General features: G+C 64.8%; 99 protein-coding genes, 1 tRNA gene and 6 pseudogenes (2 of these 106 cut by a window edge). 49 read left to right on the forward strand and 57 right to left on the reverse strand.

Annotated elements, in window-relative coordinates; genetic code table 11:
* The 4 genes from lon to tig all read right to left on the reverse strand — a co-directional run.
* Positions 1-338, reverse strand: the 5' portion of a protein-coding gene (gene lon / locus ACRHIG_RS19085; protein ID WP_034751007.1) for an endopeptidase La. 2,074 nt of this gene lie to the left of the window's left edge; the window shows 338 of its 2,412 coding nt (coding positions 1-338); the start codon lies at positions 336-338; its stop codon lies beyond the left edge, outside the window.
* A gap of 276 nt (positions 339-614) precedes the next feature.
* The gene (gene clpX / locus ACRHIG_RS19090; RefSeq protein WP_076568804.1) at positions 615-1,883 is read right to left on the reverse strand and encodes an ATP-dependent Clp protease ATP-binding subunit ClpX; all 1,269 of its coding nucleotides are present in this window, start codon (positions 1,881-1,883) and stop codon (positions 615-617) included.
* A 199-nt stretch (positions 1,884-2,082) separates the two neighbouring features.
* On the reverse strand, positions 2,083-2,700 hold the full coding sequence (gene clpP, locus ACRHIG_RS19095) for an ATP-dependent Clp endopeptidase proteolytic subunit ClpP (RefSeq protein ID WP_374106865.1): 618 nt from the start codon (positions 2,698-2,700) through the stop codon (positions 2,083-2,085).
* Between the two features lie 85 nt (positions 2,701-2,785).
* Positions 2,786-4,126 (reverse strand): trigger factor, encoded by a 1,341-nt coding sequence (gene tig, locus ACRHIG_RS19100; RefSeq protein ID WP_046685568.1) that lies wholly within the window; start codon positions 4,124-4,126, stop codon positions 2,786-2,788.
* A gap of 599 nt (positions 4,127-4,725) precedes the next feature.
* Here tig and ACRHIG_RS19105 point away from each other — a divergent pair.
* The gene (locus tag ACRHIG_RS19105) at positions 4,726-4,908 is read left to right on the forward strand and encodes a hypothetical protein (protein WP_230538138.1); all 183 of its coding nucleotides are present in this window, start codon (positions 4,726-4,728) and stop codon (positions 4,906-4,908) included.
* A gap of 14 nt (positions 4,909-4,922) precedes the next feature.
* On the forward strand, positions 4,923-6,470 hold the full coding sequence (locus ACRHIG_RS19110; protein WP_489627504.1) for a hypothetical protein: 1,548 nt from the start codon (positions 4,923-4,925) through the stop codon (positions 6,468-6,470).
* A 61-nt stretch (positions 6,471-6,531) separates the two neighbouring features.
* On the opposite strand, the gene ACRHIG_RS19115 is transcribed toward ACRHIG_RS19110, so the two are convergent.
* The 3 genes from ACRHIG_RS19115 to ACRHIG_RS19125 all read right to left on the reverse strand — a co-directional run bounded on the left by ACRHIG_RS19115 (position 6,532) and on the right by ACRHIG_RS19125 (position 11,038).
* Positions 6,532-6,614: transfer RNA gene (locus ACRHIG_RS19115), tRNA-Leu, on the reverse strand.
* Between the two features lie 165 nt (positions 6,615-6,779).
* Positions 6,780-9,878 carry an efflux RND transporter permease subunit gene (locus ACRHIG_RS19120; protein WP_489627505.1) on the reverse strand — a complete coding sequence of 1,033 codons (3,099 nt, stop codon included), beginning with the start codon at positions 9,876-9,878 and terminating at the stop codon, positions 6,780-6,782.
* On the reverse strand, positions 9,875-11,038 hold the full coding sequence (locus tag ACRHIG_RS19125; protein WP_489627506.1) for an efflux RND transporter periplasmic adaptor subunit: 1,164 nt from the start codon (positions 11,036-11,038) through the stop codon (positions 9,875-9,877). Before ACRHIG_RS19125 ends, ACRHIG_RS19120 begins: the two co-directional genes overlap by 4 nt.
* Positions 11,039-11,291: 253 nt before the next feature.
* Between ACRHIG_RS19125 and hpnC the strand changes: the two genes are divergently transcribed.
* The 6 genes from hpnC to ACRHIG_RS19155 all read left to right on the forward strand — a co-directional run bounded on the left by hpnC (position 11,292) and on the right by ACRHIG_RS19155 (position 16,327).
* Positions 11,292-12,173 carry a squalene synthase HpnC gene (hpnC, locus tag ACRHIG_RS19130; protein WP_475414518.1) on the forward strand — a complete coding sequence of 294 codons (882 nt, stop codon included), beginning with the start codon at positions 11,292-11,294 and terminating at the stop codon, positions 12,171-12,173.
* 46 nt (positions 12,174-12,219) lie between these two features.
* Positions 12,220-13,053, forward strand: coding sequence for a presqualene diphosphate synthase HpnD (gene hpnD / locus ACRHIG_RS19135; protein ID WP_489627507.1), 834 nt, complete (start codon positions 12,220-12,222; stop codon positions 13,051-13,053).
* 7 nt (positions 13,054-13,060) lie between these two features.
* The gene (gene hpnE / locus ACRHIG_RS19140) at positions 13,061-14,419 is read left to right on the forward strand and encodes a hydroxysqualene dehydroxylase HpnE (RefSeq protein WP_489627508.1); all 1,359 of its coding nucleotides are present in this window, start codon (positions 13,061-13,063) and stop codon (positions 14,417-14,419) included.
* Between the two features lie 124 nt (positions 14,420-14,543).
* Positions 14,544-14,699: a hypothetical protein gene (locus tag ACRHIG_RS19145; RefSeq protein WP_475414516.1), complete on the forward strand. Its 156-nt coding sequence runs from the start codon at positions 14,544-14,546 to the stop codon at positions 14,697-14,699.
* Positions 14,700-14,730: 31 nt separating this feature from the next.
* Positions 14,731-15,510, forward strand: coding sequence for a DUF1700 domain-containing protein (locus ACRHIG_RS19150; protein ID WP_489627509.1), 780 nt, complete (start codon positions 14,731-14,733; stop codon positions 15,508-15,510).
* Between the two features lie 10 nt (positions 15,511-15,520).
* The gene (locus tag ACRHIG_RS19155) at positions 15,521-16,327 is read left to right on the forward strand and encodes a head GIN domain-containing protein (protein ID WP_489627510.1); all 807 of its coding nucleotides are present in this window, start codon (positions 15,521-15,523) and stop codon (positions 16,325-16,327) included.
* A 13-nt stretch (positions 16,328-16,340) separates the two neighbouring features.
* Here ACRHIG_RS19155 and ACRHIG_RS19160 read toward each other — a convergent pair whose 3' ends face one another.
* On the reverse strand, positions 16,341-17,582 hold the full coding sequence (locus ACRHIG_RS19160) for a TIGR03862 family flavoprotein (protein ID WP_489627511.1): 1,242 nt from the start codon (positions 17,580-17,582) through the stop codon (positions 16,341-16,343).
* A 154-nt stretch (positions 17,583-17,736) separates the two neighbouring features.
* Here ACRHIG_RS19160 and ACRHIG_RS19165 point away from each other — a divergent pair, with 154 nt between their 5' ends.
* A complete protein-coding gene (locus tag ACRHIG_RS19165; protein ID WP_489627512.1) occupies positions 17,737-17,970 on the forward strand; it encodes a hypothetical protein in 234 nt (77 codons plus the stop codon).
* Positions 17,971-18,012: 42 nt separating this feature from the next.
* On the opposite strand, the gene moaD is transcribed toward ACRHIG_RS19165, so the two are convergent.
* From moaD to thrC, 3 genes are read right to left on the reverse strand one after another with little or no spacing between them, the layout of a single operon-like run.
* Complete coding sequence (moaD, locus tag ACRHIG_RS19170; protein ID WP_489627513.1) at positions 18,013-18,267, reverse strand: molybdopterin converting factor subunit 1; 255 nt, start codon at positions 18,265-18,267, stop codon at positions 18,013-18,015.
* A gap of 10 nt (positions 18,268-18,277) precedes the next feature.
* Positions 18,278-19,504: a molybdopterin molybdotransferase MoeA gene (locus tag ACRHIG_RS19175; RefSeq protein ID WP_489627514.1), complete on the reverse strand. Its 1,227-nt coding sequence runs from the start codon at positions 19,502-19,504 to the stop codon at positions 18,278-18,280.
* A complete protein-coding gene (gene thrC / locus ACRHIG_RS19180) occupies positions 19,504-20,985 on the reverse strand; it encodes a threonine synthase (protein WP_489627515.1) in 1,482 nt (493 codons plus the stop codon). Before thrC ends, ACRHIG_RS19175 begins: the two co-directional genes overlap by 1 nt.
* A 288-nt stretch (positions 20,986-21,273) precedes the next feature.
* On the opposite strand from thrC, the gene ACRHIG_RS19185 reads away from it, so the two are divergent.
* Positions 21,274-22,014 (forward strand): AAA family ATPase, encoded by a 741-nt coding sequence (locus ACRHIG_RS19185; RefSeq protein WP_475414508.1) that lies wholly within the window; start codon positions 21,274-21,276, stop codon positions 22,012-22,014.
* Positions 22,015-22,175: 161 nt separating this feature from the next.
* Here the strand turns inward: ACRHIG_RS19185 and ACRHIG_RS19190 are convergent.
* From ACRHIG_RS19190 to kbl, 3 genes and pseudogenes are all read right to left on the reverse strand, one after another.
* Positions 22,176-23,575: pseudogene (locus ACRHIG_RS19190) on the reverse strand (L-serine ammonia-lyase).
* Positions 23,576-23,623: 48 nt separating this feature from the next.
* Positions 23,624-24,589, reverse strand: a complete 966-nt coding sequence (locus tag ACRHIG_RS19195; protein ID WP_489627516.1) for an NAD-dependent epimerase/dehydratase family protein — start codon at positions 24,587-24,589, stop codon at positions 23,624-23,626.
* Positions 24,590-24,609: 20 nt separating this feature from the next.
* On the reverse strand, positions 24,610-25,836 hold the full coding sequence (gene kbl / locus ACRHIG_RS19200) for a glycine C-acetyltransferase (protein WP_475414505.1): 1,227 nt from the start codon (positions 25,834-25,836) through the stop codon (positions 24,610-24,612).
* 213 nt (positions 25,837-26,049) lie between these two features.
* Here kbl and ACRHIG_RS19205 point away from each other — a divergent pair, with 213 nt between their 5' ends.
* From ACRHIG_RS19205 to ACRHIG_RS19235, 7 genes are all read left to right on the forward strand, one after another.
* Positions 26,050-26,625 carry a helix-turn-helix domain-containing protein gene (locus ACRHIG_RS19205; protein ID WP_071323776.1) on the forward strand — a complete coding sequence of 192 codons (576 nt, stop codon included), beginning with the start codon at positions 26,050-26,052 and terminating at the stop codon, positions 26,623-26,625.
* Between the two features lie 169 nt (positions 26,626-26,794).
* Positions 26,795-27,721 carry an STM4015 family protein gene (locus tag ACRHIG_RS19210; RefSeq protein ID WP_489627517.1) on the forward strand — a complete coding sequence of 309 codons (927 nt, stop codon included), beginning with the start codon at positions 26,795-26,797 and terminating at the stop codon, positions 27,719-27,721.
* A gap of 15 nt (positions 27,722-27,736) precedes the next feature.
* Positions 27,737-28,825, forward strand: coding sequence for an STM4014 family protein (locus ACRHIG_RS19215; protein WP_489627518.1), 1,089 nt, complete (start codon positions 27,737-27,739; stop codon positions 28,823-28,825).
* Positions 28,818-29,666 (forward strand): STM4013/SEN3800 family hydrolase, encoded by an 849-nt coding sequence (locus ACRHIG_RS19220; protein ID WP_489627519.1) that lies wholly within the window; start codon positions 28,818-28,820, stop codon positions 29,664-29,666. Before ACRHIG_RS19215 ends, ACRHIG_RS19220 begins: the two co-directional genes overlap by 8 nt.
* Positions 29,663-31,042, forward strand: coding sequence for an STM4012 family radical SAM protein (locus ACRHIG_RS19225; protein ID WP_475414501.1), 1,380 nt, complete (start codon positions 29,663-29,665; stop codon positions 31,040-31,042). The genes ACRHIG_RS19220 and ACRHIG_RS19225 overlap by 4 nt, the downstream gene beginning before the upstream one ends.
* Positions 31,036-31,488 (forward strand): hypothetical protein, encoded by a 453-nt coding sequence (locus ACRHIG_RS19230; protein ID WP_489627520.1) that lies wholly within the window; start codon positions 31,036-31,038, stop codon positions 31,486-31,488. The genes ACRHIG_RS19225 and ACRHIG_RS19230 overlap by 7 nt, the downstream gene beginning before the upstream one ends.
* Positions 31,380-31,922, forward strand: a complete 543-nt coding sequence (locus tag ACRHIG_RS19235; protein WP_489630831.1) for an STM4011 family radical SAM protein — start codon at positions 31,380-31,382, stop codon at positions 31,920-31,922. The genes ACRHIG_RS19230 and ACRHIG_RS19235 overlap by 109 nt, the downstream gene beginning before the upstream one ends.
* 93 nt (positions 31,923-32,015) lie before the next feature.
* On the opposite strand, the pseudogene ACRHIG_RS19240 reads toward ACRHIG_RS19235, so the two are convergent.
* Positions 32,016-34,198 (reverse strand): annotated as a pseudogene (locus ACRHIG_RS19240) (prolyl oligopeptidase family serine peptidase).
* Positions 34,199-34,611: 413 nt separating this feature from the next.
* On the opposite strand from ACRHIG_RS19240, the gene ACRHIG_RS19245 reads away from it, so the two are divergent.
* Positions 34,612-36,399, forward strand: coding sequence for a GGDEF domain-containing protein (locus tag ACRHIG_RS19245; RefSeq protein WP_489630832.1), 1,788 nt, complete (start codon positions 34,612-34,614; stop codon positions 36,397-36,399).
* Positions 36,400-36,417: 18 nt separating this feature from the next.
* Here ACRHIG_RS19245 and ACRHIG_RS19250 read toward each other — a convergent pair whose 3' ends face one another.
* The 6 genes and pseudogenes from ACRHIG_RS19250 to ACRHIG_RS19275 form a co-directional block, all read right to left on the reverse strand.
* Positions 36,418-36,861 carry a DUF6386 family protein gene (locus ACRHIG_RS19250; RefSeq protein ID WP_489627521.1) on the reverse strand — a complete coding sequence of 148 codons (444 nt, stop codon included), beginning with the start codon at positions 36,859-36,861 and terminating at the stop codon, positions 36,418-36,420.
* Positions 36,858-37,334 carry a DUF4262 domain-containing protein gene (locus ACRHIG_RS19255; protein ID WP_489627522.1) on the reverse strand — a complete coding sequence of 159 codons (477 nt, stop codon included), beginning with the start codon at positions 37,332-37,334 and terminating at the stop codon, positions 36,858-36,860. Before ACRHIG_RS19255 ends, ACRHIG_RS19250 begins: the two co-directional genes overlap by 4 nt.
* Before the next feature lie 101 nt (positions 37,335-37,435).
* Positions 37,436-38,821 carry a tetratricopeptide repeat protein gene (locus ACRHIG_RS19260; protein ID WP_489627523.1) on the reverse strand — a complete coding sequence of 462 codons (1,386 nt, stop codon included), beginning with the start codon at positions 38,819-38,821 and terminating at the stop codon, positions 37,436-37,438.
* A gap of 176 nt (positions 38,822-38,997) precedes the next feature.
* Positions 38,998-39,627, reverse strand: coding sequence for a 3'-5' exonuclease (locus ACRHIG_RS19265; RefSeq protein ID WP_489627524.1), 630 nt, complete (start codon positions 39,625-39,627; stop codon positions 38,998-39,000).
* A 38-nt stretch (positions 39,628-39,665) separates the two neighbouring features.
* Positions 39,666-40,915, reverse strand: a pseudogene (locus ACRHIG_RS19270) (Hsp70 family protein).
* A gap of 176 nt (positions 40,916-41,091) precedes the next feature.
* Positions 41,092-41,316, reverse strand: coding sequence for a hypothetical protein (locus ACRHIG_RS19275; RefSeq protein ID WP_489627525.1), 225 nt, complete (start codon positions 41,314-41,316; stop codon positions 41,092-41,094).
* Here ACRHIG_RS19275 and ACRHIG_RS19280 point away from each other — a divergent pair.
* A complete protein-coding gene (locus ACRHIG_RS19280) occupies positions 41,288-43,189 on the forward strand; it encodes an Ig-like domain-containing protein (RefSeq protein ID WP_489627526.1) in 1,902 nt (633 codons plus the stop codon). The two genes, ACRHIG_RS19275 and ACRHIG_RS19280, sit on opposite strands and share 29 nt — an antisense overlap.
* Before the next feature lie 166 nt (positions 43,190-43,355).
* A pseudogene (locus ACRHIG_RS19285) lies at positions 43,356-43,508 on the forward strand (LacI family DNA-binding transcriptional regulator); the annotation flags it as partial.
* 189 nt (positions 43,509-43,697) lie between these two features.
* Here ACRHIG_RS19285 and ACRHIG_RS19290 read toward each other — a convergent pair.
* Positions 43,698-43,880, reverse strand: a complete 183-nt coding sequence (locus ACRHIG_RS19290) for a hypothetical protein (RefSeq protein ID WP_489627527.1) — start codon at positions 43,878-43,880, stop codon at positions 43,698-43,700.
* An 8-nt stretch (positions 43,881-43,888) separates the two neighbouring features.
* Between ACRHIG_RS19290 and ACRHIG_RS19295 the strand changes: the two genes are divergently transcribed.
* Positions 43,889-44,452 carry a substrate-binding domain-containing protein gene (locus ACRHIG_RS19295; RefSeq protein WP_489627528.1) on the forward strand — a complete coding sequence of 188 codons (564 nt, stop codon included), beginning with the start codon at positions 43,889-43,891 and terminating at the stop codon, positions 44,450-44,452.
* Positions 44,453-44,505: 53 nt separating this feature from the next.
* Here the strand turns inward: ACRHIG_RS19295 and ACRHIG_RS19300 are convergent, their stop codons facing one another.
* Entirely contained in the window at positions 44,506-44,925 is a 420-nt protein-coding gene (locus ACRHIG_RS19300) for a YidB family protein (protein WP_475414491.1), read from the reverse strand.
* Positions 44,926-45,187: 262 nt separating this feature from the next.
* Between ACRHIG_RS19300 and ACRHIG_RS19305 the strand changes: the two genes are divergently transcribed.
* The 4 genes from ACRHIG_RS19305 (at position 45,188) to ACRHIG_RS19320 (ending at position 49,262) form a co-directional block, all read left to right on the forward strand.
* Entirely contained in the window at positions 45,188-45,400 is a 213-nt protein-coding gene (locus ACRHIG_RS19305) for a hypothetical protein (RefSeq protein ID WP_034751103.1), read from the forward strand.
* A 109-nt stretch (positions 45,401-45,509) separates the two neighbouring features.
* Positions 45,510-46,217 (forward strand): hypothetical protein, encoded by a 708-nt coding sequence (locus tag ACRHIG_RS19310; protein WP_489627529.1) that lies wholly within the window; start codon positions 45,510-45,512, stop codon positions 46,215-46,217.
* Between the two features lie 79 nt (positions 46,218-46,296).
* A complete protein-coding gene (locus ACRHIG_RS19315) occupies positions 46,297-46,770 on the forward strand; it encodes a DUF6328 family protein (protein ID WP_475414489.1) in 474 nt (157 codons plus the stop codon).
* 386 nt (positions 46,771-47,156) lie between these two features.
* A complete protein-coding gene (locus ACRHIG_RS19320) occupies positions 47,157-49,262 on the forward strand; it encodes a hypothetical protein (RefSeq protein WP_489627530.1) in 2,106 nt (701 codons plus the stop codon).
* 27 nt (positions 49,263-49,289) lie between these two features.
* On the opposite strand, the gene ACRHIG_RS19325 is transcribed toward ACRHIG_RS19320, so the two are convergent.
* Positions 49,290-50,192: a LysR family transcriptional regulator gene (locus ACRHIG_RS19325; RefSeq protein WP_489627531.1), complete on the reverse strand. Its 903-nt coding sequence runs from the start codon at positions 50,190-50,192 to the stop codon at positions 49,290-49,292.
* 103 nt (positions 50,193-50,295) lie between these two features.
* On the opposite strand from ACRHIG_RS19325, the gene ACRHIG_RS19330 reads away from it, so the two are divergent.
* The 3 genes from ACRHIG_RS19330 to ACRHIG_RS19340 all read left to right on the forward strand — a co-directional run bounded on the left by ACRHIG_RS19330 (position 50,296) and on the right by ACRHIG_RS19340 (position 53,259).
* Positions 50,296-51,312, forward strand: a complete 1,017-nt coding sequence (locus ACRHIG_RS19330; RefSeq protein ID WP_489627532.1) for an aldo/keto reductase — start codon at positions 50,296-50,298, stop codon at positions 51,310-51,312.
* Positions 51,313-51,331: 19 nt separating this feature from the next.
* Positions 51,332-51,748, forward strand: a complete 417-nt coding sequence (locus tag ACRHIG_RS19335) for an SRPBCC family protein (RefSeq protein ID WP_489627533.1) — start codon at positions 51,332-51,334, stop codon at positions 51,746-51,748.
* A gap of 410 nt (positions 51,749-52,158) precedes the next feature.
* Positions 52,159-53,259, forward strand: coding sequence for an MFS transporter (locus tag ACRHIG_RS19340; protein ID WP_489627534.1), 1,101 nt, complete (start codon positions 52,159-52,161; stop codon positions 53,257-53,259).
* Between the two features lie 73 nt (positions 53,260-53,332).
* Here the strand turns inward: ACRHIG_RS19340 and ACRHIG_RS19345 are convergent, their stop codons facing one another.
* From ACRHIG_RS19345 to ACRHIG_RS19365, 5 genes are read right to left on the reverse strand one after another with little or no spacing between them, the layout of a single operon-like run.
* A complete protein-coding gene (locus ACRHIG_RS19345) occupies positions 53,333-53,791 on the reverse strand; it encodes a hypothetical protein (RefSeq protein WP_489627535.1) in 459 nt (152 codons plus the stop codon).
* A 60-nt stretch (positions 53,792-53,851) separates the two neighbouring features.
* Complete coding sequence (locus tag ACRHIG_RS19350) at positions 53,852-54,256, reverse strand: hypothetical protein (protein ID WP_489627536.1); 405 nt, start codon at positions 54,254-54,256, stop codon at positions 53,852-53,854.
* A gap of 14 nt (positions 54,257-54,270) precedes the next feature.
* Positions 54,271-54,786: a hypothetical protein gene (locus tag ACRHIG_RS19355; protein WP_489627537.1), complete on the reverse strand. Its 516-nt coding sequence runs from the start codon at positions 54,784-54,786 to the stop codon at positions 54,271-54,273.
* A 24-nt stretch (positions 54,787-54,810) separates the two neighbouring features.
* Entirely contained in the window at positions 54,811-56,346 is a 1,536-nt protein-coding gene (locus ACRHIG_RS19360; protein WP_489627538.1) for a hybrid sensor histidine kinase/response regulator, read from the reverse strand.
* 11 nt (positions 56,347-56,357) lie between these two features.
* The gene (locus ACRHIG_RS19365; RefSeq protein ID WP_489627539.1) at positions 56,358-57,188 is read right to left on the reverse strand and encodes an alpha/beta fold hydrolase; all 831 of its coding nucleotides are present in this window, start codon (positions 57,186-57,188) and stop codon (positions 56,358-56,360) included.
* Positions 57,189-57,426: 238 nt separating this feature from the next.
* Between ACRHIG_RS19365 and ACRHIG_RS19370 the strand changes: the two are divergent.
* Positions 57,427-58,673 (forward strand): annotated as a pseudogene (locus tag ACRHIG_RS19370) (PepSY-associated TM helix domain-containing protein).
* Positions 58,674-59,041: 368 nt separating this feature from the next.
* A complete protein-coding gene (locus ACRHIG_RS19375) occupies positions 59,042-61,345 on the forward strand; it encodes a TonB-dependent receptor (RefSeq protein WP_489627540.1) in 2,304 nt (767 codons plus the stop codon).
* A gap of 112 nt (positions 61,346-61,457) precedes the next feature.
* On the opposite strand, the gene mdcH is transcribed toward ACRHIG_RS19375, so the two are convergent.
* From mdcH to mdcA, 9 genes and pseudogenes are all read right to left on the reverse strand, one after another.
* Positions 61,458-62,405, reverse strand: a complete 948-nt coding sequence (gene mdcH, locus ACRHIG_RS19380) for a malonate decarboxylase subunit epsilon (protein ID WP_489627541.1) — start codon at positions 62,403-62,405, stop codon at positions 61,458-61,460.
* Positions 62,402-63,022 carry a malonate decarboxylase holo-ACP synthase gene (locus ACRHIG_RS19385; RefSeq protein WP_489627542.1) on the reverse strand — a complete coding sequence of 207 codons (621 nt, stop codon included), beginning with the start codon at positions 63,020-63,022 and terminating at the stop codon, positions 62,402-62,404. Before ACRHIG_RS19385 ends, mdcH begins: the two co-directional genes overlap by 4 nt.
* Positions 63,022-63,786, reverse strand: a complete 765-nt coding sequence (gene madM / locus ACRHIG_RS19390; RefSeq protein WP_475416797.1) for a malonate transporter subunit MadM — start codon at positions 63,784-63,786, stop codon at positions 63,022-63,024. The genes ACRHIG_RS19385 and madM overlap by 1 nt, the downstream gene beginning before the upstream one ends.
* Positions 63,779-64,192, reverse strand: coding sequence for a malonate transporter subunit MadL (gene madL, locus ACRHIG_RS19395; protein ID WP_489627543.1), 414 nt, complete (start codon positions 64,190-64,192; stop codon positions 63,779-63,781). The genes madM and madL overlap by 8 nt, the downstream gene beginning before the upstream one ends.
* Positions 64,193-64,246: 54 nt before the next feature.
* A complete protein-coding gene (gene mdcE, locus ACRHIG_RS19400; RefSeq protein WP_489627544.1) occupies positions 64,247-65,059 on the reverse strand; it encodes a biotin-independent malonate decarboxylase subunit gamma in 813 nt (270 codons plus the stop codon).
* The gene (locus ACRHIG_RS19405; protein ID WP_489627545.1) at positions 65,056-65,910 is read right to left on the reverse strand and encodes a biotin-independent malonate decarboxylase subunit beta; all 855 of its coding nucleotides are present in this window, start codon (positions 65,908-65,910) and stop codon (positions 65,056-65,058) included. Before ACRHIG_RS19405 ends, mdcE begins: the two co-directional genes overlap by 4 nt.
* Positions 65,907-66,215 (reverse strand): malonate decarboxylase subunit delta, encoded by a 309-nt coding sequence (locus ACRHIG_RS19410; RefSeq protein ID WP_489627546.1) that lies wholly within the window; start codon positions 66,213-66,215, stop codon positions 65,907-65,909. Before ACRHIG_RS19410 ends, ACRHIG_RS19405 begins: the two co-directional genes overlap by 4 nt.
* Positions 66,202-67,098: a triphosphoribosyl-dephospho-CoA synthase gene (locus ACRHIG_RS19415; protein ID WP_489627547.1), complete on the reverse strand. Its 897-nt coding sequence runs from the start codon at positions 67,096-67,098 to the stop codon at positions 66,202-66,204. Before ACRHIG_RS19415 ends, ACRHIG_RS19410 begins: the two co-directional genes overlap by 14 nt.
* Positions 67,098-68,770: pseudogene (gene mdcA, locus ACRHIG_RS19420) on the reverse strand (malonate decarboxylase subunit alpha). Before mdcA ends, ACRHIG_RS19415 begins: the two are co-directional and overlap by 1 nt.
* A gap of 119 nt (positions 68,771-68,889) precedes the next feature.
* Between mdcA and ACRHIG_RS19425 the strand changes: the two are divergent.
* Positions 68,890-69,822: a LysR family transcriptional regulator gene (locus ACRHIG_RS19425; protein WP_489627548.1), complete on the forward strand. Its 933-nt coding sequence runs from the start codon at positions 68,890-68,892 to the stop codon at positions 69,820-69,822.
* A gap of 175 nt (positions 69,823-69,997) precedes the next feature.
* Here the strand turns inward: ACRHIG_RS19425 and ACRHIG_RS19430 are convergent, their stop codons facing one another.
* From ACRHIG_RS19430 to ACRHIG_RS19440, 3 genes are read right to left on the reverse strand one after another with little or no spacing between them, the layout of a single operon-like run.
* Positions 69,998-71,818 (reverse strand): glycoside hydrolase family 15 protein, encoded by a 1,821-nt coding sequence (locus tag ACRHIG_RS19430; protein ID WP_489627549.1) that lies wholly within the window; start codon positions 71,816-71,818, stop codon positions 69,998-70,000.
* 3 nt (positions 71,819-71,821) lie between these two features.
* Entirely contained in the window at positions 71,822-72,586 is a 765-nt protein-coding gene (gene otsB, locus ACRHIG_RS19435; protein WP_489627550.1) for a trehalose-phosphatase, read from the reverse strand.
* Positions 72,586-74,853, reverse strand: coding sequence for an alpha,alpha-trehalose-phosphate synthase (UDP-forming) (locus ACRHIG_RS19440; RefSeq protein WP_489627551.1), 2,268 nt, complete (start codon positions 74,851-74,853; stop codon positions 72,586-72,588). The genes otsB and ACRHIG_RS19440 overlap by 1 nt, the downstream gene beginning before the upstream one ends.
* 260 nt (positions 74,854-75,113) lie before the next feature.
* On the opposite strand from ACRHIG_RS19440, the gene ACRHIG_RS19445 reads away from it, so the two are divergent.
* From ACRHIG_RS19445 to ACRHIG_RS19455, 3 genes are all read left to right on the forward strand, one after another.
* Entirely contained in the window at positions 75,114-76,229 is a 1,116-nt protein-coding gene (locus tag ACRHIG_RS19445; RefSeq protein WP_070218622.1) for a mechanosensitive ion channel family protein, read from the forward strand.
* Between the two features lie 49 nt (positions 76,230-76,278).
* The gene (locus ACRHIG_RS19450; RefSeq protein ID WP_489627552.1) at positions 76,279-77,574 is read left to right on the forward strand and encodes a cation:proton antiporter; all 1,296 of its coding nucleotides are present in this window, start codon (positions 76,279-76,281) and stop codon (positions 77,572-77,574) included.
* Between the two features lie 122 nt (positions 77,575-77,696).
* Complete coding sequence (locus ACRHIG_RS19455) at positions 77,697-78,887, forward strand: serine hydrolase domain-containing protein (protein WP_489627553.1); 1,191 nt, start codon at positions 77,697-77,699, stop codon at positions 78,885-78,887.
* Here ACRHIG_RS19455 and ACRHIG_RS19460 read toward each other — a convergent pair.
* Positions 78,884-79,267 (reverse strand): YkvA family protein, encoded by a 384-nt coding sequence (locus ACRHIG_RS19460; RefSeq protein WP_046685558.1) that lies wholly within the window; start codon positions 79,265-79,267, stop codon positions 78,884-78,886. The genes ACRHIG_RS19455 and ACRHIG_RS19460 overlap by 4 nt on opposite strands.
* A 92-nt stretch (positions 79,268-79,359) precedes the next feature.
* Between ACRHIG_RS19460 and ACRHIG_RS19465 the strand changes: the two genes are divergently transcribed.
* Complete coding sequence (locus ACRHIG_RS19465) at positions 79,360-80,457, forward strand: DNA topoisomerase IB (protein ID WP_489627554.1); 1,098 nt, start codon at positions 79,360-79,362, stop codon at positions 80,455-80,457.
* Here ACRHIG_RS19465 and ACRHIG_RS19470 read toward each other — a convergent pair.
* On the reverse strand, positions 80,411-80,677 hold the full coding sequence (locus ACRHIG_RS19470; RefSeq protein ID WP_489627555.1) for a hypothetical protein: 267 nt from the start codon (positions 80,675-80,677) through the stop codon (positions 80,411-80,413). The genes ACRHIG_RS19465 and ACRHIG_RS19470 overlap by 47 nt on opposite strands.
* Before the next feature lie 228 nt (positions 80,678-80,905).
* On the opposite strand from ACRHIG_RS19470, the gene ACRHIG_RS19475 reads away from it, so the two are divergent.
* Positions 80,906-84,280 (forward strand): hypothetical protein, encoded by a 3,375-nt coding sequence (locus ACRHIG_RS19475; RefSeq protein WP_489627556.1) that lies wholly within the window; start codon positions 80,906-80,908, stop codon positions 84,278-84,280.
* Positions 84,281-84,293: 13 nt separating this feature from the next.
* Here ACRHIG_RS19475 and ACRHIG_RS19480 read toward each other — a convergent pair whose 3' ends face one another.
* Genes ACRHIG_RS19480 through dsdA form a run of 3 tightly spaced genes read right to left on the reverse strand, consistent with a single transcriptional unit; the run spans position 84,294 to position 87,409 of the window.
* Positions 84,294-85,115 (reverse strand): ferritin-like domain-containing protein, encoded by an 822-nt coding sequence (locus ACRHIG_RS19480; RefSeq protein ID WP_489627557.1) that lies wholly within the window; start codon positions 85,113-85,115, stop codon positions 84,294-84,296.
* Positions 85,116-85,157: 42 nt separating this feature from the next.
* Positions 85,158-86,078: a DNA-binding transcriptional regulator DsdC gene (gene dsdC / locus ACRHIG_RS19485; protein WP_489630833.1), complete on the reverse strand. Its 921-nt coding sequence runs from the start codon at positions 86,076-86,078 to the stop codon at positions 85,158-85,160.
* Positions 86,078-87,409 (reverse strand): D-serine ammonia-lyase, encoded by a 1,332-nt coding sequence (gene dsdA, locus ACRHIG_RS19490; RefSeq protein ID WP_489627558.1) that lies wholly within the window; start codon positions 87,407-87,409, stop codon positions 86,078-86,080. Before dsdA ends, dsdC begins: the two co-directional genes overlap by 1 nt.
* A 289-nt stretch (positions 87,410-87,698) precedes the next feature.
* Between dsdA and ACRHIG_RS19495 the strand changes: the two genes are divergently transcribed.
* The gene (locus tag ACRHIG_RS19495; protein ID WP_326456342.1) at positions 87,699-87,887 is read left to right on the forward strand and encodes a hypothetical protein; all 189 of its coding nucleotides are present in this window, start codon (positions 87,699-87,701) and stop codon (positions 87,885-87,887) included.
* Between the two features lie 43 nt (positions 87,888-87,930).
* On the opposite strand, the gene ACRHIG_RS19500 is transcribed toward ACRHIG_RS19495, so the two are convergent.
* The 4 genes from ACRHIG_RS19500 to ACRHIG_RS19515 all read right to left on the reverse strand — a co-directional run bounded on the left by ACRHIG_RS19500 (position 87,931) and on the right by ACRHIG_RS19515 (position 93,144).
* Entirely contained in the window at positions 87,931-88,152 is a 222-nt protein-coding gene (locus ACRHIG_RS19500; protein ID WP_489627559.1) for a hypothetical protein, read from the reverse strand.
* A gap of 226 nt (positions 88,153-88,378) precedes the next feature.
* On the reverse strand, positions 88,379-90,457 hold the full coding sequence (locus tag ACRHIG_RS19505) for a TonB-dependent receptor (RefSeq protein ID WP_489627560.1): 2,079 nt from the start codon (positions 90,455-90,457) through the stop codon (positions 88,379-88,381).
* 89 nt (positions 90,458-90,546) lie between these two features.
* Entirely contained in the window at positions 90,547-90,945 is a 399-nt protein-coding gene (locus tag ACRHIG_RS19510; protein WP_489627561.1) for a DUF2946 domain-containing protein, read from the reverse strand.
* Positions 90,946-90,999: 54 nt separating this feature from the next.
* The gene (locus ACRHIG_RS19515; protein ID WP_489627562.1) at positions 91,000-93,144 is read right to left on the reverse strand and encodes a TonB-dependent siderophore receptor; all 2,145 of its coding nucleotides are present in this window, start codon (positions 93,142-93,144) and stop codon (positions 91,000-91,002) included.
* 255 nt (positions 93,145-93,399) lie between these two features.
* Here ACRHIG_RS19515 and ACRHIG_RS19520 point away from each other — a divergent pair, with 255 nt between their 5' ends.
* Complete coding sequence (locus tag ACRHIG_RS19520; protein WP_489627563.1) at positions 93,400-96,852, forward strand: DUF748 domain-containing protein; 3,453 nt, start codon at positions 93,400-93,402, stop codon at positions 96,850-96,852.
* 65 nt (positions 96,853-96,917) lie between these two features.
* Here ACRHIG_RS19520 and ACRHIG_RS19525 read toward each other — a convergent pair whose 3' ends face one another.
* Positions 96,918-97,505, reverse strand: a complete 588-nt coding sequence (locus ACRHIG_RS19525) for a hypothetical protein (protein WP_489627564.1) — start codon at positions 97,503-97,505, stop codon at positions 96,918-96,920.
* A gap of 159 nt (positions 97,506-97,664) precedes the next feature.
* Positions 97,665-100,115: a membrane-bound PQQ-dependent dehydrogenase, glucose/quinate/shikimate family gene (locus ACRHIG_RS19530; RefSeq protein WP_489627565.1), complete on the reverse strand. Its 2,451-nt coding sequence runs from the start codon at positions 100,113-100,115 to the stop codon at positions 97,665-97,667.
* Positions 100,116-100,425: 310 nt separating this feature from the next.
* Here ACRHIG_RS19530 and ACRHIG_RS19535 point away from each other — a divergent pair, with 310 nt between their 5' ends.
* From ACRHIG_RS19535 to ACRHIG_RS19570, 8 genes are all read left to right on the forward strand, one after another.
* Positions 100,426-102,105, forward strand: coding sequence for a methyl-accepting chemotaxis protein (locus ACRHIG_RS19535; protein ID WP_489627566.1), 1,680 nt, complete (start codon positions 100,426-100,428; stop codon positions 102,103-102,105).
* A 49-nt stretch (positions 102,106-102,154) separates the two neighbouring features.
* Positions 102,155-102,682 (forward strand): hypothetical protein, encoded by a 528-nt coding sequence (locus ACRHIG_RS19540; protein ID WP_489627567.1) that lies wholly within the window; start codon positions 102,155-102,157, stop codon positions 102,680-102,682.
* 91 nt (positions 102,683-102,773) lie between these two features.
* Positions 102,774-103,655 (forward strand): HDOD domain-containing protein, encoded by an 882-nt coding sequence (locus ACRHIG_RS19545; protein WP_489627568.1) that lies wholly within the window; start codon positions 102,774-102,776, stop codon positions 103,653-103,655.
* A gap of 87 nt (positions 103,656-103,742) precedes the next feature.
* On the forward strand, positions 103,743-104,369 hold the full coding sequence (locus ACRHIG_RS19550; RefSeq protein WP_475414865.1) for a response regulator: 627 nt from the start codon (positions 103,743-103,745) through the stop codon (positions 104,367-104,369).
* A 45-nt stretch (positions 104,370-104,414) separates the two neighbouring features.
* On the forward strand, positions 104,415-104,777 hold the full coding sequence (locus ACRHIG_RS19555; protein WP_475414864.1) for an Hpt domain-containing protein: 363 nt from the start codon (positions 104,415-104,417) through the stop codon (positions 104,775-104,777).
* Entirely contained in the window at positions 104,774-107,005 is a 2,232-nt protein-coding gene (locus ACRHIG_RS19560) for a hybrid sensor histidine kinase/response regulator (RefSeq protein WP_489627569.1), read from the forward strand. The genes ACRHIG_RS19555 and ACRHIG_RS19560 overlap by 4 nt, the downstream gene beginning before the upstream one ends.
* Before the next feature lie 165 nt (positions 107,006-107,170).
* The gene (locus ACRHIG_RS19565) at positions 107,171-108,868 is read left to right on the forward strand and encodes a sensor histidine kinase (protein WP_489627570.1); all 1,698 of its coding nucleotides are present in this window, start codon (positions 107,171-107,173) and stop codon (positions 108,866-108,868) included.
* A gap of 48 nt (positions 108,869-108,916) precedes the next feature.
* Positions 108,917-109,141: a hypothetical protein gene (locus tag ACRHIG_RS19570; RefSeq protein ID WP_489627571.1), complete on the forward strand. Its 225-nt coding sequence runs from the start codon at positions 108,917-108,919 to the stop codon at positions 109,139-109,141.
* A gap of 7 nt (positions 109,142-109,148) precedes the next feature.
* Here ACRHIG_RS19570 and ACRHIG_RS19575 read toward each other — a convergent pair whose 3' ends face one another.
* The gene (locus ACRHIG_RS19575) at positions 109,149-109,283 is read right to left on the reverse strand and encodes a hypothetical protein (RefSeq protein WP_489627572.1); all 135 of its coding nucleotides are present in this window, start codon (positions 109,281-109,283) and stop codon (positions 109,149-109,151) included.
* 72 nt (positions 109,284-109,355) lie between these two features.
* Here ACRHIG_RS19575 and ACRHIG_RS19580 point away from each other — a divergent pair, with 72 nt between their 5' ends.
* Genes ACRHIG_RS19580 through ACRHIG_RS19590 form a run of 3 tightly spaced genes read left to right on the forward strand, consistent with a single transcriptional unit; the run spans position 109,356 to position 112,507 of the window.
* Entirely contained in the window at positions 109,356-109,760 is a 405-nt protein-coding gene (locus ACRHIG_RS19580) for a PDC sensor domain-containing protein (RefSeq protein WP_489627573.1), read from the forward strand.
* On the forward strand, positions 109,703-112,348 hold the full coding sequence (locus ACRHIG_RS19585; protein WP_489627574.1) for a response regulator: 2,646 nt from the start codon (positions 109,703-109,705) through the stop codon (positions 112,346-112,348). The genes ACRHIG_RS19580 and ACRHIG_RS19585 overlap by 58 nt, the downstream gene beginning before the upstream one ends.
* Positions 112,349-112,381: 33 nt before the next feature.
* Positions 112,382-112,507: a hypothetical protein gene (locus ACRHIG_RS19590; RefSeq protein ID WP_257218626.1), complete on the forward strand. Its 126-nt coding sequence runs from the start codon at positions 112,382-112,384 to the stop codon at positions 112,505-112,507.
* 7 nt (positions 112,508-112,514) lie between these two features.
* On the opposite strand, the gene ACRHIG_RS19595 is transcribed toward ACRHIG_RS19590, so the two are convergent.
* The 4 genes from ACRHIG_RS19595 to ACRHIG_RS19610 form a co-directional block, all read right to left on the reverse strand.
* Positions 112,515-113,582: an NnrS family protein gene (locus tag ACRHIG_RS19595; RefSeq protein ID WP_489630834.1), complete on the reverse strand. Its 1,068-nt coding sequence runs from the start codon at positions 113,580-113,582 to the stop codon at positions 112,515-112,517.
* On the reverse strand, positions 113,552-113,725 hold the full coding sequence (locus ACRHIG_RS19600; protein WP_489627575.1) for a hypothetical protein: 174 nt from the start codon (positions 113,723-113,725) through the stop codon (positions 113,552-113,554). Before ACRHIG_RS19600 ends, ACRHIG_RS19595 begins: the two co-directional genes overlap by 31 nt.
* A gap of 124 nt (positions 113,726-113,849) precedes the next feature.
* Entirely contained in the window at positions 113,850-114,512 is a 663-nt protein-coding gene (locus tag ACRHIG_RS19605; RefSeq protein ID WP_086147379.1) for a response regulator, read from the reverse strand.
* Between the two features lie 24 nt (positions 114,513-114,536).
* Positions 114,537-114,696 carry the final stretch of a type IV pili methyl-accepting chemotaxis transducer N-terminal domain-containing protein gene (locus ACRHIG_RS19610; protein WP_489627576.1) on the reverse strand. 1,727 nt of this gene lie beyond the right edge of the window, so the window shows 160 of its 1,887 coding nt (coding positions 1,728-1,887); its start codon lies off the right edge, out of view — the gene reads right to left on this strand; its stop codon occupies positions 114,537-114,539.

Genomic DNA, 114,696 nt, shown 5'->3' on the forward strand with positions numbered 1-114,696 from the left:
GCGATGAAGTGCGTCGGCGCATCGCTGATGTGGTTGATACGGGCACGCTGCGCGCCTTCGACCAGCACCTTGACGGTGCCATCGGGCAGCTTCAGCATTTGCAGAATATTGGCAACGCAGCCAATTTCATAGATATCCGAAGGAGACGGCTCGTCCTTCGCGGCTGCTTTTTGAGCGGCAAGCATGATGCTCTTGCCCTGCTCCATCGCAGCTTCCAGCGCCTTGATCGACTTTGGACGGCCAACGAACAGCGGTATCACCATATGCGGGAAAACGACGACATCCCGCAACGGCAATAACGGCAGTTGAGTTTGCTCAGTTAATTTGGAAGTTGTCATGGCGTACCTTATAGAAAGCGTGTTTACGATGTTGGCGCTCGCTGCCAAAACACAAGACCGGCGAGAATAAATAATTCTGTGAAACAAACATTTTTCTGTCTATTTCGCAAAACACACCCGCATGACGGTAATAAATGCAGTTTTCACAGTAAAAAAGCCACGCGCAGCTAAGCGCCGCGAGTGGCTTTCCGATTGAAGCCTGCACTCATTGATTTAAATTGTACTGCCATGCATTAAGGAATCAAAACCCTTTTTATGCATTTGTCTCAGCAGTAATCAATTTTCTCCGGAGGCCTTGGCAGTCTCTTGATAAATCAACAAAGGTTTGGCGCCGCTGGTGATGGTATTTTCGTCGATGACGACCTTCACCACATTTTGTTCGCTCGGCAGTTCGTACATGACGTCCAGCAAAGCATGTTCCAGGATGGAACGCAGGCCACGGGCGCCGGTCTTGCGCGCCAGCGCTTTCCTGGCGATCGCATGCAGGGCGGCCGGACGGATCTCCAGTTCCGCACCTTCCATCTCGAGCAGCTTCGAATACTGCTTGATCAGCGCATTCTTCGGCTCGACGAGGATCTGGATCAGCGCCTCTTCCGTCAATTCCGCCAGGGTGGCGATGACGGGCAGACGGCCCACCAGTTCCGGGATCAGGCCGAACTTGACCAGATCTTCCGGTTCCGCTTGCAACATCAGTTCGCTGGCCGAGCTTTGCGACTTGCTGCGCACGGTGGCCGAGAAGCCGATGCCGCTCTTTTCGGAACGGTTGGCGATCACTTTCGACAGACCGTCGAAGGCGCCGCCGCAGATGAACATGATGTTGGTCGTGTCGATCTGCACGAAATCCTGGTTCGGATGCTTGCGACCGCCTTGTGGCGGCACGGAAGCCATCGTGCCTTCGATGAGCTTGAGCAAGGCTTGCTGCACGCCCTCGCCCGACACGTCGCGCGTGATGGACGGATTGTCGGACTTGCGCGAAATCTTGTCGATTTCATCGATGTAGACGATGCCGCGCTGGGCTTTCTCGACGTCATAGTTGCAGCTTTGCAGCAGCTTCTGGATGATGTTTTCCACGTCCTCGCCCACGTAACCGGCTTCGGTCAGGGTGGTGGCGTCGGCGATCACGAACGGCACGTTGAGCATGCGCGCCAGGGTCTGTGCCAGCAGGGTCTTGCCCGAGCCGGTAGGACCGACCAGCAAGATGTTGCTCTTGGCCAGTTCGATGTCGTCTTTCTTGCCCAGGTGCTTGAGGCGCTTGTAATGGTTGTACACCGCCACCGACAGGATACGCTTGGCAGTCTGCTGGCCGATCACGTACTGATCGAGCAAGGCGGCAATTTCTTGCGGCGTCGGCAGGTCGGATTTGGTGCCGGTCACCGTCTCGATGCTCGACGTTTCATCACGGATGATGTCGTTGCACAGGTCGATGCACTCGTCGCAAATGAACACGGACGGGCCGGCGATGAGCTTCTTCACCTCGTGCTGGCTTTTGCCGCAGAACGAGCAATACAGTAATTTTTCGCCGCTAGAGGATTTTTTGTCTGACATAAGGCATTTTGGTTGGAACTGCATTAACAATATTGCAAAATCGCAAGCCGGAGTGCGGTAGTTGCCGGAAAGGCAGCTACCCATGGCGCAAGTCAACAACGTGCACAAGCTCCATGCTACCCGAAATAAAAGCGAAACGCCCGAACGTTTGATCGCCCGGGCGTTTACTTACTTGCTTAGCAATACCGGTAGGGGCTCATCAAGCGCGGCTGGTCAACACTTTGTCGATCAAACCATACTCAACGGCCTCGTCGGCGGACATGAAACGGTCGCGGTCGGTGTCCTTGGCGATCTGCTCGATCGACTGGCCCGTGCGCTCGGCCATGATGCCGTTCAAGCGGGTACGCAGGTAAAGGATTTCCTTCGCCTGGATCTCGATGTCCGACGCCATGCCTTGCGAACCACCGGACGGCTGGTGAATCATGATGCGCGAGTTCGGCAGCGAGAAACGCTTGCCCTTGGCGCCGGCGGCCAGCAGGAAGGCCCCCATCGAGGCGGCCATCCCGGTACACAGGGTCGAGACGTCCGGCTTGATGAACTGCATGGTATCGTAGATGGCCATGCCGGCCGAGACCGAACCACCTGGCGAGTTGATGTAGAGCGAGATTTCCTTTTCCGGATTTTCGCTTTCCAGGAACAGCAGCTGGGCGACAACCAGGTTGGCCATCTGGTCATTGACCGGGCCGACCATGAAAATCAAGCGTTCCTTCAGCAGGCGCGAGTAAATATCATACGAGCGCTCGCCGCGACCGCTTTGTTCCACCACCATCGGCACCAGGCCGAGCATCTCTGTGTCCAGCGCCGGATTACGGTTCATACCTGTCATTTCATTTCCTTGTGAAGCAGTTAGAGGGCGCCGCGCCGGCCTGACGGCCGGGAGCGGCATCCGGATACCAACTGGTTTACGCTTGTGCGTTGCTTCCCATCAGTTCGTCGAAAGCAACTGCTTTCGTCGTGACTTTCGACAGGCCCAACACGTAAGTGACGACGTTTTCTTCCAATACAAGGGCTTCGATCTCACCCAGACGACGACGGTCGCTGTAGTAGTACTTCAGCACTTCGCGCGGATCTTCGTAGCTTTGGGCGAAATCTTCGATCTGCGCCTTGACTTGCTCAGGCGTTGCCTGCAGGTTGTTGTCGCCCACCAGTTGCGACAGGATCAGGCCCAGGCGTACGCGACGCTCGGCTTTTTCCGCGAACAGTTCTGCTGGGAAAGGCACGTCCTTGACGTTCATGCCGCGCTGCGCCATGTCCTGGCGGGTCATTTCAGCCAGGCGCTCGGAATCCTGAGCGATCAGGGTTTTTGGCACTTCCAGCTCAGCAACTTTGATCAGCGCGTCCATGACGGCTTCCTTGTTGCGTGCTTTCACGCGGCCAGCGACTTCGCGCTGCAGGTTGACTTTGATGTCTTCGCGCATTTTGGCCAGGTCGCCATCGGCAACGCCCAGCGATTTGGCGAATTCGGCATCGACTTCCGGCAGGTGCGCCCATTCCAGCTTTTGCAGGGTGATGGTGAACGAAGCGGTTTTGCCGGCCACGTCTTTACCGTGGTAGTCCTCAGGGAACGACAATGGGAAAGTCTTGGACTCGCCCACTTTCAGGCCCAGGGTCGCTGCTTCGAATTCCGGCAGCATGCGGCCTTCGCCCAGCACGAAAGCGTAGCCTTCAGCTTTGCCGCCTGGGAATTCAACGCCGTCGATCGAGCCGACGAAGTCGACGGTCACGCGGTCGCCGTTGGCAGCGATAGCCTCACCGCCGTCGCCGTGTTCGCCAGCTTCGCCCTTGGTGTGGAAGTGCACGCGCTGCTTGCGCAGGATGTCGATGGTCTTGTCGATTTCGGCTTCCGACACGTCGGCTTGCACGGTTTCGATTTCAACGGCCGTCAGGTCGCCGATGGCGACTTCCGGATACACTTCGAACGTGGCGTCGAAAGCCAGCTGGCCTTCGGCTGCTTCTTCTTTCGGCACGATGTTCGGGAAACCGGCCACGCGCAGATTGTTTTCGTTGGCGGCGTCGTTGAACGCGCGGCCGACTTTGTCATTCAGCACTTCGGATTCAATTTGGTAGCCGTATTGTGCTGCGACCATTTTCAACGGCACTTTGCCCGGACGGAAGCCCGGTGCCTTAGCCGTACGGGCTTGCACTTTCAGGCGCTTCTCAACTTCCGTGCGGACGTCCGTCAGCGGGAAGGAGATCGTGATACGACGTTCGAGTTTGCCCAAGGTTTCGACTGCAGTTGCCATGTAAAAAATCGTCCAAAAAATAAACACTGTTGGTGCGAGAAAAGAAGACCCGACCCCTTGCGCCATCACTGACGGCAAGACATGGGTCCAGCTTCACTCGCTCGCATATTCATCTGTAAAAGCACTGCAAGCAGGACGATGGACCTGGTCTACCCGGCTGAGGAAAAACCCGCACCAGGCACCAAACAATCCGCCGCTTCCAGTACTGCGACAGGGCTCCGAGCGTCCAGCCTTGCTTCTAAGTAAATGCAGGGCCGGCCATCATTCGGTAAAGCGTGGCATTATAACAAAGGACTTCGGGAAAGTGGCTGGCTTTGCAGCCCGGCCACAGAGGATACCGGCGGCGGCGAACGAATCGCTACAGCCTGGATGGCCCTGTCTTTACTCTTGCCCCGGCATTCTTTATTTCGCCAGAGACAGGCTTTCCAGCCTGCTTCGTTCATTAGTATATGCGAACTGTCGCCCCGTCCGAAACAAAGAAATGCGCTCCTGGCGAAGATTTCGGCCAAAAAACCTTTGATTTACCTCAATTTGGCCATTTTTCAGGCAAACCTAAGCCGCTTCGCCCCTCTCCAAGTGAATTTTAGGGAGAAAACATCATGAGCGATAGCGCACCCGGCGGTTCCAGCAACGCCAAAGCCAAGCTGCAAATGGTCCTCAGCCGCCTGCTTGACGGCGTAACGGATGACGACCTGCAAAAAATCCAGACGGAAGTCGATGAAATGGAGTTGCGCATGAAGGGAGACGGCCACCACGACCACGACCACCCCACCGTCGCCTGACCCGGCGCCCGCCCATGCAGCCCGCGCAGACCTTGCGCGCCGCGCCGCCCGGCGCCGACGTGCTGGGCGCCGTGGAAACGGCGCTGACGACCCACCGTGCCTTTGGCGATAGCGGCTACATCCGCGACCAGCTGGCCGTCGCCTACCGGCGGCGGCTGCACAAGCTGGGCAGCACCCTGCCCGAGGCAGAACGGCTGGCCAGCGGACTCGATGCGGCGGCGCCCGCGCGCCGGCGCCAGCTGCTGGGCGACACGGTGCTGCGCTGCGCCGTCCAGCACGCCATGCGCCAGCTGCACCTCGGCGACGAGTACGGCTTGCCCCTGCCGCAATGCGCAGCCCTGTTCCAGGCGGCCAGCGAGCACTTGCGCGCGGGCCTGCCCGGCGGGCCGCTGGTGGCCCATCTGCCGCCCATGGCGCGCCTGCACGAAGCGCAGGAGCGGCAGGAGCGGCCATCCATCGGCGATGAAACCACCGAAATGGACACCTACATCTGGCATGCCTGGCAGGAAGATACGCCGTATGCGCGCGCCTTTCTTGCCGTGATGGACGATAACTACGGCGCACCGCTGGCCACGCCCACGCCGCAGGAACGAGCCCTGCTGCGCCGCGGGCTGCGCCTGCTGGAAACCCTGCTGCCGCGGCTGACGGCCAGCGCGCTGTCTCACGTGCAATTGATCGCCCTGTTTCCCAAGCTGGGCACCTGGCGCGGCAAGGCGTCCAGCTCGCAATTTCGCGTCAATGGCAGCGTGTTCCTGAACCAGGAACTGATCGGCAACCCGTGGTGGCTGGCCGAGCACTTGCTGCACGAGTCGCTGCACCAGAAACTGTACGACTTCCGCCACGGCCACAGCCTGCTGGCGCCAGACTATGCGCGCGATGACGGCGCCAAGGTCTGCTCGCTGTGGAATGCGCCCGATGATGACGGCAATCACTACTGGGATGCCCACCGCACCCTGGCCGCCTTCCACGTGTACGTGCATCTGGCGCTGCTCTGTTTGCTGGCGGAACGGCAGGAAGCGGCGCTGGCGCCGCAATACGGCCCCATCGGCCAGCACATGAGCGGCAGCCGGCGCGCCATCGACCGCGCCCGCTACCTGGGCGAACAATTGCACAGCACCACCTGGCCGGAGCTGGGACTGGCCGGGCGGCAGATGACGCACTGGCTGCTGGACGTGCTCGACGCGCTCGACACGCAACGGCGGCCCAGCGGCGCCACCTTGCACCTGCTGCTCGACCTGTACGAGCGCCAGAGCCGCAAGCTCGACACCTATCTCGCGCAACAGCCGCCGCCCCGCAGCGATACGCTGGGATTGCAGGCGGAGCAAGAGGTGGCGATGACGCGGCAGGCGCTGCACATGCTGGACAGGGAGTTGCCGCCATCAACACATGAGCAGGAACAACACTGGCCGCAGGCGCGGCAACGCGTCCTGCAGGCGCTCTGGCCGCTGGCACAGGATGAAACGCTGATGGAAAAAACTGGCTACCCGCAGGCGCAGGCACTGATTGCGCAGATGGTGCAACAGTCGAGCCGGCAACTGGCCGCACTGGGCGCATTGGGCTGAGGAATACGAATTCAGGGAAAATCTTGATGGTGCTGCACTTCCGGGCTGGAACAACCCGGATTGGTGCGGATGGGGAGACTCGAACTCCCAAGCCGAAGCACTGGCTTCTAAGACCAGCGTGTCTACCAATTCCACCACATCCGCATTTTGTACTACTCTGTACTACTTGCCCCTCTGATTTTAACAACTCGGGAGCGATCTGGCTACCGCGGACTTATAGAGCAAGCCCTCGGTAAAGCAAAGGCGGCATTCTACTGGATTTCCCAGAGGAATGCCGCCTTTTTTATGCGGGCACCTTGATGCCGATTTCTAGCCCTCTTTTACGGTCGCCGCCTCCGGCTTCCTGACCCGGAACCAGGCCGCATACAGGGCCGGCAGGAACAGCAGGGTCAAGGCCGTCGCCAGGATCAGGCCGCCCATGATGGCGACCGCCATCGGGCCCCAGAAGACCGAACGCGACAGCGGGATCATGGCCAACGCGGCGGCGGCGGCCGTCAGCACGATGGGGCGGCAGCGGCGCACGGCCGAGTCGATGATGGCATCCCATGGGGCGGAGCCATCGCTGATATCTTGCTCGATCTGGTCAACGAGGATCACCGAGTTGCGGATGATCATGCCGAACAGTGCGATGACACCCAGGTTGGCCACGAAGCCCAGCGGGCGGTGCAGCAGCAGCAAGGCAAAGGCAGCGCCCGCCACGCCCAGCGGCCCCGTCAGGAAGACCAGCAGGGAACGCGAGAAACTGTGCAGCTGCAGCATCAGCAAGGTGAAGATGATGAAGATGGCCAGCGGCAAGTTCGCCGCGATCGACGCTTCCGCTTCGCCGCTGTCGGCCGCCACGCCTTTCACCGTGATGCGGTAGCCATCCGGCAACTTGGCGCGCAAGGCGTCCAGTTGCGGCGCCAGCTGCGTCGACACGGTGGCGCCCTGGATGCCATCGACCACGTCCGATTGCACGGTGATGGCCCATTCGCGCTTGTCGCGCCAGACGACGCCCGGTTCCCACACGAAATGCGCGCGGGCCAGCTGCGAAATGGGCACGGACTTGCCCGTTGCCGTCGGGATATTCGTGTCATTCAGCACGGAAATCGTCGCCCGCTCTTCCAGCGGCTGGCGCACCTGGATATCGATCAATTTGTTGTCTTCGCGGAACTGGCCGATGACGGTGCCCGACAGTATCGTATTGGCAGCCTGCATCACCGTTTTCGAGGTGACGCCCAGCGCGCGCATCTTGTCCTGGTCCAGGTCCAGGCGCAGCACTTTCACCGATTCGTTCCAGTTGTCATTGACGCCCAGGGTATTCGGATTGGCGCGCATGATGTCCTTGACCTGGTCGGCGATGGTCCGCACGCCCGCCACTTCCGGCCCCGTGACGCGAAATTGCACGGGATACGGCACGGGCGGCCCGTTCGGCAGCAGTTTGACACGGCCCCGCACTTCCGGAAAATCCTTCTTGAAGACGTCGACGATTTGCTGGCGCAAGCGTTCGCGGTCGGCCAGGCTTTTCGGCAAGACCACCACTTGCGACACATTGGTCTGCGGGAAGATCTGATCGAGCGGCAGGTAGAAACGGGGACTACCGGTTCCCACATAGCTGGTCACGCTTTCCACGCCGTCGAGTTTGCCGACAAAAGCCTCGAATTTCTTCACCTGTTTCTCGTTTGCAGCAAACGTCGTACCTTCGGGCGACCACAGTTCCACCATCAGTTCGGGGCGGCTGGAATCGGGGAAGAATTGCTTTTCGATAAAGTTAAAGCCGTAGATACCGAGCGCAAAGATGGCCAGGGTGGCGGCGATCGTCGTCTTGCGCCATTCCACGCACCAGGTGACGGCGCGGCGGAAGCGGCGGAAGTTCGGCGTATCGAACAATTCATGGTCGTTATGCGCGTGCGGCTTGACCTTCAACAAGACGTAGCCGATGTAGGGCGTGAAGACGACGGCCACCACCCACGAGATGATCAGGGCCAGCGCATTCACGGAGAACAAAGAGAACGTGTATTCGCCGGCGGCCGACTTGGCCAGACCGATGGGCAAAAAGCCCGCCACCGTGATCAGGGTGCCCGTCAGCATGGGCATGGCCGTCGACGTGTAGGCAAACGTGGCCGCGTCGAAGCGGGACATGCCCTCTTCCATCTTGCGCACCATCATCTCGACGGCGATGATGGCGTCGTCGACCAGCAAGCCCAGCGCGATGATCAGGGCGCCCAGCGAAATCTTGTGCAAGTCGATGTCGAGCAGGCGCATGAACAGGAAGGTGACGGCCAGCACAAGCGGGATGGTCAGCGCCACCACCAGGCCCGGACGCACGTCGATGCGCAGCGGCTTCGTGTGCAAGCCCAGCGCGACAAAGCTGACGGCCAGCACGATCAAAATGGCTTCGATCAGGGTATGCACGAATTCGCCCACCGAGGCGGACACGGCTTCCGGCTGGTTCGACACGCGCTGCAATTCTATGCCGACCGGCAATTCGCTCTTCATGCGCGTGACGGTTGCCTGCAGGGCCTTGCCCATGTCGATGATGTTGCCGCCCTTTTCCATCGACACGCCCAGGCCGATCACTTCCTTGCCGTTGAAGCGCATCTTGTCCTTCGGCGGATCCACGAATTCGCGTTTCACGGTGGCAAAGTCGCCGAGGCGGAAGGTGGTGCCGTTGGCGCGCAGCTCCAGGTTTTCCAGATCCTTGACGGTGACCATGGCGCCCGTCACGCGCACTTGCAGGTTATCCGTCGGCGTCACCAGCACGCCCGTGGCGTTGATGCTGTTTTGCTCGGACAATTGCTGCACGATGGCATCGAAAGGAATGCCCAGTTGGGCAAATTTCTTGTGCGAAAAGATGATATTGATCTTTTCATCTTGCACGCCGAACAATTCCACTTTCGATACCTGTCCCACGGAAAGTAATTCCTGGCGCACCTTGTCCGCGTAATCCTTCATTTCCGCGTAGGTAAAACCGTCGCCGGACAGGGCGAAGATGGAGCCATACGTGTCGCCGAACTCGTCGTTGAAGAACGGACCCACGACGCCGGACGGTAAGGTGCCCTTGATGTCGCCGATCTTCTTGCGCACCTGGTACCAGGCGGCGGCCGTTTCCTTGGGCGGCGCCGATTCGCGCAGCTCCAGCAGGATCAAGGTTTCGCCCGGCTTCGAGTAGCTGGTGATTTCATTGATGTAGGGTGTTTCCTGCAGCTTCTTTTCCAGCTTGTCCGTCACCTGTTCGGCCATCTGCAAGGCCGTGGCGCCGGGCCAGTAGGCTTGCAGCACCATGGCGCGGAAGGTGAACGGGGGATCTTCATCCTGGCCCAGGCTGGCGTAGCTGAGCATGCCGCCGATCAGCAGCACGGCCATCAGGTAGCGCGTCAGCGGGATGTGTTCGAGGGCCCAACGCGACAGATTGAAGCCGCCCTTCATTTGGCGGCCCCCACGCTGACGGCGGCAGCGGCGGCATCAGGCTTGCCGGCCAGTTCGGCGCCGAGGATGGTCACTTTCTGGCCAGGCTTGAGCAGGTTGACGCCGGCCGTGACCACCGTCTGCCCCGCTTTCACGCCCGAGGTCAGCAGCAATTCATTGCCCGCCACGCCGCCCACCGTCACCGGCACAAGCTTGACGGCGCCGTTTTCCACCACCCACACGGAGCTTTGCGACTTTTCATTGAACAGGGCCGTCAGCGGCACCTTGATCTGCGGCGTGGCCGTTTGCGAGGCGAACTGCACCACGGCCGTCATGCCCAGGCGCACTTGCGGCGCGTCCGGGATGCTGACCTTGGCGAGATAGGTGCGCGTGGCGGCATCGGCCACGGGCGACACTTCGCGTATCTTGCCCGGCAGCGCCTGCTTCGGGTCGGCCCACAGGCGCACCACCACATCCTTGACGCCGCGCAAGGTTTCCACCTTGTCTTCGGGAATGCCGATCACGACTTCCTTCTCGCCGCTCCTGGCCACCTGCACCACGGGTGCGCCAGGCGCCACCACCTGCCCCACTTCAGCCTCGATGCGCGTGACGACGCCGTCGACGTCGGCCAGCAAGCTGGCATAGCCGGACTGGTTCGCCTGGCCCCGGTACAGGGCTTGCGCCGCTTCCACGTTCGCCTGCGCCGCCTTGTAGGCGGCATCCTTGCCATCGAGCACGGCCTGGCTGACGAAATTTTTCTCGCGCAAGTCCTGGTAGCGCTTCAATTCCGCGCGCGCCAGGTCGCGGCTCGTTTCCGCGCTGACCAGCGACGCCTTGGCCTGCGCCTGCGACAGCTGCAAGTCGGCCGGATCGAGCTGCATCAGCACTTGCCCCTTCTTGACGGTGGCACCCACGTCGACCTTGCGCGCGACGATCTTGCCGCCCACGCGGAAACCCAGCTGCGAGACGACGCGGGGCACGACCTCGCCCGCCAGCTCGGCACTGACGTCGACATTACTGCTAGACAACACCATCGCGCGCACGGGGCGCACGTCTTCCACTTTGGCGACAGGCTTGGAACAAGCCGCCAGGGTCAGCGCCAGGGCGGCGGCGGCGATCAGCCGCAGGGCGGGAAGAGCGGATGCGCCGGTCTCGCGGCGCAGGGTTTTCAGGGCAAACAAGGTATTTTCCTTTACTATGCGGGCTGTAATATTTTTATGCGGAGAAACTTTTTGCTTGCCCTTTGGGCCAAGCCAAACTTTTTCGCACGCGACATCCTTAAATTTGTGACAATATCAGCTTGGCCATGGCGGGGAACGACTTCTCGCTAATGACTTTCTGGTTATTAATTATAATCGTGCGTAAAAGTTTTTAGTGACTTTTGCGTCATTAATCTCGAGATTAAAAAACTGCAAGACTAAAGAAGCGTGTTCAATGCCTGTAGACCATTACGAAAATTTTCCTGTTGCATCATTTTTACTGCCGCGCCGCCTGGTGCCCGCCGTCGAAGCCATCTATGCCTTCGCCCGCAGCGCCGACGACCTGGCCGATGAAGGCGACGCCACGCCGGCCGAACGCCTGGCCTTTCTACACGCCTACGAAGAGGCGCTGGGACGCATCGCCCGCGAAGAAGGCCATGCCGGCGAGAACGCCGCCATGTTCGAACGCCTGGCCGCCGTCATCGCCAAATTCCAGCTGCCACTGAAGCCATTCCACGATTTATTGTCCGCTTTCAAGCAGGACGTGGAAACGACGCGCTACGCCAGCTATGACGATGTGCTCGATTACTGCGCCCGCTCCGCCAACCCTGTGGGGCTGCTGATGCTGCACCTGTACGGTGCAGCCGATGAACAGAATGTACGCGATTCCGATGCGATATGTTCAGCTTTGCAACTAATTAATTTCCTGCAAGACGTCGCCATCGACCAGCAAAAAGAGCGCATCTACCTGCCGATGGAAGACCTGAGCCGCTTTGCCGTCTCCGCCGCCGCCTTCGAGCGGCCCGAGGCGCACGGCAAGTGGAGCGCCCTGATGCGCTTCGAAGTGGCCCGCACGCGCGCCCTGATGCTGTCCGGGGCGCCGCTGGCCCTGCGCTTGCGCGGGCGCATCGGCTGGGAACTGCGGCTGGTGGTGCAAGGGGGCTTGCGCATCCTCGAAGCCATCGAAGCCGTCAATTACGACGTGTTCCGGCGCCGCCCCAAGCTGGAGAAACGCGACTGGCTGATCATTTTCTGGCGCGCCCTGCGCATGTCGCGCAAAAGCCTGCATCAAGAGACACAAGTAAAAACGGCTTTTCCCCCGTCGCCTACTCTGTAAGACGATAGAATAGCGGCTTCGATCTGCAACCCTTGCTCTTTTGACTATGTCTCCCGACGAATACTGCCAACAAAAGGCCGCCCAGAGCGGCTCCAGCTTCTACTACAGCTTCCTGTTCCTGCCGGCCGAGCGCCGCAAGGCCATCACGGCCCTGTACGCCTTCTGCCGCGAAGTCGACGACACGGTCGATGAATGCACGGACGAAGCCGTGGCACGCACCAAGCTGGTGTGGTGGCGCAAGGAAGTCAAGGCCATGTACGAGGGCAACCCCACGCATCCCGTGATGCGCGCGCTGCAGCCGCACCTGGCCGTATATAAGCTGGAAGAAAAGCATATGCAGGCCATCATCGACGGCATGGAAATGGACTTGAACCAGACCCGCTACCTCGATTACCAGGCCATGAGCCGCTATTGCTGGCACGTGGCCAGCGTGGTCGGTATCTTGTCGGCCAGCATCTTTGGCGCGACCCGCCCGGAAACGCTGCTGTATGCGGAAAAGCTGGGCCATGCCTTCCAGCTGACCAACATCATCCGCGACGTGGGCGAGGATGCGCGCAAGGGGCGCATCTACCTGCCGATCAGCGAGTTGCAGCAATTTAACGTGACGGCAGCCGATTTGCTGAACGCGCGCCATAGCGAGAACTTCGAAAACCTCATGCGCTTCCAGGCGGCGCGCGCGCAGCAAGCCTATGACGAGGCCTTCGCCCTGCTGCCGGCGGAGGATCGCCGCGCCCAGCGCCCGGGCCTGATCATGGCCGCCATCTACCGCACCTTGCTCAATGAAGTCGAGCGCGACGGCTATCACGTGCTGAAACAGCGCATCTCGCTCACGCCGATCCGCAAACTGTGGCTGGCCTGGAAGACCTGGGTTCGTGGCTGAGCGTAGCGTGAAGCAACGCTACGCCGTCATCGGCGCCGGTTGGGCCGGCTGCGCGGCGGCCATGGAACTGGCGCGCGCCGGCCATGCCGTCACCGTCTACGAGGCGGCGCGCACCCTGGGCGGGCGCGCGCGCCGGGTCGAACGCGAAGGCGGCGTACTCGACAACGGCCAGCACATCCTGCTGGGCGCCTATACGGAAACCTTGCGTCTGATCAAGCTCGCGGGGCAAGACCACGCCGAGCTGATCCTCACCCTGCCCCTGCAGATGCGCTATCCGCCCGGCGCTAAAGGCATGGATTTTCTCGCGCCGCGCCTGCCCGCGCCGCTGCACCTGGCATGGGCCCTGCTGCGCGCCAAAGGTTTGCAGCGCGCCGACAAGCTGTCGCTGATGCGCTTTTCCACCGCCATGCGCTGGATGGGCTGGCAGCTGTACCACGATTGCACGGTAACCGAATTGCTGCAGCGCTTCGACCAGACGGACACCTTGAACCGCCTGATGTGGCACCCGCTGTGCCTGGCGGCCTTGAATACGCCGCCCGAGCGGGCCTCGGCCCGCGTCTTCATCAACGTGCTGCGCGACAGCCTGGGGGCAAGCCGCCGCCGCGCCTCCGACATGCTGATCCCGAAGGCGGACCTCTCCGCCCTGCTGCCCGACGCGGCCGCCCGCTATGTGGAACAGCATGGCGGCGCGGTGCGCACGGGCGCCAAGGTGACCGCCTTGCACGCCTTGCCCGATGGCCGCTGGCAGCTCGATGAGACCGACACCTACGACGGTGTCATCGTCGCCACCTCGTCCGTGCAGGCCGCCAGCCTGCTGCAAGGCTTGCAGGACGCGCGCCTGGCCGATGCCATTGACCGCATGCAAGCCTTCACGCCGGAAGCCATCAGCACCTGCTACCTGCAGTACGACGCCAGCGTGCGCCTGGACTTGCCGTTCTACGCCCTCGTCGATGCACCAGAGCAACAGCACTGGGGCCAGTTCGTCTTCGACCGGGGCCAGCTCGACAGCAAGCAGGCGGGCTTGCTGGCCGTCGTCATCAGCGCATCGGGCGTTGCCGCGGAGCAAGGCCATGGGCCGCTGGCGCAGGCGATCGCCGCGCAGCTGGCGCAAGTGCTGCAGCGCCCGGAGCTGGCGCAGCCCGCCTGGACACAGCTGATCACGGAAAAGCGCGCCACCTTTGCCTGCACGCCGGATCTGCGGCGCCCCGGCAATGCCAGCGGCATGCCGGGCCTGCTGCTGGCCGGCGACTACACGGCCAATGACGACCGGACGCAAGACTATCCGGCCACCATCGAGGCGGCCGTGCGCAGCGGCGTGGCGGCGGCCAGGATGGCGAACACGGACAAGGCGGCAAAACAGACTTGACGGTGCATCCTTCCCTGGTGTCGCTCGCCCCCGCGAAATTGCATTCTGTCGCACCGCGCTGGTGCGTCCGCCTGCGCTTGGGTACAGTCCGATCATCGACAACGGCCATGCCACGGGGAATACCATGCATACCACCTTGCACTTGAAAAACAGCTTGAAAGCCGTGGCGCTGCTCGCTTGTGTGCTGCTCGCCACCCTGATCGTCGTTCACGGACCGCAGGGGCCGCAAGCACCACTCATGCTGAGCCAGGCAAGCATGCTGTTGCCGGCAGTGGGATGAAGCGGCGCAGCGGACGGACAGGAAGAATATGATGAACAAGCAAGATTATCTCGAGGCGCTGCGGCGCGCGCTGGCAGGCTTGCCGCCGGACCTGGTGGCCAAGACCATGGACTATTACGAACAGACCTTCATCGAAGGGGCGGCGGCGGGACGCAGCGAGCAGGAGATCGCCGACGAACTGGGCGATCCGAAAAAAATCGCCCTCACCTTGCGCAGCAGCACCCACCGCCAGGCATTCGAACAGAAGAAAACCCCCGTCAACCTGCTGCGCCTGCTCGTCTCGCTGGTGGGCCTGGCCATCTTCAACCTGTTCATGGTCGTGCCCGCCGCCGTGTACGCGGCCCTGCTGGCCACCCTGTATGCCGTCGGCCTGAGCTTTTACCTGGCCGGCATCGCCATCACGGCCAGCGGTTTGTCCGGCGCCAACGAACTGGTGCTCGAGGGCCCCCTGCGCCACGTCTTCATCCATGATGATGACGGCGGCGAAGGGGACGAGCGGCGCGAAACGCGCATCACCATCGGCGACACGGGCATCGAAGTCGACCACCTGCCCGGCCCCGTCAAAACCGAACCCGAGACGCCGGGCGCGTCGTCGCGCGTGATGGAGCGGGCCGAAGCGCTCGCCGGCGGCGGCATCCGCATCTCCACCGACATGGACCGCGATGCGCGCACCACGCAAACCGTCTTCGGCATGGGCATGCTGCTTGGCGGCATCGCCATCTTCCTGCTCAGTCTGGTGGTCACACGTTATACCCTGATCGGCATCAAGCGCTACATCGCCATGAATGTTTCCCTCCTCAAAGGTCACTAGAAAGGCTGCCATGAAACGCTTATTCAAAGTCGGCCTGTCCATGTTCCTGCTGGCCCTGGTCCTGATCGCCATGTCGTATGCGGCACTGCGCGCCAAGGGAATCAGCAATCCCAGCAGCGCTGCCGGCCGCGCCGTGCGCAGCGAAATGCGCCCGATTGGCGCCAATATCACCAGCATCGACCTGGCCGGCCCCATCGACCTCGTGCTGCGCCGCGGCGCCACGCCATCGCTGAAGGTGAGCGGCGAGCAGCGGCTGCTGTCGAACGTCGACACGACGTCCGATGGCACGACCCTGCATATCGGCCCGAAAGGCATGCTGTTCCACCACCGCCAGCCGCTGCAGGTGGAACTGGTGCTGCCAGCCCTCGTGCGCGTGGAAGTGCATGGCAATGGCGACAGCAAGATCACGGGATTTTCCGGCGACAGTTTTATCCTGGAGTTGACGGGCTCAGGCGACGTCAGCTTCACGGGACGCTACAAGCAGGTGCAGGCGACCGTCAACGGCAGCGGCGACCTCGACATCAATGCCGGCAACAGCGACAGCGTGGTGCTGGAAATGGTGGGGTCCGGGCGCATCGCCGCCAGCGGCAACACGAAATTCCTGCGCGCCGACCTGAGCGGCTCAGGCGACATCGATGCCGAGCACCTGGCCGCCGACAAGGCCAGCGTCAGCCTGCAAGGCTCGGGCCAGAGCACCGTCTTCGTGCGCGACGCCGCCAACCTGACCCTGCGCGGCAGCGGCGATATCCACGTGCACGGCAACCCGCGCCAGCGCGAGACCCAGAAAAGCGGGTCAGGCGATATCATCTGGCATTGATGATGACGGTTCTCTAACGACTCTTTTCCAGCCACGCCACCGCCTGCTCGCCGGCCGCCTTGCCTTGCGCCAGGCAGGCCGTCAGCAGGTAGCCGCCCGTCGGCGCTTCCCAGTCCAGCATTTCCCCCGCCACGAACACGCCCGGCATGGCGCGCAGCATGCTGCCGTCGATGCCGTCGAAATCCACGCCGCCGGCGCTGCTGATGGCTTCATCGATGGGGCGCGCACGCTTGAGCGTGACGGGCAGCAGCTTGATGGCGGCCGCCAGCCTGGATTCGTCGGCAAAGTCGGCCACGCTCAGGCATTCGCGCAGCAAGCCAGATTTCACGCCCTTGATGCCCAGACGGCTGTTCAGGTGGCTGGACATGGAGCGGGAACCGCGCGGGCGCGTCACTTCCTCGAACACGCGTTCATGCGTGTGGTCGGGCGCCAGGTCGAGCCAGATGGTGGTGTGGCCGTCGCGCGCGATCTGCTCGCGCAGCGCGGCCGATAAGGCATAGATCAGGCTGCCCTCGACCCCGCCCGCCGTGATGACGAACTGCCCCTGGCGCTTGATCATGCAGTCATCCAGGTCGCGTGCCGAGATGGCCACCGTCGCCAGCGGTTCGCCCGCATGGCGGCTGCTGAAATGCTCGCTCCAGTCCACGTCGAAGCCGCAATTGGCCGGCGCCAAAGGCGCCACGGCCACACCCTGCCCTTGCAGCAGGGGCACCCAGGCGCCGTCCGACCCGAGCCGCGCCCAGCTGCCGCCGCCCAGCGCCAGGATCACGGCGTCGAAGGCGCGCAGGCGCTCGCCGTCCGGCGTGGCGAAGGCCAGCTGGCCTTCGCGCCAGCCCGTCCAGCGGTGGCGCATGTGAAACTGCACGCCCGCTTCGCGCAGGCGGTGCAGCCAGGCGCGCAGCAAGGGCGCCGCCTTCATGTCCGTGGGGAAGACGCGGTTCGACGAGCCGACAAAGGTGTCCACGCCCAGGCCGTGCACCCAGTCGCGCACCTTTTGCGGGCCGAACTGGTCCAGCGCCGGTTTCACGCGGTGCGCCGGCCGGCCGTAGCGCGAGACGAAGGACTGGTAGTCTTCCGCGTGCGTGATATTCATGCCGCCGCGCCCTGCCAGCAGGAATTTGCGCCCCACGGAAGGCATGGCGTCGAACAGCTCCACCCTGGCGCCCTGCTCGACGGCCGCCTGGGCGGCCATCAGGCCGGCGGGGCCGCCGCCGATGACGGCGATGTGGAAGGGAGGACGGCAGGAATGGGTCATGGCATGCTGGAAGACGGTGAAAACCCCGGCATTTTAGTCGAGATCAGCCCAGCGGATGGCAAGAATGCCGAAAAATGATGCATACTGCGCGGACATGCCGCAGCGATCGGCACTTCGACTTCACGAGACAACGCGACGACAAGAGGAGAAACACATGGGCGCAGGATTCTGGATTTCCCGCTATTTGCTGGCCAGCTCGATCTTATTCATCATCCTCGCGGTGGTCGAATACAGCAAGGGCAGCACCAGCCAGACCGACATCCTCAGCGCGCTGGCCTGGTCGCTGGTGGCGTCGGCCATCTTCATCGGCTCGAAATACTGGCGTTATCGGAAGGCCGTCGCCTGCGCCGCGTGCAGCGGGGACAAGCCAAAAGCCAAGTCGCGATAAGAAAATGGCCGCTTCAGCGGCCATTTTCTTGCGCGGACATGCTCAGCCGCCTGTCACGGGCGGGAAGAACGCCACCTCGTCGCCTTCAGCGATCACGGTATCGGCATCGCACATCACCTGGTTATGCGCCATGCGCAGCGCGCGGCCCTGCGCCAGCGCGTATTCCCAGTTGCCGCCGCGGCCGATCAGCAGGGTTCTCACCTCGCCCACCGTCAGCGGCCCGGCTACTTCCAGTACTTCCTGGCCCGTGCCCACCAGCTCGCGCACGCTGGCGAAAAATCGCAGATTGATCTTCATCGATACTTCCTTAGTACAGCAATTCGTTAAACGGGATGAAGCGCAGCATGTCGCCGCGCGCGATCGACAGCCCCGGCGGGCAATCGATCAAGCCGTCGCCCCACACGGTGGACGTCAGCACGCCCGAACTCTGGTTGGCGAACAGTTCCAGTTCGCCGTCCTCATTGACCCTGGCGCGCAGGAACTCGTTACGCTTGTCCGCCTTCAGCCGCTCGAACGCGGCCGGCAGCTTGTAGCTGCGCGGCGCCAGGCTGCCCGCCACGCCTTGCAGGCGCAAAATGAACGGGCGCACGAACAGTAAGAATGTGACGAAACTGGAGACGGGATTGCCGGGCAAGCCGACAAAGAAGGCGTCCCGCACTTCGCCAAACGCCAGCGGCTTGCCCGGCTTGACGGCGATCTGCCACATGTTCAGCCGCCCTTCCGCTTCCACGGCCGGCTTGATGTGGTCTTCCTCGCCCACGGACACGCCGCCCGAGGTGATGATCAGGTCATTGCCCTGCGCCGCCTGCCGCAGCACGGCTTTTGTCGCTTCCAGGCTGTCGGGCACGATGCCCAGGTCCGTGATCTCGCAGCCCAGGTTTTCCAGCAGGCCCCGCAAGGTAAAACGGTTCGAGTTGTAGACGGCGCCCGGCACCAAAGGTTCGCCCGGCATGGCCAGCTCGTCGCCCGTGAAGAAGACGGCCACGCGCAGCTTGCGCAGCACCGGCACTTGCGCCAGGCCCACCGAGGCGGCCAGGCCCATTTCCTGGCTGCGCAGGCGCCGGCCCGGGCCGAGGATTTCGCCGCCGGCGCGGATATCCTCGCCCTGGCGGCGCACCCATTCGCCCGCGTGCGGCACGTGGTTGACCGTCACCACGCCGTCAAGCACCGTGCACTGCTCCTGCATCACGACGCAATCGGCGCCGTCCGGGAGCAAGGCGCCCGTAAAGATGCGCGCGGCCGTTCCCGGCTGCAAGGGCTGGCCCACGTGGCCGGCCGCGATGCGCTGCGACACGGGCAGGCTGGCCGCGCCGCTGGCGCAGTCACTGGCGCGCACGGCATAGCCATCCATCTGCGTGTTGTCGCGCTCGGGCACGTTCAGGGCCGACGTCTGCGCGGCCGCCAGCACGCGGCCGTTGGCGCGCATGGTGTCGACCAGCTCCACTTCGGCCACCGGGCGCGCCGCGCCCAGCATGAAGGCCTGCGCCTCGGCCACCGACAGCATGGCTTTGCGTTGTGCGGTCGGATCGTTCATCACAAGCCCGTGTTGGCGGCGATATACGCCTTCATTTTTTCCACGTCGGCATCCATCACGACGAACTTTTGCGGCAAGTCCTCGATGTTTTCGAAGCCGGCCGGCCGTTCCGCGTCCACGCCCAGCGCTTCGAGGATGGTTTCGTTGAACTTGGCCGCCAGCGCCGTTTCCAGCACGATCATCGGCACGTTCGGCTCCAGGTGCTCGCGCGCCACCTTGATGCCGTCGGCCGTGTGCGTGTCGATGGTGATGCCGTAGTCGTCGGCCACGTCGCGGATGGTGTCGAGGCGGTCCTGGTGCGTGGACTTGCCCGACTTGAAGCCGTATTTGGCCACCAGCTTGAACTCGTCGCCGTCGCTGCCAGGCTTGCCGGACAAGTCGAAGCCGCCGTGCGTTTCCACTTTCGTGAACAGGGCGCGCACGCGCTCGCTGTCGCGGCCCACGAGGTCGTAGACGAAGCGCTCGAAGTTCGACGCCTTCGAGATATCCATCGACGGGCTGCTCGTGTGGTACGTTTCGGCCGACTTGCGCACGCGGTAGACGCCCGTGCGGAAGAATTCGTCGAGCACGTCGTTTTCATTCGTGGCCGCCACCAGTTTCGAGATCGGCAAGCCCATCATGCGGGCGATATGGCCGGCGCAGATATTGCCGAAGTTGCCAGACGGCACCGTGAACGACACTTTTTGCTCGTTGCTGGTGGTGGCCGCCAGGTAGCCGCGGAAGTAGTACACGACCTGCGCCACGACGCGCGCCCAGTTGATGGAATTGACGGTGCCGATCTTCTGTTTCGCCTTGAACGGCAGGTCGTTCGACACGGCCTTGACCATATCCTGGCAGTCGTCGAACACGCCTTCGACGGCGATATTGTAGATGTTCGGGTCTTGCAGGCTGAACATCTGCGCCGTCTGGAAGGCGCTCATTTTCTTGTGCGGCGACAGCATGAAGACGCGGATGCCCTTCTTGCCGCGCATCGCGTATTCGGCCGCGCTGCCCGTGTCGCCCGAGGTGGCGCCGAAGATATTGAGTTCGGCGTCGTGCTTGGCCAGGGTGTATTCGAACAGGTTGCCCAGCAGCTGCATGGCCATGTCCTTGAAGGCCAGGGTCGGGCCGTTCGACAGGGCCTGCAGCATCAGGGTGGTCGATCCGCCCTTGACGACGTTTTCTTCGAGCACGCGCAGCGGCGTGATGTCGGCCGCGTTTTCGCCGGCGCGGGCGTTCTTGTAGACTGCCTTGGTATAGGTTTTCGCCGTCAGTGCCTTCAGGTCCGCGGCCGGGATATCGGTGGCGAACTTCTTCAGGATTTCGTAGGCCAGGTCGGCATACGACAATGTGCGCCAGGCATTGAGCTCGGCACCAGTGACTTGCGGGTAGTGTTCAGGGAGATACAGTCCGCCATCGGGGGCCAGGCCGCCCAGGAGGATGTCGGAAAATTGCTGCAGATTCGATGGCGCTTTGTCAGCGCGGGTAGACACGTAATGCATAGATTTGAAGAGTCCAGTTGAGCTGAGTGCGGTTGATCATGAATGGCAGCGGATATTATAGTGCCAGCCGCTCCCCAAGGCGAATCGCATGCGCACGCAGCCGTCCCGCGTCGCGCCCCTGTTGTCAAACAACAGCGCCGGGCAGAGGTGAAATCATTGTATTTTGGAAATTTTTGGTGATGCGGTCAACGTCCCGCATAAAGATCGGGCCGCGTACTGGCGCGTGCGCCTGATTTGCGCCACACTCGTACTTGTCGGCCCGCCTGCGGGTCATTCATGGAAGCGGTCATGTCGCTGAGTAAAAAACCGTATCTGCAAAGCGCCACGCTGCGCCCCGACGCCGTCGTCGACCTCGATCACTATCCATTCACCATCCCCGCCATCCGCGACTTTGTGCACATGGACTTTCACCGCGACGTGACGTTCTTCGTGGGCGAAAATGGCAGCGGCAAGTCGACCATGCTCGAAGCGCTGGCCGTGGGACTGGGTTTCGGCAAGGATGGCGGCACGCGCAACGTGCGCATCGCCCTGCCCTCGGACGAGGAATCGGGCTTGCATGCGCACTTGCGCCTGAGCAAGAGCTATAAAAAACCCGAGGATAGCTATTTTTTGCGCGCCGAAAGCTTTTTCAACGTCGCCACCTACATGGACGAGATGCCCGAATACCTGGGCAGCTACGGCGGCAAGTCGCTGCACGCGCAATCGCACGGCGAAGCGTTCATGGCGACCCTGATCAACAAGCTGCGGGGCAAGGGACTGTATCTGCTGGACGAACCCGAGGCGGCCCTGTCGCCCAGCCGCCAGATGGCGGCTTTATCGGTGATCCACCAGCTGGTGCAGGACGACTCGCAGCTGATCATCGCCACCCATTCGCCGATTCTGCTCGCCTATCCGAACGCGAAAATCCTGATGTTTACGGGCGGCGGCATCCATGAGGTGGCGTATGAAGACACGGAACACTATGCCGTGACGCGCGATTTTTTGAATCACTACCCGCGCAGGCTGGAGCAGTTGTTTGAGGAGGAGTGAGGTGTGGCTGTCGGTTTACTGCTTTGCTTATGTCGGCTTACGCCCTGCGGGCTAAGCCGACCTACGCCGACCTGCGCCGACATGCGCCGACCTGCGTTGCTTGCGTCATGGCGTAGGTCGGATTAGCGCTGCGCGCGTAATCCGACGCCGCCACCGGCGCATCAGCAAGCGGCGTGGTTGACTGTAATCACGTGGATGGCCAGGCCCCCAAGGACGTTTCCTTGTACTTGTCCTGCATGTCCGCGCCCGTCTGGCGCATGGTTTCGATGACTTCGTCGAGGCTGACGAAGTGCGTGCCGTCGCCCTTCAACGCCAGCGAGGCGGCCGTAATCGCTTTCACGGCGCCCATGCCGTTGCGCTCGATGCATGGGATCTGCACCAGGCCGCCGATAGGGTCGCAGGTCATGCCCAGGTGGTGCTCGATGCCGATTTCGGCCGCGTTTTCGATCTGCTCGTTCGTGCCGCCCAGGGCCGCCACCAGGCCGGCCGCCGCCATGGCGCAGGCCACGCCCACTTCGCCCTGGCAGCCCACTTCCGCGCCCGAGATCGAGGCATTGCGTTTGCACAGCATGCCGATGGCCGCGGCCGTCAGCATGAAGCGGCGCACGCCGCCGACCGGATCGCTGGGGCGGCAATCCTGCGCGTAGTAGCGCAGCACGGCCGGGATGATGCCGGCGGCGCCGTTGGTCGGGGCAGTGACCACACGGCCGCCGGCCGCGTTTTCCTCGTTGACGGCCATCGCGTACAGGCTGACCAGGTGCACGGCGTCGTGCGGCAAGTCGTTGGCGCGGTTGTCCGACGCCTTCGCTTCCTGCGCCAATCGCCACAGTTTGGCGGCGCGGCGCTTGACGTTCAAGCCGCCCGGCAGGTTGCCCGTCGTTTCCAGGCCGTGCGCGATGCAGTCGCGCATGACGTGCCAGATGCGGTCCAGTCCCGCGTTCAATTCCTCGTCGCTGCGCTTGACGCACTCGTTCGCGCGCAGCATTTCAGGGATCGACAGGCCGCTTTCTGCGCCATGCGCCAGCAACTGCTCCATGGTGTCGAAGGGGAAGACGACGCGGGCGGCAGCGGCCGATTCCACGGCCGCTTCGGCCTGGGCCTCGCCCGCCTCGCGGATAAAGCCGCCGCCGATCGAGTAATACACCTTGTCGACCCGGCTGCCGTCGGCCAGTTTCAGCGTAAAACGCATGCCGTTCGGGTGTTCGGGCAGCGATTCGCTCTTGTGCCAGATCAAGCCCGTGGCGGCCGTGAACGGCACCACGTGCGTGCCCAGCAGCGCGATTTCTCCGGCCGCCTCGATGGCGGCCAGCTTGCTGTCGACGGCATCGGGCGCCACGTCCTGCGGCGTTTCGCCCATCAAGCCCAGAATGACGGCCTTGTCGGTGGCATGGCCCACGCCCGTCAGCGCCAGCGAGCCATACAGGGCCGCCTCGACGCCCACTACCTGGTCCAGCGGACCGTATTCGACCAGAAAACGCCGCGCCGCCACCATCGGGCCCACCGTGTGGGAACTCGACGGCCCGATGCCGATCTTGAACAGGTCAAATACGCTCATATCCATGTAGTGTCTCTTTATATTAGTATGTTTTTATAAATGCTTGTGTGGGACTCAGGCCGCCTTGGCCGCCTGCCCCGCATCGACATTGGCCAGCATGTCCGTGACCATCTGCTCGACGCCGATCTGCGCCTTCCAGCCCCAGTCCGCGCTGGCCTTGCTGTCGTCCAGGCTTTGCGGCCAGCTGTCGGCGATGGCCTGGCGGCTGTCCGGCTTGTAGCTGATCTTGAAATCGGGGACCATGCGCACGATGGCTTTCGCCAGTTGCTCGGGGTTGAACGACACGCCGGCCACATTGTAGGACGAACGGATCTTGATCGATGCCGCCGGCGCGTCCATCAGTTCGATGGTGGCGCGGATGGCGTCGGGCATGTAGATCATCGGCAGCGTGGTGTTCGCATCGAGGAAGCAGTCATAGCGCTCGCCGCGCAAGGCCGCATGGAAGATGGCGATCGCGTAATCGGTGGTGCCGCCGCCCGGAGGCGACTTGTAGCTGATGATGCCCGGGTAGCGGATGCTGCGCACGTCCACGCCATACTTGTTGAAGTAGTATTCGCACAGGCGCTCGCCGGCCAGCTTGCTGATGCCGTACATCGAGGTCGGATCCATCACCGTCATTTGCGGGGTGTTCACTTGCGGCGTGTTCGGGCCGAAGGCGGCGATCGACGATGGCCAGAAGATGCGCAGCGGTTTGCCCGCTTCGCCCCGCTCGCGCGCCAGTTCCAGGATATTCAGCAAGCCATCCATGTTCAGGCTCCACGCCTTCAACGGGGCCGCTTCGCCCGTGGCCGACAGCATGGCCGCCAGCTGGTACACCTGGGTGATGCCTTCGTCGGCGATGATTTTCGCCAGGCCGTCCTTGTCCAGCACATTCAACTGCGCGTAGCGCTTGGCCTGGTACAGATTATTCGTGCCGATGTCGCTGGCGATGACGTTGTCCGCGCCGTGCTGCTGCGCCAGCGCGCCCACCAGTTCACTACCGATTTGGCCGTTTGCGCCAATGACTAAGATGCGTTCCATGCTATTTTCCTGAATTCTTGTTAGTTGGTCGTGGTAGTGGTGGTCAGCAGACCCAGTTCCTTGCCGGCCTGCTCGAAGGCGGCCAGCACCTGCACCAGCTGTGCGCGGGTGTGGGCGGCGGACAGCTGCACGCGCACCCTGGCCTGGCCCATCGGCACGACCGGGTAGAAGAAGCCCGTCACCAGCACGCCCAGTTCATACAGGCGGGCGGCGAATTTCTGTGCCACGGGCGCGTCGAACAGCATCACGGGAACCACCGGATGGGTGCCCGGCTTGATGGTAAAGCCGATGCGTTCGATCTCGCTGCGGAAGAACGCCGTGTTGTCATGCAGGCGGTCGCGCAGTTCCGTCGACTTGGCCAGGCGCTCCAGCACCGACAGCGAAGCGCCGGCAATCGATGGCGCCAGGGTGTTCGAGAACAGGTAAGGACGCGATTTCTGGCGCAGGGTGTCGATGACTTCCTTGCGCGCCGAGGTAAAACCGCCCATGGCGCCGCCCAGGGCCTTGCCCAGGGTGCCCGTGATGATGTCGATGCGGCCCATCACATTGTGGTGCTCGTGCGTGCCGCGGCCCGTCGCGCCCATGAAGCCGGAAGCGTGACATTCATCGATCATCACCAGCGCGCCATACTTGTCGGCCAGGTCGCAGATCTTGTCCAGTTGCGCGATCGTGCCGTCCATCGAGAACACGCCGTCCGTGACGATGACCTTGTGGCGCTTGCCGGCGGCAATCGCCGCTTGCAGCTGTACTTCGAGGTCGGCCATGTCGTTGTGGGCGTAGCGGTAGCGGCCGGCCTTGCACAGGCGGATGCCGTCGATGATGGAGGCGTGGTTCAGCGCGTCCGAGATGATGGCGTCGTTTTCATCGAACAGGGGCTCGAATACGCCGCCGTTGGCGTCGAAGGCCGCCGCGTACAAAATCGTGTCTTCGGTGCCCAGGAAGGCGGAAATCGCCTGTTCCAATTCTTTATGCACGGTTTGCGTGCCGCAGATAAAGCGCACGGACGACAGGCCGTAGCCGTATTTTTGCGTGGCGGCAATAGATGCTTCCTGCGTCTGCAGGTCGCCGGACAGGCCCAGGTAGTTGTTTGCACACATATTGATCAGGGTACGGCCGTCGTCGCACACCACTTCAGCGCCCTGGCGCGAGGCGATCACGCGCTCCGGCTTGTACAAGCCTTGCTGGCGCAGTTGATCGAGGTTCTGTTGCAGACCGCTGAAAAAGGTGTTCTTCGCTTGCTCGCTCATGATGATCCTTGTGTGTCCCTGTTGTATGCGTGTTGTATTGGCCGCCATAGGGGAAAAGCCGTCGCTTGACCGGTGCGCGCGCAATGCTGTACCGTGAAGCGCTGTTTGAAGTCTACACGTTTCCGTGATTCCCTTCAAAATCCACTATTTCGAACTGAAATTCAATATAGTGGATATTACCCAAGCCTTTTGAACTTTGCAAGCCACCTGCCGATGAAAACCAGCGTTTCGACCAATTCTCCCCCTGAAGTGGGTGCCACCCTGCAACGCCTGCGCCTGGCGCGCGGCCTGACACTCGAGGATTTGTCGCGCATCGCGGGCGTCTCGAAGTCCATGCTGTCGCAGATCGAGCGCGAAAAAGCCAATCCCACCATCGCCATTACGTGGCGCCTGGCCAACGCCCTGGGCGTGCAGATCGGCGAATTGCTGTCGAGCGCGGAAAAAGCCGTGGAAACCATCCGCATCACGGATGCTCATGAAACCCCCACCCTGCCCGGCGACCACGCGGGCTACGTGCTGCGCATCCTGGGGCCGATGGAACTGGCCGGCAAATACGAATGGTATGAAGTGACCCTGGCGCCCGGTGGCGAACTGGCCTCGCAGCCGCACGACCCGGGCACCACCGAGCATTTGACGGTCATCCACGGCAACCTGGAACTGGAAGTGGGCGCGGCGAAGAAAAAGGTCAAGAATGGCGGCACGGCGCGCTATCCGGCGGACCAGCCGCATATCATCCGTAATCTTGGGAAAACCGAGGGCAAGGCCCTGCTGGTGGTGATCCATCGATAAGGCACGCCTGCAGTGCGCAATATGTCCATATGGCTATGCTAAGATTTTAGTATAGACAAGATTTCCAGGCCTGGATGTCTTCGCAGAGCGTCGCGGCACATCCCGGCTCGCCCCTCCGCCACACTGCGCGCGGCATCCAGGCCTCCACCGCCCACACGGAGCCACAGCGATGACCATTTCCGACAGCACCACCACCTTCCACGACAAGAAAGTCGTCCAGTACGACCCCGACCTGCCGTTCGACGCCTCGCCCGGCATCGTCTACCGCCTGTCGCTCGAATACGACGACAAGCGCAAGATGGACGAGCTGATCGCCGGCTTTCTCGGCAAGGCCGACAAGGGCGCGCTCGAGGCGCTGATCATCGGCATGTGGGGCGACCCGTACGAATCGGGCGCCGACGAGGTGATGGCCGCGCTGATCGCCCAGGCGCCGCAGTTGCCGAAGCTGCGCGCCCTGTTCATCGGCGACATGACGTACGAGGAATGCGAAATCTCGTGGATCGTGCAAGGCAGCTACAAGCCCCTGCTGGACGCCTTCCCGCTGCTGGAAGAACTGCGCATCCGCGGCGGCAATGAGCTCGTCATCGAACCGTTCGCGCACCAGCACCTGCGCCGCTTCACCATCGAAGCGGGCGGCCTCGATCAAAAGATCGCCGAGGCGCTGGCGCAATCGAGCATGCCGCAGCTGGAACACCTGGAACTGTGGCTGGGCACGGACGACTATGGTTTTTCGGGCGACGTGGACCTGTACCGCAAGGTGCTGGCGCAGCTGACCGTGCCCACCCTGAAATATCTGGGCTTGCGCGACGCGGAAATCGCCGACGACCTGGCCGTCTGGCTGGCCGAGGAACCGCTGGCGGCGCAACTCGATACGCTGGACCTGTCGCTGGGCACCATCGGCGACCTGGGCGCCGTGGCCGTGCTCAATCACACGCAGCTGGGCAAGTTGAAGCGCCTGGACCTGTCGCACCACTACATCTCGGAAGAAAACCAGGCCAAGCTGAAGGCGCTGCCTTTCGAGGTGGTGCTGGACGACCCGCAGGAAGCGGACGAGGACGACGGCGAAAGCTACCGCTACGTGGCCGTGGGCGAATAAGCGGAGCTTCGCCCTTTGCACACGCAACTCACCCTGCTGGCGACACAGGGCAGCAAGCGCGTGCGCCTGATGCAGGCGGCGCGCGCCCAACTGCGCCTGCCGCCCGCGCAGGTGCTGGAATGGCGCGACTGGCTGGCGCAACCGGCGCTGCTGCAGCACGCATTGCGCCAGCCTGGCCTGTTGAAAATCGAGCCGCCCGGCGACGATGCCGCCGCCCATTTGCTGTTGCTGCAGGCGGGCTGCAGGCTGCTGGAGCGTCCGCCGGTCGCTGCGCCCGAACACGGCGAGCTGCTGGCCATGGATGCATGGTTTGCCGGCTTTACGTCGGCCATGGCGTCCGTGGCGGCGCAACTGGCTGATTTGCCGCAAACGCGCGTGCTCAATGCACCAGCCGAAATCAGCCGCATGACGGACAAGCTGGCCTGCCAGCGCCACCTGGCCGCGCACGGCGTGCCGATACCTGCCTTGCTGGGACCCGTGCACGGCTACGAGCATCTGCAGGCGCTGCTGCACCAGCATGACCTGGACCGCGTCTACCTGAAACCGCGCTACGGCTCGTCTGCATCCGGCGTCATCGCCTATCGCCGGAACAAGGCCGGGCGCCAGCAAGCCACCACCTCGGCCGCCTTGTCGCGGGCGGATGGCCGGACGCGTTTGTTCAACGTCAAACGCATGGCGCGCTACGAGACGACCGCCGACATCGCCGCCCTCGTCGACGCGCTGGCCGCGCAGGAGCTGTATGCGGAAAGGTGGCTGAACAAGCCCCGCTGCGGCGACAGCCATTACGACCTGCGCGTGGTGACCGTGGCGGGCCAGCCCGCGCACCGGGTGGCGCGCATCGGACAGCAGATGATGACGAATCTGCACCTCGACAACCTGCGCGGCGACGCGTCCGGCCTGCTGGACGCAGCCGACCTGGCCGCGCTGGAGCAAACCGCCGCCCTGGCCGCGCGCGCCTTCCCCGCCAGCCACGTGACGGGCTACGACCTCGTCGTGCGCCACGGCCAGGCCCATGTGCTGGAGGCGAACGCCTTCGGCGACCTGCTGCCAGGCTTGCTGTGGCAAGGCATCGATACTTACACGGCGCAACTGGCCCATGCTTAAAGAAACACCGACCATTCCCGACATGCACGCCGTCGTCGGCAGTCACGATATCGTCTTCATCACGCTCGATACCCTGCGCTACGACGTGGCGGAAGCGCTGTACGAGGCGGGCGAATTGCCCGTGCTGGGGCGCTTCTTGCCGCCCGGCGGCTGGGAACGGCGCCACTCGCCCGCCACGTTCACGTATGCGGCGCACCAGGCCTTCTTCGCGGGCTTCTTGCCCACGCCGGCCGCGCCGGGCCGCCATCCGCGCCTGTTCGCTTCCGCCTTCGCCGGCAGCGAAACGACGTCGCCGCACACGTTTGCCTTCGAAGAAGCCGACCTGCCCGCCGCGCTGGCCGCGCGCGGCTACCGCACCATCTGCATCGGCGGCGTGGGATTCTTTAACAAACAGACGGCGCTGGGCTCCGTGCTGCCTTCGCTGTTCCAGGAAAGCCACTGGAGTGCGGGCATGGGCGTGGCCGGCCGCCATTCGACCGAAAAACAGGTGGCGCTGGCCATCGACCGCCTGGCGGACGGTGCACAGCGCACCTTTTTATTCATCAACGTGGCCGCCCTGCATACGCCGAACCGCGCCTACCTGCCCGGCTGCCGCGCCGACAACCTCGACAGCCACGCGGCCGCCCTGCGCTATGTGGACGGCGCGCTGGCGCCCTTGTTTGCCGCCTGCGCCGCGCGCGCGCCCACGTTCGCCATCGTCTGCTCGGACCACGGCAGCGCCTACGGCGAAGACGGCTACCGCGGCCACAGGGTCGCCCACGACAGCGTGTGGAACGTGCCGTATGCGCACTTTTTCATCGCCCCCGATACCGATATACCTCCCAAGGAGTCCCCACCGTGAATCCATCCGAACAACCGGGCACCCTGGCGCAGCGCATGCGCCACACGCCCTACCAGGCGTATTCGTATTCCTACCCGCACAAGGCGGCCTACCGCGCCTTGCCGCAGGCGGCGCCCCTCGCGCCCCTGTGGGCGCGGCAGGACCGCTCCGCCCTCTTCGCCTACATCCACATCCCGTTTTGCGAGATGCGCTGCGGCTTTTGCAACCTGTTCGCCATGGCCCGTCCCGGCGCCGACATGGTCGAGCGCTACGTGCGGCAAGTGCTGGTGCAGATGCGCGCACTCAACGGCGCACTGGGCGAACGGCGCTTCGCCCGCTTCGCGCTGGGCGGCGGCACGCCCACCTACCTGTCGCCCGCGCAGCTGGACACCCTGCTGTGCGGCGCGCGCGACATCCTCGGCATCGACCTGCAGCACACGCCGGCCGGCATCGAAGCCTCGCCCGAAACCATCACGGCGGAACGCCTGGCGGTCTGCCGCGCGCATGGCATCGACCGCGTCAGCCTGGGCATCCAGAGCTTTGCCGCCGGCGAAATGCGCGCGCTGGCCCGCCCGCAGCAAAACGCCACCGTGCAGCACGCCATCGGCCTGATACGCGACGCCGGCTTTCCCACCTTGAACCTGGACCTGATCTACGGCATCGCGGGGCAAACCGTCGCCAGCCTGCTCGCGTCCATCGACAGCGCGCTGGCCTTCCGGCCCGAGGAAATCTACCTGTATCCGCTGTACGTGCGCGAGCAGACGGGTCTTGGAAAAGTGGCGCGGCGCCAGGGCGCGCAGTCGCTCAACCCCATCATGCTGGCGCGCGACGGCGACAGCCGCCTGGCCCTGTATGCGGCCGCGCGCGACCATTTGCGCGCCCAGGGATACGAGCAGGTGTCGATGCGCATGTTCCGCGCGCCCCACGCACCGGAACAAGACGGCCCTTCGTACTGCTGCCAGAACGACGGCATGGTGGGCCTGGGCGCGGGCGCCCGCTCCTACACATCGCGCCTGCATTATTCGAGCCAATACGCGGTGGCGCGGCTTGATACCATCAACATCATCGACAACTACCTGGCGCTCGACGAGGCGCGCTTCGCGCAGGCCGAACACGGTTACCAGCTCGATGACGAAGAACAGCGCCGGCGCTACGTGATCCAGTCGCTGCTGACGGAACCGGGCCTGGACCGCGACGCCTACGCGGCGCGCTTCGGCTCCCGCTGCGAAGCAGACCTGCCGCAGCTGGCCGAGCTGCACGCGCTGGAATTGGTGGAGGAAGACGGTCCGCTGCTGCGCCTGAATGACCGGGGCTACAGCTACGCCGACACCATCGGCCCTTGGCTGGCATCCGATACGGTGCGCGCGCTGATGGCCGAAGGCGGCCAGGCGTGCTGACAGCGCAAGCACCAACGCTGTCCCTGCTGTACCGGGGCACGCTATCGAGCTGCAACTACGCCTGCGGCTACTGCCCGTTCGCCAAGAAGCGCGACAGCCGCGCCACACTGGCCCGCGATGCGCGCGAAGTGGCGCGCTTTAGCAGCTGGGTGGCGGCGCAAGACCGGAACATCAGCGTGCTGTTTACGCCCTGGGGCGAAGCGCTGGTGCGGCGCCACTACCGGAACGCGATGCAAACCCTGGCCAGCCTGCCGCACGTGCGCCAGGTGGCGCTGCAGACGAATCTGTCCGGCCCCTGGACTGGCTGGAGAACATGGACGGGCTGGAAAAGGTCGGCCTGTGGTGCACCTATCACCCGGACCAGACGACCTTGTCCCGCTTTCTCGCCCGCTGCGCGCGGCTCGATGCCATGGGCGTGCGCTATTCCGTCGGCGTCGTCGCCATGAACGAGCACCTGGAGGCCATCCGCGGCCTGCGCGCGGCCCTGCCCGCCCACGTCTATCTGTGGCTGAACGCCTACGACCGGCGTGGCCCCGGCTATTACAGCGAACAAGACCTGGCCGAACTGGACGCCATCGACCCGTGGTTCGCGCACAACCGCCGCCCGCCGCCCTCGCGCGGCAAACCGTGCCTGGCGGGCGAGACGTCGCTATCCGTCGACGGCGACGGCGAGCTGGCGCGCTGCCACTTCGTGCCCGAGCGGCTGGGGAATCTGTACGTGGATGAACTGGAAGACATGCTGCAGGAACGCTCCTGCCCCCGCTTCAAGTGCGATTGCTATATCGGCTATGCGCAGCGCAAGGATTTGCCGTTTCAGACGGTGTTTGGGGAGGGGGTGCTGGCGAGGATTGCGGAAGCAGGCCAGCGTAGGTCGGATTAGCGGCGGCACGCCGCGTAATCCGACACATTGTTGGCGCTGGCGGTGTCGGATTACGCGCTGCGCGCTAATCCGACCTACCGCCTTACTACCTGATTACTGCGCCGCCACCTTGGCCGGCTCAGGCGCCGTCACCGGCGTCATCTTCAGCGAACGGCTGAGGAAGCCCCAGCGGTCCGCCACTTCTTCGATCTGCTTGGTCGTCGGCTTGCCGGCGCCATGGCCAGCCTTGCTTTCGATGCGGATCAGCACGGGCGCCGGACCGCCTTGCGCTGCCTGCGCGGCGGCGGCGAACTTGAAGCTGTGGGCCGGCACGACGCGGTCGTCGTGGTCGGCCGTCGTGATCATCGTGGCCGGATAGCAGCCGCCCGCCTTCAGGTTGTGCAGCGGCGAGTATTTCACCAGCGCCTTGAATTGCTCTGCGTCGTCCGACGAACCATAGTCAGGCACCCAGCCCCAGCCCACGGTGAACTTGTGGAAACGCAACATGTCGAGCACGCCCACCTGCGGAATCGCCGCGGCGAACAGGTCCGGACGCTGCGTCATGGCCGCGCCGACCAGCAAGCCGCCATTGCTGCCGCCGCCGATCGCCAGCTTCGATGGCGAGGTGACCTTGTTGTCCACCAGCCATTGCGCCGCGCCAATGAAATCGTCGAAGACGTTTTGCTTGTTCAGCTTGGTACCAGCCTGGTGCCAGGCTTCGCCGTATTCGCCGCCGCCGCGCAGGTTGGCCATCACGAAGACGCCGCCCATTTCCACCCAGGCGAGATTTGCCACGGAGAAGTTTGGCGTGAGCGAAATATTGAAGCCGCCATAGCCGTACAGATAGGTCGGGTTCGAACCATCCAGCTTCATGCCTTTTTCGAGACGATGAACATCGGCACCTTGGTGCCGTCGCGGCTGGTGAAGAATTGCTGGCGCGTTTCAAAGGCGTTCGGGTCGAAATCGACCGTTGGCTGGCGGTACACCGTGCTTTTGCCCGATTTCATGTCGTAGCGGTAGATGGTCGCCGGCGTCGTGAAACTGGCGAACGAGTAGAACGTTTCCGTGTCGCCACGCTTGCCCGCGAAACCACCGGCCGAACCGATGCCCGGCAAGGCCACTTCACGCACCAGCTTGCCTTTCAGATCGACGATCTTGATCTGCGTTTGCGCATCTTTCAGGTAGTTAAGCACCAGCTGGTTGTTGATCAGGTTGACGGCGACCAGGGTTTCCGCCGCTTGCGGCACGATCTCTTTCCAGTCGGCAGGCGCAGGTTTGCGCGTGTCGATGGCGATCACGCGCGATTTTGGCGCCTTGTTGTCCGTCTTGAAGAAGAACACGGGACCGTCATTGTCGATGAACGAGTAGGAAGCGTCGAACTCCTCCAGCAAGCCCACCACCTTGGCGTTCTTCTGGCGCAAGTCCTTGTAGAAGACGCGGTTCTTGCGTTCCGTTCCCTGCGTGGCCGTGATGATCAAATAATTGCCATCGTCGCTGACGGTGCTGCCGCCGAACGCCCATTCCTTCTGGTCGGGACGGTCGAAGACGAGCACGTCGTCGCTTTGCGGCGTGCCGATCTTGTGGAAGTACAATTTCTGGAAGTAATTGATATCGGCCAGCTTGGTGGCTTCGTTCGGCGCGTCATAGCGGCTGTAGAAGAAACCGGTGTTGTCCTTGGTCCACGAGGCGCCCGAGAACTTGGCCCACTTGATGTGGTCCGTCAAATCCTTGCCCGATTCGATGTCGCGCACTTTCCACTCGTTCCAGTCGGAACCGGAGGCGGACGTGGCGTAGGCCAGGTATCTGCCGTTCGGGCTGATCGAGGTGCCGGCCAGCGCCACCGTGCCGTCCGTCGACAGGGTGTTCGGGTCCAGCAGCAGACGTGGCTCGTCGGACAGCTTTTTCACCGTGTACAGCACGGCCTGGTTTTGCAAGCCGTCGTTGCGGCTGTAGAAGTAGCGGCCACCCTGTTTCGTTGGCGTAGAGAAACGCTCATAATTCCACAGCTTGGTCAGGCGCTGCTTGATCGCGGCGCGCTCGGGGATCGTGCCCAGGTACGATTGCGTCAGCTTGTTTTGCGCCGCCACCCATGCGCCCGTTTCCGCGCTGTTGGCGTCTTCCAGCCAGCGGTACGGATCGGCGATGGTGGTGCCGAAATAGCTGTCTTGCTGATCGACTTTTTTGCTGACCGGATACGTCACGGGGGCGCCATCGCCGGCAGGACAGGATTGTGCCAGGGCATTGCCACCGAAAGCGGCCAGCAAGCTGCATATGAGGGTTGCACTACGTAATTGCATGGGTTGTTTGTCTCATTGTTGGATGTCGAGGAAAGCAGGCCGCGCACACATGCCACGGCTGCCCATGTTGACTTTCGCCAAGAGAAATCATAGCGCGGATTACCACTTTTAAAGCACAGTTATCCGATGGATTTACCGTCTTTTGTTTGGCAAATTTAGATGGATTGCCATGATAAATCTCGCTTTTGGCGGAATCGGCAAACTGACGTTCATACAAGAAACTTTATCAAAAGAAAAGTCGTTTCATCAAGCTGTCATAAATCTTCTTTACTATCAGCAACATGTTCATGGCCCGTCCAGAGGCCGTGCCGCCACATCCGCCTATGTACACTCTCGCCCTCCCTTCCGCCACCGCCGCGCCTGCCCCCGCGACGCCATCGAACGTGGCTTACCTGAAGCCGCCATCGGCCAGCATGACCATCGAAGGGACGGATGCCTTGCACGAGATTCTGGCGGGCCGCAAGCTCAGCGCGCTGTTCCAGCCCATCATCCACATGCACAGCGGCGACATCATCGGCTACGAGGGCTTGATACGGGGGCCGTCCGACAGCCCCCTGCACGCGCCGATGAATCTGTTCAAGGTGGCGCGCGCGCATGACCTGACCCTGGAAGTGGAACACCTGTGCCGGCAAGTGGTGCTCGAACGCTTTGCCGAACTGCAGCTGCCAGGAAAACTGTTTCTCAACGTCAGCCCCGAGTGTTTGTTGCTGCGCAATGCGCGCCATGGCGAAACCCTGGAATACATCGAGCACATCGGCATCAATCCGGACCGGGTCATCATCGAGCTGACGGAAAACCAGCCCACCTATGACTACGAGCTGATGCGCGAAGCGGTACTGCATTACCGCAACATGGGTTTCCAGATCGCCATCGACGACCTGGGCGAAGGCTTTTCCAGCCTGCGCCTGTGGTCGGAACTGCGGCCTGAATACGTGAAGATCGACATGCATTTCATCCAGGGCATCAATAACGACCCCGTGAAACTGCAGTTCGTGCGCTCGATCCAGGAAATCGCGGAGAAATCGGGCACTTTGGTGATCGCCGAAGGCATCGAGGCGCAGACGGAATTGCTGGTCTTGCGCGACCTGGGCGTGGCGTTCGGCCAGGGTTATCACCTGGGCCGGCCCAACATGGTGCCGGCGCGCGCCCTGCCGGCCGAAGTGGTGCAGGCGCTGGGACGCAACGGCGTGGCCGTGTATCCGCAGCGCAGCAGCCTGGAAAAGAACGGCGCCACCATCCGCAAGCTGCTGCACCGCGTGGCGGCCGTGTCGCCGCAACTCAACAACAACGAGGTGTACGACATCTTCCTGAAGGAACCGAAGCTGATGATCATCCCCGTCGTCGACGACGGCGTGCCGCTGGGCCTGATCAGCCGCTTCGAAATGATCGACCACTTCGCCCGCCCTTACCAGCGCGAACTGTACGGCAAGAAATCGTGCAGCCTGTTCATGGATGCCACGCCCCTGATCGCCGACCACGAGACGAGCTTGCAGGAACTCAGCTACACCATGGTGCAGTCCGATGCCCACCACCTGTTCAACGGCTTCATCATTACCGAACACGGCCGCTACCTGGGCATGGGCACGGGCCACGACCTGATGCGCGAAATCACGCAGATGCAGATCAATGCGGCCCGTTACGCGAACCCCCTCACGCAACTGCCCGGCAACGTGCCCATCAACGAGCATATCGACCGCCTGTTGCACAGCGCTGCCCGCTTCTGGGTCTGCTATTGCGACCTCGACCACTTCAAGCCCTTCAACGATGTGTACGGCTACCGCAAGGGCGACGACGTGATCCAGCTGACGGGAGAAATCCTCAGCGGCCATTGCGACCCCAACCGCGACTTCATCGGCCACATCGGCGGCGACGATTTCATGATCCTGTTCCAGAGCGAAGACTGGGAAACGCGCTGCCAGGCCATGCTGGACGACTTCGCGGCCGCCATCCTCGCCTACTACAGCAGCAGCGACTGCGAACGGGGCGGCTACATCAGCGAAGACCGGCAAGGCAAGAAAGTGTTTTATTCCTTGATCAGCCTATCCTTGGGCGCGATCAAGGTCGAGGCGCACCAGTACTACACGCACCACCAGATCGCCACGCAGGCGGCGGAAGCGAAGAAACAGGCGAAGAAAATCCACGGCAACAGCCTGTTCCTGGACCGGCGGCAAGGCGCGGCCGTGGCGCGTATGGATGGGTAGCCAGGGTTCAACGGCGCATCAAATACGCACGAGGTCAGCAAACGCATTGTTGCTGCGCGCATCGGACACGAATGCCAGGCTGACGTGCGCGCCATCGCGGCGCGCCTGCACGCGGTAGCTGCCCGCCGGCACGTCCACGAACAGGCCGCCGTATGCCGTGTCCGGTTCCAGGCCGCCGCCCGTGACGTCTTCCCCGGCGCCGATGAAGACGCGGCCCGAGGCCACGGCCAGGTGCACGCTCGCATGCGGCTCGGCAAGTTCGGCGTGCAAGGCGATGTCATACGCGCCGTCGCCGCCCACGTTGAAAAACGCCGCCTGGCCCGCATTCACGGCCGCCAGTTCCGCGCTGGGGAGGCTCCACCAGTCGCAGTCATCGTCGAGCTTGTGGCGCAGGAGGGCCGGGTCGAACACGCACAAGGTCGCCGTGCCGGTCACAATGCGGACGGAGATGCCTGCCGTCATGCGGCCGGAGGCGCCGGTCCCAGCAGGGGCTGGCTCTCCACGTACTGCGCGCTCGCTTGCGCCTGCCACGGGAAGTGGCCATCGCGCGACGGCCAGACGATCTGGTACAAGGTAAAATCATCGCCCTGGTAATACCAGCGCGCATAGCCGACATAGTTGCGGTATTGCTCGACGGGCACGCGCACGAAGGCGCACGGATGGCCTTCCAGCAAGACCTCCGTGGTGGCCGTGAAATCCGTGATGGCGCCGCTGCGCACGGCATCGAGCGCCACGTCGAGTATCTGGTGAGCCATGGAGCGCGGCAAGCCCATGATGAGAAATTCCGGCTGGCCAAAGCTGTGGCCGGCGCCTATCGTGAAGGCATAGCCGGGACCTTCTTCGTCAGCACTGATATGCACGCCATGCCAGCCGTGCGTGGCGATGTCGTCGATGACTTTTTGCTCGGATGCATCCTCGCCTGCCTGCCTTACCATGTTCCACCTTTCACTGTGCCGAAAACCGCGCCGCTTTCGCGGCATGCTCTTTGGCAATTATCGCATGCAGTGCGCATCCCTGCGCGCACGGGGCTGGCGCTTCAGTCGGGCGGCAGCGGCGGCGAGCGCACCTGGTGCCATTGCCGCATGCGCCGCTGCGCCTCTTCCAGCTGTGCCGGCTCCAGCCTGGCGGCCGCCGCTTCCCGTGCCCTGGCCGCTCCGCTGTCGCCGCCCTCGGCCGCCAGCGCCAGCCACATGTAGCCGCAGACGGGATCCTTTTCCACGCCGCGCCCGCTGTTGTACATGCCGCCCAGATTGTACTGCGCCAGCGCATGGCCCTGGCCGGCCGCGCGCGCATACCATTGCACGGCCTGGCCATCGTCTTGCGGCACGCCATGGCCGTTCGCATACATGACGCCCAGGTTGTTTTGCGCGCTGGCATCGCCCTGCTCGGCCGCCGTGCGGTACCAGCGCACGGCGCACACCTCGTCGCGCTCCACGCCCTGGCCATTCGCATACATCACGCCCAGGTTGAACTGCGCATTCGACGCGCCCTGGGCCGCCGCCTTCGCATACCAGTCCAGCGCCTGGCGCAAGTCGCGGGCGACGCCGCGCCCGCCCGCAAACATGCCGCCCAGATTGTATTGCGCCATGCAATGGCCTTGGGTCGCGGCGCGCCGGTACCAGGCGACGGCGCGCGCCTCGTCCCGGTCCACGCCCTGGCCGCGCGCCAGCATCAGGCCCAGGTTGAACTGGGCGTCGGCGTCATCCTGCTCGGCCGCCCGCTGCAGCCAGGCGTAGGCGCGCAGCTGGTCGGGCGCCACGCCCAGGCCTTCCGCATACGCCACGCCAAGCTGACGCTGCGCCACGGCCAGGCCCTGGGCGGCAGCCTGGCGGAACCAGGCCAGTGCCTGCGTATCGCTTTGCGCCACGCCCTGGCCCCGCTTGTAGACGAGGCCCAGGTTCAGCTGCGCCTGCGCATCGCCCTGCAAGGCGGCCTTGCGGAACCAGGCCAGGGCCAGCGCATCGTTCTTCTTCGCGCCCATCCCTTGCGCATAGGCTTCTCCCAGCAAGGATTGCGCGCTCGCCACCCCCTGTTCGGAGGCGCGGTAAAACCACGCCAGGGCCAGCTCGTCGCTCTGCAGCACGCCGCGCCCCTTGCGGTACATCTGCCCCAGGTTTTGCTGGGCCGAGGCATCGCCCTGGGCGGCCGCGCGGCGGAACCACAGCACGGCGTCCTCGTCGCTCTGCGCCACGCCGCGGCCGTGGTAATACAGGGCGCCCAGGTGGTTCTGCGCGAAAGCCAGCCCCTGCAGCGCGGCCAGGCGTAGCCAGACAAAGGCGCGCGCATCGTCCTGCGCCACGCCCTCGCCCTTCTTGTACATCAATCCCAGGTTGAACTGGGCATAGGCATTGCCCTGCTCGGCAGCCGTGCGGAACCAGATATACGCTTCGTGGCTATCTCTGGCAGTATGGTGCTTGTCCATGTGCGCCCCCATCCACATTGCGCTTGCCGGCAGCACGCGCAAAACGGCGGCCCAGGGCGGCGAAATCGTGTGTTGCTTAAATTTTAAATTCGATGCGGGGAAAGGACTTGAGCAGGCTCAAATGAAATAACAAAATTATATCGTTTTGATGAGCCCGCTTGGATGCGATACGCCGGTCAGCGGCGCGATGGATGCTTTTGCAGGAATTGCGGCACCTTGGCGGCGGCCAGCTTGTTCAGCGACACCAACAGGTCGGCGTCGACATCGGCGATGCCATAGCTGCTGCGCAGGTGGCGGCCGATATGGATCAGCACTTGCGCCGCCACTTCCGCATCGGACTCGGCCCTGTGGGCGGCGCTCTTGAAGGCGATGCCCAACTGGCTCGACAGCAAGCCCAGCTTGTAGCTGGACAGGCCGGGAAACACGCGGCGCGACAGTTTCAAGGAACATACGAGCGACTGGTGCGCCGGCGTCAGGTTCAGCCTGGCGCTTTCCGCGCGCAGGAATTTCTCATCGAAGCTGGCATTGTGCGCCGACAAGGCATCGCTGCCGATGAAGTCCAGCAATTGCGGCACCACCTCGGCCACGGGCGGCGCCTTGTCCACCATGGCCTGCGTGATGCCCGTCAAGCCCGTGATGAACGCGGGAATGCGCGCATTGCAGTTGATCAGGGTCACATAGCGGTCCGTGATCTGCCCGCCCTCGATGCGCAAGGCCGCCACTTCCGTGATGCGGTCGCCCATGTCGGGAGACAAGCCGGTCGTCTCGAAGTCGATCATGACGATCGGTTTGTCAAACACATTCATGGGGTAAGGCTCTTTCTGCAATGCTGCGGTGGGCCAGCTTAGCCGAACTTGCGCACGGCGTCCAGCGCGAGTCCCGCACCAATACTGCCGAACAAATCGCCTTCGACCTTGCGCGCGGCCGGCACCAGGGCGGCGATCTTTTCGCGCAGCAAGCGCACGCCGGAAGAGCCGCCCGTGAAGAATACGGTGTCGACGGCTTCCGGCGCCACGCCCGCGTCGCGCAGCAGCCGCAGCACGGTTTCTTCCACGGAACCGCACAGGTGGCCGATGGCGTCGTCGAATTGCGTGCGTTTGAGCAACAGGCTTTGCGCGGGCGACAAACGGTCCAGCTCCAGCTGTACCTCGGCCGCGTCGGACAGGGCGATCTTGCCCTCTTCCACCTTCATGGCCAGCCAGTGGCCGGCCCGCTCGTCGATCAGCTTTTGCAAGCGCCCCATCTTGTCTTGCTCGCGCGCATCGCGGCACACGTCGGCCAGCTGCACCCATATCTTCTTCGTGTAGGCCAGGTTGATCGTGTGCCAGGTCGCCAGGTTGAAATAATAGCTGGACGGCACTTCGCTATTGTTGTGCAGGCGGCTGCCGTAGCCAAGCAAGGGCATGACGGAAGACAGGCTCAGGTATTTATCGAAGTCCGTGCCGCCGATGTGCACGCCGCCCGTGGCGAGGATGTCGTCGCGGCGCTCGGCCTTTTCGCCCGCTCCGGCGACAGGCGCACCAGCGAAAAGTCGGAGGTACCGCCGCCGATGTCGGCGATCAGTACCAGCTCTTCCCTGGCGATCTGCGACTCGTAGTCGAAGGCGGCGGCGATCGGTTCGAACTGGAAGGCGACGTCCTTGAAGCCGACGGAGCGGGCCACTTCGGCCAGGGTGTCCTGCGCCAGCTGGTCGGCCTGCGCATTGTCGTCGATAAAGAAGACGGGACGGCCGAACACGGCGGACGAGAATTCGCGGCCTGCGGACTGCTCGGCGCGGCGCTTCACTTCGCCAATGAATTGCGCCAGCAACATGCGGAACGGCAAGGCACGGCCGCCCACTTCCGTCTGGCCATCGATGAGGCTGGTGCCCAGCAAGCTTTTCAGCGAGCGCATCAGACGGCCCTCGTAACCGGCCAGATAGCCGGCCAGCGCCGCGCGGCCAAAACTGACTTCCTCGTCTTCCGCATTGAAGAAGACGACGGACGGTAAGGTCGTCTTGCCATCTTCCAGGCCGAGCATGGTGCTCTGCCCGGGACGTGCCCAGCCTACCGTGGAATTTGACGTGCCGAAATCGACGCCGCAAGCATTGGCCATGTCGACCCTTCCCTGAATAAAGGGGCGTTATGTTATCAGAACGCACGCCATTGCACCAGAAAAATACTTCCGGCTGGGCCAAGACAACAAGCTTGCTTTGCATCAAGTACCCGCCGCGCGCAAAAGCTACTCTTTGGAAATTGATGCCGAGCAACTCGGCAAGCTCCCGGAGATCATCATGTCCCTCGCCCCCTGCGCCACCTGCCCGCCGCCAGCCTGGCCGCCTTCCTCGTTTGCCTGGCCGGCTGCGGCGGCGGGGGCGGCACCGATACGCAGGCATCCGGCGGCTGCTCGCTGCACAGCACGGCAGGCTGCGGCGGCAGCCTGCCGCCGCCGATCACGCCGCCCGTCACCCCGCCTGTCACGCCGCCCGTGACGCCCCCGGTGATTCCGCCCGTCACGCCGCCTGAGCCGGCCAGCCTGGCCAGCGCCGTCAACCTGGTGTTTTCCAGCACGGAACTGGCCTCCGCGGGCCTGGCCGGCAGCGAAGTGGCCGTCACGGCCCTCGTCAAGGATGGCGCCAACCTGGCCTTGCCAAACGCCAAGATTTCCTTTGCGGCCGATTCCGGCATCCTCGGCAGCGTCGACGCCGTCACGGACAAGAACGGCCAGGCGCGCGCCCTGCTGGGCACGGGCGGCGCCAACAGCAACCGCAGCATCACCGTGACGGCGCATGTGGGCACGCGCAGCGGCAAGGGCACGGTGGCCGTCACGGGCAGCAGCGTGGAATTGCTGGGGCCGTCCGCCTTGATGCTGGGCCAGGGCGCCGACCTTACCGTCACCGTGCGCGACTCGGCGCGCAAACCCGTGGCCGGCGCCGCCATCGCCTACAGCACGGGCGCCGGCAACGGCGTGCGTGTCAAGGACGGCGGCGCGGCGCTCAGCAATGCGCAAGGCCAGCTGGTGCTGCGCCTGACGGCAGGCAGCCTGGGCAAGGATGCCGTGTCCGTCAGCGCGCTGGGCGCCGCCGCCACGCAAGCGTATGCCGTGGCCGGCAGCGACCTGCGCCTGAGTCCGGCCGTGGGCCAGGACGCCAATGGCGCGGACGTGCTGCCGGAAGTGGCCACCCTCACATGCCAGCCCATCGACGCGCGCTACGACAAGGCGGGCGTGGCGCAATCGGGCAGCGCCAGCCTGTCGACCACGCGCGGCGGCCTGTTCGCGGACAACGCCTGCAGCCAGGCCCTGCCTGCCAGCTTGACTTTTAGCAATGGCAACTTGCCGCGCAGCTATGTGCAATCGGCCAACGCGGGCGTGGCCACCATCACGGTTTCCGTGGCGGGCGGCCCCTCGGCGCAGACGCGGCTGGAATTCGTCGCGCCATTGAGCCCTGCCAGCAAGCTGGCCGTGCAGGCGGAACCGGCCGTGCTGCGCGCGAATACGGCCACTTCGGCGGCCACGGCCGACAACGCCAGCACCAGTATGAGCACAAGTATCAGCACAATCAGCGCCGTGGTGCGCGATGGCCCGGCGAACAACCTGGTCAAGAAGGCGCCCGTCGTGTTTACCATCTTGAGCGACCCCAGCGGCGGCTACCTGCGGCAGGCGGGCCGGGTGCTGACGGGCAGCGACGGCCTGGCGCGCGCCGAATACGTGGCGGGACCGGCCGACAGCGGCCGCGACGGCGTGCTGATCCAGGCACAAATCGAAGGCGCCCCGCAAGCGGCGGCCACGGCACTCGTGCGCCTGACGGTGGCGCGGCAAGCGCTGTCGATCAAGCTGGGCACGGGTAGCCTGCTACGCGAATATTCGGCCAGCGTGCTGCAGAAGGACTTTGCCGTGTTCGTCTCGGACAGCGCCGGCAATGCCGTGCCCGGCGTCGCCATCACGGCCGCCGCCTGGCCCAGCCGCTATGCCAAGGGATTGTATACGTGGCAAGCGGACAAGCCCGAATTCCCCGACACGGGCGTCTGGCGCCTGGCCCTGCCCCACTACAGCTGCGCCAACGAGGACGTTTTGCGCAATGGCATTTTTGACGCCGCCTACGACCGCAACGGCAATGGCGTGCTCGACCCGGGCATCCCCCTGACCGTCAGCGCCAGCGGCCTGAGCGACGCGCTGGGCATGGCCACCGTCACCATCAGCTATCCGCGCAACTTTGCTTCCTGGGTGGACGTCGCCCTGACCGTGCGCGGCAGCGTCAGCGGCACGGAAGCGAGCACGACGGCGGATCTGCCATTGCCCGCCCTGGCCAGCGATTTCAGCGCCCGCCGCGTGGACCCGCCGGGACGCCTCAGCCCGTATGGCAGCGGCCCCTGCGACAGTCCCGATTGAAGGACAAGCATACCACTTGCCATTCAATCAAATTTTTTGCAACATAGACAATAAAACAGTCTTGCCACATGGAAATATTTTCGCTATGCTCATTCTGCCCGCCCAGGCCGCCACAAGCGGCCGGGCCTGCAGGAATACTTTGAGACAGGTTGCTTGCCAAACCAATATGCGAAAAAAGAATACTGTAGCCCGGACACCCAGCACCGCCGCCCGCGCCATACCCGGCACCGGACGGCGCGTGACTTCGTATGACGTGGCCCTGCTGGCCGGCGTGTCGCAATCGGCCGTGTCGCGCTGCTTCAAGCCGGGCGCCAGCGTCTCGCCCGCCACCCACGCCAAGGTCATGCAGGCGGCCATCACCCTCGACTACATCCCCAACGCGGCCGCGCGCAGCCTGATCACGCGGCGCTCGAACCTGGTGGCCGTCATCATTTCCAACCTGGCCAATCTGTACTATCCGCAAGTGTTGTCCGACCTGAGCCAGCAAATCGCCCGCCAGGGCAAGCGTCTACTGTTGTTTACGCTGGAGCGCGAAGCGGACGTCGGCAGGGTCTTGAGCGATGTATGGCAATACCAGGTCGATGGCGCCGTCGTGGCCGCCTTCCTGTCGGACGCGCAGATGGCCGAATTCGCCCGGCGCGACGTGCCGCTGGTGCTGTTCAACCGCAGCCCCCGCGAGCACGCCGTGCATGCCGTGCTGTGCGACCAGGGGAAGCGGCGCGCCTGCTCGTCTCGCGCCTGGCCGAGGCCGGCCACCGCCAGTTCGCCGTCATCGACGGTCCCGGCGACTCGGCCGTGGCGCAGGAACGCAAGGCCGGCGTGCTGGACCGGCTGTTCACACTGGGCTTGCCCGCGCCCATCGTCGTCAGCGGCAACTACGATTACGCCAGCGGCGGACGCGGCTTGCGCAAGGTCATCGACCGCCTGGGCCGCGTGCCGGACGCCGTCATTTGCGGCAACGACATCATGGCCATCGGCTGCCTGGACACGGCGCGCCACCAGATGGGCATCCAGGTGCCGCTGCAGATGTCCGTGGCCGGCTTCGACGCGCTGGAAGCGTCGGGCTGGCTCAGCTACGACATCACCACCCTGCGCCAGCCCGTGCAAAAGATGGCCACCGATGCCGTCGCCATGCTGAGCGAGCTGATGGAACGGCGCGGCGGCATCGCCGAGCGGCGCCGCTATTGCTCGTATCTGGTGGAGGGGAGTACGGCCAGGCTGACCAGCGAACCTCAGCGTTTCGGCATGATGGCCGCCGCCTGAAAACAAAAAACCTCGCATCGCTGCGAGGTTTTTGAGTTCTGCGGCAATAAATATCAACCGAAGATCTTGCCCTTGAGCATATTCAAGCCTTGGCTGACGAGGTCATTGCCTTCAGGTACTTGACCGTTCGGCGTCAGCTTGTCGATCAGCTGGGGCAGCAAGGCGGCCAGGCCGCCCGAGGCCGCGTCCGGGGCGACGCCCGCTTTTTCCGCGATCTGCGTGATCGTGTCGGCGCCCAGCGCATCCTTGATCTGGTCGCCGGAGACGGGCGCATTGGCGCCGGTGCCGATCCAGCTGGCCACCTGGTCGCCCAGGCCGCTTTCCTGGAATTTCTGCAGCAGGCCGGGCAAGCCGCCATGCTGGTTGACCAGCTCCATCACGCTGGCCATCAATCCCGATGGGGCTTCCCCGTCAGCACCCTTGTTGCCCAAAGCGCTCATCGCCTGTCCTGCAAGTTGGTCTAGCAAACTCATCGTATTCTCCTGAACGCTGTCGATTGGTGCCGCGTACAGCGGCGTCCGGTAAGGCCGGCGCATAATCGCCGACACACATAACAATTATACTATATATAATTCAAATGCTATATTTGCAATTTAACAGGCGGAACAAAAACAGGCTCGGCCGCAGCCTCACCCACCTCCATCATATTTAGTTCGGCACAACATGCAAGCGTAAATTGACGATTTACAAAAACGTGTAGAATTAATTTTCCTACTTACTGAGGAGTATCAACACATGAACATCAATAAAGCGGTAGACAAGGCCTACGAAAAAAAGACGTTCAAGGAAATCGCCGATGCGCCCGTCGATGCGCTGCAAGGCGTGAGCGAGAAGGATGCGGAACTGCTCAAGCAAGCGTTCAATATCAAGACCGTGCGCGATCTGGCGAACCTGAAATACTCGAAGTGGGCGCGCGCCATCGTCACCCTGGCCGATACGGAAGAATAAACCGGGCCATGCCGCAGGCATTCCCGTCAGCACAGCCCGCCCCAGTCGGCGGGCTTTTTCATGCCGGCCCGCTAGCGGCTCGCAAGCCGCTAGCCGCGCGGAGGCGCCCTTGCCCACGCCGCTGACCCTGCCCGGCATCTGCTGGCCCCTGCAAGCGAGCACGGGCCACCTTGCCGTCACCACGCAGCACATCACGGGCCACTTTCGCGCCGGCGCGGGCGAAGACGCCATCATCGCGTGCGATCTGCTGCCAGCCGGAAAGTTTCGCAATGGCGCGGCGCGCCACTGGTGCCGCACGCACCAGTGCTACTGGGGCACGCAGGCGGACCTGGCCGAGCGGCAGGCGACGCGGCAGAAGCGTTGCCGCCAGCACGCCAGCCCCATGGGCTATGTGCTGTATCCGGAACTGTTCGACCCCGGCCGCTTTCACGCCACCACCTTGCGCCTGGGCCCCGATGGCTTGCTGCAACTGCGCGCCCGGGCCGATGACGGCGGCGCCCTGCTGGCGCGCGACGCGGCCGCGCTGGCCATCGATTGCCGCGCCCTGCCCGGCTTGTTCCCTGCCGACGTCGCGCAGCTGAATATCACGCCGCCCGCCGCGCAGGCGTTCGCCGCCGCCTTGCAGGCGGGCACCCCGCTCGGCTGCAGCGACTGCGCCCGCTGCGGCCATCCGCACCTGGACCTGGGCAGCTTCGCGCTGGCGCCGCACCGCCGCCACAGCTGCGGCCATTGCGGCCACGACGCCTCGCACAGCGCCACGGCCATCGTCTCGACGCCCCTGTGGCGCCTGCGCCAAGGCATCGCGCAATGCTTCTGAAGGTGCGCGCGCCCACAGTCGGCGCGGGTGCCTGCGCGTAGACTGGCACCACCACCACCACCACCACGAGGACCACGCCATGCCACACGCGCGACAGCAGCACGAGGATGACCAGCCGGGCGACGAAGGCGACCTGTCCGACCTGCTCAGCGAATTGCGCATCCTCTTGCCGGGCGCGCAGATGCTGACGGCCTTCCTCATCATCCTGCCCTTCAACGGCGGCTTCGCGAAGATCGTGCAGGCGGAAAAGATCGTCTTCCTGCTGACGTTTTTCCTGTCCATGACCAGCCTGGTGCTGCTCAGCGCGCCGGCCATCCAGCACCGCGTGATGCGTCCCCTGCAAGACCGCGAACGCTTCAAGCGCGTGGCCGACCGCATCATGATGTGCGGCGCCTTTTCCCTGGCGCTGGCGTTTATTCTGGGCACCAATCTGGTGATGTCGGAAGTCTTCGGCCACGTGGCCGGCATCGTCGCCAGCGTGCTGATGGGCACGCTGATCGTCTGCATGTGGTGGCTGCTGCCCCTGCACCTAAAGCGCAGCAGGAAAATATAGGCGGCGCCGGCTGACTAGCGAAAGCATAGCCATTTTAATTTACTGCATGACAATATTGCCCGTCAACGCAGCAATGCCCTCCCATTCCTTCGTCCAGTGGCGCCAGGGTGCCGGCCGCCGCATGCCGCTGCGCTGGCTTGCCGTCATCAAATGTTGCCTCTGCGCCCAGCCGCTCATGTTAGTCTAGAAGCAATATTTTTCTTTTCCCAACAAGCGCTTGCGCCGCAATGAAAGGATGACAACTTGACTGCCGATCCCGACCAAATCAAGAGACAGCTTGCGCTGATGAACCTGCATGCGCAATCGACCAAGGAAAAAAGCAGATCCAGATCATTGCGACGGCAACCCGCGAGATACAGACGACGTATGAGGATGCGCTGCGCACCTTGCACGACGAGAAATCAAGCGGCAAGGCCAGGAAGGATGCCAAGGACATCCTCGATGCCATCGACAAGAACCTGCCCGACATGGTCGACGCCATGCTGTCCGCGTCTGCCGCCTTCAAGGCCGGCGACCATATCAACGGCAGTGCCGCGCTGATGACTATCTGCGCTTCCGGCATGCAGATACTCGCCGGCTTCTCCGTCGCCGCCGGTCCGTATGGCGTGGCGTTTGCGGCGCTGTTTGGCCTCGTCGGCCAGCTCCTCACGTATTTCGGGGAAGAGCAGCCTTCCCTCAAGGACCAGATCATCGAGGCGATCAAGGGGCTGAACGCGGACGAAAAACTGCGCAATGCGCAAGAGCATGCCAATGTCGTCGACGAATATACGCGCACCGTGTATCGCATGCGAGCAGACCTGCCGCTCCTGTTGCAACTTCCCATGAAGACGGAAGAGGACCTCAGGACGTTCCACAAAGGTCTCGATACCTGCCTCGTTTCCATCAACAAGGCGCACGACAAGATTTCCCTGCTATACAGGAAATGGGCGACCGCGGAATGGCTGAAGGACCCGAAAACCCAGGAACTGCCCCAATGGCCGGAAATCCTGGGCGTTTTCTGCCGTACCTACGCCGACTCCCTGCTCGCCAACATGGCTCTGGCATCCATGGCAAACCTTGCCGTGGTGAATCGGCGGCTGGACGACGCCTCGAGCAAGAACCCGGACTACACGAAGTTCCAGCACCAGTTCGACGCGATCTATGATCGTTTGATGATGCTCAGTGCCACCGTCGAGGCGATACCGAAGCTGTGGGACGACGGTAACGATCTGATCCTGCGGTTCATGCAGGCCGTCGAGCCGGTGGCACGCACGCGGGGACTGTTCGTCTACCTCGGCGCCAGTGAAAACAGTAACCTGAACAACAACTATAACAATAGAAACAGGAACAAGTCCGACCTCTACGCTGCCACGGGAGGCAAGGTCATGGAGCCCGCTGACTGGACCCTGTTGCAAATGGGGCCCTACGACCGCGGCCACCGCTTCGCCATGAGCATTCCCGGAACATTCGCAGGCTCGCTGCAGGCCCGCTATCGCATCTTTTTTTGCCAGCACTGGGTATTGTCCGACAACGGAGACATGGAGCACGGCTGGGTAGACCCTGCCGCCGTCGACATTTCTGGCCGCGCAATGATTTCCCCGGATAAATTCCATGACGTCTGGGCCATCCCCTCCCCCAGGGAGCGCGATACCTCGTTCGTGTATGCGGCACGCAATGATGGCAACAGTGGCGCCGTCAAACTGTTTGCGATCGGTGCCAGTGACACCTTGAAGGAAATCGGCTGGAAAGCGACCACCAAATCCGGTATCGTCAATGTGCGCGCGCTTCACCACCCGCCCGCCACCTTGCCTGGCGATCCGCACGGGGACGCCATGCCGCCAGAGCTGCTGCAAGGCAAGGGCGAAGAGCATGCCATCCTGTATGGCGCGCTCGCCTCGTCCGGCGACATCTATGTCGATTATCTAAACACACCGCGCTATGTGCCGTCTCCGTGGGGCAGCTATGGCGGCATCGATGTCGACCCGCACTTTCTCTGGGTTTTCGGGCCATGGGGCATGGCGTGCGCCACGCACGCCTCGGTGATCAGCTGCCTGCGCGGGCTGATCGACAAGCCAAGGTGGATGACGCACTCGCCCGATGCGCTGATCGGCGACAGGGATGCCCATGTGGAAAACAAGTGGTGGGACAGGCAACGCAAGACCAGGACCTACCCGCCGCTGATCGGCATTCGATCGCTGTCCCCATGCAAGGATGGCACGCTGTTCGCCAGCATCCATCACCGTAGCGTGACGAAGAAGAGGAACGAAGACCATTGGCAGTTCGAAGTGCAGGATACGCCAGCGCTGTACACGGCCCGTTACAGCATCGATATCAAAAACGGACACCTGCATGTCGATTCCTGGAGCAAGCTGCCAGCCGAGCGGCAAGCGCAGCAAGTCCAGAAGCTGGCCATCCCCTGCTGGCCGCAGTTTGCGCGCCTGAAAGCGAGGCTGACGGATGTCCCCGTCATCGCCAAGGCTACGCCACGCGCTCCGCGGCCCGGCAGCGTCTGATGCCAGGCCAGTCAGGCGGGCGTCCCGTCAGGCCAGCGCGCCCGCCTGCTCCAGCAAGGTTGCGCGGAAAATTCCCACCAGCGGGCGCAGATTCACCTTGTGCCAGGCCAGCCACAAGGGCGTGCGATAGCTGAACCACGGCAACTCGCGCACGACGACGCCGGCCGGCGCGTGCTGGCGCAGGCTGTGCTGGATCATGGCCATGCCCAGCCCGGCCGCCACCAGGCCCAGCGCCGTCAGCGGTTCCGTCGCTTCCATGCGGATATCGGGCGTAAAACCGGCGCGCGCACAGGCGGCGATGAAATTATCGTGTTTCAACGCGCTTTCCTTGTGCAGCACGGCAATCCACTCCTGGCCCGCCAGGTCGGCCGGGGTCAGCTCGGCCTTGGCTGCCAGCGGGTGCGCCTGCGGCAAGGCCAGCAGCATGGGGTCGCTCAGCACTTGCGCGCAATCGAGGTCGGGGTCGTTCGGCAGCGGCGGTTCGCACAGCAGCGCAATATCAAGGCTGCGCTGGCGCAAGCCCTCGATCTGCTCGGCCGAATGCAGGTTATACAGGGCAACGTGCACTTGCGGCCGCGTGGCGCGCAAGGTGCGCAAGCCGTCGGGCAAGACGCCCGCATGCATGGCGTTCTCGATGTAGCCGATGCACAGGCCGCCCTCGTCGCCGCGCCCCAGGCGTTTTGCCAGCGCTTCCAGCCGGTTCCCGTGGGTAATAAAAGCGCGCGCTTCGGCCAGGAAGGTATGGCCGTCGCGCGTCAGGCGGATGCGCTGCGCGCTGCGCTCGAACAGGGTCAGGCCCAGCTTGTCTTCGAGCTGGGCGATCTGCCGGCTCAGCGGCGACTGGGAAATATGCAGGCGCTCGGCGGCCCGTCCCACGTGTTCTTCCTCGGCGACGGCGATGAAGTATTGCAATTGGCGCATGTCCAGCATATCAGACCTTTCAGGACTCAAGTTGTGCAAATTATGTCTTGGACAGGCTTAACTTGTCCAGCTATTCTGTCTCCATTCACTCACTCATTGAAGGAAAAACACCATGACGATCAAACACTTACTGACAGGCAAACTGGGTTTCGGCACGGCGCCGCTGGGCAATATGTTCCGCAACATTCCCGAAGCAGAAGCGCTGGCCACCGTCGACGCCGCCTGGGAATCGGGCATCCGCTATTTCGACACGGCCCCGTTCTACGGCGCCGGCCTGGCCGAGCTGCGCCTGGGCGCGGCCCTGAAACAGCGCCGCCGCGACGATTACATATTGAGCACCAAGGTCGGGCGCCTCATCCTCGACGAGCTGGAAGACCCGGCGGCCCGTGAACTGGGCGAAAAAGGCGGCCTGTTCGAATTCGGCCGCAAGAACAAGATCGTCGACGACTATTCGGCCGACGCCACCCTGCGCTCGATCGAAGACAGCCTCAAACGCCTGGATACGGACCGCCTCGACATCGTCTGGGTGCATGACATCGCGCAAGACTTCCATGGCGACAACTGGCTGGCGCAATTCGAGATTGCCCGCACGGGCGCCTTCCGCGTGCTGACCCGCTTGCGCGAAGAAGGCGTCATCAAGGCCTGGGGCGTGGGCGTGAACAAGGTGGAGCCGCTGGAACTGACCCTGGACCTGGCCGAAGCGCAGCCCGATGCCTTCCTGCTGGCCGGGCGCTACACCCTGCTCGACCATGAACGGGCGCTGCAGCGCCTGATGCCGGCCGCGGCAAGCCAGAACGTCGACATCGTCGTCGGCGGCCCCTACAGCTCGGGCATCCTGGCCGGCGGCGCCCACTTCGAATACCAGAAAGCCTCGCCCGCCATCATCGCCAAGGTCGAACGTATCAAGGCCATTGCCGCGCGCCATGGCGTCAGCGTGAAGGCGGCCGCCCTGCAATTTTCCTTGGCCAATCCGGCCGTGGCCGCCGTGATCCCCGGCGCCAGCCGTCCCGAACGCCTGGCCGAAGACCTGGCAGCCCTGCACAGCGTCATCCCCGCCGCCTTCTGGCACGACATGCGCGCCGAGCAGCTGGTGGCGGCCAACGCTCCGCTGCCAGCTGGCGCCAACTAATATAGACAAGGAACTTACCATGGCACACACCACCACCTCGATCGACATCGCCGCCACGCCGGAAAAGGTCTGGCAACTGATCGGCGGCTTCGACTCGCTGCCCGACTGGCTGCCCTACATTCCCAGCAGCACCTTGAGCGACGGGGGCCGCATCCGCCATCTTGCCACCCCGGCAGGCGAGGTCATCGTCGAGCAGCTGGAAGCGTATGACAACACGGCGCGCAGCTACAGCTATTCGATCCTGCAGGCGCCGTTTCCCGCCAGCGATTACCTGTCGACACTGCAAGTCCAAGCACTTGCCGATGGCGCTGGCGCACGGGTCACCTGGTCCGGCCGCTTCACGCCCGTGAGCGCGAGCGAGCAGGAAGTGACCGACTTGTTCCACGGCATCTATGTGGCGGGCCTGGAAGCGCTGCAGCAATCCTTGGCGAAGTAAGGCGCCAGGAAGACCATTTCTGCCACAGCCGGGTTTTCTTCGCTTGCCCTGTGGCGGAAACGCGCGCATTCCGTGTTATCGTTAACAACAAGAGCCATCGCTGTTGTGTGCAGTGCAGCAGATTTTAGCCATCGCCCAGCAGAGCTTGCCCGAATCTTTTACAATGTTGTCTTTGGGCAGTTCTCATCGCCCGAAAATACCGGCCAGCCGTCGACTCTGGTGGCGCATTGCCACTTCCGGCCGGGCCACAGCGCGCCTCTCCACCCTGTCATTCTTTACCCAACCAACAAGAACATGCACGCCTCCGTAGACCCATTGATTCCGCGCGTCACCGCGCCTTTGGCGCTGGCTATGCCGACCTTGCCCTGGCCATTGGCGGCCTCGCCATCGGCACGGGCGAATTCGCCTCCATGAGCATCCTGCCCGTGGTGGCCGACGACCTGGGCACGACCTTGCCCCAGATGAGCCACATGATCAGCGCCTACGCGCTGGGCGTGGTCATCGGCGCACCCCTGATCACGATCTTCCTGGCGCGCATGCCGCGCCGGCTGATGCTGATCTGTTTGATGCTGATGTTCGCTGGCGGCAACCTGCTCAGCGCCATCGCCCCCAACTACGGCTTGCTGGTCGTCGCCCGCTTCGTCGCCGGCATCCCGCATGGCGCGTATTTCGGCGTGGCAGCCCTGGTGGCGGCCGCCCTGGCCGAACCCGACCGGCGCGGCCAGGCAGTCGCCCGCGTGCTGATGGGCTTGACGGTGGCAAATATCTTCGGCGTGCCGCTGGCCACCTACATCGGCCAGACCCTGGGCTGGCGCTCGGCCTTTTTGCTGGTCGCCGCGCTGGGTTTATTGACCATGCTGATGGTGCGCATCTTCGTGCCGATGGTCGCCGCCGGCGATTCGAGCCCGCGCCGCGAACTGGGCGTGTTCCGCCGCTTGCAAGTGTGGCTGACCCTGCTGATGGTGGCGATCGGCTTCGGCGGCATGTTCGCCGTCTACACATTTATTACGCCCACCTTGCTGGAAATCACGAAAGTCTCGCCGCTCGTCATTTCCATTTTGCTGGCCATCATCGGCGTGGGCATGACGGTGGGTAACCTGATCGGCGGCTGGCTAGCCGACCGCTCGCGCCTGTGGACGATCTTCGGCGTGCTGCTGTGGAACGTGGCCGCGCTGGCCGCGTTTACCTATACCAGCAGCAACGTCTGGCTGACGGCGATCAACCTGTTCGCCATCGGCGCCGGCATCGCCGTCGCCCCGGCCGTGCAGACGCGCCTGATGGACGTGGCCGGCGACGCGCAAACCGTGGCCGCCGCCCTCAACCATTCCGCCTTCAACATCGCCAACGCCCTGGGCGCCTGGGCCGGCGGCATCGCCATCGCCATGGGCATGGGCTTGCGCTCGACGGGCTGGGTAGGCGCCATGCTGGCCTGCGGCGGCATCGTCGTGCTCGGTATTTCCGTGCTGGTGGAAAACCGCAGCCGCAATGTGGGCGGTGTGCAGCCGGCTTGAGGATTGGCCCGGCGGCGGCCAGGGCCGCCGCCGGATACAGCGGATCGTCACATGACGCCGCTGGCGCACTTGTTTACCCGGCGGCATCCGTGCAGCGCGCGCCCCAGCCAGCCCGCCAAGCAGGGCAATCCTTCCTGGCTTGGTCCGATTCCAACTCTGCCAGCATCTGCTGCGCCCCATGCAAGCCGAACTGGCTGGCCCAGGCGCACAGCGCGGCGCCATCCGCCTCATCCTCATAGGCATCGAGAAACAGCCCGACAAGCAAGCCCTGCAGCGAAGCATAGCTGCACCATACCTCGTCAATATTTTCCAGGCTGCAGCGCTCGAAGCGACGGCTCGACCGATTGTAGTAGTCGAGCACCATGCCGCACTCCCACAGAGGCACGATGTCGCGTGTGGCAATGGGCGAAAATCGCCAGGCCTGCGGCACCTGGCAGCGGTAGTCCAGCGGCGTCGGCGGTCCCTCGCCCGCCAGGTGGCGCAGTATGGCATCGCTAAGGCCCAGCGCGCGCAGCGCTACCGTGTGACTCATCGCTTGCCCCTGGCCGCGTTTCCGCCCGCCAGCCGCCATCGGCCACGGTGCCGCCGCACCTTACGCATCCACCCAAGCAAACAGCACTTTGTCCGGCCCCGCGGCTTGATGCCAGGCTGACTGCAATTCCATCAGAAACCCGGCCAGGTCGAAGGGATTGATCTCCGAACCTGCCCATGGTGCCATACTCGACCAAGCCACCGCGAGCCGGTTCAGTTCATCGGCCGCCAGCCGCCCCAGCGCCTGCCCCACGTCAGCCCTGAAAACGTACAGATCGCACCCCTCGATTCCTGCCGGCAAGAGCGCAGGCGCCGCCGAGCGGGTCAGCAACTGCGCCAGGGACGCGAAATCGAGCGCCCCCGGCAAGGTAATACCGGTGACGGGGAAGGCCTCAACCGCCTCCGTCCAGCTGGCGCATGCGCGCATGTCCGACGGGGAACACACAAAGAGATCGACTTTTTTCATATTATCTTCAAGCATCAGCCTACATCGTGCCCATTCGACGTCTCGCGGGAATATCGCTGCTCAAACTCGGCAGCACTACCGGCCTCGGACCATAAGCCCGCAACGTAATCGAACTCCCGCTCGAACGGCTGCTCAAAGTCGGACACGTCCGTCGCATACTCGCAATTGCGGCTCAGCATGACCAGCCAGTCGGGATAACCGAGCGCCGGGTACAGGCGGGTCAGGATGGCATCGAGCGACGTCACGCTTTCCCGGCCCGCCAGGTAGGCGGCGCGCAATTCGACGATGTATTTCCCCGCCAGGAACTGGTCACTGAGCCGCTGCGCGCCCCGGTAGCGTTCGATGATCACGTCGGCCAGCGCCAGCACCTCATCAGGACCACGGGCGCTGGCCAGCAGCACGACTTCCAGGTCATCGCCTTCCTGGTCCAGGCGCAGGCGTTCCACGGCCCAGTCCACGCAACGGTCCGCCGGGGCGTAACCCATGCGGAGCTGGAAAACGGCGATTTCCAGTTCTGTCAGTTGTTCCATGTCGTTCATTTGAGAATGCCCTCCTCACTGCGCCTGCAGCATCTTTTGCAGCACCGCATCGAGCTCATAAAAATCCACGGGCTTGGTCAGGTGCAAGTCAAAGCCCGCATCGGATGCCAGTTGGCGGTCCTTGTCCTGGCCCCAGCCCGTGACGGCCACGAGGATGGCGTGCTGGCCGCAGGGCTCGCTGCGCAACAGCCGCGCCACGTCGTAGCCGTTCATGTGCGGCAAGCCGATGTCGAGCAGGATCACGCGCGGCATAAAAGTTTGCGCCGCCGCCATGCCAGCCGCGCCATCGTAGGCCGTGCGCACTTCATAACCGAGGATGTCGAGCGCCAGCGCCAGGCTTTCGGCCGCGTCGGCGCTGTCGTCGATGACCAGCACCTTGCCCTCGCGCGTGCCGGCCAGCAGGCGGCGGTTGGGCTCGGGCGGCGCTTGCAGGGGCACGGCGGGCAGCGGCAGGCGCAGTTCGAACGTGCTGCCCTGCCCCACGCCGTCGCTGCGGGCGCTGATGCTGCCACCATGCAATTCGGCCAGGCCCCGCACGAGCGACAGGCCGATGCCCAGGCCGCCCTGGGCGCGCGACAGGGCCGGCTCCAGCTGCGAAAACAGGTCGAACACGGTGTCCAGGTGTTCGGGCGCGATACCGATGCCCGAATCGCGCACGGTAACGTGCACTTCGTTTTCCGTGCAGGCGACGGCCAGCCAGATGGCGCCGTTGGCGGGCGTGTACTTGACGGCGTTGGTCAGCAGGTTGGCGATCATCTGCCCCAGGCGCGTGGCATCGGCGTCGAGCCAGATCGGCTGCGGCCATTGCTTCACGTGCACGCTGTGGCCCGACTGCGCCGCCAGCTCCGCCACGCTGTGCAGGGCCGCTTCCACCACGGGCGCCAGCTCCACGCTGGCGCGGCGCAATTCCAGGCGCCCCCGCGTGATGCGCGACACTTCCATCAGATCGTCGACCAGATGCGTCATGTGTCCCACTTGCCGTCCCAGCACGTCGCGGGCCCAGCGCAGCTGCGGGTCGTCCAGCTGCGCCAGGCGCAGCACTTCCAGCACGTTGCGGATCGGCGCCAGCGGATTGCGCAGCTCGTGCGCCAGGGTCGCCAGGAACTCGTCCTTGCGCCGGTCGGCGGCCGCCAGTTGTTCGTTGAGCTCGCCTGCTTCCTTGCGCGCCAGCTGCAGCTGCTGCTCGTATTTGCGGCGGTCGCTGGCGACAAAGACGGCAATCTCGTCATAACGCACGCCCTCGTGCACGCGCCGCACGGCATTGAACAGCATGGGAATGGATTGCCCATGGCGCTGGCGCATGTCGAGCAGGATTTCCGACACGCTGCCCTGCACCTGCATCAGCGGCAGCCAGTGCGTCTGGTGGAATACGCGCCCGCCGATGGTCAGCAAATCCTGCAGTTTCTTTTTCCCGAGCAATTCCCCGGCGCCATAACCGAGCCAGCCGCAAAAGGTGGCGTTCGCCTGCACGATGGTGCCGTCGGCCGTGCACAGCAGCAAGCCGCAGGCCGCGTGCTGGAACAAGGTACTGGTATCAGGCAAGGAAGGCATCGTGTCCCGCATTACAGGTGCAGGCCGTCGAGAAAGTGGCGGATGGCGCGGTAGCTGGCATCGGGCACGCTCATGTGCGGGCAATGGCCCACGTTCTCGACCACGTGCAGGCTGCTGTGCGGCAGCATTTCCCGCAAGTACTCGCCCACGGGCGGCGGCGCGATGAAGTCGTCGCTGCATTGCACGATCAGGGCCGGCGTGCGGTTGTGCGGCAAGATGGCGCGGTGATCGGACAAAAACGTCGCTTGCGCGAAATGCCGGGCGATGGCCGGATCGGTGCGGCAAAAGCTGCTTGTCAGGTCCTCGCCCAGCGCCGGCTGGCCGGGCGCGCCCATGATGGCCGGCGCCATGCCGGCGGACCAGCCCAGGTAATTGCTGTCCATGGCATCGAGCAAGTCATCGATATCGGCACGGCTGAAGCCGCCCCGATAGCCGGCCGCCGCATCGTCGACATAGCACGGCGACGGCGCCAGCATGACTTGCGCGGCGAACAGCTCCGGCTCGGCGATGCTGGCCAGCAAGGCGCTCATGGCGCTGACGGAATGGCCCACGCAAATGACGGGGCCGCCGCCGACGGCATGGATGATCTGGCGCAGATCGGCGCCATGCGCGTCGAGCCGCGCATAGCGATCGAAATCATAGGCGCCCAGGTCCGAAGCGCCGCTGCCGACCAGGTCGAACAGCACCGTGCGGTAGCGGGGGCGAAACAGCGGCTCCAGGTAGCGCCACATGGTCTGGTCGCAGCCAAAACCGTGCATGAATACCATGGTGGCTGCCGCGCCTGCCTGCGATGCACCGCTGCGTTCGCTTACGCGGACATTGTTCCGTTCTTCTATACGCATGCCGCTTCAGCCTTGGATATTTCCATGTGGAATGTAAATTAATTTATTGCTAGCATCTTAGCATGCGCAATTTAGTCCTGACCAACACCATTGGCGCTGGACAAACGCCGCGCCCCATTGGATAATGAGAACGATTCCCATTATCAAACTGCCAGGCGTGTGCCTGGCGTTTTCCTGTGCGCCGCCCTGGCGCCTGCTGGCGGCAACAAGCCGGTTTCATGTTGAAGGTTTGTACCGCATGCGCGCTTTCTGGACTGTCATACACCGCTGGGCCGGTCTCACCATCGCCCTCTTCCTCATCGTTGCGGGACTCACGGGCGCCGTCACCTCGTGGGACCATGAACTCGATGAATGGCTCAACGCCGACATCATGGACACCCCGGGCCGCGGCCCCTGCAGGCGCCGTTCGCGCTGGCGCGCAAGGTGGCGGCCGCCGACCCGCGCGTGGAAGTCAATTACATGACCCTGGGCCTGGAAGAAGGCCATGCGGCCGCCTTCATGGTGCGCCCGCTGACCGATCCGGCCACGGGTAAACCGTTCGTGCTCGGCTACAACACCGTCTACATCGACCCCGTCACGGCGCAGATCACGGGCACGCGCGATTCGACGGCCATTTCCCTGTCGCGCCGCAGCCTGATGCCGTTCTTGCGCCATCTGCACTACAGCCTGCACGTGCCCGCCTTCTGGGGCACGGACCGCTGGGGCTACTGGCTGATGGGCAGCGTGGCACTCATCTGGCTGCTCGACAGCATGGTGGCGTTCTATCTGACCACGCCGCGCCGTTTGCGCCAGCGCGCGCCGGACGAGGCGCCGCGCCACCGCGACGCCGCCAGCTGGTGGCAACGCTGGAAACCGTCGTGGGTGGTGCGCTGGGCGGCCGGCGGCTACAAGCTCAATTTCGATCTGCACCGCGCGGGCGGCCTGTGGGTGTGGGGCATCATTATCGTCGTCGCGTTCACGTCGTTCTCGCTGAACCTGTACCGCGAAGTGTTTTACCCCGTCATGTCGCTCGTGTCGACCACCACGCCGGGACCATACGAAACGCAGACGCCGGCGCCGTACGGCAGCTACATCACGCCCGTCATCGGCTTCGAGCAGGCGGTGGACATTGCGAAAAAGCAGGCCGTGCAGCGCGGCATCACGGCGCCCATCGGCGGCATTTATTACGGCGGCAATTATTCGTTCTACAACGTCTCGTTCTTCGACCCGGCCGACGAGTTCGGCGCGGCCGGCATGGGCTTGTCGAACCTGTACGTCGACGGCATGGACGGCAGCATCATCGGCCAGCACAAACCGTGGGACGGCACGGCCGCCGACGTCTTCGTGCAACTGCAATTCCCCCTGCACTCGGGCCGCATCCTTGGCTTGCCGGGACGCATACTGATGTCCTGCATGGGGCTGATGGTCGCCATGCTGTCGGTGACTGGCATCGTCATCTGGGAAAGAAAGCGCCGCGCGCGCCGGCTGCAGGCGAAAAGCCGCTGACACTCACCTCAAGTAGCCACTTCATAAGGGCGCAGGCGGACTGACTCAGCCTGCGCCGCACGCATTGCCACCGGCACGATCATGCGCCATGTGCAACGCGCAACGCGTAACGCCCCTCGCACCTCCGCCCCTCGCACCTCCTCACTTTGCACCACAGTCGCCGGCACATGCCGGCTGTCCGCGCTGCGCGCTTGCCGTGCGCCAGCCATCCCAAACCCTCAAATGCAATTTACTTGCAATAGAATGGGGCGCCAGCTATTATTGCAACTCGATTGCATCTATACCATCGCGCTGCGCCTGCATCCCGCGCCAGCCCCCATTCCGCCTTTTTAGAGAGTCCTATGCGCCATCACGTATTCGCAGCTGCCATGCTGTCCACCGCCCCGCTCGCCTATGCGGCAGACGACGTCACCCTGCAAACCATCAAGGTCCGGGCAGACAAGCCGGCAAGCGTCGACAGCGTCGTTCTGGTCGAGAATACGCAAGCCCAGAACAGGACGCTGGGCGGCATGCTCGAGCATGTCTCGGGCGTGCAAAGCAGCGCCTTCGGGCCGAATGCGGGCGCACCGGTGATCCGCAGCCTGAGCGGCAGCCGCGTGCAGATCCTGGAAGACGGCCAGTCCATCCTCGGCATGAATGCGCTCAGCGGCGACATCAACATCCCGTTCGATCCCCTGTTTGCGCGCAGCATCACCGTCAACAAATCGTCCGATAGCGTGCGTTTTGGCGGCAATGCGATCGGCGGCAGCGTCGACGTCGATTCGGGCCTCGTTTCCCGCAAGATGGAAAGCACGCGGAAGGACGTGGAACTGGTGCTGCGCAAGGGCTTCAACGATGCGAACGCGCAAGGCTTGCGCGCGAACTTCAACGACGGGCAGCGCTTTTCGACGAATCTGCAGCTGTCATTCCAGAAGATCGGGCATTACGATATTCCCGGCAACAGCAAGGCAGGCGTGTGCAACAGCCAGCTGTTCCCTGTGAAAGGCGGCGTGAATACGTTCTTAGCCGACAGTTGCCAGAAAGAAGCGCGGATCCAGCAGGTCTACAACAAGGCGTCGCAGCCGTTCATCGACCAGTTCATGAAGGAAAATCCGGACTGGGCGGACGGCGATTTTTCCTTCTATACCAATCAGCCGACCTCCGTCTGGCAGCGCAAGACCTACGTCAACCCGGCCAACCCCGCCTACGTGCCGGGCACGCCATCGATGACCCAGAAAAAGATCAACAAGGACGTCACCCCCGATTACCACGGCACCCTGGGCAACAGCCACGCCAGCAATGCCCACTTTGGCGTCGGCAGCACCTACTTTTTCGATCGCGGCTACGTGGCCGTCAGCCTCGATTCCAAGGAAAGCGAATATGGCGTGCCGGGCTTTTCCATGGAAAACAAGTCGTTCGGCGCGAACTATGACGAGGGGCTGCCCGTCGGCGTGATCATCAAGCAGGATAAATATGCGCTGGAAGCCCATCTGCGCGACCCCGTCGCTTACATTGAAAGCGCACAACTGCGCGTGTCCCGCTTGAACAATACGTCGGGAGAACGCCTCGGTGCGGCCAAGGCGAATGACTACCGGTTTGACACGAATCAAGCCGAGCTCCTGCTGGCGCAGCGGCGCGCGGGCCCCTTGAGCGGCTTGCTTGGCCTGAGCCACAAAGCCAGGGATATAAGCGGTGCCGGGCCGCAGCTTTACCTGCCCGATGCGAGCACGCTCAGCCGCGCCCTGTTCATCAAGCAAAACCTGGAATTCGACTGGGCCACCTTCGATGCCGGCTTTCGCCATGAAAACGTGGAGCACGACATCCGCAAGAGCGGATTCAAGACGTCGCGGAATGCAAGCAACTCCACACTCGAGGACAAGTCGTTCAGCCTGAACAGCTATAGCCTGGGCGCTTCAAGCAAGCTTGGCCAGCTGTTCGGTGCAAAGCTGCGCTACTCGGCGTCGGAAAGAGCGCCCGACGTCAATGAGTTGTATGCGAGCAACCGCCACTATTCGATCATGACCCAGGAAGAAGGCAACCAGAAATTGAAGGCCGAGCGCGCGCGCAATACCGAACTGACCGCCCTGTTCGCCAATCGCGGCTTCCAGCTGTCCGCGACGGGCTACGTCATGAAGTACGAGAACTATCTCTACCTTGGTCACTCGGGGGCCCAGATGGCGAATCGCCTGCCCCTGAAGTACTGGAAGCAGACGGATACGACGGTCAAGGGATTCGAGGTCGATGCCTCACAGACCGTTCAACTCGGCGCCTACGGCAAGCTGAACCTCTCCGCATTTGCCGACCTGGTCAAGAACAAGGCGGACAATCCCGACAAGCTGCGCGCGCACAATGACGGCGCCTACCTGCCCAACATGCCCACCAACCGCTACGGCGCCAATCTGCAGTGGGAAAACCAGGGTTGGAAGACGCGGTTGTCAGGCACCCGCTACGACAAGCAGAAGTACCTGGGCAAGAGCGTCAGCGAGGAAGTGCCGCTCGACGGCTACACCATGGTGAACTTCCAGGTAAGCCGCGCACTGCAGGTGCCGGATTCGCCGTTTGCCAGCGTCGAGGTGTTCATCAGCGGCAGCAACCTGCTCGACGCGGATGCCAGGCCGCACAATTCCCCGCTGAAATACATCGCGCCCTTGCCGGGCCGTGGCTTCCAAGTTGGCCTGAGCGCCAGGCTTTAAGAACACCTATCAAGACCTACTGCGCGTCGCGATTTGCGGTCTGCGATGCTCACTGTACCTTCGTACAGTTGCGCTTCTCCACCACAACTCACATCCGCTCGCTACGGTTTTGTTAGGCGTTGTAAGGCAAGGTGCCGCCCCGCTCCCTGGCCACCAGCGCCAGCAGGCTGTCGCCCCGGTTGCCGTCGCAGCAGACGGCCACGCCATCCGTGAAGCCGGGCGCCGTCAGGCGCGTCAGCACGCTGCCCGGCGGCATTTCCAGCGCCAGCCGCGCGCCGCGCTCCCACGCCAGGCGCGCGGTAGCGGCCCATTGCACGCGCTGGGCCATGTTGGCGGCCAGGCTGTCGCGGATGCGGGCCGGGTCGAACAGCGCGCGCGCCGCACTGCTGCTGAGGTAGACGAGCGACGGGCGGCGGACAAACACGCCCTCGAAGGCGGCGGCCATGTCGGCGGCGGCGCCTTCCAGCAGCGGACAATGCGACGGCACGCTGACGGCCAGGCGCTTGGCCTTGCCGGCGCCATGCGCCATGGCCAGCGCCATCACGGCTTGCAGGGCGGGTTCGCTGCCGGCGATGGCGATCTGGCGCGGCGCATTCAGGTTGGCGACATACACGGGCGTGGCGGTGCCATGCACCCGGGCCAGCAAGGGTTCCAGCTGCGCCGGATCAAGACCGACGATGGCCGCCATGCCGTAGCCGGTGGGATACGCCTGCTCCATCAACTGTCCGCGCCGCGCCACCAGGCGCAGGGCATCCCCGTAATCGAGCGCGCCGGCGACGACGGCCGCCGCATACTCGCCGATGGAAAAGCCGGCCACCATGTCGGGCAGCGCGCCGCGCGCGCCCAAGGAGCGCGCCATCGCCACGCCCGCGATCAGCAGACACAGCTGCACGGCCCGCGTCGACGCCAGCGCGCAAGCCGTGTCCAGCGTCAAAGGATCGCAGCCCAGCACGGCCGCCGCCTCGGCCAGGGTATCGGCCACCGCCGCGTCGCCGGGCAGCGCGTGCAGCATGCCCGGAGACTGGGCGCCCTGGCCGGGAAAGGTAAACAACACGCTCATGCAAGCTCCCATGGCGTGGCCGTCAGCACGGGACCGCGATCCGTCTTCAGCATGACCCTGCCCCGGTCCGCCGCCCACTCGGCATACGCGAAGCCGCCACGGCCCGTATCGATCTGCAAGTCCAGCCGGCACGCCGCCACACTCGCCGCGATGGCGCGCAAGGACTCGGCCTGGGCGGCGTCCGGCGGCGCGGCCATGCGCAGCACGAGATCGAGGTCGCTGTCGGCGCGCAGCACGGGCAAGCCGCTGGCCAGCGCAAAACCCACGCCGCCCGTCGGCCCCCAGGCCCAGCCCGTGGCGTCCAGCAGCGGCGCGACCTGCCGCAGCGCGTCCAGTGCGGCGCAGGAAAAATCAGGCAACGGCATCCTCGCCAGCATTTCCGGCGTCACGCGGCGCCGCACGGCGGCCGCGTCCACCTCGCACGCATGGCGCTCGCTGCGCAGCAGGCCGCGCAAGCCCACCGGGATGCGCCCGGCGACGTGCCCAGGTCCCGTGCTGGCGCGCCGCACCACCAGGGGTGCCACCCGCAGCCAGGCCGCGTCCAGCCAGGCGGGCAAGGATGCGCCGTCCGGCAAGCCGGACACCCACAGCAAATCATGCGCGCGCCAGGCTTCCATCAGGCCACCACCGCCTTGACGGCAAAGAACAGCAGCGAAGGGCCCAGCAGACAGCCCAGGCCCGTGTGAAAGGTGGCCACCAGCGCGCCGTACGGCACCAGCTTGCGGTCGGTGGCGGCAAGGCCCGCCGACACGCCGCTGACCGTGCCGGCCAAGCCGCCGAAGACCATCGCCGAACGGGGCGTCTTCAGGCGCAAAAAGCGCGCCGCGACGGGCGTGCCGACCATCACGAGGATGGCCTTGATGAGGCCTGCCGCGATGCTGAGGGCCATGACGTCCGAGCTGGCGCCGATGGCCGCGCCCGTGACGGGGCCGACGATGTAGGTGACGGCGCCGGCGCCGATGGTGGTCATGCTGACGGCGTCCGAATAGCCAAACGCGTAAGCCACGCCGGCGCCGACGAGAAACGGCAGCACCACGCCCAGCACCAGGGCCACGAGGCCGACCAGGCCCGCCTTGCGCGCCTCGGTCGCCTGCACCTCGAAGGCGGTGGCGACGATGGCGAAATCGCGCAGCATGGCGCCGCCCATCAGGCCAATGCCGCCGAACAGCGACAGATCGGCCAGGCCCTTGTGGCCGCCGCTATGCACGCCGCCCCAATAAGCGAGACCCAGGCCGATCACGATGGCAATGGCCGAACCGTGCACGCGGCCGAAGGTCAAGTATTTCGACAGCGCCATCGATACGAGCATGATCAGGCCGACAAAGGCGAACGCCGTCACCAGGCCATTGTGGATGGCCGCTTTTTCAAAGAGTTCAAGCATGACGGTGCTCCTTGACGAGAATCAAATCCGCTTCGGCGGCAGCGATGGCAGCCGGGCTTTCCGTGCGATTGATGAGCGAAATGACGGCGCCGCAGACGATTACGGAAGCGATGGCGGCCAGCACGGCCACCGGCCCGCCGCGCAGCGCCGCGACCACGTCCTGCTGCGCCGCCATGGCCACCACCACGGGAATATACATGGCGCCCCAGTATTCGACGCCCCGTTCCGTCATCTGCGGCAGCCATGCGCGCCGCTGCATGTAGAGCCGGGCGCAGATCAGCAGCAGCATGGCGATGCCTACCCCGCCCACGTTGGTCTTGACGCCCATCAGCTGCCCGAGCAGGTCGCCCAGAAAGATGCCGAGCAAATGGCACAGGGCCAGCAGTGCGGTTCCGTAAATGATCATGATTGTCTCCGTTATTGGAATAGGAATGACTTGGTGTCTTCTCTGTTATTTCACTTACCACTGCTGCCCCAGCACCTCCCTGACTTTTGCCGACGCCTGGCGGTGCGGTGCGCCCAGGCGGCTGGAAAGATCCCTTTCCGGATCGGCGCGGATGTCGGCCAGCGCCGCCTGCAGGCTGGCCGCCACCTGCGCCACATCCTCGTTTGACGGCGCGTCCGGCTGCGCCACCCGCAAGGTTTGCCACAGCAGGCCCAGGGTCGCGTAATTGGCGATGTCATAAGCCATCGGAGGAATCGTCGCGGCCAGCGCTTCGAGCGCTGCCACCGTGCGCAGGGTGATGCGTGCGGCCGAGGCCTTGCCCATCGCGTGCACCATCACTTGCGGATCGTCGAGCGCGATCAGGCGGTTGGCCTGGTAGCCATGCGCGAGAAAGGCGCCCGACATGGCCTTGCCGACGATCAGGCCGATCACGGGATGGCCGGCCAGGCGCGCCTCGGCATAGGCCCCCGCCGCTCCGGCCAGCGCCTGGTGGATGCCGTAGGCTTCTTCGCGCCGGCCATACGCCTGGCTGGCCACGTCGATGACGGCGACGATGGGCCGTTTCACGGCCAGGTCGCGGTCTTCAATCAGCACCTGCTGCACGGCGCGCGCCAGCTGCCACGCCTCGACCAGGCCGATTTCACCGCTGCGCGCACGCGTAAAACGGTTGTCCGGGTCGGGCAGCACGGTGACATAGCGCGCCGGCGCGCCGGCCAGCGGCGCGTCGGCCACGCGCACGGACGGCGGATAGCCGTCCAGCGGTGCGGCGTTGTCGGTCAGGGCCGCCAGCCAGACGGCGCCACGGCTCGTGTCGGTGATGGCGTTCATGCTGCGGCTCCTTTGCTATAGATGGCACGCACGGCTTCCGGCGTGGCTTGCGGGCCGGCGTCCACTTGCGCCAGGCGGGCGAGAAAACCGTCTGCCTGGCTGCTGCGGTGCTGCGCCGGCACGCCGCGCGCGAACAGTTCGGCCACGATGGCGCGCATCTGCGCCGTATCGTCATCCACATAGGCGTCGGCCAGGCCGCTCTTAAAACGCTGCTCCCCGCCCGTCAGGCTCCATATAAATGGCTTGTTGCGCGAGTCGAATTCATCCACGCCCGCCTCCTGCTCGATTACGGCGGGGCCGTTGAGACCCAGTCGCGCCTCACGCGTGACGACCAGATAGCTGCACAGGCCCGCCGCGATCGACATGCCGCCGTAGCAACCGACCGTGCCGGCCGTGATGCCGATGACGGGCTGGTAGCGGCGCAGGTCGACGATGGCGGCATGGATATCGGCAATGGCCGCCAGGCCCAGGTTGGCTTCCTGCAGGCGCACGCCGCCCGTCTCGAACAGGATCACGGCGCGCGTCGGCACGCCCTGGCGGTTGTCGCGCGCCGCCAGTTCCAGCGCGCTGGCGATCTTCGCGCCGCCCACTTCGCCCATGCTGCCGCCCTGGTAGGCGCCTTCGATGGCCAGCACCACGGCGGGCTGGCCGTCGAACAGGCCCTTGGCCACCACCACGCCGTCGTCCGCCTGGGCCGTCACGCCCTGCTGCGGCAGCCACGGCGACGCGATACCGCAGAACGGGTCGAGCAGTTCGCGCATGCTGCCTGCATCCAGCAAGGCGCGTGCCCGGCTCCGGGCACCCCGTTCGATGAAGCTGTCGCGCTCCAGCAATTCCGTCAATGTGCTCATGCCGCCCTCCCCGCTTGCAATTCTTCGTAGGCTTGCTCGATGCGCATGCGCACCACGCCCGGCGTGGCGCCGCAGTCGTTGATGACGATGCGCGCCGCCGGCAGCGGCTCGCCGCCGAACACGCGCAGCAAGAGCGCATCCCAGACGGCGCCCTTGCCCTCGACGGAAGTGTTGACGACGATGCGGGTCACGCCATCGTCGGCGGGCTGCAGCAGCACTTCCAGGTCGCCCGAACCGACGACGCCGGCCAGGGCGCGCCCCGATGCCGGCCGCCCGGCGGGGAATGTGTAGTCACGCGTCTCCATGCGCTTCTCCTTCTTGCAATCTGTCCAGGAACAGGGTCGCCGCCAGCAGGTCGGCCGCGCCGCCCGGCGACACGCCGCGCGCCAGCGCCGCCGCTTCCAGCGCCAGCAGCGCCTGCGTGCCGGCCGCCGTGGCCGCGCCGCCAGCCGCCAGCACCCGCGCCGCCCCCGCCTGCAGGTCCAGCAAGGCCGCCTCGCCGCCGCGCGACAGCACGCAAGTGTCGTCCAGCTGGCTGATAATCGCCAGCAGCGCATTCAGGCGCGCCGTCGTTTCGTTGTCGCCGCGCGCCCGCGAGGCGCGCAGCTGCGCCAGTCCGGCCCCCGTCACGAGGGGAAAGCCGGTCCGGGCCTGGCCCCGCGCGCCATCGACGTGGTACTGGCGGCACGCCAGCTCGCCCTTGTTGCCGGTGACGGCAGGCGCGCCCCGGTCGTGCAAACGGGCCAGCGCGCCAGCCCGCGCCGCCACGGCGTGCGGCGCCAGCGAGGCCAGCGACGCTCCGCGCGCGCCCAGCTGCGCCGCCGCCGTCACCAGGAGGCCCAGGGCCCAGATGGCGCCCCGGTGCGTGTTCACGCCGCCCGTGGCCGCCAGCATCAGTGCCTCGCCATCGCGGCCGATGGCACCGATGCGCTGGCGCAGGCCATCGTCATCGTCGCTGTCCCAAACCGCTTGGGCCATGGCGGCAAACACGGGCTCCAGCACGCAGGCCGAGTGGCACATCAGTGCCCAGTTCAAGTCCGAGTGGGCGCCGCGGCTGCGCAAATCGACCAGGCCCGGTTTCGGCGTCAGGGTCACTTCGTCGAGCAGCGCCTGCAGCACCTGCCGCCCCAGCGCGGCGGCGCGTTCCCGCACCGGCGTCATTGTCATCGTCGTCATCATTGCGGTCATTACCAGCTCCTGAATTTGGCGGGGGTTGATACAGGCCGTCGGACCACTCGACCAGGTCGGCGATGCTTTTCGCGGCCAGCAGCGAGCGGTTCGCCGCGCCGCGCTGCACGCCGATATCCTCGGGCAGCGCGATCAGGCCGTCGGCGCGCAGCTTTGCCGTCGTTTTCGGGTCGTGGCGCAGGCCGATGGGCGTCACGCCGGCCACGGCCGCCAGCATGGCCTTGCGCTCATCGAGCGAACGGGCCTTGTACAGGTAGGCGATGCCCTCTTCCGTCAGCACGTGGGTGACGTCGTCGCCATAGATCATCACGGGCGCCAGCGGCATGCCGCTGGCCTGGCCCACGGCCACGGCGTCGAGCGATTCGACGATGGTCGGCTGGCCGCCGTCCTGGAACGTCTCCACCATCTGCACCACCAGCTTCTTGCCGCGCGCCAGCGGGTCGTCCGTCTCGATCAGGTCCAGCCAGGCCGGCGTCGGGTGGCGCCGCCCGTGCGGGTCGTGGCCCATATTGGGCGCGCCGCCGAAACCGGCCAGGCGGCCGTTGGTGACGGTCGAGGAATTGCCCAGGCCATCCATCTGCAGGGTGGCGCCGATGAACAGATCGACCGCATACTGGCCCGCCAGCTGGCACAGGGCGCGGTTCGAGCGCATGGAACCGTCGCGGCCCGTGAAGAAGACGTCGGGCCGCGCGGCCGCATAGCCTTCCATGCCCAGTTCCGCGCCGAAGCAGTGCACGCTCTCGACCCAGCCCGTCTCGATGGCGGGGATCAGGGTGGGATGGGGGTTGAGCACCCAGTTGCGGCAGATCTTGCCCTTCAAGCCCAGTTGCTCGCCATACGTGGGCAGAATCAGCTCGATGGCGGCCGTATTGAAGCCGATGCCGTGATTGAGCGACTGCACCTGGTGTTTTTCATACACGCCGCGGATCGCCATCATGGCCATCAGCACGTGCACGGGCTTGATCACGCGCGGATCGCGGGTAAACAAAGGCTCGATGAAGAAGGGCTTGTCGGACTGCACCACGAAATCGATCCACGAGCCGGGCACGTCGACCCGGGGCAAGTCGCTGACGTCGTCGACGATCTGGTTCACCTGGGCGATGACGATGCCGTCGCGGAAGGCGGCCGATTCGACCAGCGTGGGCGTATCTTCCGTGCTGGGGCCCGTGTACAGATTGCCCTGGCGGTCGGCCATGTAGCCGGCCACCATGACGACGTTGGGCGTGAGGTCGACGAACAGGCGCGCATACAGCTCGATATACGTGTGGATGGCGCCCACTTCGAGCAAGCCATCCTGCAGGAACTGGGCGATGCGCAGGCTTTGCGTGCCGGCGAACGAAAAATCCAGCTTACGGGCGATACCGCGCTCGAACAAGTCCAGGTGTTCGGGCAGGCTGACGCTGGGCATGATCAGGTGCAGGTGGTGGATCTTGTCGGGGTTGACCTGGGTCAACATGCGGGCGAGGAAATCGGCCTGCTTCTGGTTATTGCCTTCAAGAACGACGCGGTCGCCCGGCGCGAGCAGCGCTTCGAGCACGGCGACCATGTCGCCCTGTTGCAGCACGGGGCCGCTCGCGTACTGGCGCACGGCATCGAGGCGGCGGCGTTTCTCGGTGCGCCGCGTGTCCCATTGTTTTTGCCGCTGCGCTGGCGCTGCTGTGGCGGTTGACATCATGCCTCCGGAATGAGCTATCGAGTCCAGACGATAGAACGAAAGCGCCAGCGCGACAATCAATCTGCTAGCATGTTCATTACCCTGAAGTTAATGAACTCCCTTGAAAAAGGCTAATCATGGCCATCAACGAAGAAATTACCCTGAAAAAGCTGGAAGTGTTTCTCAGCTTCATGGAATTGAACAACCTGGCGCGCGTGGCCGATGCACTGGGCCAGAGCACGGTCAGCGTGCACCGCGCCCTGCACTCGCTGGAAGACGGCTTGCGCTGCCCCCTGTTCAAGCGCGAGGGACGCAGCCTGATCCCGCTGCATACGGCCTACACCTTTGCCGAATCGGCGCGGCGCACGCTGGCCGAATGCGAGGAAGGCGTGCGCAAGGTGCGCGAAATGTCGGGCATCAACCCCGTGCGCCTGAAAATCGGTTCGCTGTATTCACTGACCCTGCACTGCATCCCACAGCTGGTGATCGCCTTGAAACTGCGCCGGCCGGGCCTCGACATCGACCTGACCCTCGGTTCGAACCGCGACCTGCTGCAAAGCCTGGCAGACGGCCGCCTGGACGCCATCATCATCGGCGTGCAGGAAGACGAACAGCATTCGGGCCTCGTAGCTGTACCCCTGTTCCAGGACGACATCTACCTGGCCGCGCCGCTCGCCTCGCCCTATGCGGGGTCGGCCTCGGTGGACTTGCAGCAGTTGCGCAACGACAAGTTCGTCACCCTCAGCGAAGGTTTCGTCACCTCGCAAAGCTTCAATCACGCGTTTGAGCTGGCGGGATTCGTGCCGGACACCGCGATGCGGGTGGGCGACATCTTCTCGCTGATCAACCTGGTCAGCGGCGGCATCGGCTACAGCCTGCTGCCCGGCCGCGTACGCGCCTTCAGCTCGCGCATCGAACTGCTGCCCCTCGACGCCCGCTACGGCTCGCACCAGCAAATCACCCTGCTGATGCAGAGCAGCCGCGAGCGCGACCCCAATTTGCTGGCGCTGGCGGCGGAATGCAGGTTGTATGGGCGCAGGGAGCCAGCTTTACCCAAAACTCTGACTTAACATCTAAACAATGGCAAAACAAACCAAGGCCCGGGTCTCCAACCCGGGCACCTCGGGCCCAGCAGGCCTGAAAAATGCCCAGGGCAAGGCGCGCGGGCGCAGACAGTACGAATGTACGGCAAGCCCAAGCAACGCAGCCATGGGCAACTCTCAGGCCCGCGATCCAGGCCCGCACTTAAATAGCACTATCCCAAGGCGCCGACAACCTGACCGCGCAGTTGATGAGACCCACCATCGAATACGTCTGCGGAAAGTTCCCCCACATCTCTCCCGTCACGGGGTGCGTGTCTTCCGACAGCAGGCCCAGGTGGTTGCGCGCCAGCAGCATGGTTTCGAAGATCTTGCGCGCCTCGTCCTTCCTGCCGATGCGCGCCAGGGCGTCGATGCGCCAGAAGGTGCAGATGTTGAAGGCAGTCTCGGGTTTGCCGAAGTCGTCGGGGGCTTCGTAGCGGCGCATGTAGGGGCCGTCGCACAGCGACGCTTCCAGCGCATCGACGGTGGCGATGAAACGGGGGTCCATGGGGTCGATGAAATTGACTTCCGCCATCAGCAGGACGGAAGCGTCGAGGTCGCGCCCGCCCAGGCTTTCCGCAAACGCCTGGCGCTCCTCGCTCCACGCTTCGCGCAGTAATCTTTCTCGGATCAGCACGGCGCGGCTGTTCCAGTGGTCGGCGCGGTCCGGCAAGCCCAGTTTATGCGCCACTTTCGCCAGGCGGTCGCAGGCGGCCCAGCTCATCAGCATGGACGAGGTGTGGACGCGCGCCCGCGTGCGCAGCTCCCACATGCCCGCGTCCGGTTCCGCATGCAATCGGAAGGCCTGGTCGCCCACGGCTTCCAGCGCGGCAAACTCGGCCTTGCCGGCGCGGTGGAACAATCGGTGATCAAGGAAGGCCTGCGCCGCGCCCAGGACGATGTTGCCGTAGACGTCGTGCTGGAAGTGTTCCTGCGCCTGGTTGCCCACGCGCACGGGGCCGTTGCCCCGGTAGCCGGGCAAGTGGTCGAGTATCGATTCGGGCAGCTGCTCTTCCAGGCCGATGCCGTACAGCGGCTGGATGTGTCCGCCTTTCGAGCGGGCGACGATATTCGTCAGCCAGCGCAAATACTCTTCCATCGTGCCCACCTCGGACAGGCTGTTCAATGCCCGCACGACGAAAAAGGCGTCGCGCAGCCAGCAATAGCGGTAATCCCAGTTGCGGCTGCTGCCCGGCGCTTCCGGAATGCTGGTGGTCATGGCGGCGATGATGGCGCCCGTGTCTTCATATAAAGACAGCTTTAATGTGATGGCGGCGCGGATGACCACGTCCTGCCATTCCAGCGGCACGGCCAGGCGGCGCGTGTAGGTGCGCCAATAGTTGATGGTTTCCTTTTCGAAGATGCGCGCCGTCTCGTCGATACCGCCGGCCAGGGTTTCATCGGGGCCCAGCAGGAAGTTGGCGGTGCCGCCCAGCACGAAATACGTTTCGCTCAGCACATAATTGAGCGACACATCCGTGTTCAGGCGCAAGGTCTGTTCCGGCCCCACGTAGCGGATGTGGTGGCTGCCCTGCGTGATCTGCGGCGCCAGCCTGCCCCAGTCGTAGCGGGGGCGCAGGCGCACGCGGATGCGGACGGCGTGGTCGAGCGGCCGGACGCGGCGGATCAGCATCAGCGGACGGAACATGCGGTCGCGGCTGAGGAAACGAGGGGCGAAATCCGTGATTTCCACGCCGCGCCCCTGCGTGTCGTACAGGCGCGTGCGCAGCACGGCCGTGTTCGGCTCGTAGAATTGCTCGCTGCGCGCGAAGTTCTCGATGTCGATGGCCCACACGCTGCCGTTTTCCGTGTCGTCCAGCAAGCGGTTGAAGACGGGATCGCCATCGAAACGGGGCAGGCAGGACCAGACGACCTGCCCCGCCTGGTCGATCAGGGCGTTGAAGGCGCAATTGCCCACCACGCCGCAATTCAGCGATGCTGGCGCGGGCGGTTGGCTGGCGCGGGTGTCAAGGGATGTCGTCATGGGCTACTCCTTCGATGTCGGGGATACGGCAGCGGCCAGCAGCGCAGTGCGCAAGGCGCCGGGGCTGGCCAGGCGCAAGGTGGCGGCGCTGGGGCCGCTGCCCACTTTGACGCCCTGCCCGCCTGCTTGTTGTACAAAGGCAAAGCCTGCCTCGTCGGTGGTGTCGTCGCCCGCAAACACGGGCCGGCGGCCGGCGAAGGGGCTTTCCTGCATGAAGGCGGCGATGGCGCCGCCCTTGTCGGTGGCGGCCGGCTTCGCTTCCAGGACCATTTTGCCATGCAACAGCAATACACCCGGGCACGCTTGCACGGCGGCCGTCATTTCTTGTAAGCACAATTGCTCGAGTTCGGGCGCCAGCCGGTAATGCAGGGCCACGGCGCCCCGCTTCTGCTCCACCAGCAAGCCGGGGTGGACGGAGGCCAGCGCCCGGGCGCGCGCCAGCACGGGCGCCACGTCGGGCGTGGCCGCCACGTGCAGCGCGCCATCGGCACCGCGCCGCTCCACGCCGTGCACGCCGGCAACAGGCAAGACCAGGGGCGCCAGCATGGCGTCGATCTGCGCCACGGGACGGCCGGAAATGAGGGCCAGCGCGCCGCCATGACGCTCGGCCAGCAGCGCCAGCGCTTCGATGACGCCGGGCGCCACGCGCACGCCGTCGGGCGTGGGCGCCAGGTCGACCAGGGTGCCGTCGAAGTCGAGGAAGACGGCTGTTCCGGGCGCACTCAGCAGCTGCAACAGGGCTGCGCTATCGTCAGGGATATCGGCCATCACATCCCCTTGCGCCGCTTGATGCGGCTGTGGGCGTCGATCTTGGTCATGACCTTGTCGCGCTGGCGCAAGCGGGCCGCGTCCAGCAGCATGCGCCCGGCCCAGCGGTAGACGTTGAAATGTTTGACTCTCGCCCGCATGCTCTTCATGCGCTCGCGCTGTTCCACGGGCGGCATCACGAGGGCGCGGTACAGCGCGTCGGCGCCCTGCTCGATATGATACGGGTTGATGATCAGCGCTTCATGCAGTTCCCGCGCGGCGCCCGTGAATTGCGACAGCACCAGCACGCCCAGCTCGTCATCGCGCGCGGCGATGAATTCCTTGGCCACCAGATTCATGCCGTCATGCAAGCTCGTCACCATGCACACTTCCGAGGCGCGGAAATAGCGCTGCAGATCGTCCTGGCCATGGTGCTCCGCTTTCAGCAGGATGGGCACGTAGTCTCCGCTGCCGAAGCGGCGGTTGATGCGCTCGACCATCTTGCGCACCCTGGCGTCGAAGCTTTGATATTCATCGAGCGAAGCGCGGCTGGGGGCGGCGATCTGCACGAACGTAAAATTGCCGACCATGCCGGGCTGCTGCTCCAGCATGCGCTCGACGGCCTGGAAGCGCTCGACGATGCCTTTGGTGTAATCGAGACGGTCCACGCCGATGCCCAGCAAGTGGTCTTGTGCCACGCCCAGCTCGCTGCGGATTTGCGCGCGGCACGCGGCCACGTCGGGCTGCGCCGGGTCGTCTTCCGGCCAGGCGATCGAGATCGGGTAATCCTCGACCTGCGTCATCTCGCCGCCGTAGGAAATCGTCGATGCTTCCGGCTCGATGCGGGTTTCCAGGTAGCGGTCCACCGTTTCGAGGAAATTCTTGCGGTGGAATGGCGTGTGGAAGCCCAGGATGGTGCTGCCCAGCAAGCCGTCGAGGATTTCCTCGCGCCATGGGCAAATGCCGAACGATTCCGAGTTCGGCCAGGGGATATGCCAGAACGTAATAATCGTCGCCTTCGGCAAGGCTTCGCGCACCATGCGCGGCAGCAAGGCAAAGTGGTAATCCTGCACCAGCACGACGGGGTTGTCCGTCTTCGCCTCGGCGATCACGGCGTCAGCAAAGCGGCGGTTGACCTTCACATACTGCTCCCAGTCGGACGAGCGGAACACGGGACGCACGTGGGCGATATGGCACAGCGGCCACATGCCCTCATTGGTAAAACCATAATAATAGCCCTGCTCTTCCTCTTCCGTCAGCCACACGCGGCGCAAGGTATAGCTGGGATTTTCGGGCGGCACGGGCACGTGGTCGAGCTTATCCACCGTCTCGAGGTCGGCGGAACCGGCGCCATGCGCGATCCACGTGCCGGAACACGCGCGCATCACGGCTTCCACGGCCGTCACCAGGCCGCTGGCCGGGCGCTGCACGGCAATCCCGCTCTCTGTTTTGGTGTGGATATACGGTTCGCGGTTCGACACGACGAGCACCTGGTCGCCCTGCAAGTCCGCTTCCAGCAGCGCGCGCAGCTTGTCCGGCGTCCAGTCGGACGACCAGCCGTTATCGCCCTGGCGTTCCAGATGGTATTCCTGCAGCAATTCGCGCAAGTCGCCGATCAGCGGCTGCATTTCCGGCGGCGGCGCGGGCGCGGCGGCGGGCGCCGTGGCGGCGGCCACTGCGCCATTGCTTTTCGGCAGCAACTCGCCCCGCAAAATATCCTTCACGGCCGTCAGCCAGCCGCGCCAGCTCAGGTGGGCGACGAATACGGTCATCAGGGAAATCAGCACGGCCAGCACGGCCAGGAAGGCAAAGATGAAACGCTTGGTATCGGTATTGCGGCGCTCGACAAAGCTCATGTCCTGCACCAGCACCAGGCGGCCCAGCTGGGAGGCGTCCTGCATGACGGGGGTTTCGCTGAGGTGGACTTGCCCTTGCGGCAGTTGCGCCAGGGATTTGTACAGGCCGCCCGTCGAAGGCGTGCTCCAGCAGCCGATGGAAGTTGGGTATTGCGCGGACTGGTACAGCAAGTGGCCCGCGTTGTCGCAAAAGCCGATGGCGATCAGGCGTTCGTCGCGCGTGGCGCCCTGGAACAGTTCCTTGACGCGGTCGGCATCTTGCGCGGGCAGGTATTCGGTGAGCGAGGGGCGGAGGGTTCCAGCGAGCAATTCGGCCCGGCTGTCGAGGTCGCGCACATACCAGCGCAGGGTAATATTGTCCAACAGGGGTACCACGATATAGGCAAACAGTCCCAGCACGAGGGCCAGCGGCAGGATGAAGCGCAAGGACATTCGGAGTGATCGTACTATCATCGGTTTCCTTTGCAAAAACAAAAAGCATGGCAAGTATGACTATGTTTCCAATGCGGCGACGCCCGCTTGCTTTCCGTATTGAAACGTCAACGTGGCATGGCGCAGCGCAGCAATTTCTTCCAGTATCCATCTTGATGCAAGTCTTATCCGTACGGCAACGCACGCCCCCGCGACGTCATCTGCCCGTAAAATACCCGCTTCCGACATCCATTCCACTTATCAATAAGGAGTTTTCGCCTATGGATCTCAGCACGTTTCACTCGCTGATGGGAGGCCCGCTGCGCTCGGCGCTGACCGTGCTCGTTTCCGCCCTGCTCGTCACCCTCGTCGCCATCGGCGTGCACCGGGCCGGCATCGGCTTGCTGAAAAGACTGGCCCATGGCCACGCGCTGGCCAGCAACGTCGCGCGCGTAGCGTTCCGCGCCAGCCAACTGTGCCTGATCGTCTTCGGCCTGCGCATGGTGCTGGCCAGCGCGCCCGACGACACGCCGGGCCTCGTCGCCATGTCGCACCTGGCCAGCGTGGCGCTGATCATCGCGCTGACCTGGCTGGCCATGCAATGCATCGAGTCGCTCAGCATCACGATTTCCCAGATCAATCCCGTCGACGCGGCCGACAACCTGCGCGCGCGCCGCCGGATCACGCAAGCACGCGTGCTCACGCGCAGCGCGCATGCCATCGTCGTCCTCCTGGGCGTGTCCTTCGTGCTGCTGACCTTGCCCGGCGCGCGGCAGATCGGCGCCAGCCTGCTGGCCTCGGCCGGCGTGGCGGGCCTGGTAGCCGGTATCGCCGCCCGGCCCGTGCTCGGCAATTTCATTGCAGGGCTGCAAATTGCGTTTTCGCAACCAATCCGTATCGACGATGTGCTGATCGTCAACGGCGAATGGGGCACGGTCGAGGAAATCAAGGGCACCTACGTGGTCGTGCGCGTGTGGGACGAGCGCCGGCTGATCGTGCCGTTGCAATGGTTCATCGAAAATCCGTTCGAGAACTGGACGCATACCTCCTCGGACATCCTGGGCACGGTGTTCCTGTGGCTCGATTTCAGCATCCCGATCGAGCCCCTGCGGGCGGAACTGACGCGCATCTGCGCATCCGCCAAGCAATGGGACGGCCGCGTCTGCACGGTGCAGGCGACGGATTCGAACGAGCGGGCCGTGCGCGTGCGTTTCCTGATCAGCGCGGTGGATTCAGGCACGGCGTTTGAATTGCGCTGCCTCGTGCGCGAGCAGATGCTCGCCTTTATCACGACCAATTATCCGCACAGCCTGCCCCGCCTGCGCTCCACGCTCGACCCGATCGAGCTGCACGCCATGCAGGCGCAGAACGATACGGTACAGTTGTACAAGGCGTAACAAAACCTGCGGCGCGCTGCCCCGGCCCGCGCGCCGCTAAAATAGGAGCATGAGCACCACCGCCTGGTTCATCCTGATCGGTTGCCTGATGCTGGCGCGTGGCTTGGGCGCCGACGGCATCGCGCGCCTGCCATTGACCTCGGCCATCGCTTACTTGGGCGTGGGCCTGCTGCTGGGCCCCATGTTCCTCGGCCTGTTCGCGTTCGACCTGGTGCAGCAGGCACCCCTGCTGGAAACCCTGACGGAAATCGCCGTCCTCATCTCCCTGTTTTCCGCCGGCGTCAAGATGCCCGTGCCCTTCAGCCTGGCGCGCTGGCTGCCTTCGCTGCGCCTGGCGTGGCTGTCGATGGCCATTTCCGTGGCGCTGGTGGCGGCCTTTGCCTGCCTGCTGCTGGACCTGCCATTGGGCGCGGGCATCCTGCTGGGCGCCATCCTCGCGCCCACCGACCCCGTGCTGGCCACCGACGTGCAGCTGCGCCATGCGGGCGACAGCGAGCAATTGCGCTTCATGCTGACCAGCGAGGCGGGCATGAACGATGGCAGCGGCTTTCCTTTCGTCATGCTGGGCCTGGGCTTGCTGGGCCTGCATGAGCTGGGACCGCATGGCGCCACCTGGCTGTGGCGCGATTTATGCTGGGCCAGCGCGGGCGCCATCGCCCTGGGCGCGGCCGGCGGCGCGCTGCTGGCCTGGCTGGGCTGGCAAGTGCGCGCCAAGGAGCCGAAACACGCGATGCTGGACGACCTGGCGGCCCTGGGCCTGATCGCCCTCGTCTACGGCGTCTCCACCTGGCTGCACGCGTGGGGCTTCCTGGCCGTCTTCTTTGCCGGCGTGGCCTTGCGCCAGACGGAACTGCGGCTGGCCGGCGCGCCGAAAGACCGGCAAGGCTTGCTGCAGGCGGAGGAAACGCATGCCGTGTCCGCCGCCAGGCCGCACGCCAGCGAGGTGCCGCTGACCGTCAGCGGCGAGTCCCTCGTCTTCAAGGAGCACCTGGAACGGCTGTCCGAACTGACCCTGGTGCTGTTGCTGGGCGGTGCCGTCACGGCTGCCGCCTGGAGTTGGCCGGCGTGGAGCGTGGCGCTGTTCCTGCTGCTGGTGGCGCGCCCGGCCAGCGTGATGCTCGGTTTGCTGGCCTCGGGCACCGGCATGCGCCTGCGCGGACTGGCCGCCTGGTTCGGCGTGCGCGGCATCGGCTCGCTGTACTACCTCAGCTATGCCATCGCGCATGGCTTGCCGCAAGGCCTGGCGCGCGAACTGGCCGACATCACCCTGGTCGTCGTCATCGTCTCCATCGTCGCGCACGGCCTGACGGTCAAGCCTCTGCTGGAGCGCTACTGGCGCAAATAGCTGGTGTAAATGAGCGCCGGCGATCCCCTTTTGTCATTGCTACAGAGCAATGTTTTGTCAATCGCCCCTATGGCGGGCTTAAATATTGTTAAGATAATTAAAAATGGCAAAAGAGAGAATCGATGAAACGAAGAAGCGTGCTGGGACTGGGCGTCTCACTGGCCCTGCTGCAGACAGGTTGCGCCACCGATCCGGCCAGGCTGGCGTGGGAAACGGAGTTTGACGGCTTCATGCGCGATGGCCTGGCCCGCACGGAAACGCCGGGCATGAGCGTGGCCGTGGTGCGCGGCGATCGCACCATCTTCGCGCGCGGCTATGGCTGGGCCGACATCCAGGCCGGCAAGAAGGCCGATGCCGGCACGGTGTTCCATGTCGCCTCCGTCAGCAAGCTCGTCACGGCCACGGCCGTCATGATGCTGCTGGAACAGGGCGCCTTCCAGCTCGACGACAAGGTGGCGGCCTACCTGGACTTCCCGCTCATGCATCCGAAGTTCCCCGACGTGCCCATCACCTTCCGCCATTTGCTCAGTCACACCTCGGGCATTTCCGATGCCGTGTACGACAAGACGGCGGCGTTTGCCGTACAGGGCGACCCCCGATTGCCCCTGCGCGACTTCGTCAAGGGCTATCTGTCGCGCGGCGGCGCCTGGTATGACGCGGATGTGTCGTTTGCCGCCCGGCCCGGCACGGAATGGCGCTACAGCAATGTGGGCATCGCCCTGCTCGGCTATCTGGTGGGCCGGTTGAACCCCGATGGCCTCGACGCCTACACGCGCGAGCACCTGTTCGAACCGCTGGGCATGGACAGCACGGCCTGGAACCTGGCCGGCTTGCCGCGGCGCGCCGTCGTCGCCCAGCCGTACGCGCACAAGGAGCCGGGCCTGCAAGTGCTGCCGCCCGTCGGCTATCCGGACTGGCCGGCCGGCCTGCTGCGCAGCTCGGCGCAGGACTTCGCCCGTTTCCTGGCCATCTACAGCAATGGCGGCCGGGTCGATGGCCACCGCTACCTGCAGGACGCGACGCTGCAACTGTTTTTCGCCCCGCAAGCGGCTCCCGTCGTGCCCGCCGATCCGTCCATGCGCCAGGCCCTGGTCTGGCTCTTGCGCGACGTCGACGGCAAGGCGCTGGCCACGCACAGCGGCGGCGACCCCGGCGCCGCGTCCGTCGTCTGCGTCGACCGGGCCCGCAAGACGGCCGTGCTGGCCTTCGCCAACGTCAGCGCCGACAAGGAGTTTCGTTCATTCCAGAAAGAAGTCGTGCTGCGCCTGCTCGCCCATGGCGGCAGCGGCGCGCCAGCTGTCAAGAAAAGCTAGGCGCCGAACCAGCCGCGCAGTTTCTCGGCGGCCCGTTCCTTGACCTCGGCCGTGATGTAGGTGGCGACGGTGGCGACGGCCGCGGCCAGCACGGCCAGGTCGTCCGCATAGCCGACCACGGGCGTGATGTCGGGAATCGCATCGATGGGCGAAATGAAATAGCCGAGCGCGCCATAGATGGCCGTCTTGGCCCACAGCGGGGTGTTCGGCTGCTGCGCCGCGTAATACAGCCACAGGGCTTTTTCGATGACTTCGCGTCCCGCCGTCTTGGCGAACTTGACGACCTTGTCCCAGAAGCTGTCATCCGTGTATTTCTTTTCATACTGCTTGTCGGCCTGGGGGGCGTGGTCTTCTTCCAGATTCTTTTTTCTGCCAAACATCTGCTGCTCCTGTCTGCCGCGCACGGCGTTACGAATGCGCACCTTAGCATAACGGCGCGCCGGGTGGGCGGCCTGCAAGGTAAGCTATCGTCATGGAAATATCCGCCACCACCACGGCCCGCGCCGCCGGCCTGCGTTACACGGGCGACCATCAGAACGGCATCGCCCGATCGGGCAAGCCCGGCAAGTTCCGCTACCGCGATGCGGATGGCCAGGTCCTGCGCGATGCCGCCGCCTTGACGCGCATCAAGGCGCTGGCTATCCCGCCCGCCTGGACGGACGTGTGGATCTGCCCGCATGCGAATGGCCATTTGCAGGCGACGGGCCGCGATGCGCGGGGCCGCAAGCAATACCGCTACCATGCGCGCTGGCGCCAGGTGCGCGACGACGTGAAATATGAGCGCATGCTCAGCTTTGGCCGCGCCCTGCCCGCCATCCGCGCCGCCGTCGCGCGCGGCATGCAGCTGCCGGGCTTGCCGCGTGAAAAAGTGCTGGCCACCATCGTGCACCTGCTGGAATTGACGATGATGCGCATCGGCAACGAGGAATATGCGCGCGCGAACAAATCGTTCGGCCTGACCACCCTGCGCACGCGCCACGTGCAGGTCGACGGCAACGCCGTGGCCTTCCACTTCAAGGGCAAGAGCGGCGTGCGCCACGATATCCGCCTGAGCGACCGCAAGCTGGCCAGGGTGCTTGCGCGCATGCGCGAGTTGCCGGGCCAGGAACTGTTTCAATATGTCGATGACGAAGGCGCGCGCCACGGCGTCGATTCAGGCGACGTGAACGATTACCTGCGCCAGGTGACGGGCGAAGACTACACGGCCAAGGATTTCCGCACCTGGTCCGGCACCTTGCTGGCCGCGCTGGCCCTGCAGGCGTTCGAGCAGGTCGATTCCGATGCGCAAGCGAAGAAAAACATCGTGCAGGCGATCGAGTCCGTGGCAAAAAAGCTGGGCAATACGCCGACGATCTGCCGCAAGTGCTATGTGCACCCTGCCGTGCTGGAATCGTATCTGGATGGCAGTTTATTGGAAGGCATGCGCGCGCGGGCGCAGCAGCAGTTACGGGAAGAACTGCCGGCACTGGCGCCGGAGGAAGCGGCCGTGCTGGCCTTGCTGCAGCAGCGCCTGCAAGCTGAGGTCAAGCCTGGCGCGCGGGCTGGGGCTGGCACTGGGCCGACAGCATGAGGGCATCGCTGCCGCACACGGGCAAGGCACCGTGTCCCGCTTCCCGCGCCACGGACGCGGGCGCGGCATCGCTGGCCGGCGCCTCGCCCGTAGTCATCCAGGTGGCTGCCAGGGTCGAAAAGGTGAACAGGCAGATCAGCAGGAATGGCTTGTTCACGTGAAGGGACTGGCCTGGCTTTTGCATCGCATACTCCGTCGGACTGGTTGGCTGTTGCAGCATGGACACGATCATCGCGTGTTTCCGCAAGGCATACAATCAGACGGTTTCGACAAGATGGGTAGGACAGCGCTGACAGACTCATCCATAAAGTCCGGTGTCGGAATATTTGACACCCGCTCCCGCCCGCCTCAGCCAAGCCCTTGTTTTTACGGTATATTTTACATGGGAACGCTTCCTGCTTGACCTCTCGCCTGGGCACGCTTGGCGCCAGTCTATGGGGGGACGATCATGAGCTTTATCAAACAGGTGCTGCTGGCGCTGCTGCTGTGCGCCATGTCGGCCGCGCACGCCACCAGCATCGGCTACACGGCGACGTCGCTGGGCGGCACGCAGTGGCGCTACGACTATACGGTCAGCAATACCACCCTGGCCGTGCCCATCGAGGAATTCACCTTGTTCTTCAGCGTGGGCACCTACGCCAACCTGCAGAACGTCTCGACGGCGCCCGGCTGGGACGTGCTGCTGGTGCAGCCCGATCCCGCCATTCCCGCCAGCGGCTACTTCGACGCGCTGGCGCTGGCGGGCGGCATCGTCCCCGGCGCCACGGCCACGGGTTTTTCCGTCACCTTCGATTACCTGGGCGCGGGCAGCCCCGGCGCCCAGCAGTTTAGCATCCTCGACCCCGTCTCCTTCATCGAACTCGACGCGGGCATCACGCAGCCGGCCGCCATCGCCCTGCCGTCCACGCCATGGCTGCTGCTGGCCGGCGTGCTGGCCCTGGCGTGCCTGCGGCGGCGCCAGCTGGCCGCCGCCGCGCTGGCCCCTTTGCTGGCCGCGGGCCTGTGCGCCTGCGGCGGCCCCAACGATCCCACGCAGCCGCCCGCGCCGAAGATCATGCTGGCCGCTGGCGCGGCCACCGCCCAGGCTGCCGGCGACTTCGAAGTGACGCTGCTCGACAAGGTGGCCGAACAGCGCGTCAGCCGCACGGCCTGGGACTACACTTACCGCGTGCACATCCGCAACAATGGCAGCGAGGCGGCTGGCAATGTGCAAGCCGTGCTGGCCAGCGCGCCCGATGGCAGCACCATCATCGATGGCGAGGTGCTGGCCGGCAGCATCGACGCGGGCGCCACCGTCGTTCCCGACGACACCATCACCCTGCGCATCGAACGCAGCATCGCCTTCCAGAGCGCCGGCCTGGTCTGGACTTTCAGCACCGGCGCCGGCATCGCCCTCGATCCCGTGCGGCCCGCGCAGGTGGTCGTGCTGTCTCTGTCCGGGCTGGGCTTTCCCGACGGCGCCGACAGCGTCAAGGCCAGCGGCGCCGTCACGGACGTGCTGCTGCAGGACGGCACTCTGCGCTTTTCCACGCCGGGCGACACGGGCGTGGACCAGCAAGCGCAACTTTTCCTCAGCAAGGGCGGCAAGGTCACCACCCTGGACGTGCTGATCCGGACGGAACTGCCCACGGCCGTGGAAACCTACGTGGAACCGGAAGACGATGGCAGCCTGCCCGCCACGGCGCCCGTGCTGGCCATCACGGGACTGGGGCCGAACAACCGCCTGCAGCCTGGCGGCATGGCGTTCCGCCTCGTGGGCGCGGCCCCCATGGCCCTGCAGGACGACAGCGACGGCCTGCTGTCCACCCCGAACGGCGTGGCCATCAGCCTCAAGAACTACTGGACGTTCGATGCGGCCAGCGGCAGCTTCAGCATCGGCGCCACGGCCATGCGGCAGCTGCTGGCAGCCTTGCCCAACGGCAGCTACGACCTGAACCTCAATTTCGTCTCGCAGGACGGCGAGTTCACGGCCAGCTATGCCTTGATCGTCATCAAGTCCGGCATCGTGCTGCAGGGACAGCTGCGCACGCCCGCGGGCGGCAATGCCACGGGACTGGCCGGCAAGAAGATGCTATTGGCCGGCTACAACAGCCACCAGCGCCAGGTGGCCGTGGTCGATGCCGCGGGCGCCTTCCACTTCGACGGCGTGCTGCCCGATACCTGCCAGCTGACCTTGAACGACCTCGTCCATCCGAACGTGGTCAGCGTCAGCGCCGTCGTGTTTGACAACAGCAGCACCGTCAATGTCAGCATCGTGTATCCGTACGGAACCGGCCTGGCCCGGCGCAGTGCGGCGCAGAGCTATGTGGCGGGCACGGTCACGCAGGATGGCGCCGCGCCGCCCGCGCGCGCGGTGATCGCCAGCTCCCGTGCCACGGACGACGTCACGCCGCAGGATGACGAGGGCAGCAAGACGTTCACGGCCACGGCGGACGCGCAAAACCAGACCATCACCTCGCCCGTCGCCTTCACGGTGCCCAAGGGCACGAAAAACGTGGGCGTGAAAATCACCGTCAGCACGGCCGAGTATCCCGTCTACACGACGGCGCAAAGCCAGTACAACGATACCTGGTCCTACGCCGTGACGGGGTTGCCCGGGGTCAACCTGTCCGCCGCGGGCGCCGTCAACCAGACCCACTTCACGCAAGGCACCATCGTCAGGACGGAGTGCATCGACGTCAGCAAGCAGACCAAGGATGGGGCGTTGAGCCTGGGCGGCAACGTCAGCGCCACGAATATCGGCGACAGCGCCCTGCCCACCGTGACGACGGTGGAGCTGAGCCTCGCATGCAAGGGCTTGAAGGTGACGCTGGCAAAATTCCTTTCGCCCAACAAGGACGCCCACCCCGTGCTGCAGCCGATCAAGCTGACGGGCAATCTGGCGGGACCGTATGTGTCCATCTCGCAAGGCAACGCCACGGCCACCCACACCCTGCCGCTGGAATTGCACTACACGCCGGCGGCGGCGACGATTACGGAAGTGAACATCGGCATTGCGTCCGGCGGCGGCGATCCCGCCTTCAGCACGGAGAATTTATTGTCCCAGACCAATACCAAGACCGCCGGCAGCGTAAAATTTCCCGGCCTGGTGCTGCCCGCCTTTGCCGGCGCCAAGCTCGACAAGAAGGCCGTCGTCACGCTGCGCCTGAAGGGCCGCATCGACAATGCCGACGCCAGCTCCGACCCGGCCGAAGGGGGCCAAGTGGAGTTCAAGGGCGACACGGCCTACATCCCCCTGTACCTGGCCGACAACGAGGCGGCGCTGGCGGCGCGGCGCTACGGCACGCGCGATGCCGGCGGCGATTCCTGGGCCACGCGCCTGGCCATCGCCTGGCTGGCGGGCAAGGCTTACCGCTTCGACGACATCAGCGGCCAGCACGTGACGCAGACGGCAACGGGCCGTTCCATCCTCGGTCACAGCGGCCACAGCGACGGCCAGCAGATCGACTTGCGCTACGCGGACGGCGCGGGCGGCTACACGGACGCGCTGGGCGGCCAGAACGATGGCGCCGCCATTCTCCAGCTGATCAACGACGCGAAAGCGGAAGTGGCGGCCAACCCCGCGCAAAAGCCGAAACTGGCGGCCCTGCAGGCATGGATCGCGGCGAACCGGGCCATGCTGGCCCAGGAAGCGGCGCCGGCCAGCACGCGCATCATCTACATCGGCCCCGGCTTCATCAAGCTGGCCCTCGTCGACGGGCGCTTTTCCGCCGCGCCGGCCGACCATATCCCCGACGCGGGCGCCTGGACCAAGCCGGCAAAGGTGCACATCGAAACGGGACACCTGAGCCACTGGCACATCAGCATCACGGCCCATCCATGACGCCACGACGGATTCAGGCGGGCAGATCGGACAATTCCAGCTCCGAAAACCCCGCCCGGCGCCGCGCTTCGAGGTTGAACGGGCCGCGCAGGGTGGGCGCTTCGTAGCGCAGCGCCAGCTCGGCGTAGGTGGCGCGCAATTCCAGGCCCCGCTGCTCGCACAGATAACCGTACCAGCGGTTGCCGATTTCCACGTGCCCCACTTCATCGCGCAGGATGATGTCGAGGATGGCGGCCGCCGCCATGTCGCCCGCCTGCGCCAGCTTGGCGCGCAGCGGCGGAATGGCGTCCAGGCCCCGCGCTTCCAGCGTGCGCGGCACCAGCGCCATGCGCGCCAGCACGTCGCCGCGCGTCTTGTCGACCATTTCCCACAGGCTGTCGTGGCCGGGGAAGTCGCCATACGTGTGGCCCAGCACCTGCAAATGCGCCTGCAGCATGGCAAAGTGCGTCGCTTCCTCCTTCGCCACGCGCAGCCAGTCCGTATAGTAGTCAAACGGCAGATCCGGGAAGCGCCACAGGGCGTCGAGCGCCAAATTCATCGCGTTGAACTCGATATGCGCGAGCGCGTGCACCAGCATGGCGCGCCCCTCCGGCGTGATCATCGAGCGCCGACCCACCAGGCGCGGCGGCACCAGTTCCGGACGCTCGGGACGGCCCGGCACGGCGCCGGATGGGGCCAGCGGCGCCTGCGCATCGAGAGAAAGTTGCGCTGCGGCCATGGCCGCCACCATCGCCACCTTGGTCGCCGGGTCCGGTTCCAGCAGGCAGGCCAGCGCAGTGCTGCGTAACTCGCGCAATTGCGCCGGCGCGGTGGGGGGCGATGGGGATGGCTGCATGGGCATACTTTCGTGCGCGTTTTCAATGAGGGGCGCAGTGTATCAAATTGCCTGCCCCAGCAGCCAGTCGAACAAGGCCTGCACGCGTGCCGGCAGTGGCCGCGCGGCATGCACGAGGTAGTACGCCTGCGGGCTGGGCAAGTTGAAAGCGCCGAACGGCAAGACCAGCTGGCCGCTGGCCAGCCACGGCTGCACCAGCTGGCGCCGGCCCATGGCCACGCCCGCGTGGTGGATGGCCGCCTGCGCGCACAGGTCGGCGCGGTCGAAACGCAGGCTGCGCGCGGGCAAGGTCACCTCGGGCGCCTGCCCGTCCAGCCACAGCCGCCACTCGGCATCGGGCGCGCAGGCGGGCCAGGCCAGGGTGTCGTGCAGCAGCGTCGCGCTGGACAGCTGTTGCGGCGCGTCAAACAAGCCGTGTTCGCGCGCATATTGCGGGCTGCACACGGGTGCCAGCCATTCGTCCATCAGCTTGCGCGAGGCCAGGCCGGGAAAGTGGCCGTCGCCATAATGCAAGGCCAGGTCGACCTGGCCGGCGCGAAAGTCCACGCTTTCATTGCCCACGCGCAAGTCGATCGACACGTCCGGATATTGCGCAGCGAAACCTGCCAGGCGCGGCACCAGCCAGCACTGGGCGATGGACGGGCGCGCATGCACGGTGATGCTGCCCGCCAGCGCATCGCCGCCGGCCAGCGCCGCCTGCAAGCCATCCCAGCCGATTTGCAGGGCGGCGAAGATGCGCTCGCCGTCGGCCGTCAGCCTGACTTGCCGCGTCAGGCGCTGGAACAGCCGCAAGCCCAGGCTGCTTTCCAGCCGCGCGATGCGGTGACTGACGGCGCTGGGCGTGAGCGCCAGTTCCTGCGCGGCCAGCGCAAAACTGGCATGGCGCGCCGCCACAAGGAACGTGTGCAGGTTGGCGAACTGGCTGGCCGTCAGCGTGGCCCTGCTCGGCGCGCCGGCCGGCATCACGCGGTTCCGGCCGCCAGCAGCGCCCTGCCCCGCGCCACGTAGGCCGCCATTTCTTGTTCCGGCACCATGCTGCCGCCCGTGCCCCATACGAGGTGCGTGGCCTTGTCCAGGTGCTGCTGGTATTGCGGCGCGGCCAGCACGGGATTGATGCCCGCGAAACCGGCCACGGCGGATGGTTCCAGGCGCAAGCCTTGCGTTTGCTCCAGCGTCGCCAGCAAGCGGTACAGTTCTTCATCCGTAACGGTGGCGTAGCCGTCGATCAGCCGCTGCATGGCCCGGCCGACGAAGCCGGACGGACGGCCCACGGCCAGGCCATCGGCGGCCGTGAGGTTGTCGATGCCGATTTCCTGCACGCTGATTCCCTCGTGCAAGCCCGTGTGCACGCCCAGCAGCATGCACGGCGAATGGGTCGGCTCGACGAAGACGCAGTGAACAAAATCGCCAAAGGCCAGCTTCAAGCCGAAGGCCACGCCGCCGGGACCGCCGCCCACGCCGCACGGCAGGTAGACGAACAGCGGGTGCTCCTCGTCCACCGCGACGCCGGCCGCGGCGAACTGGGCTTTCAGGCGCTGGCCCGCCACCGCGTAGCCGAGGAACAGGTCGTGCGAGTTTTCATCGTCGACGAAATGGCAGGTGGGGTCGCTTTGCGCCTGCCTGCGCCCCGCTTCCACGGCCACGCTGTAGTCGGTCGCGTACTCGACGACGGTGACGCCATGGCTGCGCAATTTATCCTTCTTCCACTGGCGCGCGTCGGCCGACATGTGCACGGTGGCGCGAAAGCCCAGGCGCGCGCTCATGATGCCGATCGACAATCCCAGATTGCCCGTGGAGCCGACGGCGATCGCATATTGGCCGAAGAAGGCGCGCACGGCGTCGCTGGCCAGCAGGCTGTAATCGTCGCCCTCCTTCAGCAAACCGGCGTCCAGCGCCAGCGTTTCCGCATGTTTCAGCACTTCATAGATGCCGCCGCGCGCCTTGATCGAGCCGGAAATGGGCAAATGGCTGTCCTGCTTGAGCCACAGCTGACCGCTCGTCATGCCTGAGGCTAAACCCAGCGCCGCCTGCATGGCGGGCAGCGGCACGACGGGCGACTCGATGACGCCGCCGCTGGCCTGCGTTTCCGGGAACGCCTTGGCCAGATATGGCGCAAAACGCGCCAGGCGCGCGCTGGCATCGGCCACGTCATCGGCCGTCAAGCCCACGTCGTTCAAGGCCTCGGCCGCCGGCGCGATGGCGGGATTGAACCAGCTCAAGGGCTGCAAGGCCATCAGCTCTGTAATCAGGGGAAATTTTTCGCGCAGCGCGGCGATGGCGGAAGTGGGCAGCATGGCAAGCTCGTGTAGGAACAAACCATGATTAGACCGCATCCGGGCGCCGCTGGCAAAGGATGGTTGTTCAGGCAATGGGTGACGCCAGGTCATGCATGCCGCAGTCATCCCCAGGCACTGCACGCCGCCCATAGCTAAATTTAATTCCTGAATGCACTATCGATTAAAGAAAAATTTCCACAAAAGCACAAAAATAAGTTATCTTAAAGGCAAATAAAAGGAGACATTTTTTCTCTTTTCTACCGAGGCAAAAATGCGCTCCAAGAATGACAAAGCCACTGCTACGAATATGGATACCCTCGACTGCGCCAGGCAGGACGATTTGACGGCCCAAAAGGTCGAGGTCGGCATTATTTTCCAGGAAATGCTCGATACCGCCACGGCCGCCGCCTACCTGGCCAAGAACAAGGTGCCGATCGCCACCGCGCTGCGCGTGCTGACGGGATCGCGGCGCAAAAAGAGCGGCGGCGGAAATTGATGGTTCTGTGCGGGATGAGCTGGGGATGGCGTGGCTGAGCAGATCAGGGGTTCAAGGGAAGAGCCGCTACTTCATACCACACCCGTATCCCTCGCTCAACCTGGCTGATCGCCGTCCAGCCCCTCGTTTCCGTGATGGTTTCGATGCTGACCGGACGCACGCCCGTTTTCAGCAGCCATTCATTGGCCAAGACCAGCGACCGGTCCATGCCGTCGGAAAGAGGACTGCCCGCAGTGGTCGAACGAAAATCTTTAAATGCGATCATGGACACCTTTTATTCAGTCAGCTTCATTTGAGCAGATAAAGCCTTCAGCCACCGCTATCGCACCCATGTGCGCCAACGCCAGAAGCAGGCGCCAGAGAGCATAACAAATTACCGTCGAGAAACATGCGCACATTGTCACGCCCACATGGCGCTTGCCGATGCGGCGATGCCAGCGTGCGCCTTCTTCCCGCATCGGCAGCAGGAAGGCGCACACTGATTGCCAGGCTTAGAACTTCAGCTGCAGCCCCAGATCAATCGACCGGCCCTCGGCCGGCAAGGCTTGCAGCGCCCCGCCGTTCGCCTTCAGTCCCGACAGGTACACGCCACCGAGCGGGTCCGCATACGCGCGGTTGAACAGATTGCTCACGCCGGCGCTCAGGCTGGCCATCTTGTTCAGCGCCACGCTGCTGCGCAGGTTGACGAGCGCATAGCCGCCCGTCTCCGGTTCGAAGCGCCGGGCGTCGACCTTGTCCTTGCGGGCCACGATCTTCGTTTCGATGCGGCTGCTCCAGGCGCCCAGCTTGTGCTCGACGGCCAGCAAGGCGTTGAGCGGCATCATGCGGTACAGGTCGCCGCCATCGCCGCGCTTGCCCCGCGTGTAAGCGGCATTGCCGGTCGCCATGAAGCGGCCCCAGCGGGCGCTGCTGGCCAGCGGCAGCTGCCAGGCCAGATTCGCGCCGTACAATTTGGCGTCATGGTTGGCAAAGCGCAGCAGGTTGCCGTTCGCGCCCATTTTCATGTACGGGTGGAAAGACGCCAGCACGTCGACGTCGATGTAGTTGTCGACCTTGCTGTAATAGGGATTGACGCGCAGGAACCAGCCCTCTTCGCCGCCGCCATGCCAGTCGGCCGTCAACGCCGCCGTGTAAGCCGCCTCGGGTTTCAGGTCGATATCGCCCACATAGCCGTTGCCGTCGCCAAACCAGTTGGTCATGGTCATGGCCATCGAGCCGCGCCCCCACGAGTAGCGCTCGTACAGGTTGGGCGAGCGCACCTTGCGCGCCAGCGCGAATGCATAGCTGCTGGCCGCATCGGGCGTAAAGGTGGCTTGCGCAGAGGCATCGATATTCGTGTCGCGCCGGCTGCGGCTGCGCGCATTGAAGGCCCTGGCGGCCATCACATCCGGCATGTTCATCATGTTGGTGCCGTACGATTGCACGTCGCCCGACTCCATGCGCACGGATTCGCCGCGCACGCCCAGCACGCTCGTCCAGCGCGCAGCGTGGCGCGTTTCCAGTTCGCCGAACAGCACGGTGCGGTCGCGCTTGCCGTCATTGATGTTCAGGTAGGTGCGCGGCCCCATCATCATGGAACCGGGCACGGCCGGCCAGTAGTCGTCAAGGCGGAAAGCGTGCCACTCCTGGCCCAGGCGCAGCTCGCCCGCGGCCGTCGGCACGCTGGCCATCAAGGCATAACCGGTGTTGCGTCCATGCGTAATCATCGGCATCGAACCCTTGCGTTCGGGCGAGAAAAAGCCCATTTCGTGGTCCGTCTGCTGCCAGTAGGCGCGCGCATCGAACACACCCCATGCAAACGTGCCCTGGTAAGCCAGGTTGGCAAACTGGCCGTGGTTGTCCGTCATGTCCATATACTGGTTGGGGAAACCCTGGTACGGGATGTGCTGCACGCCGGCGCGCAGGGTCAGCTGCTGGCCATCGCGCTTGGCCGCCAGCACGATGGCCTGGTTGATGCTTTCAAACATGCTGGCCAGCACGGTGTTGCCGTGGCCATCTTCATAGCTGTGGCCGCGCGTATAGGCGCCGCTGTAGCCGATGCTGAGCACGTCGCTGGCGGCAGAGGCGTTCACGCTGGTCGCCACGCTGTTGTTGACGCTGCGCCCCGACACGGCAAAACTGCCTTGCGTCAGCAACGCCGCGCCGGGCTGGGCGAACACGGGCGCCATCGATTGCACCTCGATGGTGCCGCCTATGCTGTCGCCGCCCGCGCTGACGGGGGTCACGCCGGCGATCAGGCGGATGCGCTGCACTTGTTGCGGATCAATGTAGGACAGCGGCGCATTCATATGATTGGCGCAGGCCGACGTCAGTTCCATGCCGTCGATGCGAATCTTGAGGCGGTCATCGGCAAAGCCATTAACCACTGGCAAGCCGGACACGCCGCCCCCGGCCGCCACGCTGTAGCCGGGCGTGCTGGAGAGCATCAGCGCCGTGTCGGCGGCGGAACGGTAGCCGTCGCCTATGGCCGTGACGATGACTTTCATCTCGGGCAGAACCTCTTCAGGGCGCGTTTGCGCCACGGCGGGCATGGCGATGGCGAGGGAAATCAATAACGGTAAATGTTTCATGGTGCTGCTTTCGGATTCTGTATGGGTCAAACGAACAGGCGCAAGCGCACGACATGCGCGGCGCAAGGCAGTTCAGGGAAAGGGACAGATCAGAAAGCGGCGGGCGGACCGCGGGGCTGGACGGGCGTCCAGGCGAACAATGGCGTGGCGGACTGGTAGAACAGCTCGGGCAGCAAGCCCGTGAGGAGCTCGCCGGAAGCGAGCACGAGGGAGGTGGGCGGAATCGACAAGGTGTCCGCATGCATGCTGCAGCACGGGCAGTCGCCCATGCGCATGCCCGATTTTTCAGGCGCGGAGGGTTCCTGCGCATCGTAGCGGGCGGGCATGGCTTGCATGCCGCCCGCCACCGAGCAGATTTCCAGGCTGGGCACGGCCATCCCGCTGGCGACCGTCAGCGCGCGTGATACCGTAGGGGCGAGCGTGGCCAGGAAGATGGCGATACACGCGATCCACAGGACGATGCCGGCTTTGCCTTTGCTGATGAACATGGCAATATTGTATCAGCGCAAGGCCCCTGCGCACAGGGCGCAAGTCAAACCTTCCTATAAATCCACCTTCATCGACAGCTTGATGGCGCGCGGCGCGCCCGATGCCAACCGCGTGCCCGCGCCGGCCCAGTAGCGCTTGTCGGCCGCATTTTCCACGTTCAACTGCCACACGACGGCCTTGTCCATCACGCGGTTCGCATAGCGGGCGCCCGCGCTGAACAGGCTCACGCCGCCGAGAAAGGCCTGGTTCAGGTCGTTGACGGGACGGGCGCTGTAGTAATACGCGCCGCCGTTGACGGACAGGCCCGGCACGCCATCGAACGCATACGACAAGAAGGCGCTGGCCGTGCGTTTCGACGCGTTTTCCGGCGCCTTGCCGTTGTAGTCGGCGTTGATGTGCGCAAAGCGCGGGTCGAGCAACTGGGCCGACGTCTGCCACGACAGCTGGCGCGTCAGCTTGCCTTGCGTCGAGATTTCCAGGCCGCGGTAGCGCTGTTCACCGTCCGACGTAAAGACATTGCCGGTATTCGTGTAGTAGCCGGGGCGCGTGATGTCGAACAGCGCGGCCGACAGCAAGGTGCCGCCCGGCGTCAGCCAGCGCGCACCGAGCTCTTTCTGCTTGCTCACGCCGGGCGCCATCTTGACGCCCTGGTTGACGGTGCCCGTCGGGCCCGTCTCGCCCTCTTCCAGGCCCCGCGCCGTGGAGGCGTACAACGACAGTTCGGGCGTGGCCTTGTAGATCAATGAGGCCATCGGCGTCGTCTTGCTGACGTCGTAATGGCTGTTCCCCTGGTCGCTCCGGTAGCTGCTGCGGCGCACGCCGATGACGCTTTGCCATTGTGGGCTGAAGACCATGCGGTCGAGCGCGTACAAGCCCGTGTCGCGCGTCTCCAGGGCGGCCGTCGTGGGCAACGCCGGCTTGGGACCGAACAAGACATTCGTCACGGGCACGGGCTGGTACAGATTTTGCGCCGCGATCGTGTAGTTGCTCTGGTAAATAGCATCTTGGGATTTCTCCGTGCGCGAGGCGCCCAGGGTCAGTTCATGGGCAATCAAGCCCGTGCGGAAATTGCCGGCCAGTTCCGCGCGCAGCAAGTCCGACGCCGTCACGCTGTGCTGGATATTGCCCGTGATGCGGCCCGCGCCCGTGGCCAGCGCCGCCGCGTTATTCAGGCGGAAGATCGCCAGGCGGCGGTCGCGCGCCGTTTCCGAGTGCCCCGCTTCCACCGTCAAGGCCCAGCCATCCGTGATGGCGTAGTCGGCGCGCAATTGCGCGTTTTTCGTCTGCGCCTCGAAATTCGACCAGTCGGGGCCGATCAGCTGGCGCGGGTCGACGGCGCGCGGCAGGCTGATCACGCCTTTCACGGCAGTGGGCAGGGCCACGCCCGCCTGCTCCGTCACCTTGCGGCGGTCGTATTCCAGGTCCGCCTTCAGCAGCAGCCTGTTCGTCACCCGCCAGTCCAGCGCGGCGGACAGGAAGCGGCGGTTGCCATTGCCGACATGATCGAGGTAGGAACCCAGGGTGCCGCCGGCGGCATTCACGCGCACGCCGAATTCCTGCTGCGCGCCGAAACGGCGGCCCAGGTCGACATTCGCCACGGCACTGCCCCGGTCGTCGAGGATCAGGCCCATGCTCGTGACGGGCTTGCTGCCAGCCCGCTTGGTGACGAAGTTGACGACGCCGGCCGGCGAGGTAAAACCGTAGTACAGGGCCGAGGCGCCCTTCAGCACTTCCACCCTTTCCTTGTTTTCCATGGGCACTTGCGAGAAGTTCATGATGGGCATGGAACCGTTGAGGCGGTAATTCGTGCGGTTTTCCACGGCGATGCCGCGGATGACCAACTGATCCCACGTTTCGCCGCCGTTTTGCTGGCGCGTCACGCCCGCCGTATTGCGCACGGCGTCGTACAGGCCGGAGACGGCTTGCTGTTCCAGCAATGCGCGCGTGATCACGTTGACGGTCGACGGCACGTCCATGATGTTGGCGCCGCGAAAACTGCCCGCCTCCGTGGTGAGCGGCACCAGGCCTTGCGCGCGCGCACCCGTCACCTGCACTGCCTGCATGACTTTCTCATCGCCAGCCGTCAAGTCGTCCTGGCCGCTGGCGCCATTGGCGGCGCAGGCCGTGTGGGAAGCGAAAGCCAGCGACAAGGCGGCAGCCACTGGAAGTAGTTGCAAGGAAGGAAAAGCTGCGCGCATATAAACGGGTCTTTCGACAAGGAAAAGTGATAGAAGGAAACTTCAAGTTACCGCGCATAATATCCGTAACGAGAATCATTCGCAATAAACAAGTAACAATTCGTGAGAATCTGAGAATTTCATAAGATAAACAGTCCGCCAGGCCGCCTGTTATCACTTGAACACGTTTGGATTTTGCAGACGAGGCCGCAAAGAGGCATACTGACAGTCACGGCGCGCAGGACGCGCCGCCCAACAAGATCAAAAGGTAAGTTCGTGAATACAATCGACAACAAAAGCGTGCAGACGAAAACATTTCGCTGGAAACGCTGGCAGCGCTGGGCCGTCGGCACCGGCTGCGCCCTCGCCGCCTACAGCGCGGCCGGCTTCTGGCTGGTGCCCTACGTCATCAAACACCAACTGCCCAAATTTGCAGAGAAAGAACTGGCGCGCCAGGCCAGCATCGCCGACGTGCGCTTCAACCCGTTTACCCTGCGCCTGGAAGCGGATCAGATCGCTTTCAAGGAAGCGGCCAGCGCAAACAATGCGCCGCTGCTGTCCATCGGCGCCCTGGCCGTGCAGCTGGAATGGAAATCCATCGTGCGCCGCGCCTGGAGCCTGGCCGAAATCCGCATCACGGCACCGCAAGCCCAGCTGACGATCACGCCGGACGGCAAATTCAACCTGGCAGAAGTGCTGGCCACCTGGCAACGCAATCACCCGGACAAGAGCGAAGGCGGCATACCGCGCCTCGTCATCGCCCACTTTGCGCTGGAACAAGGCAAAGTGGATTGGCACGACCAGAAGGCGGACTATGCGGACAACTTCACGCCCATCAACTTTACGCTCGACAATATTTCGACCTTGCCCGACGCCAACGGCAGCTACAGCCTCAGCGCCGACGCGGCGCGCGGCGGCAAGCTGCACTGGCGCGGCACGGCCTCCCTCAGCCCGATTCGCGGCGACGGCGAACTGGTTTTGAACGACGCTTCCCTGCCCGGCCTGGCCGCGTATTTGAAGGCGTACACGCGGGCGACGGTGAGCAGCGGCAAGCTGTCGGCGCGCCTGCCCTACGCCTTTTCCTATGCCGACGGCACGCTGGAAGCGACCGTCAAGGGCGCGGGCCTGGCCTTGCGCGACCTGGCCCTGGTGCAAGACGGCAAGGGCGCGCCATTTACATCGCTCAATACCTTGGGCATCGCCGGCGTCAACGTGGATCTGGCGCACCAGAGCGTCACGATCGACAAGGTCAATCTGTACGGCGGCAAGGTGGCCGTGCGGCGCGACAGCAAGGGCGAGATCGACGTGGCGAACCTGATGCTGCCGGGCAATCCCGCACCCGCAGCATCGGCCACCGCCGCGCCAGCCAAACCTGGCAAGTGGAAGGTGGATTTAAAACAGCTGGCGCTGGCCAATGTGGACGTCTCCGCCATCGATGAAACCGTCTCGCCCGCCCTGCAATTGAGCGCAAGACAGTTGCAAGCCCAGCTGCAGCTGGGCATGCAGCAGGGGCCAGCGGGCATGGCCACCGTCATCGACGGCGCCAATTTCAGCCTGGCCGACCTGGCCATGCAGCGCGGTGCGCACACGCCATTCAAGCTGGCCCAATTGGGCTTTACGGAAGGCAAGATCGACCTGGCGGCGCATAGCGTGCACCTGGGCGCCGTGACGGCCAGCGGCGCGCAGATCGACCTGGCGCGCAACCGCCAGGGAGAGTTTGCGATTGCGCAAAAACTGCCCGTGTTTGCCTCCGGCAAAGCCGACGCAGGCAAGGACGCGCCATCCGCGCCCTGGTCCACCACGGTGGACAAGGTGGAACTGAGCAAATTCGGCGCCCGTTTCGACGATGCGGGCACGGGCATCAAGGGCACGCTGCAGGATGCGCGGCTCTCGTTGCAGAATGTCAGCAACGACATGAAGCAGGCGCTGCCGTTTGAGCTGGGCGTGGGCCTGCGCGAAGGCGGCTTGCTCACGGCCAACGGCAAGTTCGTGCCGGGCACGGGCGCCGTCGATGCGCAGCTGAACCTGAAACAGCTGACCCTGGCGCCCGTGCAACCGCTGCTGGCGCAGCATCTGAAACTGAAGCTGGCGGGCGGCACCCTCTCCGGCAGCGGCCGCCTGACGACGGGCGGCGGCGCGCCGAAGGCGCCGAAAGTGCGCTATGAGGGCGGCGTGGATATCGCCGGCCTCGTGCTCAATGAAACGGATGGCAAGCGCTTCGCCTCGTGGAAGAGCGTGCGCGCCGACAAGCTGACGGCCAGCGTGGGCCCCGACTTCGTCGACATCCCGGAGCTGCGCGTGGTCGAGCCAAACGCCCAGCTGATCATCGAAAACGACCGCAGCCTGAACGCCCAGCGGCTGCTGGTGAAGGCGCCCGAGCCGGCCACTGCGCCGGCGCCGGCAACCGCCAGCGCGCCCGCCGACGCCGGCTTCCCCGTGCGCGTGCGCCGCGTGCGCCTGCAGAACGCCAAGCTGGACTTTGCCGACCTGAGCCTGCGGCCCCAGTTCGCCGCCAAGATCTATGAGCTCAACGGCGTCGTCACGGGCTTGTCGACCAAGCGCGATGCGCGCAGCCAGATCGAACTGGACGGCCGCATCGACGAATTCGGCCTGGCCCGCGTGCGCGGACAATTAAATCCCTTCGCCCCGACCGACAACACGGACTTGAACGTCGTGTTCAAGAACGTCGACATGGTGTCCGCCTCGCCGTACACGATGAAATTCGCCGGCTATAAAGTGGCGGAAGGCAAGATTTCGCTGGACTTGCAATACAAGGTGCGCAACCGCCAGCTCGACGGCACCAACCAGATCGTGCTCGACAAGCTGACCCTGGGCGAGCGCATCGACAGCCCGGACGCCTTGAAGCTGCCGCTGGAACTGGCGCTGGCCATCCTCAAGGATAGCGACGGGCGCATCGACCTGGGCCTGCCCGTGTCGGGCGACATGAACGACCCGCAATTCAGCTATGGCGCCCTGATCTGGAAAGCCGTGGGCAATGTGCTGACCAAGATCGTCACGGCGCCGTTCCGCGCGCTGGGCAATTTGCTGGGCATCAGCGCCGACAAGCTCGAAGCCATCGACTTCGACGCGGGCAGCGCCGTGCTGCTGCCGCCCGAGCGGGAAAAACTCAAGCAGGTGGCGCACATCCTCGCCAAGCGCGAACAGCTGAAGCTGGCCGTGCCGGGCCAGTACAGCGACACGGACGGGGCCGCCCTGCGCGCCCAGGCCGTGCGCCGCGCCGTCGCCGCCAAGGCCGGCATCAGGCTGGAAGCGGGCGAAGAACCGGGGCCGTTGAACTTGGGCGAACGCAAGGTACGGGGCGCCCTGCGCGACCTGTACGGCGAACGTTTCGGCAAGGCCGAGCTGGACAAGCAGAAGAAGGCGGCGGAGTCGGCCGCACCTGCCCCAGCGGCGGCATCCGCCAGCGCCTCCGCGCCGGCAACGGCCAAGATTCCCGTCTTCCAACGCCTGGGCAAGCTGATCGAGGGCGAGCCGCAAGTGGCCGACACGGGCGCCTTCTATACCGGCTTGCGCGAGCAGCTGGAAGCCAAGCAGGCCCTGCCTGCCGACGCCTTGAGCAAGCTGGGCGCCCAGCGCAGCGCGGCGATTCTGGCGGCCCTGCAGCAGGACGGCACGCCGGCGGCCAGGGTCAGCGCGGGCGCGCCGGAAAAAACGGAGGCGGCGCCGGGCAAGCCCGTGGGGTTGAAGCTGGGATTGGCGGCGCAATAAAAAAGGCGTTGTCCGCCACAAACTTGCGGACAACGCCTTTCATCAGGAAACAACTTTGCCTGAATTTATTTCTTGGGTAGGAATTTTTGCAGATCGAATGTGCCTACATCAAATTCAAATACAGGCGATCCTTCCTGATACATTTCCGCTGAAATGCGCAGTCTTTTTGCCTTTTGCAATTCCTTGAAAAATTTATCTCCATCGCGAAAATGGATCGTTGTCGTGCTTTGATCAGAGGAGCCAACGGCTTTGTAATAACCCGGCGCAGTGTCGTCGAATCTCACCTGTACTAGGCAATCCTGATAGGATTGGCACAATATCTGCCCCTTCTCGATCGAAAACATCACATTCTTCTTCGGCCGGCTATCACTCGTCAGTGTCAGGCTGGCAGTCTGCACACCGTTGTACGGAAAAGCAAAATCGACAGTATTACTACTATGCACATTGGCAAAGTAGACCATATCGCCGCTCATTTTATCTTCGTTGGTGAAGTAATACCATGGACTTACCGGCTTGACTTCCGCAACAGCGGCAACAGGGCTGCTATTTGCCGCAGCCTGCGTATTGGCATCAGGTGCTTTGGGAGAACAGGCGATCAAGGAAAGGAGAATTGCTGTTATTGCGGAAAGTCGTATCTTTGTCATTGAAATCATTCACATATTATTTAAAATGAAATGCCGAATTGCAGTCTAACAAATGGCATTCCCACAAGCAACATGCAAACATAAAAATTTGCAGCGTCAATTAATCCCAGAAACGCTCGCCAATACAATATGCGGCACCGTCAATTGACAGTGCCGCACCGGACTTGCTTACTTCCCTTTCCCCGCCTCCTTCACCGCCTCGTCCGGCAAGGCAAACGCCACCAGGCTGTCGCCCATCTTCGTGCCCAGGGAGCCATGACCGCCGGCCATGACGACGACATACTGCTTGCCCGTCTTGTCGGAGACATAGCTCATCGGCGTGGCCTGGCCGCCGGCCGGCAGGCGGGCTTTCCATACGGTCTTGCCGTTGCGCACGTCGTAGCCGCGGATGTAGTAGTCGAGCGTGCTGCTGAGGAAAGCCACGCCGCCGCCCGTCGTGCTGATGCCGCCCAGGCTGGGCACGCCCAGCGGCAAGGCGATGGGCACGGGCGCGCTGTCGCGCGTGGTGCCGTTCTTGTGCATCCACACTTTTTTCATGGTGCGCAAATCGACGGCGGCGATATAACCCCACGGCGGCGCCTGGCACGGGAAGCCCAGCGGCGACAGGAAGGGCTTGATTTCCACGGCAAACGGCACACCCGTCTGCGGCTGCAAGCCCATCTCCGAACCCGTGCCGCCCTTCGCATTGGCTTGCGCGCGCGGCACCAGGCGCTCCAGAAAGCCCATGTAGTCGGGATTCACCAGCAGCAACTGGCGCACGGGATCGACGGCCGCCCCGCCCCATTCGAAGATGCCCAGCGGGCCCGGCGAGATGATGGCGCCCTTGATCTTGCCTTCGGCCACCGTTTGCGGCGTAAACGGCCCTTCATAGCGGTGCTGGCGGAAGATGATGCGGCACGCGAGCTGGTCGAACGGCGTCGTGCCCCACATATCCGTCTCGCTGATGTGCTTCTCGGGCAGGAACGTCAGGGCCGAGAACGGCTGCGTGGGCGACAGCTTGTCGCCAGGGGCCGCGTTGGCCGTCGGCACGGGTTTTTCCGGCGCCGGCACGACCAGGCTGCCGTCGCGCCGGTCGATCACGTAGATGTCGCCCCGTTTCGTCGTGGCGACGACCGATGGGACTTTGCCTTTCGGCGTGTCGATGTCGACCAGGGTGGGCTGGCCGCCGATATCCATGTCCCAGATATCGTGGTGCACGGTCTGGTAGACCCAGCGCACCTTGCCGGTGGCCAGGTCCAGCGCGACGATGGCGCTGTTGTATTTCTCGCCATGCGGGTTGCGGTTGCCGCCCCACGTGTCGGGCGTTTCATTGCCCATCGGGATGTACACCATGCCCAGCTTTTCATCCACGCTGGAGACGCCCCAGGAATTGGGCGAGTTGTTCGTATAGGTCTTGCCATCGGCGATCGGCGCCGTGTCGTCGGGGTTCGAGGCATCCCAGTTCCACATCAGCTTGCCCGTGACGGGATCGTAGCCGCGGATCACGCCCGATGGCTCTTCCGTGGAAAAATTGTCGGTCACGCTGGCGGCCATCACCACCACGTTCTGCGCCACGGCCGGCGGCGACGTCGGCATCAGAAAACCGCGCTTCTTCATGCCCATGCCGTGGTACAGGCCGATCACGCCATTTTCACCAAAGCTCTTGCACGCTTCGCCCGTATCGGCATTGACGGCGATCAGGGTCGCATCCATGGTGGGCGCGAAGATGCGGCGCGGGCACTCCATGCCGGCCGCCTCGGGCGCAGGGTCGCCTTTGGCGCGGCCCGCATTGACGTCCCAATACGCCACGCCGCGGCAGATCATGTGCTGGTAGCTCGACGCGTCGCGGTTGATCTTCGGATCGTGGCGCCAGAGCTCCTTGCCCGTGTCCGGATCGAGCGCGATGACGATATTGTGCGGCGTGCAAATATACAGCATGCCGTTCACCTTCAGCGGCGTGACTTCGTTGGCGATCTCGCCCGGGTCGTTCGGCCCCTTGAAGTCGCCCGTGTGGTAGACCCACGCCTGTTTCAGCTGCGCGGCGTTGGCCGGCGTGATCTGCGCGGCCGGCGCATAGCGGTCGCCATAGCCGGAGCGGCCATACGCGGCCCAGTCGTTGGGCGCCACGCCCGGCGCGAAATCGCCCTGCGGCGCCGCCGCCATGTTTTCGGCCGGCACTTCGCCATGCAAAGTGTAATAGTCCTGGAACAGGGAAAAGATACCCACGGCGGTCGTCAGCACCACGGCCGCCGTCAGGGCGCTCTTGCCCGCGTCGCGCGGTTTTGCGCCGGCCGTCAATGGCGGGTCGAGGCGGCGGTCGACGAACGGCAGCAGCAGCCAGACGGCGGCGGCGAACCAGATATCGAGACGTGGCAGCAATTGCCACCAGTCGAACTTCACTTCGATGACGGACCAGATCAGGGTGGCGAACAGCAGCAGGGCCAGGAAAAGCTGGGCGCTGCGCCGCCCCTTCCACACGAGCGCGCCCGCGACGAGCATGCCGATGCCGGCCACCACGTAATACCAGGAACCGCCAAGGCTGACGAGCCAAGCGCCGCCGCCAACGAGCGCCAGTCCAAGCAGGATGAAGATGACTGCGGTGAATACTAACAAGGGTCCAGGCCGGGCAGAGGCAGTCATGATGCTCCTTTACAAGAGTCAGTCGGCGGCACGCGCCTGCGCACCGTATTTGATGGCGATCAAGCAAATCCCATTTTTTCACCAATCGGCAAAGCGTGCCACACGCGAGAACGCGCGCCGCGCGCCGTGTGGCTTTTTATACACGGGCCGGCGGTCCAGACAGGCACAACAGTACGATTTTGATGAAAATCATTGAATAAAATAAATCAACAACAAATTTCTCGAATAAAACATATTTTTATCGTAGAATGGAAAAAACACCGAAAACAACCATTTTCTTGAATTTCACTTCATTGGAGCGGCGCCCATCATGACCATCGCTAAACGGCTGTACGCCTTGATCCTTTCCGTCGTCGTGGGACTGGCCGCCCTGGCGGGCTTTGGCATCTACCAGATGGACCGCGTGTACGCGGCGGCCAGCTATGCCACCGTCAACACGGTGCCCAGCCTGCTGACCCTGAACCAGGCTTTCGTGCCGTTCGCGCAGATGCGCACGGCCGTCTGGCAGCACATGGCCAGCAAGGATGCCGCCAGACGCGATGCCCTGGAAGCGGGCATCAAGCAGGCGCGCGCGGCGGTCGGCAAGGCGCTCGACCAGTATGAAAAAGACGATATCACCGATGAGCAGGACCGCGCGCTGCTGGCCGCGGAGCGTGCCGTGCTGGCGCGCTACGACACGGTGCGCGACAAGGTGCTGGCGCTGTCGAAGGCGGGCGAACTGGACGCGGCACGCGACTTGCTGATGGAAAACCAGCCCATCATCAAGGAACTGGTCGACGCCCTGGCCGCCCACCACCGCTACAACGAAAACCTGGCCGCCAGGGGTGCCGCCGACGGCGCCGCCGCCGCGGCCAGCGCGCGCTGGATTTCCATCGGCCTGGCCCTGGCCGTGACGGCGCTGGTGGCCGGCATGGGTCTGCTGCTGGCGCGGCGCATCGCCGCCTCGCTGGCCGGCGCCATCGGCGTGGCCCGCAGCATCGCGGGCGGTGACCTCAGCGTGCAAGTGAACGCCACGTCGAACGACGAGGTGGGCCAGCTGATGCTGGCCATGGCGGACATGAGCGCAAGCCTGGTGCGCATCGTGGCCGAAGTGCGTGCGGGCACGGACAGCATCGGCACGGCCTCGGCCGAAATCGCGGCCGGCAACCTGGACCTGTCGGCGCGCACGGAACAGCAGGCCGGCTCGCTGGAAGAAACCGCCTCGGCCATGGAAGAACTGACGGCCACCGTGCGGCAAAACTCGGACAATGCCCGCCAGGCCAAGCAAATGGCCGTCAGCGCCTCGGACAAGGCACAGCGTGGCGGCCAGGTGATGGACGACGTGATACGCACCATGGAAGCGATCGACGGCTCGTCCAACAAGATCGCCGACATCATCGGCGTCATCGACGGCATCGCCTTCCAGACGAATATCCTGGCCCTGAATGCGGCCGTGGAAGCGGCGCGCGCCGGGGAACAGGGGCGCGGCTTCGCCGTCGTGGCCACGGAAGTGCGCAACCTGGCCCACCGTTCCGCCGCCGCCGCCAAGGAAATCAAGGTACTCATCGGCGACTCCGTGGAACAGGTCGAACAAGGCGGCAAGCTGGTACAGCAGGCCGGCGCCGCCATGACGGAAGTGGTCGACACCGTACGCGGCGTGACCGACATCGTCAGCGAAATCTCGGCCGCCAGCGCGGAGCAAAGCACGGGCATCGAGGAAATCAACCGCGCCGTCACGCAGATGGATGAAGTCACGCAGCAGAATGCGGCCCTGGTCGAAGAAGCGGCGGCGGCATCGCAGTCGCTGCAGGAGCAGGCGGCCAGGCTGGCTGGGGTGGTAGGCGCCTTCAGGCTGGCGCCAGGCCAGGCCGGCGCGGCACCGCAAGCGCCTGCCACCCGGCGGCCCGCACAGCACAAGGCGGCGCTCAAGCTGGTCGCCACGCGGCCCGCAGGCCAGGCCAGAGCCACGGCGCCGGCCGCCGCCGATGCGGGCGACTGGGACGTCTTTTAGGTCCGCCATTACGCAGGATCACTTGCCTAGATAGCATTGGAGCACTGTCATGAACACCTTCCTCGCCATCCACCCCTTCCTTCGCTGCGAAGACCTGTCGCTGATGCGCCCGGCGCTGGCCCTTGCCGGCCTGGCCTTGCTGCTGGCCGCCCTGCTCTGGCGCCGCACCCGCTGGCGCCGGGCCGGCCGCGCGGCGCCGGCCGATCTGCATGCGCTGCTGCAGATGCGCAAAACGGCACCGCCAGCCAAAGCGGCTGACAGCGCACCGCCGCCAGCCAAGGCGCAGGAAACGCTGCCGTTCGACGCGGCCCGCCTGGACGCCATGTTCGGCTGCGACCGGCGCCTGCAGGGCGAAATTCTGGCGCTGTTCGTGGCCGAGACGCGCGACCGCCTGGCAGGCATCGCCCATGCGTTGCGCTGCGAGCGGGCCGCCCCGGCGCGCGTGCTGGCGCAGGAAATCCTCGACGGCAGCCAGTCCATGGGCCTGCTCCCTTGCAGGCGCTGGCGCGCCAGGCCGTGCATGCGGGCTTTTCCAACGATACGGGCGCGCTGCGCCGCCTGCATGCGGAACTGCTGATGGCGCTCGATGCGCTGTCGCAGGCGGTCACGGCCCTGCAAACGGCGGGCGCGGCGCAGGCAGATGCGCGCGGCAGCGTCGGGAGCCGGCCATGAGCGCGCACATCGACCTGGCGCGCCTGCTCGGCGGCACCATCCTGCCTTCGCCCGCCTGGCGCAGCCAGTGGCTGGCCACCTTGTGCCAGCGGCAGCTGCCGCTCGACGAGCTGGCGGAACAACTGGGCTGCGATCCCGTCCTGACGGGCAAGGTCATCGGCCTGGCGAATGCGGGCGTGCCGCCGGGCGAGCGCATGCATGCGGCCGTCAACGCCACGATGCTGGCGGCCATCGGCTTGCCCGCCCTGCGCCAGGCGTTCGCGGCACCCGCCCTGCCCGCGCCCACGTGCGCGCACTTCGACGCGCAGCGCTTCTGGTCGCACTCGCTGGCCATGGCGTGCGCGGCCCGCGTGGCCGGCGACGCGCTGCAGCTGGCGCCGGCCGATGAACTGTACAGCTGCGGCTTGCTGGCCAACTGCGGCCAGCTGGCCCTGGCCACCTTGCAGCCGCGGGAATATGAAGAACTGCTGGAGCAGCACGGCAATGGCGCCACGGCCCGGCTGCTGTGCACGGAGTCGCAGCGCTTCGGCCACCACCAGCTGGCGCTGTCGGCCATCCTCATGCGGGGCTGGGGCATGCCGGACATCCTGTGCGACGCCGTGCGCTGCCATGCCGCGCCGCCCGGCTTCGGGCGGGCCGGGCGCATGACGGACCTGGCCTGGCTGCTGAAGCTGGCCAGCGGCTTCGCCGACCTGATATTGCGCAACGGCGCGGGACCGCGCGGGCCGGCCCTGGCCGCCGCGCGGGTGCTGGGCCTGGACGGGGAGCGCATGGAAACCCTGCTGCGCCACAGCAACGCCGAGTGGAGCGAGTGGCGCGAGATCCTGGAACCGCAGGCCCATCTTGTCCCCTGCCGCGCGCGCACGCCAGGATTTTAGTGAATTCATCTAATTCGTTGAAATTGATTTTTTGAGCGCGATTGCGTATCATTCCCTTCAACTTCATATGCGACCATAAAGCCCATCATGCACACTGCAGACGTTTGCACTACCCAAAAGGCCGCCGAGATCCTCGGCATCTCGGTGACATCGGTGCAGCAACTGGTCGAGGCGGGCGTGATCGAAGCCTGGAAGACCAAGGGCGGCCACCGGCGCATTCCCCTCGCGGCCGTCGAAGCCTACAAGGGCAATCCCGGCCAGCCGGGCCAGGATCAGCGCGCGGCACGCGCCAGCCGCCCCGCCCCATCGGGGCGCCCGCCCTCCATCCTCGTGATCGAAGACAATCCGATCGAGCGCGCGCTGTATGAAAAGCAGATCGGCTCATGGGGCTTGCAGGCGGACTTGCGCTTTTGCGAGAACGGCTACCAGGCGCTGATGGAAATCGCCCGCGACCAGCCCGACATCCTGCTGGCCGACATCGTCATGGAAGGCATCGACGGCTACGAAGTGATCCGCACCATCCTGGCCGACCCGCTGCTGGCGGACATGCACATCGCCATGCTGTCGAGCCTGACGCCGGAGGAACTGGAAGAACGGGGCGGCGTGCCGCCCGGCGTCGTCTTCTTTGCCAAGCCCGTCAATTACGACGAGCTGCGCGGCTATCTGCGCGCCTGCTGCGCCGGCCATGCGCGGCGCAACAGCCTGGCCGCCTAGCGCGTCACCTTCGCGCCACCGCTTTCCCCTCGCCACGGAGCCGCCATGCCAGCCTATCGCCACATCGATCCCGCCGTGCTGTTCCAGGCCACCGGCCAGGACCTGGACATGTTCCGCGCCCTGTCCCAGACCTACCTCGACACGTCGCCGGCCATGTTTGCGCGCGTCGAGCAGGCCGTGCGCGGCGGCGCGGCGCAAGCCATCGTGCATAGCTGCCATACCTTGCGCGGCACCGTGGCCCTGCTGGGCGCCGGCGCCCTGGTGGCGCGCCTGGCGGAACTCGAGCGGCTGGTGCGCCACCAGGGCGTGGCGGCAGCGGACTGGCTCGATGAGACGGCGGCGCTGCTCGGCGCGGTGGAGCAGGAGGTTCGCCGCAGCATGCTTGAATACACGGGCGCGCAGGCATGAACGCGCGCCAGGCCGCCCTGCGCCTGGTGCACCGCTACCGGCCGCGCACGACGGCGGCCGTCGTCGGCCTGGTGCTGGTGGGCCTGCTGGCGCTGCGCATCGCCGTCTCCGGCGTGCTGCTGTACCGCGAAGCCGTCGATGACTGGAAACAGGACCTGTCCAACCTGTCGCTGCTGCTGGCGGAAAACACGGCGCAGAGCATCACGGCCGCCCGTCTGGTGCTCGACGGCGTCAGCAACGAGATCGGTGCCCCCGCGGACGCGCCAGCGCTGGCCGCCGCCGTCGGCACCCCGGCCATGCACCAGACGCTGCGGCACAAGATCGGCGGCGTGCCGCAAGTGGACGTGGTGTCCATCGTCGGCAGCGACGCCAGCGTGCTGGCCTTCAGCCGCGCCTTTCCCGCGCCGTCCATCCGCCTCGGCGAGCGCGACTACTTCGAGTATCACCGGCGCCACCCGGACGGCGGCATGCATGTCAGCGCACCCGTGCAAAACAAGGGCAACGGCGCCTGGACCTTCTATATCAGCCGGCGCATCAGCGGGCCGGACGGCCGCTTCCTGGGCGTGGTGCTGGTCGGCCTGTCATGCGACTTCTTCAGCAAATTCTTCCAGAGCACCAGCATCGGCGAACACACGGCCTTTTCCCTGTACCGCAGCGACTACACGCTGCTGGCCCGCTGGCCGGCCGTACCCGAGATGATGGGCAAGCGCAACCTGACGGGCAGCACCTACCGCCTGCTGGAACAGGGCAAGACCGATGGCGTGCTGCAGGTGGACACGCCGCGCGCGGCCGAGCGGGGACGCACGGTCGATCGCCTGGCCGGCGTACGGCTGGTGCGCGACTATCCGCTGGCCATCAACGTGACCGTGACGGACGAAGTCTACCTGGCGGGCTGGCGGCGCATGCTGCGCACCATGGGCGGCGCGGCCGTGGTCAGCCTGCTCGTGCTGGCCGGGGCCATCGCGCTGATCATGGCCCTGCTGCGGCGCCAGGAGCGCGACGCGGCCATGGCGCTGGCGCTGCAAACGCGCGCCGAAGCGGCGAATGCCGCCAAGTCGCGCTTCCTGGCCGTCATGAGCCACGAAATCCGCACGCCGATGGCCGGCATCGCCGGCATGGCCGAACTGCTGCGGGACACCGCGCCCGATGCGCCGCAGCGGCAGCATGCGCAGCGCATCGGCGATGGCGTGCAGCACCTGATGCGCATCCTGAACGATATCCTCGACCTGTCCAAGGTCGAGGCGGGCCAGATGGGCATCGAGCTGCGCGACTTCGATCCGCGCCAGCTGCTCGATGACGTACTGGCGCTGCACCGCCCGCAGGCGGACGGGAAGCAGTTGTGCCTGGTCAGCGAAATCGGCAGCAGCGTGCCGCCGCTGATTTGCTCGGACCGCACGCGCCTCGCGCAAATCCTCGGCAACCTGCTCAGCAATGCCATCAAGTTTACGCCCGCCGGCACGGTGAGCGTGCGCCTGCACCTGGAACCGGCCACGCCGGACGGCGCCAGCGCCTGCCTCGTCGCCATGGTCAGCAACCAGGGCATCGGCATGACGGCGCAGCAGCTGAGCCGCATCTTCGAACCGTTTTGCCAGGCCGACGACAGCATCAGCGGCGCCTATGGCGGCACGGGGCTGGGCCTGACCATCTGCAAGCACCTGGTGGCGCTGCTGGGCGGCCAGATTTTCTGCAGCAGCATGCCCGGCGCCGGTTCCCGCTTCACCGTGCGCCTGCCCTGCCGGGCGGTCCAGGCACCGGAGCCGGAGCCGGAACCAGAGCCAGAGCCAGAACTGGCGCCGCCATCGGAACCGGCCGCCCCGCCCGCAACGGCCCCGGAAGGGGGCGCGCGCATCCTGCTCGTCGAGGACACGGCGCTGAACCGCCAGCTGGTGTGCCTGCAGCTGAGTGCGCGCGGCTACAGCATCGACACGGCGGAGAACGGCGCGCTGGGCCTGCAAGCGCTGGCCGCACAGCCCTACGACCTGGTCCTGATGGATTGCATGATGCCCGTCATGGACGGCTACCAGGCGTGCCAGGCCCTGCGCGCCCGCGAAGCGGCCAGCGGCGCGCCGCGCCTGCCTGTCATCGCCCTCACGGCCGGCGTCACCGAGGACGACCGGCAGCGCTGCATGGCGGCCGGCATGGACGATTATCTGCCCAAGCCGTTTACGGCCGCCCAGCTGCGCGCAATGGTCGACCGCTGGCTGACGCGCCAGGCGGCGATACGCTAGCGAGCCGCCCGGCCCGCGCACAATACAACACTTTCTCCGCAAAAATCATTTTATTCGATAAAATCAATTATATTCGATATAATTGATAAATCGACGCGCCAGTGACGCCGGGCATCCTCGCACAACGGCACAATTGGAAGAACCGACGGACCTTGCGGAGGCGGCATGCGGCAGCACAGACACTGGAAGGCCATGGCCTGGGAACGCTGGGAGCGTTGGGATACGCGCACCCTGCTGTCGCTCTTCATGGCCATCCTGCTGGCGGGGCTGTGGGGCATCACCGTGCTGCAATTGCGGCACGCCCGCGACGCCGCCATCGCCAGCGCCGGGCGCGATGCGCGCAGCATGGCGCGCGTCTTCGACGAGCATGCGATCCGCACGATCGAAGCGGCAGACCAGGCGGCCACGTACTTGCGCAGCCGCTACCAGGCGCTGGGCAGCCGCCTCGATATCGTGGCGGATCTGCAGCAAGGCCTCAATCCCGGCCCCCTGTACAACCTGTTCAGCATCGTCGACGAACAGGGCGACACGGTCCTGTCGAGCCGGCCCTTCCAGCCGACCAACCTGGCCGACCGCGAGCACGTACGCGTGCACATGCGGCGCGACAGCGGCGAACTGTATATCAGCAAGCCAGTACTGGGCCGCGTATCGAAAAAATGGTCGATCCAGATGACGCGCCGCATCAACCATGCCGATGGCCGCTACAAGGGCGTGGTGGTGGTCTCGATGGACCCGTATTACTTTACCCGCCTGTACGACGAAGTCGATCTGGGCGACAACAGCTCCACCGAGCTCGTCGGCAGCGACGGCGTGGTGCGCGCGCGCCGGGTCGGCACCGTCAACACCATCGGCCAGGATATCGGCGGCAGCAAGGTATTTTCTTTAATGCAAGGTAAAACGCGGGGCAGCTTCATCGAACGCAGTCCCGTCGACGGCGCCCTGCGCTTTTATGCGTTCGAAAAACTGGCCGGCTACCCGCTCTACATGCTCGTCGGGCTGGACCGCGACACGGTATTGGCCGACTACGTCTCGCGCCGCGACCAGGCGCTGCTGATGGCGGCCATCACGAGCGCGCTGATCGTGCTGTCGTGGGCCGCGCTGGTGCTGCTGATCGGCCGCCTGGTCGACAGCCGCGCCAGGGCCATCGCCGCCAGCGAGGCCAAGTCGCGCTTCCTGTCGAACATGTCGCATGAATTGCGCACGCCCCTCAACGGCATCCTCGGTTTTTCCGAGCTGCTGCAGGAACAGCTGCGCGAGCCGGAACAGACCGCCTACGCGCAAACGATACACGACAGCGGCCGCCAGTTGCTGGCCATGGTTGAGGCGGCGATGGAATTGAGCGCGCTCGAGCATGACCAGGTACGGCTGGAGTCCAGCGCCGCGCCACTCGACCAGCTGCTGGAACTGGCGCTGGCGCCGCACCGGCCGCGCGCGGCGCACAAGGGCCTGCAGCTGGCCGCGCAAGTGGCGCCCGCCACGCCGCCCAGCATCGATTGCGACCGCGTCCGCCTGGTGCGCGTGCTCGATATCCTGCTCGACAATGCCATCCGCTACACGGCCGCGGGCCGGGTCGACGTACACGTCATGCACAGCGGCGCGGAGCTGCGGATCGAGGTGCGCGATACGGGCATCGGCATCGCGCCGGCGCAGCAGGGCCTCATCTTCGACAAATTCTCGCAGGCGGACGATTCGCCAAGCCGCGCCCATGACGGCGCCGGCATGGGCCTGGCCATCGCGCGCCAGCTCATCACCTTGATGGGCGGCAGCATCGGCGTGGCATCCGTGCCGGGCCAGGGCGCCGTCTTCCGCCTGCACCTTCCCCTGTCCCTTGGGGGCAAATTGACCACACTATCACATGCATAGTTGTGCACAAAAGTTGTTCTCCATCCCTATCGGGTATAGCATCGCCACATGACCTATCACACAGATGCGGCGGCGGTGCGCAGACAATGGATCGAATGGCTGTTCTTGCTCCTCGGGCTGCTCATCGTGGCTGCCGCCCTCGCCTACGCGCATCTGGCCGAAGCCGCGCGGCATGACGCGGCCGAACGCGAGCGCCTGAGCGTGCTGACGGCGCTGCTGGCAAAAACATCGAAGTCGACCTGGAAGCGACCAACCTGGTGCTCGGCGGCGTGATCCGCGACTATCTCGCCGCCGGCGCCGCACCCGACGCGGGCCAGGCGCTGCCGCGGCGCCTGGCCGCGCTGGTCGACGCCATGCCGGGCGTGCGCACCATGCTGGTCATCGACGCAGACGGCAAGCCGGTCGCCACCAACATCCCGGAACTGGCGGACCAGGATTTTCGCGCCGCGGCTACTTCCAGACGGCGCGCGACGCCCCCGATGCGCGCATGCTGTACGTCTCGGCGCCCTTCCATTCCTTCAAGGGCGACCTGGTCATCACGGCGTCGCGCATGGTGCAGGACAAACAAGGCCGCTTTGCCGGCGTGGTGGTGGCCACCTTCGCCCCCGAATACTTCACGGCCAAGTTCCGCACCGCCATGTACGCCCCCGACGTCTGGGCCGTGGTGCTGCATGGCGACGGCCGGCAATTCCTCAACTATCCCGCCAGGAATGCCAACGGCGCCGATATGGACGTCCCCGGCGGCTTCCTGCGGCGCTTTCGCGACAGCGGCTATCAGGCGGGTGTCCTGAGCGGCGTCGAAATTGCCGGCGGCGCCGCCCCCGCATCATGGCCATGGCGACCATCGCCCCGCCGGCCCTGCACATGGACCGCGCCCTCTTCATCGGCCTGAGCCGCGAAGAGGCGGCCATCGCCGCCCCGCTGCGGCGCCAGGCGCTCGGCTACGTTCTCGCCTTTGCCATACTGGCGCTGGCCGCGGCCAGCCTGCTGTTCTGGAGCCAGCGGCGGCGCCGCCAGCAGGCCGCCTGGCATGCGGAACAGGAAAGGGAGCGCCAGGCCATGCAAGCCGTGTCCGACAGCGAAACGCGCTTTCGCACCCTGATCGAAGACGCCCCCGTGGCCATCGCCATCCTGCGCCACGGCCGCTTCATCTACTCGAATCCCCGCTACCGCAGGCTGCACGGCTACACGGCGGATGACAATCTGAACGGCCTGCCCTGGTCGGCCATGATCTCCGCGCAATCGCAGGCGGCGCTGGCCGCCAATGAAGCACTGATCGAGGCGGACTCGCCCGCCGAACAGGTGTTCGAGGCCGTCGGCCTGGGCAAGCAGGGCCTGCCCGTGCCCATGTTCAAGACCACCACGCGCGTGGTGCTCAAGGATGGACCGGCGACCCTGATCTTTGCTCAGGATATTTCCGCGCAAAAGCAGGCCGAAGAAGCCATGCTGCTGGCGCGCGACGCGTCCGAAGCGGCCAACCGCAGCAAGGCCGAATTCCTCGCCAACATGAGCCATGAAATCCGCTCGCCCCTCAACGCCATCCTCGGCATGGCCTGGCTGCTGGAACGGGACGGTCTCGAAGGCGAAGCGCTGCTCATGGCGCGCAAGATCCGCGCCGCCGGCCAGTCCCTGCTGGGCATCATCAACGACGTGCTCGACGTGTCGAAAATCGAGGCGGGCCACATGACCATCGAACGGGCGCCGTTCCGCCTGGCCGAGGTGATCGAAAAAATCGCCGCCAGCATGGGCGTGGCCGCGCACGACAAGCCGATCGAAGTGCGCATCGGGCCGCTGCCCGATGGCGTCGACCACGTGATGGGCGACGCGCTGCGGCTGGAACAGGTGCTGGTCAACCTGACCAGCAATGCCATCAAGTTCACCGCGCAGGGCACGGTCGAGCTGACGAGCGCGCTGGAAAGCCGCGACGGCGACGCCGCGGTGCTGTGCTTTTGCGTGCGCGACACGGGCATCGGCATCGCGCCCGAGGTGCAGGAAGCGATCTTTTCCGCCTTCGCCCAGGCCGACACCTCCACCACGCGCCGCTTCGGCGGCACGGGCCTGGGCCTGACCATCTGCCGCCAGCTGGTGCGTCTGATGGGCGGCGCGCTGCGCCTGACAAGCGGTCTGGGCCAGGGCAGCGCATTCAGCTTCACGGTGCCGCTGCAGTTGCTGCCCGCCAGCGCCCCGTCCTCGCCCGACATGCAGGGCTTGCGCGTCCTGCTGGCCGATGGCAAGGCCGACACGCGCGCCGCCGTGGCCGCCGTGGCGCGGGGCCTGGGCTGGAGCGTGCATGCCGTGTCCGGCGGCCAGGCGGCACTCGAACATGCGCTGGCCTGCGCCGGGGACGCGCGGCCCGGCGTCATCGTGCTGGCCGCGCGCATGCCGGACCTGGACGGGCAAGCCACGGCGCGCGCGCTGCGCGAACACCTGCCGCCGCAGGACTGCCCCATCGTCATCCTGGCGGCCAGCGGCGCGCCGGCGACGGCGCCAGCGCGCCGCCATACGGACCCGGCCAATCCGGCCGATGCCATCCTCAACGAACCGGTGACGGCCTCCAGCCTGTACAACGCGACGATGGAAGCGCGCCGGCGGCGCGCCGAAGCGGCCGGCCTGGACGCGGGCCACGCGGCGCTGGGCGAACGCGTGCTGGCCGGCGTGCGCGTGCTGGTGGTCGACGACAGCGAGATCAACCGCGACGTGGTCAAGCATATCCTGTGCGACCAGGGTGCCCTGCCCTCGTTCGCCTGCGATGGCCAGCAGGCGCTGGACTGGCTGCTGGCCCACCCGGCCGACGTCGACATCGTGCTGATGGATGTGCAGATGCCTGTGATGGATGGCTTGCAGGCGACGCGCGCGCTGCGCCAGTTGCCGCAGTTCCAGGACTTGCCCGTGGTGGCCCTGACGGCCGGTGCGTTCCAGACCCAGCGCGCGGCGGCACTGGAAGCGGGCGTGAACCATTTCATCAGCAAACCGTTCGACGTGCCGCAGACCATCGCCCTGATCGCAAGCGCGCACCGGCGCCATGCGCAAGGGCTGCCGGCCTTGCCGACGGTCATGGCCGCAGCCGCGACGCCCGTGCGGGCGGGCGGAGCGGCCTCCGTTATCGACCTGAAGCAAGGGATGGCGCAGTGGCTCGGCGAAGCGCCCTACCGCCAGCACCTGTCGCACTTCGGCAACACCTACCGCAACACGGTGAGCGCCATGCGCGCGCTGCTGGCGGCCGATGCACGCGGCGACGCCGCCGCGCTGGCGCACAAGCTGGCCGGCGTGGCGGGCAGCCTGGCCCTGCCCGCCACGCTGCAAGCCGCACAGCAAGCCGAACAACTGCTGCACGGGGGCGACGATGCGTCAGCCGCGCTCGATGCACTGGAACAGGCGCTGGCGCACGCCATCGATGCCGCCGCCGCATACACGGCACAGGCGCCGGCGCCCGGCCAGGCAGCCGTGCCAGAAACGCAACATGGCAGCGCATGCGAATGATAGACTTGCCAGTATGAAAATTCAGGAGACGCCATGATCTGGTGCAGGGATTTGCTGTTGAGAGCCTTGATGCTGGGCCTGCTGCTATTCGTCGTGGGCGAATCGCTGTCCTACTGGACGCCGGAAATCAGAAAACTGCTGGCCTGGCGCCCGTTCTGATACCCGCCTAGCCTTCGCGGCCATCCACCCTGGCGCGCCACAGATACGGCGCATACACGCACGCATACAGGCCAAAGGCCAGCGACCAGCACGCGCCGGCGGCCAGCAGCAGCGGCATGGCCAGCGCGGCGGGACCGACGGCGGCCAGCAGGCGCGCCAGCGCGCCCAGCTGGATCAGCCAATACATCGCCGCTTCCGCCCTGCCGCCCTTGAGCGCACGGCCCGTGTGGCCCAGCGTGGTGCGCGTCATCATGCCGATGATCAGGCCCGCCATCGAGCCCACCGTCAGCGCGTGCAAGGCGGCGCTGGCCGGCAGCAGGCCCAGGCTGGCGGCCGCCAGCAGCGCGAAGCCGATGCCTATCCACGCATACGACAGGTGCAATATCCACAGCAGCGGCACGCGCACCGTGCGCTGCGGCTGCCACGCCAGCAGATTGGCCAGCGACACGCCGGCAGCACAGAACGCCAGCGGCGCCGTCAGCCAGGCCGGCGCGCCGGCCAGCCACGCGATCGCGGCGGCCGCCATGCAGGCCACGGCAATCAAGGCCCGCTGCGGGCTGGCCACCGGCGTGCTGCCAGGCGCGCCATTGCGGGTAAACATGGGAATGACGCGCGCGCCGATCACCGATTCGATCAGCACGATGATGAAGATGGCCGCCTGCACCGGCACAAACAGCGACAGCGGCAGAGCGCCCAGCACGGCCGCGTGAAACAGGCCGTTGGCCAGCGCCAGCAAGGCCAGCAGACCGACGAGGAACAGGTTGCGCGTATTGCCCGAGCGGCGCAGCACGCGGTACAGGGGCCAGGCGGCCAGCGGCAGGAACAGCCACTCGACCAGCGCCGCCAGCAGCCCGGGGCCGCACAGCATGGCCACGCGCCCCGCCAGCCACAACGCCACCAGCGCCATCAGCGCCGTGCCGTGCGGCGTCGGCAAGCCCGTCCAGTTGCGCCCCGCCGTGTACAGGAAACCCACGACGACGGCCACGGCGAAGCCGAACACCATCTCGTGCATGTGCCAGCCCAGTCCCACGTGCAGACCGCCCGTCAGCCAGCCCGCATAGCTGGCCAGCCACAGGGTATGGTGACGGCCGCAAACACGGCCGCCAGCAGGTAGAACGGGCGGAAACCCAGTTGCCAGACGGCGTGGCCGGCTTGCCAGGGCGCCGCGCCGGAGGCGGCGGGAGAGGAAGAAGGTTCGCTGATCGGAGTGATGGCCATGATGGAGTCGCCTTTAAAGATATATTCAATATACTACTTTAAAAGCGCAGATGCCGCCATCGGCATAAAGGACTAGAGATAATAGCCATGGGGTCCGGCCCGGCGGGTCAGACCCCAACTCGGGCTACTTCCCCTGGCGGTGCTCGACCGCGTACACGGCCGCCTGCACGCGGCTCGTGAGGTTGAGTTTTTTCAGCACGTTCTGCACGTGGATCTTGACCGTGCTTTCGGCCAGGTCCAGGGTGCGCGCGATGCCCTTGTTGCTCTCGCCGCGCGACAGGCAGTCGATGATTTCCTTTTCGCGCGGGGTGAGCTTGTCCAGCTCCGACACGGGCTCCTCGCGCCGCGTGCCCGCCTGCAACTGCGCCACCAGCTTGCCCGTCATCGCTTCGGCGATGACGACTTCGCCGGCCGCCGCGCGGCGGATGGCGCGCACCAGGTAGTCGGCGTCGATATTCTTGATCAGATAGCCGCAGGCGCCCGCGCGCAGGGCCGTGGCCAGGTCTTCGGCGTCTTCCGACACGGTGAGCATGACGATGGCCGTGTCGGGGCAGTCGTGCTGCATCAGCTGCAGCGCTTCCACGCCGGACATGCCGGCCATGTTCAGGTCCAGCAGCACCACGTCGGGCTGCAGCTGGATGGCGCGCTTGATGCCTTCCACGCCGTCGGCGGCCTCGCCCACGACGGAAAATTCCGTATGGCGCTGCAGCAGCGAGCGTATGCCGCTGCGGAACAGCGCGTGGTCGTCCACCAGCATGACGGTGATCGGTTTATCGGGAGTCTCCATTTTTTTGTACTTTCTGATAGTGGCTTAGGCGGCGCGGCGCTGCTCGCGCGACAGATGCAGTTCGACGGTCGTGCCGCCGCCGGGACAGGCATGCACGTCGAACGTGGCCTCGATGCGCTGCGCGCGCTCGCGCATGATATGGATACCGACATGGTTGTCGCCCTTTTCCAGCACGGCGGCAGCG

Source organism: Janthinobacterium sp. C22 (assembly GCF_057919405.1).

Bases quoted from the DNA above. Each gene is read 5' to 3' on its own strand.
- ACRHIG_RS19565 (WP_489627570.1), top strand. From the start codon at position 107,171: ATGCGGCAGCACAGACACTGGAAGGCCATGGCCTGGGAACGCTGGGAG.
- ACRHIG_RS19500 (WP_489627559.1), bottom strand. From the start codon at position 88,152: ATGATCGCATTTAAAGATTTTCGTTCGACCACTGCGGGCAGTCCTCTT.
- ACRHIG_RS19545 (WP_489627568.1), top strand. From the start codon at position 102,774: ATGAGCGCGCACATCGACCTGGCGCGCCTGCTCGGCGGCACCATCCTG.
- mdcE (WP_489627544.1), bottom strand. From the start codon at position 65,059: ATGAACGCCATCACCGACACGAGCCGTGGCGCCGTCTGGCTGGCGGCC.
- ACRHIG_RS19560 (WP_489627569.1), top strand. From the start codon at position 104,774: ATGAACGCGCGCCAGGCCGCCCTGCGCCTGGTGCACCGCTACCGGCCG.
- ACRHIG_RS19555 (WP_475414864.1), top strand. From the start codon at position 104,415: ATGCCAGCCTATCGCCACATCGATCCCGCCGTGCTGTTCCAGGCCACC.
- ACRHIG_RS19460 (WP_046685558.1), bottom strand. From the start codon at position 79,267: ATGTTTGGCAGAAAAAAGAATCTGGAAGAAGACCACGCCCCCCAGGCC.
- ACRHIG_RS19515 (WP_489627562.1), bottom strand. From the start codon at position 93,144: ATGCGCGCAGCTTTTCCTTCCTTGCAACTACTTCCAGTGGCTGCCGCC.
- ACRHIG_RS19305 (WP_034751103.1), top strand. From the start codon at position 45,188: ATGAACATCAATAAAGCGGTAGACAAGGCCTACGAAAAAAAGACGTTC.
- ACRHIG_RS19535 (WP_489627566.1), top strand. From the start codon at position 100,426: ATGACCATCGCTAAACGGCTGTACGCCTTGATCCTTTCCGTCGTCGTG.
- ACRHIG_RS19415 (WP_489627547.1), bottom strand. From the start codon at position 67,098: ATGACCGCAATGATGACGACGATGACAATGACGCCGGTGCGGGAACGC.
- madM (WP_475416797.1), bottom strand. From the start codon at position 63,786: ATGCTTGAACTCTTTGAAAAAGCGGCCATCCACAATGGCCTGGTGACG.
- ACRHIG_RS19340 (WP_489627534.1), top strand. From the start codon at position 52,159: ATGAGCATCCTGCCCGTGGTGGCCGACGACCTGGGCACGACCTTGCCC.
- ACRHIG_RS19480 (WP_489627557.1), bottom strand. From the start codon at position 85,115: ATGCAGCCATCCCCATCGCCCCCCACCGCGCCGGCGCAATTGCGCGAG.
- ACRHIG_RS19375 (WP_489627540.1), top strand. From the start codon at position 59,042: ATGCTGTCCACCGCCCCGCTCGCCTATGCGGCAGACGACGTCACCCTG.
- ACRHIG_RS19290 (WP_489627527.1), bottom strand. From the start codon at position 43,880: ATGCACGGCGTGCTCGCGGGGGCTGCGGTTGAACAGCACCAGCGGCAC.
- ACRHIG_RS19575 (WP_489627572.1), bottom strand. From the start codon at position 109,283: ATGTTGGTGGCGACCGGCTTGCCGTCTGCGTCGATGACCAGCATGGTG.
- ACRHIG_RS19440 (WP_489627551.1), bottom strand. From the start codon at position 74,853: ATGTCCTTGCGCTTCATCCTGCCGCTGGCCCTCGTGCTGGGACTGTTT.
- ACRHIG_RS19585 (WP_489627574.1), top strand. From the start codon at position 109,703: ATGGCGACCATCGCCCCGCCGGCCCTGCACATGGACCGCGCCCTCTTC.
- ACRHIG_RS19360 (WP_489627538.1), bottom strand. From the start codon at position 56,346: ATGCCTTCCTTGCCTGATACCAGTACCTTGTTCCAGCACGCGGCCTGC.
- ACRHIG_RS19550 (WP_475414865.1), top strand. From the start codon at position 103,743: ATGCACACTGCAGACGTTTGCACTACCCAAAAGGCCGCCGAGATCCTC.
- ACRHIG_RS19405 (WP_489627545.1), bottom strand. From the start codon at position 65,910: ATGAGCACATTGACGGAATTGCTGGAGCGCGACAGCTTCATCGAACGG.
- ACRHIG_RS19510 (WP_489627561.1), bottom strand. From the start codon at position 90,945: ATGTTCATCAGCAAAGGCAAAGCCGGCATCGTCCTGTGGATCGCGTGT.
- ACRHIG_RS19540 (WP_489627567.1), top strand. From the start codon at position 102,155: ATGAACACCTTCCTCGCCATCCACCCCTTCCTTCGCTGCGAAGACCTG.
- ACRHIG_RS19325 (WP_489627531.1), bottom strand. From the start codon at position 50,192: ATGCTGGACATGCGCCAATTGCAATACTTCATCGCCGTCGCCGAGGAA.
- ACRHIG_RS19265 (WP_489627524.1), bottom strand. From the start codon at position 39,627: ATGAATGTGTTTGACAAACCGATCGTCATGATCGACTTCGAGACGACC.
- thrC (WP_489627515.1), bottom strand. From the start codon at position 20,985: ATGCATTACGTGTCTACCCGCGCTGACAAAGCGCCATCGAATCTGCAG.
- ACRHIG_RS19530 (WP_489627565.1), bottom strand. From the start codon at position 100,115: ATGACTGCCTCTGCCCGGCCTGGACCCTTGTTAGTATTCACCGCAGTC.
- ACRHIG_RS19250 (WP_489627521.1), bottom strand. From the start codon at position 36,861: ATGACGGCAGGCATCTCCGTCCGCATTGTGACCGGCACGGCGACCTTG.
- hpnD (WP_489627507.1), top strand. From the start codon at position 12,220: ATGTCTCCCGACGAATACTGCCAACAAAAGGCCGCCCAGAGCGGCTCC.
- ACRHIG_RS19410 (WP_489627546.1), bottom strand. From the start codon at position 66,215: ATGGAGACGCGTGACTACACATTCCCCGCCGGGCGGCCGGCATCGGGG.
- ACRHIG_RS19465 (WP_489627554.1), top strand. From the start codon at position 79,360: ATGGAAATATCCGCCACCACCACGGCCCGCGCCGCCGGCCTGCGTTAC.
- ACRHIG_RS19345 (WP_489627535.1), bottom strand. From the start codon at position 53,791: ATGAGTCACACGGTAGCGCTGCGCGCGCTGGGCCTTAGCGATGCCATA.
- hpnC (WP_475414518.1), top strand. From the start codon at position 11,292: ATGCCTGTAGACCATTACGAAAATTTTCCTGTTGCATCATTTTTACTG.
- ACRHIG_RS19120 (WP_489627505.1), bottom strand. From the start codon at position 9,878: ATGAAGGGCGGCTTCAATCTGTCGCGTTGGGCCCTCGAACACATCCCG.
- ACRHIG_RS19570 (WP_489627571.1), top strand. From the start codon at position 108,917: ATGACCTATCACACAGATGCGGCGGCGGTGCGCAGACAATGGATCGAA.
- moaD (WP_489627513.1), bottom strand. From the start codon at position 18,267: ATGAAGATCAATCTGCGATTTTTCGCCAGCGTGCGCGAGCTGGTGGGC.
- ACRHIG_RS19165 (WP_489627512.1), top strand. From the start codon at position 17,737: ATGGGCGCAGGATTCTGGATTTCCCGCTATTTGCTGGCCAGCTCGATC.
- ACRHIG_RS19385 (WP_489627542.1), bottom strand. From the start codon at position 63,022: ATGGAAGCCTGGCGCGCGCATGATTTGCTGTGGGTGTCCGGCTTGCCG.
- ACRHIG_RS19175 (WP_489627514.1), bottom strand. From the start codon at position 19,504: ATGAACGATCCGACCGCACAACGCAAAGCCATGCTGTCGGTGGCCGAG.
- madL (WP_489627543.1), bottom strand. From the start codon at position 64,192: ATGATCATTTACGGAACCGCACTGCTGGCCCTGTGCCATTTGCTCGGC.
- kbl (WP_475414505.1), bottom strand. From the start codon at position 25,836: ATGAGCGAGCAAGCGAAGAACACCTTTTTCAGCGGTCTGCAACAGAAC.
- ACRHIG_RS19450 (WP_489627552.1), top strand. From the start codon at position 76,279: ATGAGCACCACCGCCTGGTTCATCCTGATCGGTTGCCTGATGCTGGCG.
- ACRHIG_RS19495 (WP_326456342.1), top strand. From the start codon at position 87,699: ATGGATACCCTCGACTGCGCCAGGCAGGACGATTTGACGGCCCAAAAG.
- ACRHIG_RS19430 (WP_489627549.1), bottom strand. From the start codon at position 71,818: ATGACGACATCCCTTGACACCCGCGCCAGCCAACCGCCCGCGCCAGCA.
- clpX (WP_076568804.1), bottom strand. From the start codon at position 1,883: ATGTCAGACAAAAAATCCTCTAGCGGCGAAAAATTACTGTATTGCTCG.
- ACRHIG_RS19335 (WP_489627533.1), top strand. From the start codon at position 51,332: ATGGCACACACCACCACCTCGATCGACATCGCCGCCACGCCGGAAAAG.
- ACRHIG_RS19150 (WP_489627509.1), top strand. From the start codon at position 14,731: ATGAACAAGCAAGATTATCTCGAGGCGCTGCGGCGCGCGCTGGCAGGC.
- ACRHIG_RS19255 (WP_489627522.1), bottom strand. From the start codon at position 37,334: ATGGTAAGGCAGGCAGGCGAGGATGCATCCGAGCAAAAAGTCATCGAC.
- dsdC (WP_489630833.1), bottom strand. From the start codon at position 86,078: ATGCCGGCCGGCGCGCCGAGCAGGGCCACGCTGACGGCCAGCCAGTTC.
- ACRHIG_RS19590 (WP_257218626.1), top strand. From the start codon at position 112,382: ATGATCTGGTGCAGGGATTTGCTGTTGAGAGCCTTGATGCTGGGCCTG.
- ACRHIG_RS19350 (WP_489627536.1), bottom strand. From the start codon at position 54,256: ATGAAAAAAGTCGATCTCTTTGTGTGTTCCCCGTCGGACATGCGCGCA.
- ACRHIG_RS19205 (WP_071323776.1), top strand. From the start codon at position 26,050: ATGAAAACCAGCGTTTCGACCAATTCTCCCCCTGAAGTGGGTGCCACC.
- ACRHIG_RS19425 (WP_489627548.1), top strand. From the start codon at position 68,890: ATGGCCATCAACGAAGAAATTACCCTGAAAAAGCTGGAAGTGTTTCTC.
- tig (WP_046685568.1), bottom strand. From the start codon at position 4,126: ATGGCAACTGCAGTCGAAACCTTGGGCAAACTCGAACGTCGTATCACG.
- ACRHIG_RS19260 (WP_489627523.1), bottom strand. From the start codon at position 38,821: ATGGACAAGCACCATACTGCCAGAGATAGCCACGAAGCGTATATCTGG.
- otsB (WP_489627550.1), bottom strand. From the start codon at position 72,586: ATGGCCGATATCCCTGACGATAGCGCAGCCCTGTTGCAGCTGCTGAGT.
- ACRHIG_RS19365 (WP_489627539.1), bottom strand. From the start codon at position 57,188: ATGCGTATAGAAGAACGGAACAATGTCCGCGTAAGCGAACGCAGCGGT.
- ACRHIG_RS19475 (WP_489627556.1), top strand. From the start codon at position 80,906: ATGAGCTTTATCAAACAGGTGCTGCTGGCGCTGCTGCTGTGCGCCATG.
- ACRHIG_RS19315 (WP_475414489.1), top strand. From the start codon at position 46,297: ATGCCACACGCGCGACAGCAGCACGAGGATGACCAGCCGGGCGACGAA.
- ACRHIG_RS19145 (WP_475414516.1), top strand. From the start codon at position 14,544: ATGCATACCACCTTGCACTTGAAAAACAGCTTGAAAGCCGTGGCGCTG.
- ACRHIG_RS19210 (WP_489627517.1), top strand. From the start codon at position 26,795: ATGACCATTTCCGACAGCACCACCACCTTCCACGACAAGAAAGTCGTC.
- ACRHIG_RS19110 (WP_489627504.1), top strand. From the start codon at position 4,923: ATGCAGCCCGCGCAGACCTTGCGCGCCGCGCCGCCCGGCGCCGACGTG.
- ACRHIG_RS19220 (WP_489627519.1), top strand. From the start codon at position 28,818: ATGCTTAAAGAAACACCGACCATTCCCGACATGCACGCCGTCGTCGGC.
- ACRHIG_RS19470 (WP_489627555.1), bottom strand. From the start codon at position 80,677: ATGCTGCAACAGCCAACCAGTCCGACGGAGTATGCGATGCAAAAGCCA.
- dsdA (WP_489627558.1), bottom strand. From the start codon at position 87,409: ATGCTGCCCACTTCCGCCATCGCCGCGCTGCGCGAAAAATTTCCCCTG.
- ACRHIG_RS19185 (WP_475414508.1), top strand. From the start codon at position 21,274: ATGTCGCTGAGTAAAAAACCGTATCTGCAAAGCGCCACGCTGCGCCCC.
- ACRHIG_RS19455 (WP_489627553.1), top strand. From the start codon at position 77,697: ATGAAACGAAGAAGCGTGCTGGGACTGGGCGTCTCACTGGCCCTGCTG.
- ACRHIG_RS19600 (WP_489627575.1), bottom strand. From the start codon at position 113,725: ATGGCCATCACTCCGATCAGCGAACCTTCTTCCTCTCCCGCCGCCTCC.
- ACRHIG_RS19105 (WP_230538138.1), top strand. From the start codon at position 4,726: ATGAGCGATAGCGCACCCGGCGGTTCCAGCAACGCCAAAGCCAAGCTG.
- ACRHIG_RS19445 (WP_070218622.1), top strand. From the start codon at position 75,114: ATGGATCTCAGCACGTTTCACTCGCTGATGGGAGGCCCGCTGCGCTCG.
- ACRHIG_RS19195 (WP_489627516.1), bottom strand. From the start codon at position 24,589: ATGGAACGCATCTTAGTCATTGGCGCAAACGGCCAAATCGGTAGTGAA.
- ACRHIG_RS19245 (WP_489630832.1), top strand. From the start codon at position 34,612: ATGACCATCGAAGGGACGGATGCCTTGCACGAGATTCTGGCGGGCCGC.
- clpP (WP_374106865.1), bottom strand. From the start codon at position 2,700: ATGAACCGTAATCCGGCGCTGGACACAGAGATGCTCGGCCTGGTGCCG.
- ACRHIG_RS19160 (WP_489627511.1), bottom strand. From the start codon at position 17,582: ATGACCCATTCCTGCCGTCCTCCCTTCCACATCGCCGTCATCGGCGGC.
- ACRHIG_RS19580 (WP_489627573.1), top strand. From the start codon at position 109,356: ATGCTGTACGTCTCGGCGCCCTTCCATTCCTTCAAGGGCGACCTGGTC.
- ACRHIG_RS19355 (WP_489627537.1), bottom strand. From the start codon at position 54,786: ATGGAACAACTGACAGAACTGGAAATCGCCGTTTTCCAGCTCCGCATG.
- mdcH (WP_489627541.1), bottom strand. From the start codon at position 62,405: ATGAGCGTGTTGTTTACCTTTCCCGGCCAGGGCGCCCAGTCTCCGGGC.
- ACRHIG_RS19330 (WP_489627532.1), top strand. From the start codon at position 50,296: ATGACGATCAAACACTTACTGACAGGCAAACTGGGTTTCGGCACGGCG.
- ACRHIG_RS19300 (WP_475414491.1), bottom strand. From the start codon at position 44,925: ATGAGTTTGCTAGACCAACTTGCAGGACAGGCGATGAGCGCTTTGGGC.
- ACRHIG_RS19525 (WP_489627564.1), bottom strand. From the start codon at position 97,505: ATGATTTCAATGACAAAGATACGACTTTCCGCAATAACAGCAATTCTC.
- ACRHIG_RS19505 (WP_489627560.1), bottom strand. From the start codon at position 90,457: ATGAAACATTTACCGTTATTGATTTCCCTCGCCATCGCCATGCCCGCC.
- ACRHIG_RS19155 (WP_489627510.1), top strand. From the start codon at position 15,521: ATGAAACGCTTATTCAAAGTCGGCCTGTCCATGTTCCTGCTGGCCCTG.
- ACRHIG_RS19605 (WP_086147379.1), bottom strand. From the start codon at position 114,512: ATGGAGACTCCCGATAAACCGATCACCGTCATGCTGGTGGACGACCAC.